A 115,343-nucleotide genomic window follows, 5' to 3' on the forward strand; every position below is an offset into this window, starting at 1 on the left:
ATGGATGTTGTGAAATTGTGGGAAAAAATTAAGAAAATTATGAAAAAAAGAGTTAATGAAGGGGAATTTGAGCTGTTTTTTGAAAATGTGGAGGCAACTAAACTTGAAGAGAGTGTCTTTACTCTTACTTGTAATTCGAAGCTAATAAAGGAAAATATGGAAAAATATAAAAGCCAGATGGAAGAAATTATAGAAATTGTGACAGATGAAGAAGTTACGATAAACTTTGAGATAAAAAAACAGGATGTAATGTCATATAAGCCTGAAACTCACAGTTTTCCAAAAGAAACAATGGAAAAAGCTTCACTTGTTCACACAGGACTAAATCCGAAACACAGGCTTGATAATTTTGTTGTTGGTGAAAACAGTAAGCTTGCATATAATGCCTGTCTAGCAGTTGTAAAAAATCCAACGGTTTATAACCCTCTTTTTATTTTTGGAAGTTCAGGGCTTGGAAAAACCCATCTTATGCAGGCTGTAGGAAATGCAATTTTAGAAAATGACCCAAGTAAGCGTGTTTATTACTCTACTTCTGAAGAATTTGCAAATGAGTTTTTTAAAGTTTTGAACAGCGGAAGAATTCAGCATTTTCGTGATACATTCCGTGCTTTAGATGTACTTCTTCTAGATGATATACAATTTTTTGAAAAGGTGTTTGGACGTGGAGAAGGGACTGTGGAAGAAGAATTTTTCCACACATTTAACAAGTTGCAGGAACTGGGAAAACAGATAATAATGATAAGTGATAAATCGCCAAAGGAAATAAAAAATCTGTCAAAACGTCTCGAATCAAGATTTTTGTCAGGCCTAACAGTGGAAATCCAAAGTCCAGGATATGAAACTCGTATGATGATTTTGAAAAACATGGCAAAAGCACAGGGAATCGAAATAGACGACAGCATTTTAGAATATATTTCAGATTCTCTTGATACAAACGTAAGAGAACTGGAAGGAACGCTTACAAACTTAAATGCCCGTGCAAAACTTCTAGATGAGGAGATAACATTGGAACTGGTTCAGGAAATGCTTATGCACAACGTAAAAAGAGAACAGTCAAAAGTAACAGCCAAAAAAGTAATAGAAATGATTTCTACACAATATGGTGTCAGCGTAACTGACATGAAATCCAAAAAACGTCAGAAGAAAATAGTGGAAACAAGACAAATTGCAATGTATCTGTTAAAGAATAATGATGAGCTGGATTTAAGCCTAACAGCAGTAGGGGGGCTTTTTGGAGGAAAAGATCACAGCACGGTTATAAGCAGCATTAGAAAAATTGATAAAAAAACGAAGGAAGATGTTGTGTTCAAAAAAGAAATTGAGGCTTTAAACAAGAAGATTTTCAGAACTTAAAAAAATTGTGGAAAATGTGGAAAGAATGTTGAAAATTTTGTGGCGAAAAAATGATAATATTTTAAAAATTATCCACAGTTGAAAAAGTTTTCTACATAGATTGTTTTTATAAAAAAATTTTAGTAAAAAAATTAAATTATATTTAATAAAATAAATTGTAAAATTGTAATGTGGAAAAAGAAAAATCAATTTCCACTATATGTTGAAAATTTTTCCACAAAAATTGTGGAAAAAAATGATTAAAAATATTATGTTAAAAGAAATTTTGTGTAAAACTAAAATTTTAATGTGTAAAACTAAAATCATAATATCCACAAAAATAAACAAAATTTTCCACATTTGTGGATAACTTAAAAATTATTAGTTTCAAATTAAATAATAATTATAATAAAAGAATAAAAATAAAAACATATAAATTTTCTCCACATAAGTAAAAATTAACTTCACAATTCTATGTGGAAAAAAATTTACAAAAAAATTGCTAAAAATAAGAATATATTGCAATTGTGGAGAAGATGTGGAAATATTTATGGGAAAGGTTTTCCACGGATAAATGAAGTTTTTCACAGGGAAATTAATGATTAGTTTGGTTAATGGTTGATTTTAATATTAGTGCAAATTTACTAAACAAAATATGAAGATAAATTATGGAGGGAAATTAATGGAAAATATAGATAATGAAATTGAAGAAGTTGTTATAAATACTGAATTTATAAAATTAGATCAGCTTTTGAAGTGGGCAAATTTTACAGGTTCTGGAGTGGAAGCAAAAATGTTTATTTTGAATGGAGAAGTGAAAGTAAATGATACTGTGGAAACTAGACGTGGGAAAAAAATTTATGATGGAGATGTTGTGGAGTTTGCTGGGGAGAAAGTTGTTATAAGATCAAAACATTAAATAGTTTGCTGATTTAATAAAAAGATAAATAATAGTGAAATTAGGCTGTAGAGAATTTAAGGGGAGATTGTTATGAAAAAAGGTATAGGAATTGGAATAGAAGATTTTAGTGAAGTAATAAAAGAGAATTGTTACTACATTGACAAAACAAAATGGATAGAGGAAATTTTAGAGGATAAATCAAAAATAAAGTTATTCACACGTCCAAGAAGATTTGGGAAAACGCTTAATATGTCGATGTTAAAATATTTTTTTAATGTTGAAAATAAAGAAGAAAATAGAAAGTTATTTAATGGACTCGATGTTGAAAAGTCTGAATATATGTCTGAACAGGGGCAATATCCAGTGATTTTTATTTCATTGAAAAGTATAAAGGCAAAAACTTGGGAGGAAGCGATACAGGAAATTAGACTGTTAGTTTTAGAATTGTTTTCTGAGTACAAGTATCTTTTAGAGGATTTGGATGAATATGACTTGCCTAGATTTAAGAAGTATTTACTGGGCAATACAGATTTTTCTGAGTTAAAAAATGCCTTGCTGTTTTTAACTAGAATATTATTTCAGAAGTATAAAAAAGAAGTTATCTTATTAATTGATGAATACGACAGTCCTTTGATTTCTGCTTATGAACATCATTATTATAGCGATGCCATCGCATTTTTTAAAGTATTTTACGGAGAAGCGCTGAAAACTAACCAGTATTTAAAAATGGGAGTTATGACTGGGATTATAAGGGTTATTAAGGCTGGAATATTTTCTGACTTGAATAATTTACGAGTTTATTCTATTTTAGATAGACAGTATCCTGATTTTTTTGGATTTAATGGTGAGGAAGTTGAAAAGGCACTTAAAGATTTTGATATTGAATACAAACTTTCTGATGTCAAGTTATGGTATAATGGCTATAAATTTGGAAATTCCGAAGTATATAACCCTTGGAGCATTTTAAATTTCTTAAAAGATGGGAAGTTAGCTCCTTACTGGATTGATACTTCTGGGAATTTCTTGATTAATCAGATTTTGAAAAATACAGATTCTGAAATTATGGAAACTTTGGAAGCTCTTTTTAATGGAGAAACTGTTGAAGAAAATATCAGTGGTAATTCCGATTTATCTAGTTTATTGGGGCAAGAGGAAATTTGGGAACTTCTTTTATTTAGCGGATATTTAACTATTGATGAAAAAATTGGGGAAGACTATGAGGATGTGTATTCCTTGAGACTGCCTAATAGGGAGGTAAGGGAGTTTTTTAGGAAGAAATTTATTGATGTAAATTTTGGGGAAAGTATGTTTAGAAAAGCTATGGAAGGGCTTAAAAACCTTAAATTTGATATTTTTCAAAAATATTTACAAAATATTTTATTAAAATCAACAAGTTTTATGGATACTAAAAATGAAGACTTTTATCATGGATTAGTCTTAGGAATGATGTTTTATCTGGATAATCATTATTATGTAAAATCTAATGAAGAAAGTGGCCTTGGAAGATATGATGTTGTAATTGAGCCAAAGAATAAGAATAATAGAGGGTTTGTTCTGGAGTTTAAAGTTGTGAAAAATGAAGATGATTTGGAGAAAGTTTCGGAAGAGGCGATAGAGCAGATAATAGAGAAGAAGTATGATATTGGGTTAAGAGATAGAGGTATTAAGGATGTTACTTTTGTTGGGGTTGCTTTTTGTGGAAAAGTGGTAAAAGTCAGTTACAGATAGTTATAGTGTGAAAGGGAAGAAATAGCGATGTATTTGGATCAGATTAGTTTTAATAACTTTCGTTGCCTTGCGGATGGGAAGTTGAAGTTTGACAGGTATTTTAATTTAATATATGGGAAAAATGGACAGGGGAAGACATCGCTTATTGAGGCTGTTCATTTTTTGGCTACTGGGAAAAGCTTTAGGACTAAGAAAGTGAAAGAGATTCTCAAGTATAATTTGAACAGGCTGATTGTATTTGGGAAATATAAAAATAAAGATTTATCGGAAAATGCTATTGCTATTGATGTGAATGAGGATAAGAAAGATTTTTATATTGATAGGGAAAAAGATAAATATATAAACTATGTGGGGTTACTTAACATTATTTCATTTATTCCTGAGGATATTGAACTGATTATTGGGAATCCTGGTGTTAGGAGAAACTTTTTTAATTATGAGATTTCGCAGGCAAAAAAAGAGTATTTACAGTCGATTGTGAATTTTGAGAAAATATTGAAGGTGCGGAACAAGCTTATAAAGGAAAAAAAGACTGGCGAGGAAATTTATAAGATCTATAACGAAAAATTTATAGAGGAAGGGCTAAATATTGTTTTAAATCGGCAGGAATTTATAAAAAAAATATCAATTTTATTAAACTTGAATTATCGTAAATTATTTGATGAAAATTCAGAATTAAAATTGAAATACGACTGTTTTCTTGGGGATGTGGAAAAGAAGACTAGAGAAGAGCTAAAGGAAAAATTTGAAGTGCTATGTAAAAGGAAAAGTGAAAGGGAAAAATTTCTTGGATACAGCCTGCTCGGTCCTCAAAAAGATGACTTTATCTTTGAGCTGAATGGGAAAAATGCAAAGGCATATTCTTCACAAGGGGAGAAGAAATCTATAATATTCTCGCTAAAAATTTCAGAAATTGATATTTTAATAAAGGAAAAAAAGGAATATCCGATATTTCTGATGGATGACATTGCTTCATATTTTGATGAAGTGAGAAAAAAAAGTATTTTAAGTTATTTTGTAAATAAAAAAATCCAATGTTTTGTAACTTCGACAGAGGATTTGGGAATAGAGGGGAAAAAATTTATTGTGGAAAAGGGGAAGATTATTAATGAGTAAAAAGGGGCTGAAAAATGGAAGGAATTAAGGATTTAAAGAATTTGGCACTGGAAGCAATTGAGAAAAGAAGTTCGCTTTTGAAAAATGAAAAATATATTTTGTGGAAAATCAAGAAAAATTGGAAGCAGATTGTGAGTGGGCCAATTGGTGAGAAAACTTATCCGAAAAGTCTATTTAATGGAAATCTTGTTGTGGTTATCAATGATGGTGTTATTTACCATACGACGATAATATATGCGGAAAATATAAAGAAAAAAGTAAACACATTTTTGAATGGGAAATTTTTGGAAAGTATTGAATTTTCGAAGATAAATTACAAAATAAAGCGAGATTTGCTGGATGAACTTATTGAAAATGAGGAAAATAGAGGGACAATTCGAACTGGAGAAATTTTAAGAGGAAATGGCAGGGAAAAAAATAGAAATATTGATTCTGAAAATAAAATTGTAGAAAAAGTAAGGGATATTGTGCTTTTGCCTGAAGAAGTTAAGGAAATTCATGAAAATATTGACAAAATTGATAAAAAGTATGAAGATATTGCCAGAAGGCTGGAAAAAATTGCAATAAAACTGAAAAAAAGAGAAAAATACCTAAAAAATAATGGATATATTGAGTGCGAAAACTGTAAAATTTTATTTTTGCAGGAAAACAGCGAGAAAATGTGCTTTGAGTGTAGAATGAATGAAAAAAATCGAAAATTTCAGAAAATGGCTGATTTAATAAGAAATAAACCGTATATTTCTGAAAAACAGGCAGTCCGAATGACAAATACTGACAAATCTACATATTATAAGGCAAGAGACATCTTGGCACAGCAGACTTACAACGATATGCTTTATTACTGCCTTGAAAAAAACAGGGAAATTTCTTTAAATGAAGATTATGAATTTGAAATTCGGAGTGAGTCAAGGGAAGATGTGGAAAGATTTATAAAAAATTATGTAGACTATAAAATTGGGAGCGATAATGAGGAAGTTTTTAAGGTTGAGAGAAAGTGGGCTTTGAGAAGGTTAAGAAAGGATATGAAATTTAGGCTTGAGAATAACAGGAGATATTGATTTTATACTATTTTTTATTTTGTTAAAAAATTACAATTATTCATCAAAATATGTTAAAATAATATAACTTGGATAAAAATAGTATTATTAAAAAAAACAGAACTTTAAAATTTTAGATATTTTTGTGACAAGTGAGGTAAGTGCAAATACATATATTAACAAATTTGAAAAACCAAAATCTAGTTTTGAAAATAATCAGTCAAATGCAAAACATATCTGGCATATTGTGCATAGTAGCGACTACTAAGGAATATGCTGAGATTGTAAGGCTTTCTCGACAAAAAAATGCAGGATGGCTGATGATAACGGATGACATTATGCCAAATCCGTATGATATGAAGTCATCTGAATTTATAGAAATGGTAAATATGATTAATAATTAGTTTTTATCAGTTGATTTTAGAAAAGTTAAAATATAAATGGAGAAAAGATGTATATAGAAGAATTATTAAAAGAAGCGGATAAATCAATGGAAAATTATAAGTATGAGGATGCACTTATGTATTTGAAGTCGGTACTTGAAATTGATGAGAGTAACTATTCGGCGCTTATGACACTTTCTAAGATTTATTCAGACTTTGGAATGTTTGAACAGGCGAAAGAATATGCTGAAAAATTGCAGAAAAAGTATCCTGATAGCAGGGATACGCTTTTTACGTTGGGATTTGTCTATCAGTCGCTTGGACGATTGAAAAAGGCGATTTCACTTTATAAAAAATTTCTGGAAATAGAAAAAAATTATTTTGTGTATCTGAATATGGGAATGTCCTACGCTTTATTAAAGTATTATAGAAAGGCGATAGAAAATATTGACAAGGCAATAGAAATGGAGCCTGAAAGTTCAGAAGCATATATTGAGAAAGGCGACTGCCTTACAATGATGGGCAAATACGATGAGGCAATTTATGAATATACAAGACTTTTAAATGCAAAATTTAACGAGGTGGAGGAATTTTCACTTTACGCACGGATGGGCGACACAATGGCGTATTCAAATAATATAAAAGGAGTTGTAAAATATTATAATATCGCTATAAATTGTGAAAATGTGGAAGATTATATATTTGAAGATTATTTTGAGATATTGTTTAGAGCGGAGGAGTTTGAGGAAATAAAACTTCTGCTTTTAAATTATGAAAATGCGACGAATGAGAATAAAGGGCTTTCAAGAATAAAAATGCTAAATTTGCAGGGAAGATTTTTTGTGAAAACGGAAGATTATGAAAATGCACAGAAGGTTTGTAATAAGATGATTATTTTAGAACCTGAAAATTCTCGTCATTATATGAATTTAGCATACGTGCTGGAATTGCAGAATAAATATGATGAAGCACTTGAGTATGTTGACAAGATGGATAAATTGGTAGAAGACAAAGAGTTTTTGAAGGAATTGAAAAAAAGATTAAAGAAAAATAAGAGAAAATTTGAAAGGAAAAATGAGAAAAGGCTTGAAAAAAATAAAAGCGAAAAAATTTAGAAATTATGAGGATTTTAAATGGAAGAAAAAAATTATGAAGTTAACAAAAAATATGATGAGAAAATATTGATAAATGTACTGAAAAATTTTGATAAAAGCGGAGAATATGTTGTAGAGCCAGGAAGAAATGAAATAAAAAAATTTGAAATAGATATTAAAAATAATTTGGAAAAACAAAATAATAAGAGTGAAAACCTTGAAACCAAAAAGATGATAAATATAAAAAAATTTAAACAAAAAGATTTTATTACAAACTTTTTCTACAGGTTTAAAGGCTCAAAAGCAAAGCGTTCTTATGAATATGCAAAAAAATTATTAGAATATAAAATAAAGACGCCAGAGCCAATCGCATATTTTGATGACTTTGTAAATAAAAATAATAAAAAGAACAGTTATTATATAAGTGAGGAATTAAAATATGATTTTACCTGTCGGGAAGTTTTCTGGCCTGAGGATATTGAGCGGGACAAGGCTGAGCAGGGAGAAAACTACAAGATAAGCGAAGAAACCGAAAGAATGCTTGCAAAAGTAGAAAAAAATCGTGAAAAAATCATAAGACAATTTGCAAAATTTTCGTTTGACTTGCATGAAAACGGTGTGGAATTTGAAGATTATTCACCAGGAAATGTACTGATTAAGGACAAAAGTGGAAATTACGAGTTTTATCTGGTTGACTTAAATAGAATGAAATTTGGAGTAAAACTGAATCTGGATAAAAGAATGAAAAATGTTTCAAGAATGATGGAAGATGAAAAAATAGCTAGAATTTTTGCAAACGAATATGCGAAGTACTGCAAACAGAGGGAAGAGCTGGTTTTTAGATATTTGAGGTATTATATTAGAAAACACAAAAGTTATGTGTATTTTAAGGATATTACTCGTCCAGTAAGGAATGTTTTTAAAAAGAAGAAGTGAATTTATTTAATAATTTTAAAAAGTAAAAGATTTTATCTTTAAAGTTTTTATCACAAAGTATTTTTATAAATGATTTTTTATTACAGATATATTTTTTTATAATTATTTTTTATTTCATTTTTATGTTTTTTCTATTTTTATAAAGCAAAGGGGAACAGTCGCCATCCCCTTTGCAAACCCGGCTCGTCTAAGTATTTTTTTGAAATAAAATTGAAACTCGCTTTTTAACAAAAGTTATTATCAACTCTTTAAACTAATTAAAATTTGAAGAGTTTGAAAAAGCTCAGACAGTCAATTTCATTCCAAAAAAATCACGACAATTTTAGTTTAATTATAATAGATTCAAATATCAAGCAAAATTTCGTTAAAGAAAAAATAACTGTTTGAGATTTTGGAGAGAATTTTAAATTATATAAAGTTATTTGTATTAAAATAAACTTAATTCAAAATCGAGTTTTATTTTTTCTTCATAATAAAGTTTTGGGTAAAGTGGGGTGGTTCGTAGAACGTTTCGCTATTATCTCTAAGTAGTAGTCAGTTAAATATGTTAAAGTAACTGTTATTGCGAAAAAGGGCATGGCGTCTGATGCCCTTACGTTAAAAAAGATTTAAGAAATATAAAAGGGAAAAAATTACTAATAAAATTAATAAATAAAAATTTAAGATTATAAAAAAGCCTTTTAGAATTAGAATTTAAATAAGTTTAGCAAAAAAATAATAAGTTGAAAGGAAAATTTAAAAAATGAAAAATTATGACATAATTGTTGTTGGAGCGGGGCATGCTGGGGTGGAAGCTGCTCTTGCAGCGGCAAGACATGGACTGAAAACAGCGTTGTTTACGATATATCTTGACAATATTGCAATGATGTCGTGCAATCCATCGGTTGGAGGTCCTGGAAAAAGCCATCTGGTGTCGGAACTTGGAATGCTTGGCGGAGAAATGGCAAGGCATATTGACAATTACAATTTGCAGTTAAAGAACTTGAATCATACAAAGGGATTAGCGTCTCGGATTACACGGGCTCAAGCCGATAAATACTGGTACAGGGTTAAGATGAGGGAGATTATCGAAAAGCAGGAAAATCTCGATTTAGTGCAGGGAATTGTTGTAGATTTGATTGTAGAAAATAAAAAGGTTATGGGAGTTGAAGACAATCTTGGGATAAAATATGGGGCAAAGGCTGTTGTTCTATGTACTGGAACGTTCTTAGGCGGAGAATATGTAATGGGAGATGTAAAATATTCGTCAGGGCGGCAAGGAGAGCCTGCGAGTGTAGATTTGCCTGATAGACTAGTGGAATATGGCTTTGAGCTGGATAGATACCAGACTGCCACTCCTCCGAGAATTGCCAAATCTTCAATCGATTTTTCTAAAATGGAAGAATTAAAGGGAGAAGATAAGCCACGATATTTTTCTTACGAAACAAAAAAAGAATATAATTCGACTTTACCAACTTGGCTTACATTCACCACACCTGAAACAATAAGAGTGGGACAGGAAATGCTTAAATATTCACCAATTGTTACAGGAATTGTAAGTACGAAAGGTCCACGGCACTGCCCTTCCCTTGACAGAAAGATTATGAATTTTCCAGAAAAGACAAATCATCAGATATTTCTGGAGCAGGAATCTGTAGAATCAGATGAAATCTACATAAACGGATTTACGACAGCAATGCCTCCATTTGCACAGGAAGCAATGTTAAAGACAATCAGTGGGCTAGAAAATGCCAAAATTGTGCGTTATGGGTATGCTGTGGAATATAACTTTGTACCTGCGTATCAATTAAAATTAACTCTTGAAACAAAAGTTCTGGATGGACTTTACACAGCGGGAACGATTAATGGAACGAGTGGATATGAAGAAGCAGCCTGTCAAGGATTTATGGCGGGAGTGAATGCTGCGAGAAAAATTTTAGGAAAAAAGGAAATTGTGATTGACAGAAGTGAGGGATATATCGGTGTTTTGATAGACGATATAATAAATAAAAAAACACCAGAGCCTTATCGTGTACTGCCTTCAAGAGCTGAATACAGACTGACTTTGCGTCAAGACAACATTTTTATAAGACTTTTGGAAAAATCGAAGGAAATTGGGTTATTAAATGCTGAAAAATTAACCGAACTTGAAAATACGTGTCAGGAAATTGAAAATGAAGTTGAAAGATTGAAAGGAATTACGGTTTATCCGACTAAGGAAAATAATGAAAAATTACTTGAAATTGTAGAAAAACAAAATCAATCTGAAAGTACGGAAATTGAAAAAACTAGTAAAAATAGCATGAACAGCCCTGTTTCAGCTTTTGAATTTCTTGCGAGAAAAGAAATTAACTATAATAATTTAAGTGAATTTGTGGAAACTGTGAAATTGTCGGATTTAGCGAAGGAGCAAGTGGAAATAAATGCGAAATATAACGTATTTATTGAAAGGGAAAAGGCACAGATTGAGAAATTTAAAAAACTGGAAAAAATGATAATTCCAAAGGATTTTGACTATGAAAGCGTAAAAGGACTTAGCAATATCGCTATTTCTGGGCTTATATATGGACAGCCTGAAACGATTGGGCAGGCTAGCAGAATTAGTGGAGTTACTTATAATGATATTTCGCTTTTAATTGCGATTTTGAAGAATTGATAAAATTTTTAAGAGGATTGACTATAATTTTATTGAAACTGTGTATTGTAAAGATAAGGATGAGAATAGAGTTTATTAATTTGTAAATTCAGTGAAATGGATTATTGTGTTTGGAAGTAGAATTTTGGGATTCTGCTTCTTTTTTTGTAAAAATGTCATAATTTTGTCAAATTTTGGGAGTAAGATATATTCAGAGTTAAAGGGAAAAAGGAGACATAGAAATGTGGATTGTATTTGCATTTGCTTCGGCTATATTTGCAGGATTGACGGCAATTTTGGCAAAAATAGGAGTAAAAAATGTTGATTCGAATGTTGCAACAGCTATAAGGACAGTAATAATTGTAATATTTGCAGGTTTTATGGCTTTTATGACTAAAGGTTATGAAAGTGAGCTAACATTAAAATCCTTAACTTTTCTTATCCTTTCAGGAATTTCGACAGGGTTATCGTGGCTATGCTATTTTAAGGCACTTCAGGTTGGAGATGTGAATAAAGTTGCTCCAATTGATAAATCGAGTACAGTATTAACAATGATTTTAGCATTTTTATTTTTAAGAGAAGCGTTAACGGTAATAAAAATCGTAGGTATTTTGATGATTGGTACAGGAACATATCTTATGATAGAAAAAAAAGAAAATACTAGTTATGAAAATACTGGTAAAAAATCATGGTTATTTTATGCTATCTTATCAGCAGTATTTGCTGCTCTTACTTCAATACTGGGAAAAGTTGGAATTACTGGAATAGAGTCAAATTATGGAACAGCAATAAGGTCGGTTGTTGTACTTGTAATGGCCTGGATTGTAGTTTTTACAGCGAAAAAGCAAATAGAAGTAAAGAATATAGATAAAAAAACATTTATATTCTTGGTTTTATCGGGAATTACAACAGGATTATCATGGCTTACAATGTATCGGGCATTGCAGGATGGACAAGCTAGCGTTGTAGTTGCTATTGATAAATTGAGCATTTTGTTTACTGTGGCATTTTCGTATGTTGCATTTAAGGAAAAGTTGAATATTAAATCATTTGCAGGATTGATAGGAATTACAGTTGGAACTTTAATTCTTTTGATTTAGAGAAATTATGGAGGTGACAAAAATAAAAGGAAATAATAAAAATATTATTTTTTTAATAATAATTTTAGTAATACTTTCAATTGTTTCATTATTGACAGGAGTCCAGAAATTTACTCTTGAAAACTTACTTTTGGGAAAAGAGACACAACTTCTTATAATAAGCAGAATTCCTAGACTAGTCAGTATCCTTGTTACAGGAGCAAGCCTTGGAATAGCGGGAATAATTGTTCAGACGATAAGTAGCAATAAATTTGTATCTCCCTCGACAATAGGAACTATGGACTGGGCAAAGTTTGGGATAATGATTTCCCTTATATTTTTGGGAGATAAGTCAACTCTTTTAAAAATGACAGTTGCTTTTATATTTGCACTTTTTGGAACTATGCTTTTTATGAAGGTTTTGAGCAAAATGAAAATAAAAAATGTTGTAATGATACCATTAATTGGGATAATGCTTGGAAATGTAGTAAATTCAATTACAGGCTTTGTGGCTTATAAATTTGACTTAATTCAGAATATAGGCTCGTGGATGCAAGGGAATTTTGCTTTAGTTGTAAAAGGAAGGTATGAATTGATTTATATTGGAATTCCGTTTTTGGTGCTGGCATATATTTACACGGATAAGTTTACGATTGTAGGAATAGGAAAGGATTTTTCGGCTAATTTAGGGCTAAATCGTGAAAAAATTACATTTATAGGGCTGATAATAGTGTCGGTAATAACAGCTTCCATTGTCGTTACAATAGGGACAATTCCTTATGTAGGGCTGATTATTCCAAATATTGTGAGTATTTATAAGGGGGATAACATGAAAAAATCTCTTCCAGATACGGCAATTTTAGGAGCATTATTCGTATTAATCTGTGATATTGCAGGAAGAATTGTGATGTATCCTTATGAAGTGTCTATAAGTGTTATTATGAGCATTGTTGGAAGTTTGATATTCTTGATTCTTATTTTTAGGAGGTATAAATATGCCAATTAAAAATTTAAGTGAAAGTAGTCAAGTTAAAAAAATACTAATTTTAATGGCACTCTCTCTTTTAGGGATGTTGTTATTCATATTATTTGGATTAACTTTTGACAATATGAGCTTTAATTTACCAAGGCGGGCTTTAAAGGTTCTTGCGATTGCGATTGTAAGTTTTTCAATTGGATATTCTTCGATAGTGTTTCAAACGATAACTGGTAACAGGATTTTAACGCCGGGAATTATGGGGTTGGATTCGCTTTATATGTTTATTCAGACTGTTGTCGTGTATTTTTTTGGAAGTAGACAGCTTGCTATGATGACTGACACATTTCAATTTTTTATTTCGGGAATTATAATGGTGGGAGCTTCTCTTCTATTATATGTATTTCTCTTTAACGGAAAAATGAAAAATATATATTTTCTAGTTTTGATTGGAATAATATTTGGTGGATTTTTCAATGGTCTTTCCAATTTTATGCAGATGATGCTAGACCCTAATGAATTTCTTGTATTACAAGGGAAAATGTTTGCAAGTTTCAGCGCAATTAATATAAAACTGGTTGGAATATGCCTTGTTTTGATAATTTTTTGCATAATATCAATAATACCTGATTTGAAAAGGCTGAATGTTTTATCACTTGGAGAAGATCATGCTATTAATTTGGGAATTAATTGTAAAAGGCTGATAAGAAAACAGATGATTGTGATTTCAGTGTTAATATCGGTGTCAACTGTGCTTGTGGGTCCTGTAACATTTTTAGGACTTTTAGTGGCAAGTCTGGCACGGGAAGTTGTAAAAGGCTATAAACACAGAATAATGATAATAATCGCTTTTCTTATAGGAAATATAGCATTAATCTATAGCCTGTTCATGGTTGAAAGATTATTGAATTTTTCGGCGACAATAAATGTAATAATAGATTTTATTGGCGGAATTTACTTTATTTACCTTATTACAAGAAACCAGGCTTAAAAACTGGTTGATTTTAAATGAATTTGAAAATATTGCAAGGGAGTATGGTTATGATAAAAGTTGATAATATATTTAAAAAATACGGCGAAAAGGAAATACTATCGGATGTAAGTCTAGAATTGCCAAAGAAAAAAATAATATCTTTTATTGGAAGCAACGGTGCTGGTAAAAGTACACTTCTTTCCATAATAATAAGAACATTGTCAAGAGATTCAGGAAATGTGGTTATAGAAAATAAAAATTTAGAAGAATGGAGGACAGAGGAACTTGCAAAAGTGCTTTCAATTTTGAAGCAGTCAAATCATCTGAATATAAGGCTGACTGTAAAGGAACTGGTTAGTTTTGGAAGGTATCCTTATTCAAAAGGCAAACTTACTTTAGAAGATGAAGAAAAAGTAGAGCAGGCTATAAAATATATGGGACTGAAAAATTTGGAAAACAGGTTTATTGATGAACTGAGCGGGGGTCAAAGGCAGATGGCATATATTGCGATGGTTATTGCTCAGGATACAGAATATATCTTTTTAGATGAACCTTTAAACAATCTGGATATGAAACATTCGGTACAAATAATGAAAATTTTGAGAAATCTTGTAGATGAAAGAGGGAAAACAATTATAGTAGTAATACATGATATTAACTTTGTTGCAAGCTATTCAGACTACATTGTGGCACTTAAAGATGGGAAAATGATTAGACACGGGAATACAGAAGAAATTATGAAAAATGAAGTCCTAAAGGACATATACGGAATGGAGATACCAATTTATGAAATAGAAAACAGAAAATTCTGTTTGTATTATTAAATTATATAAAATAAAAAATGGAGGTATATATTATGATTAAAAAAACAGGAAAAATTTTGGTTTTAATAGCATTAAGCATTATATTCATTGTGGGATGTTCAAAATCTGGAAATGAAAAGGCTGGAAATGGAAAACAGCTGACTATTTCCACTGTGAAAGGCGATGTAAAAGTGCCTGAAAATCCTAAAAAAGTTGCTGTATTTGATTATGCGGCACTAGATGTGATAGGAACTTTAGGAGTAAAGCCTGAATTGGCACTACCCGCTTCAAATGTGCCAGAAGGATTGAAACAGTATGCACAAGGTGCAGTTGACGCTGGAGACGTAAAAGAGCCAAATTTGGAAAAAATAAGTGAATTTAAGCCAGATTTGATAATAATAAGCGGAAGACAGACTAAATTTTACGATGAACTAAGTAAAATAGCCCCAACTATATTTTTAGAAACTGATACAAAAAACTTTATTTCAAGTTCAAACGAAAATGCTAAAAAAATAGCAAGTATTTTTGGAAAAGAAAAAGAAGCTGACGAACAGATAGCAAAAATTAATTCTGAAATAAATGATATAAAAAATATAGCAAAAAATTACAACAAAAAAGCACTAGTTACTTTGACAAATGATGGGAAAATAAGTGCTTTTGGTGCAAATTCAAGATTTGGATTTATTTTCACGGATTTAGGATTAAAAAATATTGATGACAGTATAAAGGCTTCTACACATGGACAGGAAATAAACTACGAATACATTGCTGAAAAGAATCCTGACATAATATTTTATGTTGACAGAACTAAAATTGCAGGAGGAAGCAAAAATGGTGGAGATGTACTGAAAAATGAATTAGTTGCGAAAACTAATGCTGGAAAAAATAATAAGGTGGTAGCTTTAGATGCCGAAAACTGGTATCTTGTATCAGGAGGACTTGCTACAATTCAAAAGCAAGTTGAAGAAATAAAGACAGCTATTACAAAATAACAGAAAAATAAAATTTCAAAATTATGAACACTAGTTTTATCTAATTTGAATCAGTTTGCTTTAGAGAGGATACAAATATATGTCAGAATACCTATATCTTTGGATATAAGTTAATGGCATATTTTTTGTTTTCAAAAAATTTGAAATATAATTTTTCATATAGTATAATAAAACATACATAATTTTGAAACGAACTAGTAAAATTTTGTTAAGACAGTTTTGAAAAAATAAAATATAATTTGATAAAAATATTTAAAAAATTCAAAACTTTGTAAATATAGTTCAAATTAAAGGAAGAGGAGAGAAATGGAAGAAAGTATAAAAGAAAAAAACACCTTAGCAGATAACAAAAAAATGAGATTTGGTACAGAATCAATCCCAAAATTGCTAGTTTCACTTGCAGTGCCAGCAATTATTGCCAATCTTGTAAATGCACTTTATAATATTGTAGACCAGATTTTTATTGGGCAGAAAATTGGATTTTTGGGAAATGCGGCTACAAATGTGGCTTTTCCGCTTACAACAATTTGTCTTGCGATTGGACTTATGACGGGAGTTGGGGCGGCTACGAACTTTAATCTAGAATTAGGGAGAAAACGTCCAAAAAGAGCAAAAAGTGTAGCAGGAACGGCAGTAACAATGCTTCTTTTAGGCGGGATTATATTATGCATATTGATTAATATCTTTTTAAAGCCTATGTTAACAGCATTTGGTGCGACAAATCAGATTTTTGACTATGCTATTGAATATACTCGGATTACATCTTTAGGGATACCATTTTTATTATTTTCAATAGGGGCAAACCCTTTGGTAAGAGCTGATGGAAATGCCTTTTATTCGATGCTTGCGATAGTTATTGGATCGCTTGTAAATACTATATTAGATCCGTTATTTATGTTTGGATTTGATATGGGAATGGATGGTGCGGCTTGGGCAACTGTAATTGGGCAGTTTGTATCAGCAATTATGCTAGCTTTGTATTTTTTCAGATTTAAAAGCGTAAAATTTGAGTTAAGGGATTTTAAGATAAGAATACGAGAAATAGGGATTTTATTTGCATTGGGGACATCGCCTTTTATTTTTCAATGTTCTGCTTTAATTATACAAATTGTAACAAATAATCTGCTAAAGATATATGGGGCAAAATCCATTTATGGAAGTGAAATTCCAATTGCTGTTGCTGGAATTGTTATGAAAATAAATGTTATATTTATAGCGATTGTATTGGGACTGACTCAGGGAGCACAGCCTATTGCAGGATACAACTATGGGGCAAGGAAATATACGAGAGTCCGTGAAATATTAAATTTGACATTAAAAGCCGCTTTTGTTATTTCAATAGTAGCATTTGCGATATTCCAAATTTTTCCTGTACAGATAATTTCTGTATTTGGAAGTGGAAGTGAACTTTACTTTAAATACGGGACAAAATATATGAAAGTATTTTTATTTTTCATATTCCTAAACGGTATTCAAGCTGCAATTACATTGTTCTTAACATCAATTGGAAGGGCATTCCAAGGGGCTGTTCTATCGCTTGTAAGACAAATTATATCATTATTGCCGCTACTTATAATTTTACCGTACTTTATGGGAGTTGATGGAATTATGTTCGCATTTCCAATAGCAGACTTGATAGCATTTATTGTATCGGTGGTTATTTTGAAAAAAGAAATGAAAAAAATTCCTAAATTGGATGAGGATACTTTATAATTTATTGACTTCTTGAAGAATATTATAACACTTTTTTAAAGTATAACCTAAAATTGTAATTGTTATATTTAAACAGAATTTTATGATAAAAAAAGATTCAATTATATTTTATCTTTATAACAAATTTAATCTTTCGTAGAATAATCTTTTAATTAAAAATTTATAAAAATTATTGACTTTTAGGAAAAATGTGGGATAATATTAATGTAGGGAGAAAATAATGTTGAATACAATTTGAGACAATTATATAGTAAAATAATAAAAGTCATGTATGACAAATTCAATATTTGTTGTATATTTTTAAAAAATATAAGCTATAAATTGTAATTTTTTGATATATTTTTAGCTTTATTGAAATTGTTTTAGAAAATATTGTTAAAATTTTAATATTATCCCGATAAATTCAAAATTTAAATATTTAAAACTAATATTATTTTGTATTTCCCTACTGCTATAGTAGGGATTTTTTGTTTTTTATAAAAGAATCTTGGAAAAATGTCGCAATTAATATTATAATTTATGATAAAAATATTACTAAAATTTTCTGAAATATGGAGGAAGCAATATGAAAAAATTGACAAAGGATCTTGAGAAATTAGGAATTGTAAATGTGGCAAAAATCTACAGGAATTTAACGCCTTCTGAACTTATTGAGCATGCATTAAGTCGTAAGGAAGGTACACTGTCTGAAACAGGAGCTTTAGTTGTAACAACAGGGAAATATACAGGGCGTTCACCTAAAGACAAATATATTGTTGATACCGCTGGTATTCATGATAGAATTGCCTGGGGAAATGTAAATAAGTCTATTGAAAAAGAAAAATTTGATTCTATTTATAACAAGCTGATTGCATATTTGCAAAATCGTGAAATTTTCATATTTGATGGAATGGCAGGAGCAGATCCAACTTGCAGACGAAAATTTAGAATAATAAATGAACGTGCTAGCCAAAATTTATTTATACATCAGCTTTTAATCCGTCCAACAGAAGAAGAGCTAAAGGATTATGGGCATTCTGACTTTACAATAATTGCAGCACCAGGATTTAAATGTAATGCCAAAATTGACGGTATAAACTCTTCGGCTGCAATAATTATTGATTACGAAGCAAGAGTCGGTATTATTTGTGGAACAGAGTATTCTGGAGAAATTAAGAAAAGCGTATTTTCAATAATGAACTTTGTAATGCCAGAAATTGATGTACTTCCTATGCACTGTTCTGCTAATATGGATCCAAGAACTGGACATACTGCGGTATTCTTTGGACTTTCTGGAACTGGGAAGACTACACTTTCAACAGATCCTAACCGTAAGTTAATTGGAGATGATGAACACGGATGGTCTGATCACAGCATTTTCAACTTTGAGGGAGGATGCTATGCTAAATGTATAAATCTTGATCCAGAACATGAGCCTGATATTTACAATGCAATAAAATTTGGAAGCCTTGTGGAAAATGTTGTAATGAATCCAAAAACACGTGAATTTGACTTTTATGACAAGAGCTTGACAGAAAATACGAGAGTTGGCTACCCGATTAATCATATAAAAAATGCACAAATTCCAGGGATTGGAGGGATTCCAAGCGTTGTAATATTTCTGACAGCAGATGCATTTGGAGTTTTACCGCCTGTTTCAAGACTTTCAAAAGATGCAGCAATTTACCATTTTGTGACAGGATTTACTTCTAAGCTTGCTGGAACAGAACGTGGAATTACAGAACCGCAGCCTACATTCTCAACTTGCTTCGGAGAACCGTTTATGCCATTAGATCCGTTAGTTTATGCAGAAATGCTAGGTAAAAAAATAGAACTTCACAATACAAAGGTATTTTTAATAAATACAGGATGGTCTGGCGGACCTTACGGTGTTGGAAACCGTATGAACTTAAAATACACAAGAGCAATGGTAACTGCAGCGTTAAATGGAGAACTGGATGAAGTTGAATACAGACATGATGATATTTTCAATCTAGAAATTCCACAATATTGTCCAAATGTTCCAAGTGAACTTTTAAATCCAGTAGACACTTGGGCAAATAAAGAAGCATATGGAGCAGCTGCAAGAAAACTGGCAAAAATGTTTAGAGAAAATTTTGCAACAAAATATCCTAATATGCCAGAACATATTGTAAATGCAGGGCCATCACGTTTTGAATAAATACAGCGATAGACAGTTCGGTAATGTTCAAACAACGAATATTAATTATTTAATTTTCATTTAGATTTTAAAAGTTTGGGATATGCTTAACTGTCTGTTTTATAACAATTTTTAAATGTTTACTAAAATATGGAGGTTTTTATGGGAAAGGTAAAAATAACGGAAACATCGTTAAGGGACGGACATCAGTCACTTATGGCGACAAGAATGACTACTGCCGAAATGCTTCCAATAATAGAAACTATGGATAAAGTTGGGTATTATGCAATGGAAGTCTGGGGCGGAGCAACTTATGATGCAGCAATCAGATTTTTGCATGAAGATCCGTGGGAAAGATTAAGAGAAATCAGAAAAAGAGCTAAAAATACAAAACTTCAGATGTTGCTGAGAGGACAAAATTTACTTGGTTATCGGCATTATGCAGATGATATTGTAGATAAATTTGTAGAACTTTCAATAAAAAATGGAATTGATATAATTCGTACATTTGATGCTTTAAATGACACAAGAAATATAAGGCAGGCATCAGAAAGTACAAAAAAATATGGAGGACATAGCCAGCTTGCTATCTGTTATACAATTAGTCCTGTTCATACGATAGAATACTATAAGAAACTGGCTTTGGAAATGCAGAGTATGGGGGCAGATTCTATTGCTATAAAGGATATGTCAGGAATTTTGCTTCCAAATGTGGCTTACGAACTTGTAAGTGAACTGAAAGAGATTTTGAATATACCTCTTGAACTGCATACTCACGCAACGGCGGGACTAGCGGGAATGAGTACATTAAAAGCTATTGAAGCTGGAGTGGATATTGTGGATACGGCAATTTCACCTTTTGGAAGCGGAACTTCACAGCCGCCTACGGAATCGCTTGTTAGAACCTTGCAAGGCTCGAAATACGATACAGGGTTAAATCTTGAACTTTTAAAGGAAGTCGCAGAGTATTTTAAACCTATAAGAAAAAAATATATTGATAATGGAACAATGAATCCTAAGGCTCTTGCTGTAGAGCCAAGCATTGTGGAATATCAGCTTCCTGGCGGAATGCTCTCAAATCTTTTGTCACAGCTGAAGGCACAAGGAGCGGAAGATAAATATGAAGATGTGCTTCGTGAAATTCCAAAAGTCCGAAAAAACCTAGGTTATCCACCTTTAGTAACGCCGATGAGCCAGATGGTTGGGACACAGTCGGTATTTAATGTTTTGACAGGACAGAGATACAAGATGATTCCAAAGGAAATTAAAGATTATGTAAAAGGAATGTATGGGAAATCGCCTGTAAAAATTTCGGACGAAATTAAGGCGGTTATAATTGGAAATGATGAAATATTTACTGGAAGGCCTGCCGATTTACTACAAAATGAATATGACACAATGAAGAATGAAATAGGAAGTCTGGCAAAATCTGATGAAGATGTTCTAACATACGCATGTTTTCCACAGATTGCAAAAGATTACCTGAAAGAAAAGTACGAAGAAAAAAACTCGGAAGAGAAAATTAGTATTCAGAATATTGATGTCGTTTTTTAAAAGTTTTTAGAAATAAAAATTGAAATATAATAGAATAGGCAGTTTAAAAAGAGAGGTGAAAAAAATGAACTTAGATATAGATTACTTCAAGACAAAATTAAAGGAAATAACGGAATGGTATGAAAATACAAGATGGAACAAAAAAGCATTGCTTGAAAAAATATCGGAACTTGATATGGAAATAAATAAGACACGTGATGCAGAAAATCTTATAGATTGGGACAATTTAAGCCATATAGAAGAAAGAATTGTAAGTGATATGGTTCATTTGAGAAATAAAATGAAACTCTCGCAAAAGGAAAAATTTGATAGTTATTACGAAATAAAGTAATATGCAGAAACTGTTTAAATTTAGCAATTCAAAAAATTGAAAGGAATAATTTAAAATATGAAAAGTATTTTATTTGGAAATTCGGCTGTAACTTTTGCAGATGCCATTTATATAACTGTTGTCAGTATGCTGATTGTTTTTTTTATATTATTTTTGATTTCATTTGTATTGTCATTTTTTAAATATTTTTCAGCCTATGAGGAAAAAAATGCAGATATTGAGAATAAAAAAAGAAATGATGGTAAAATTCTGGAAAAGCAGCAAAAATTAGATAGTGAACAAAAATTTAATATGGAAAAAATAAAAGATGAAACTATGCTGGCAGCAATGATGGCAGCTTTGATTGAAGCGGCTGGAGATAACAAGGATAGCCGTATAAGAATAAAAAATATTAGGGAAATAAAATAAAATCTGAAATACAAAGGAGTACAGAAAAAATGATTAAACTGTATAAAATTAGAATCGGAGAAAAAGTTTACGAAGTAGAAGTGGAAGATGTTTCAGAAAAAGAAGGAACTATTGAAACTTCAGCCAGTTCAGACAGTAAGCAAGACGTAAGCAAGAATGAAAATCCACCTTTACAAAAGGAAACTGAAGGAAGTGAAGTAATAAAAGCCCCTATGCAAGGACTTATAGTAGATGTGAAAGCAAAAACTGGACAAAAGGTAAAAGCAGGAGATGAAGTCGTGGTATTAGAAGCTATGAAAATGGAAAATCCAATTGTAGCGCCTTGTGATGGAACTATAAGCGAAATTAGAGTGGCAAAGGGTGATACAGTAAATACTGATGATATTTTAGTGGTATTGTCTTAAAATATAAAAATCTAATAAATTACTAAAAACCTTAAAGAAAGGAATGGTTTTCAAATGGAATTACTAAAAATTCTTTATGGAACAACAGGAATATCAATGATAACTGGAAGACAGATTATAATGATAATAATTTCGCTAATTTTGTTGTATCTGGCGATAAAAAAACAATATGAACCTTATCTATTGCTTCCTATTTCCTTTGGGATGCTGCTCGCAAATTTGCCTGCTGTTGCAAATGAAGGGCTTATGGAAAAAGGTGGACTTTTATACTATCTATATCAAGGAGTAAAATTAGGTATTTATCCACCGCTAATATTTTTGGCAATAGGAGCAAGTACTGATTTTGGACCGCTAATTGCAAATCCAAAAAGTCTGCTGCTAGGAGCGGCTGCACAGCTTGGAATTTTTATAGCATTTATTGGAGCAATTTTACTGGGACTGACTGGAAAAGAGGCAGCTTCAATTGGAATTATTGGAGGAGCTGACGGACCTACAGCCATCTACTTGACAACAAAACTGGCACCACATTTACTAGGATCAATCGCTATCGCAGCCTATTCATATATGGCTTTAGTTCCTGTAATTCAACCTCCAATTATAAAACTTTTGACAACAAAAAAGGAAAGAATGGTGGAAATGACACAGCTCAGATTTGTAAGTCAAAGAGAAAAAATAATTTTTCCAATTGCAGTAACAATTATTGTTATTCTTCTAGTTCCATCATCAGCTCCATTAATCGGAATGTTAATGCTCGGAAATCTTATAAAGGAGGCTGGAGTTGTTTCAAATTTAGTTGAACATGCAAGAGGAGCCATGTTATACTGTATTACAATAGTACTTGGAATGACTGTTGGAGCAACTGCTGACGGAAAGCATTTTTTGAGTCTGGTAACAATAAAAATTATTATTCTTGGGTTAATTGCATTTTCTTTTGGGACAGTAGGAGGAGTGCTGTTTGGGAAAATAATGTACAAACTCACAAAAGGAAAAGTAAATCCTATGATTGGAGCAGCAGGGGTTTCAGCAGTTCCAATGGCGGCAAGAGTTGTACAGAAACTAGGGCAGGAAGAAAATCCCAAAAACTTTCTGTTAATGCATGCAATGGGACCAAATATAGCAGGTGTAATTGGATCAGCCGTTGCTGCTGGAGTTCTTTTAATAATATTCAGATAAAAAATTATTACTCTCATTAATCTAAAATTTTATACTTAGTGAGAGTGATTTTTTATATGTATTTTTAAATAATTAAAATATAATTTTCGTCAAAAAAAGTCTAGTATAAATAATCCATCGAAGAATTTTTCTGTGCTGACAAAACTGTTTGAGTGTAGCGAGTTGTCAGTGCAGAGAAATGTCGTAGACTAGCCATAGGTGGTAGGATTTGCGGCAATGAGCAATCCTACGAAAATAAAAATGAAAAAATATTTATTAATCAAGATATATAAAAAATAATAAAAAACAATTTAATTGAATGATTATAAATTAGCTGTTAAACAACTATATTATAAAAAATTATTTCTATTTTAAACGGAGTTTAGGATAAATGGGAAATGGTATTAGAATAAATTTAGGAGAAAAAATGAAAGAAAATATAAATCTATATAAATTTGATGAACTTGATTCGACAAACGAGTATTTACGAAGAAATCACAAAAGTCATGAAGAATTTGATGTTATTTCTGCTAGAATGCAGACTCATGGGAAGGCACGCAGACAGAATGACTGGGTATCTATGGATGGAATGGCGCTTTTTAGTTTCTTTTTAAAGGAAAGGGATGACTGGGAAATCGAGAATTATTTAAAATTACCTTTGATTGCCGGTCTTGCAACAATAAATGGATTAAAGAAAATTGAAAATTTAGAATATAAATTTAAATGGACAAATGATGTTTATTTGAAAAACAAGAAATTATGCGGTATTTTGCTGGAAAAAACAGAAAATGTCTATATTGTTGGAATTGGGATAAATGTGAATAACATATTGCCAGAAAACTTACAAAATAAGGCAATTTCATTGACACAATTAACAAATAAGAAATATCAAATTGATGAAGTTATAAAAAATATTGTTTCAGAGTTTCAAATATTATGTAAACAGCTGGAAAATGGATTATGGGAAAATATTTTGGATAAAATAAATAAAATAAACTATCTGAAAGGCAAAAGAATTGAGTTAAAATTTGGAAATGAAGTTGTTTCAGGAATTGCACATAATATTAATAAAGATGGAGAAATCGAAGTTTTAATGGAACAAAATGAGGCTGGAGAAAGGGAAGTTAGGAGTTTTTCGGTTGGGGAGATTTTTGAAAAGATAGTTTATTATTAGACTAAATTATTAAACTTATTTTTATAGAGAATTGACTATGCAAATGACAAATGTTATAATAAACTATATTTTATTTGTACTATTTAGGAGGTATTTATGAAAAAAAATATTTTAAGAAGTTTATTATTATTAGCAATCTTGCTGTTTACTATTAGTTGTGGCAAGAAAAACGATACAATCAAAATTGTATTTTTACCAAATGAAACTAATGATTCGTTGAAAAAATCACGTGAAGAGTTTGCACGGGTTGTGCAGGAAGCAACTGGGAAAAAAGTTGAAATTGTTACAACGACTGACTATAATATTACAGTTGAGAATATTGTTTCTGGACAGTCTCAGATTGCATATATAGGAGCCGAAGCATATTTGAATGCTAGACAGAGAACAAAGGATATTGAGGCTGTGCTTACAAATGCTGGAGAAAGTGGGACATTAGAAGATGCACGTTATTACAGCTTTATTGCAGTTAGAGCAGAAGATGCTAATCAATACCGTTCTGGAGATGGATTTGACTTGAAGAAGTTAAAAGGTAAGTCTATGGGATTTGTTACAAACAGCTCAACATCTGGATTTAAGATACCAGCTAATTTCATTGTAAAAGAATTTGGATTAAAAAATACGGATGAAGTGCTTGGAAATAAAGTATTTTCAAAAGTTATGTTTGGAAATTCGCATCCTGGAGCACAAGTTCTATTATTTAAAGGAGATGTCGATGTTGCAACATTTGCTATTCCAAAATCATTCACAATTTATGAGCTGACTGCTGGAAAAGACTTTAATTCAGGAGCCACATATAAAGTGAAAAAAGGGGCAGTTGCACCATTTGGAGATTATGCTGGAAAAAGCTTTACAGTTATAAAATCAATTCCAGTTTATAACGGTCCAATCGTATTTAATACAAAAACTTTGGCAAAAGAGGATCAGGAAAAAATCAAGAAGGCTCTTTTAGCTAAATCAACAACTGATAATCCACATATTTTCAGTGACAAGAAGAGTAAAGTAAGAGGTCTTTTCTTGAAAGAAAACCCAAATGTTGGATTTGTGGAAACAAATACAGCATGGTACGAAGGAATGAAAAATATAAAGTAATAAAATAGAGGGGGAAAAATGCGTTTAGATAAATTTTTAAAAGTAACAAGAATTATAAAAAGAAGAACAGTGGCAAAAGAATTGGCAGATAATGGAAACATTGCTGTAAACGGAGAGCAGAAAAAATCTTCTTATGATGTAAAAAAAGGCGATATTTTTGACATAAAGTATTTTAACAAGAATATAAAGGTAAAAGTTTTGGATTTGCCACCTGAAAGCCTTAAAAAAGAACTTATTGACGAATATGTTGAAATAATTGGATAATTATGAGGAAATATTGTTTTATCTCTTGTTTTTTAGGATAAATAGGGTATAATTATAGTGGAAGATAAATTTATACAAACAAGGAGAAGACTTATGAAAGTAACTGATATTCGTATTAGAATTGGAAAACAAACAGAGAACAATGAGAGATTAAGAGCTTATGCTGACATCACGTTTGATGAAAGTTTTGTAATTCATGGATTAAAAATAATCGATGGACAAAACGGATTGTTTGTGGCAATGCCATCAAGAAGAATGCCAAATGGAGAATTTAAGGACATAGTTCATCCAATTAAACCTGAACTTCGTGCTGAAATAACAAAAGTTATTTTGGAAAAATTTGAGCAGGAAAGTGCAGCTCAATCTGAAACTGAATAAAATTTTTTAATAAAAAAGTACACCTAAAATACTAAAATTATAGATACATAATAATACTAATATCAGTGGTGTACTTTTCTTTCTTCTTATTTTTTAAAACTTTTCCAAAAATTCATATTAAACTTTTCTTTTCATAACTGGCAAATATAACAAAAATTCTAAAAAAATCATTGTAGAAATCAGAACAATATCATATAACCAGATAGGATTTATAAACTTCACTTGTGGAATAATGTGACTTTTTAAAAACATTGCATTTATTTCCTTAAAGATAAAGTTGTAGATAAACGCATAAAGAAATATAAGAAGTAATGCGATTATTGATTGAATAAATCCTTTTTTTGTAGGTCTTTCATCTAGATACTCATATCCAAAAAAAGCTGTGAATACAATAAGTGCATGCATTATCATAAAAATATAGACATAATAGTTGTCATGATAGTAAATTATCCCAGGCAGAATTAGTGCCAATACTGGCCCAAAAGTTAAATAATAAACTACATTATATAAAAATTTTGTTCTAAAAATTAAATACAATCCTGCAAAAATTGCTGCAAAATTACAAAGATGCACAGGTGTAACATTGGTTATAGGTTCATTCTGATACATCAGCCTATAAATCGAATCAACTATTTTAAATGTTAACAAAAAATATCCTAAAAATATTGAATATTTCTTTATATCTATATTCTTAAAAAATTTTGGAATATAGAATAAAAATATGCAAAATAAAATTGAAACAATAAAAGTTTCTATATGAATAGGGCTAAAATAACTAAAAGTCAATAGCGTCTCCTTTCTAAATTTTTCATTTGATTTATTGATTATCTTCTACATTTAAGAAAATTATACTTGCTAAAATTTTTCTGTAAAATTCATTTATTCCATCTGCCAGTTTAAACAGAACTAAAATGACTATTACCATCAGCTCTGAACTAGCGTCTGTTGAATAATTTCCAATTATTACAGCGAATACGAGAAAAATGAAAGATAAAATATAAAAAATTATATTAACAACAATAAAAGGTATAATAATCCTTTTTCTATTTCCATCTAGAAGTTTAAAATTTTCTTCAATAGATTCAAAAAAATTAAGGTCTCTAGATAGATAAACTTGTCTGAAATATGAAAAACAGAGTGCAAGCACAATTGTAATTATAGAGGATGCCAAGTTGTTGCTCATCATAAGAATACTAAAATTTATTGAAGTCATTATTATACTTAGAACAATGGACTTAAATATTAAATTAGTTTTATCCAGTTCATTTTTCCCTCTAATTTTGCTTATAACACTATTTTGAAATAAACTTAGTATAAACTCAATTGCCACTGTAATTAAAAAACTTGTAATTAGTTCTTCTTTGCTGATTGTGTGAAACACAATAAAGTTTTTTAATACATATCCATTAATTCCAAACAATACAAAAGCTGGAAATAAAAACTTTTTATGTGTTTTAAATGATTTTATTAATACTTCAAAAGTTCTGCCTTGGTATTCAGTTTGTGTTAAATCTTCAGTTTTCAATACTTCTCTTAATTCTTCCACTTTTTATTTCTCGCTTTCAAATTTTTATTTAAAATTCTTTAACGCTGTTCACTGCTTCGTTTGAGAAAACATCCAGTCTTTAATGCCAGGTATGCTATAAGCTACTTTCCAAGTTCCTGAATGTTCAGAGCCTGGATTGGCATCTTTTGGCAAGTATGGATTTGTCCCTTTTTCAAGTGTTGTATATTTTATATTTGATTTTTGTGCGGCAAGTATTCTTGTACTTTCTAGAAACTGTCCTTCTGTATAGTCAGCCTTCCATGTTTCTTTTGTCACAGTTCCTCCCATTTTTGTAAGTTCATTTGTTATGGCATTCATTCCAGGATAAGCTTTTGCATCTCCCGTAGAAACTAAAATCCATAAGTTATTTTTTGCCATTGGCGCGGTTTCCTTGTCATCCCATTGGCATGCGACTAGATATGAAGCGGCAAACAAATCAGGATATTTGGAATTCATAACAATTGCCATCATTCCACCCATTGACTGTCCAGTGGCGTAAATTCTCTTAGTATCAATATTATATCTGGAAGGAAGATATTCTCTTACTAGATTGACAGTTGCTTCCAGATCACTTGTAATATCACCATTGTCATCAACAACTTGTCTAGAATATTGTGGAGCTAGTACAAATGCCTCATGTTTTGCCTGTTCTTCAGGTGTCGCAAAAGAAATTGCTCCATTTCCCTGTAGAAGTGTAGTTTTCGTATCTTCACTTAAAACACCCATGTCGTGCATAAACAGTACAAGTGGATATTTTTTATTTCTGTCAAAATTTTTTGGAATATACAAATTATATTTAACACTTGTTCCAGTTCTTGGATCTTTAAATACAAATTGCTTAAAATTTTCTACAACTAAATTTTTTGTTTTGTTATTTTCAAATATTGCAATGCTTTTTTCCATTTTTTTTCCATTTGTGAATAAAATATCTTCTTTTTGTGTTATTTTGGAAGTTGCCTTTCTCATTTGAAAACCTATTTCAGCTCCGCCTTCTATACGCAAGGAAGCTTCCTTGTCTTTTGGATTTAGCTCAATAATTATATATTTTCCATCTTTAACAATATTTGTTTTTTCAGGCTGAGTATTTGAATAAACTCTTTCCACAGTTCTGCCTGATACGGCGAAGGTATCCCTTGAAAGCTGTGAATTTACTACTTTTTCATTCAATTCTATAATAATATGTGTAATCTGCTGTCCATTTCCAAAGACTTCTGTTACAGATGTTACATTTTTTATTCCTTTTGGATATTTTATCTTTTCTGTTTTTAATGTAGTAGTAGTTTCTGCTGAAATAATACCAGTTGACAATAACATACCAAATATTGCTAGAAATAATAATACTTTTTTCATATACACTTTCTCCTTCTCAATTTTTATTCAATTAAATAACCCCTTTTATAAATTTTACCACAATTTTTATATATTTCAAAATTTTAAAATAAAAACTAATTTCTGTTTATGAATACCTTTTGAATTTATTCCACAACAGTTAAAAACTCCAATTTTCTTACTTTCATTACAACAAGATTATCAACTGTATCCTCCTCTTTATTTTTCCCTTTCGGACTTACTGTATCAATAGTTTTTATAACTTTCTTCATCTCAAATTTTTCATTTAATTCTGCCTGCTCTTTCTGTGCATTTTCCAAAAAGTACAGTTCAAAATGATTTCTTATTTCAAAAATTCTCTGAATTTTGTATTTTTCAGCAAATAATTTTAATTTAATGCTTAAAATAAATTTTTTCATCTGTTCTGGAATTTTCCCAAATCTATCTCTAATTTCATCAAGCAAATCAGTTAATTCGCTATCTGTTTCCAGCATTGCAAAACGTTTATAGATATTTAGCCTTTCATCTTTTTCAATATATGTTTCAGGAATGAATCCTCTTTCATCCAGAATAATTTCCACATTTTCAATTTTTTCAACAAACTCGCCCTTTTGCCTACGAATTTCCTCATTTAGCATTTTTATATATAAATCATATCCAAAAGTTTCAATCGTTCCGTGCTGCTTGTCTCCCAAAATTTCCCCAGCGCCACGTATTTTCAAGTCTTCCATCGAAATTTGAAAACCTCCTGATTTTATCCCTTCCACTTTTAGCATGCTTTCTTCCTTTTGCCGCCCCTGCTTTGTAATATTTCTCGTTTTTAATAAATAACAGTATCCTTGCCTGTTGCTACGCCCTACACGCCCCTTCAGCTGATACACCTGCGATAAGCCTAAACCAGTAAAGTTTTCAATCAAAATAGTGTTGGCATTTCCCACATCAATTCCATTTTCAATAATTGTTGAAGCAATCAGAATGTCAAATTGCCCATTTTCAAAACGCAACAACTTATCCTTAATTTCCTTTGGCGGAAGCTGTCCATTTATAAATTCGATTTTTACAAAGTCTGGAAGCATTTCCTTCAGTTCCTTCAATTTTTCCTTCATATTTTTTACATCATTATAAATATAGAAAACTTGCCCATCACGTGACAGTTCACGCAGTATCGCCATTTTTATTGTTTCCTCATCCCAATCCAGAATTTCTGTTATAATAGGAAGTCTGTTCGTTGGCGGAGTGTCAATTATGGAAATTTCACGGATTCCAAGCATCGCAAGGTTTAGAGTACGTGGAATCGGAGTCGCAGTTAATGTCAGCACATCCAGCTTTTCCCTTTGGGATTTCAGCTTCTCTTTAGCCTTTACGCCAAATTTCTGCTCTTCATCAATAATTAAAAGTCCTAAGTTCTTAAACTGCACATCATCGCTCAAAAGCCTGTGAGTTCCAATAACCAAGTCAATGATTCCACTTTTCAGATTTTTTAAAATGTCCTTGGATTTACTTTTCGTAAGCCGTGATAAATTCTCAATCGTAATCGGATAATTTTCAAATCTTCTTTTAAATCGTTCAAAATGCTGTTCTGCAAGCACCGTAGTCGGAGCCACCATAACAACTTGCTTTCCATTGTCAATCGCTTTAAATGCGGCTCTCATCGCAACTTCCGTTTTCCCGTATCCAACATCTCCACAGACAATCCTGTCCATTATTTGTGGACTTTCCATATCCTTTTTCACGTCATTTATTGCATTTTTCTGATCCTCGGTTTCCTCAAATGGAAAATTCGCTTCAAATTCCTCCTGCCACACAGTATCCTTCTGATAGACAAAACCGTTCTGGCTTTGCCGTCTTGCCTGTATTTTGATAAGTTCCGCCGCAAATTTCTGAATATCCTCTTCAATTTTCTTCCTTTTCCGCTTGAATCCACGTGTCCCCAGCCTGAATAACTGTGGCTCTGTATCATTTGACACATATTTTTCCAATCTATCAAGTTTTTCTACAGGAATATACAAAATATCCTCATCGGCATATTTAATTTTCAAATAATCCCGCTCATCCATTGTCTGAATTCCTTTATAAATTCCAACACCATATTGAACATGGATTACGTAATCGCCTTCGATTATCTGATTGACTTTTTTATATTTTATAGCCTTTGCTGTTTTTTTCTTTCGCTCGTAAATATATCCGTCAAGCTCCCTGTCTGTCAGCACAATAAAATTATTTTTCCTATTTTTAGTATCTAGATTTTCTGAATTGTCATTAAAGATAAATCCTTCAAACAGCTCATATTTTTCAATTTCCAGATTGTTTTCCTTTTCAGTCAGAATTTGTCCAAATTCAGCCATTTTCTTCTCATAGTTATTCGTAAAAATATAAATATCTTCAATTTTTGACAATTTTTCAAGCCTATTTTTATCCCTGAAAGTCTCAATCTGCTCCTGCGAAAAATTTTTAGTCTGCACAAAAATGCTTTTTTTCTTCAGATTTTCATACCTTTTTCGATAAGTTTCCTCACGGCTTCTGTCAAGCAAAATAAACTCTTCCATTTTATAGTCCAACAATTCCTCATTTTCAATAACAATCGTTACATCTTCCGCCTTTAATTCATCAATAAGCTCAATCAATTCATAATTATTTCCAGAAAGCAAATTTCCAAAAACTTTTATTTCTTCCATCTTTTCCACAGAAATCTGGCTATCAATATCAAAAACCCTTATACTTTCCAGCTCATCTCCAAAAAACTCCAGTCTAACAGGATTTTCCAAATCTGGCGGAAAAATATCAAGAATATCCCCACGTCTGCTGTACTGCCCCTTTTTCTCAATCAAATATGAATTTTCATACCCATTTTCTACAAGAAATTCCACAATTTTCGTAAAACTATATTCTTTTCCAATCTCAAAGGAAAAAAACTTAACTTTTTCAAAAAAAATATCCAAAGTAATCTGTAAATTTACAAATAAAATAAATTTTTCCTGATTTTTTAAAATATCCAGCAGTCTTATATTTATTCCTGTTATATCTTCCTTATTTTGTGAAATATTTTCAAAAATATCAATTATTTTTTTATCTTCTAGCTTATTTATATTCTCTTTACTATTTTTTTTGCCAGTTTTAGATTTTTTCATTAAAATATCTTTTTGTTTTTCTGACATTTCATAGTAATTTTCCAGCATTGCATGATAATTTTCCAAATTTCTATTGGATGTGGAAATATAAATTATCTTTTTCTTTTTCGAACATAATAAAAACCACGGAATTGCACCGCGGTAAAAATTATTTTCTGATTGTAAAATATCTATTTTTTTATCTTTTAATTTTTCTATTTTATCTAAAAAACTTAAGTTAAAGTTCATAAAAAGCCTTCCCTTTTTTATCTGTTGTTATATAATCGCCATATTCCGTATACAACATAAATATAAACAATATATGGAATAAATCCATAAGTATGCAGGTAAGATGTTGCAAATACAATTAAAACTACAATAATTGCAAAACCAATCCCTTGTATTATTTCAGCAAAAGAAACAGATTCAACACCAAATACATTTGGCTTAAATATTGTATTTATAGGTTTTGTGAAAGGATTTAAAATTAATACGGAATAAATAATTGCTTCAGTATGAATTCCTAAAAACCAGAATATTATTGTAGAAAGTCCAGCTAAAAATCCAAAAAATACTTTTCCAAGTCCATGTCTAGGGGTAGTAAAGCTATCTGTTAATACAAAAATTCCCATAAAAATAATTTCTCCAAGAGTAGTTACTACATTAATATTATAAGCTGCTGTAATATAGTATCCAAAGAAGATTGTAACAAAGAATGATACAGGAATATGCCATGTTATCTTTGTTCTAAAGATTAGATATATTGCTCCTATAACCATGGCAACTATTGAAAGTTCACCAATAATCCCTCTATCTACTAGAATAAATGAAGCTAATCCTGTCATGTTCTGTCCTGAAATTTTTAACACATCTGAATTAGTCCACGCTTGTGAATTTGGGGCTAAAATAGCTGGGAAAAACGTCAATACGAATAATTTTCCTAATATTACTGGATTAAAAATCTTTTTATCTGTCCCTCTATATACAGCTTTTCCAAATAATGTCGCTGTCCCTCCTGCAAATGCTGCTACATAAAGTGGAGTAAATGGAGCAAGAACAAGCCCTGTCAAAGCTCCTATTGTAATTCCCGAAAGATCCTTTAATGTTCCTTTATTTTTCTGTATTATTAATGAAAATATTATGTCTACCGCTTCTGAAGCTCCTACTGCTGATAAAATTACTAGAAGTGGTGTTGTTTCATAAATAAAGAATGCAACAAACAACATAGGAAGCAGAGACACTAAAATATCTATATTTGTCTTTGTTATATTTTCCTGTAATTCCTTTTTCTTTCTAAACATATTAAAATTTCACTACCTTTCTTTTATAATTTAATTTTATTTTTGCTTAACCCCAGTAAAAAGTTGTTAGACAAACTTCTGATATAATTGTCTATTCTGACGAGCTTGAATCTCCACCACCAGACGATGAACCTCCGGAATTATTTCCTCCTCCGCTACTTCCGCTTCCAGATCCGCTACTGCTTCCTCCGGTTGATTTCGGAGCAGAATCTTGTGATTTAACTTTTGATGGTTTTTCCTGTGGCGCTACTTCCGCAGAAGAATTATTGTTTTTTAGACGGCTATGTTTAGGTACTTTATACAAGCCATTATTATTTTTTCTATTTTTTTTGTTACCTCTTTTTCCATTAAGTCCGTTTTCATTTGGTACACCTGGCATTTGATTTTGTGCATTTGGATCAGTTACTACAGGCTGTTGTGGTGCTGCTTGTTGTTGCGGCATATTTGGTGCAGGCTGCTGAGGCTGTGCAGGATTTACTACTGCGGTAGGTTGCTGTTGCGTAGGCTGCTGTTTTGAATCATTCTTCTTGGCATCAGTTTTATCATCTTTTTTAACTTCTTTTATTTTGTCACCAACTTTTTTGGTTTCATCTCCCAGTTGTTTAATTATATTTTTGGGATTTTTTGAATCTTGACTTCCAAATGCCACTAATACAACTGACAATAGGAATAAAATGACACTTTTGACTTGCTTCATATTTCTTTCTCCTAACTTTTTATTTATTTAAATAAGATATAATTTATATAAATGAATCACAATAATTTTTTGTTAATTTTTATTAGAAATATCAAAGTTTTTATTATATAACGCTTTGTAAATTCCATTTTTGCTTATTAATTCATTATGATTTCCTACCTCTTTTATTTCTCCTTTTTGTATTACCACTATTTTATTACTATTTTCGATTGTTGTCAACCTATGAGCGATAATAAATGTAGTTTTTCCTTTCATAAGTTTTTCAAGTGCGTCCTGAACTAGCTTTTCAGATTCATTATCAAGAGCTGAAGTCGCTTCATCCAAAATTAATATTTGAGGGTTTTCTAAGATTGCACGTGCAATTGCAATTCTTTGTTTCTGTCCACCTGACAATTTTACTCCACGTTCTCCAATTTCTGTATCATATCCATCAGGCAGATTTTCAATAAATTCATGTGCATTAGCTTGAATAGCAGCTTTTATAATTTCTTCTTTGGTGGCGTCCTGGCGGCCATATCTTATATTACTAAGAATTGTTCCTGCGAATAGGAACGTCTCCTGTGGCACAATTCCTATCGCTTTTCTAAGGCTTTTAATATCATAATTTCTGATGTCAATTCTATCAATCTTTATTGAACCATCCGATACATCAAAAAATCTTGGTATTAAATTTACAAGTGTGGATTTTCCACCACCTGAATTTCCGACAAAAGCTACAGTTTCTCCTTTTTTTACATTTAAATTGATATTTTTTAATATTTTTTCAGGATTATCTTTATAATGAAAATCTACATTTTCAAAGTTTATATTATCTGCAAAATATTTAAATTTCACACAGTCTGGTCGATTCACAATACTTGGAATTTCTTCCAGAATTTCAGAAACTCTTGTAATTGAGGATAAATTTACATTTATTGCATTAAATCTTGTTATGGCGCGTCTTGCAGGTGTGTACATTGATGAGATAGCACCTATTATTGTAATAAAGTCTCCAGGCGTAAAACTTTTTGCCCTCAAAACACGATATCCACTAAACATTAATAGAAGTGCTATTATTATGTAATTTAAAGCTTCCATAATGGAGTTAGCTTTTGCATTGTATCTAGCAGATCTTACAGCAATTTTTTTTAAATTATTATTTTTTTTCTTAAAATTATTTATTTCATACTCTTCTGTAGCAAATGCCCGTATAATCCTAATTCCTGACAATGTTTCCTGTAATTTGGAATTTAGTCCATCTAATGCTTCTTGACGCTGTTTTCCTGAACGTTTTAGTCTTTTTGCATATCTTCTTACTGTAATTACAAGGATTGGAGTAACAATCATAACTCCTAAAGTCAAATCAAAATCTATGTAAAATGCTATTCCTAAAAAAAATATCACTTTTATTATTTCAGAAATCATATCAAAAATTTCTAATATAATAGAATTTATGTTACTAGGATCTGTCATTACACGTGTCATTATATCTCCTATTTTTTTGCTTGAAAAATATTCCATATCTAAAGTCTGTATTTTATTATAAATATCAGTAACTATATCCTTATAGATAGAAGATGAGATTACAGTTGAAAAAATTGTATTCCAATACATAAGAACTGCACCAATTACTGCAAGCATTATCATTGCTCCTGCCGCATACAAAATATCCTTTTCGCTTTTTCCCGCAATACCCCTATCAAATAACCTTTTTACCAAAGCTATTGGAGCCGAAGAAACAAGAGATGATATTGTTGCAAGTAAAAGATTTAGTATGATTAATATATAATATTTTTTTATATATTTTTTTAATTTTTGAATTACTCCAAAATCTAGTTCTATTTTTTTCATATATTTACCTTTCGTATAATTATTGTTTTAACACCTCTCCACAGTTATTTTTTTATGAAAATTTTTTGTAATTTTCTATAATATGGACTACTTCCATCAGTCAGCTCATTTTTAAATTCATCAAAACTTTTAAAATCGTCTCCACTTACACGATAAATCCAGTTTTTATTAAGTTTCAATGAATTTACACCTTTTCTTGTAGTAATAAATACATCAACTCCCAATTTTCTTATATCCTCCCGGTTCCCTTTGTATCGGTGACCCCAAGGATATGCAAGGCAATCTGGAGTTTTTCCAAGATTTTCTTCAATAATTTTTTTATTTTCAAGAATTTCAAATTCCACAATTTTTCTAAACTCTTCTTCACTAACTTTATCAAAAAATTCTTTTTGCTTTTCTTTAAATAATTTATTTAAAAATTCTTTTTTTTCTTTTTCAGATTTATTATTTTTTTGAAACTCTGTTATATTTCTATATTTTTCTACAAAGTCTTTCTTTAGTCTATATCCAGGAATTGAAATTTTACTTCTTAATTTAAATACTGGAAGTCCATTTAATTTTTCCATATCTTTTTTTTCATCATAATTTCCTTCAAAAAATAAATTATAGCTTTCTCTTTTAAAATATGGCGAACTTTCATTATCATAAAAAGCAAGCACTTCAATATCCTTTACTGTTAACTGATGAGAATGTGTGTGAAGCTGAAAGTCAATCAGTCCGCTTTTATACATTTCTCTTATTTCATCCCAATTTAAATAAGCTTCATCTTTTTCAATAAATTTTGTATTTAAAAAAATCGTAGCTTTCATATTATATTTTTTCAAAATTGGAAAAGCTAAAGTGTAATTATTTTTATAACCATCATCAAACGTTATTAATATTGAATTTTGTGGCAATATATAATTTAATCCCTTTAGTTCCTCCATTTTAAAAGTTTTTTTATCTTTTATCCATTTTATATGTTCTTCAAATTCATCTACAAAAATTCCACCTTTTCCTCTTTCACTGTCAACACTATGATACATAAGACATAAAACAAAATTTTTTCTAGTTTTGTTATAAATGACAAATATAAAAAATAGTAGAATTATTATTAAAAATAAATATATCATTTTTCCATCCTTTATTTACAAATAGTAAAATTATTCTAAATACTGAAAAATAATTACTTTAGTAAATATTTTTTATTTTAATAGATATTAATTTTATACTTCAACATAAATTAAAGGTTTTTATATTTATTCTTTTTAATTTTATATTATTTTAAAAACAAATTCAAAAATTATAAATATTTAAGCCAAACCTAAGATTGTTTGATATACAAGTTTGATATTAAATGTAAAATGGAATTATTATAACCATTTATACCTATATTTTATACGAAATATAAAAAAATAACAACTAAAAAATAAGAAAAATATTTATTAAAATATAATTATAATTTTCCTTTCAACTTTAAGATTTTTGCTCTGATTTTTTTTATAAATCTATCAATTTTAAAGCTTAATACAGTATTTTTACGATTTTTACTAAAATGAACGTGTCTTTTATTTCCAATATGTGTTACATATGGTTCCTTAAAAAATACTGTTTTAAACCCATGTTCTTTATAAAAATTAGATAAAACTTCCTCATATCTCTGATTTTCCAATTTTTCGTGAAGCCCAAATAAGTCCATATCTTTTTTTCTTCTTAAGGCTGGATTATAAGTAAATATTTCACCTTTTACACTATAATATTTTTCGCCATTTTTTGAAATATAGTCTTTATCATAAAAAAAATCTTTTACAAAGTCTTTTTTATCACGTAATCCAACAACTAGAATTTTTTCATCTTCCTCCATCAGTTCCATTGATTTTTCAATAAAACCTTTTTTCAAAAATTTCCAGTCATCTTCACAGTGAAAAATATACTTAGTATCAACCTCACGGTAAGCCTTATCAATTGACTTTAATTGCCCCAGCCGTGTTTCATTAACTATAAGCTTGAAATTATTATTTTTATCGTTATATTTTGAAATTAATCTCTCCAATTTTTTCCCTTCAGTACTGTCTTCTGTAATTATTATCTTTTTAATTGGATAAGTATTGTATTCAAAAAAGCTGTCAAGCGTTTCTTCCAGCAGATCGAATCTTCCGCAGCTAGTTATTACCAGCGTTACTTCTTTCATATCTATCAAGCCCTTTCTTAGCTTTTGTTTTTTTATTTTCTATTGCCTTTGCCAAATATTCATCATTTTTTTTCAACCTGCTTCTATCATTTTCATTATGATATAAATGGCAAGTCAAAGCCTCAAACTTGAGTTTTTTCTTTTTACATCCAATATTAAACAGCCTTACGGCAAGTTCACTATCCTCTCTTCCCCAACCTTCTATTTCTTCCTCAAAACCATTTACTCTAATTAAATCATCTTTAAAGAAGGACATGTTGCAAGATCTTACTCCACGTAAATTTCTATCTACTTTTGTAAAAATTTTTGAAAGAAGTTTGCTTCTTACCATATTCATATTGTTTTTAAGCCCTTTTGTAAAAAGATTTATTTTTTTGCCTTCCATTATTTCCTTTGCCATAGCTGGTGAAGTTATAACTCGTGAACCTTGAATAAAACAACCTCTTTCCATATTTTTTATATGATCTTCAACAAAATGCCTATTTAATATCAAATCACCATCAATTATTATTATATAATTACCTGTTGCCTTGCTTATCGCCCTATTTCTAGACATTCCAGCCCGAAATCCCTTATCTTCCTGCCACGAATGGATAATATTGCTTTGAGGATAACTTTGCTGAAATCTTTTTACTAAATCTATTGTTTCCTGCTTTGAGCCATCATCAGCAATTATAATTTCCTTTGGTGTAACAGTTTGATCTAATGCACTATTTAAGCAAGCTTCCAAAGCTTTTGGCCAATTGTATGTAGTAATAACAAGGGAAGTATCGTTTCCTAAATTATTATAATATTCTTCACGTAATTTTGTATATTTTGTCATCGTATAGATGGAGCTATATTTAGCAAGCAAATACCCTTCATAGCCATCTAGAAACCCCAACTGCAAAATATACATCTTTATAAACCTGAACAGCATTTTGGAATATATTTTTATAAAACTTGGGTTTTTACCTTTTTTTATATATTCTTTAGCACTTTGGGAAGTATATCTATTTAATTTTTCAAGAAATTCCTCTATACTATCGTAAGTATAATGGATTATCATTTTTTTTATTTTTTTTATTTGACTGTCAGTCTGGTACTGCTCATGAACTTCACGGCTATTTATTTTTACTTTTCCATTTTTCCATAATCTGATTACATAGTCATCCCATCCGCCAAATTTTATTTCTTTTTTGAAAGCTATATTTCGCAGTTTAATTTTGTAAACATCACCTGATGGATTTTCACTGTTTATAATTGATTTTATTTTTACTTTCAGCTGTGGCGATATTACTTCGTCAGCATCTATCAATAAAATCCATTCACCCTTGCATTTTTTTAAAACAGAATTTTTTTGCGGTCCATATCCTTTCCATTTTTCTACAAAAACTTTTGCTCCCTTCGCAAGTGCAATTTCCACAGTTCTGTCGTTACTTCCGCTGTCTACAACTATTACTTCATCAGCTATTTCTCTTACTGAATCCAAAGTTTTCCCAATTCTGTTTTCCTCATTAAAAGTTATTATTCCTACGGATAATTTCATCAGCATTCTCCTATTTCATATTTTTTAATTCCTAAACAGCAGGCAGAGCATTCTTTTGACACAATTCATCAAACATTTTTTCAAAGTTTACATCATTAATACGATTTTCAGGATAATCAATTAATATATTGCCTTCTTCCCTTATACGCCATTTATTTTTATTAATCTTTGGACCATAAAAAGCCATTATTTTCTTATTCAATCCTTCGGCAATATGTAAAATCGAAGTATCAAGCGATACTACTAAATCACTGCTATTAATTATTGATATAGAATCCAGGATTGTTTTAGATTTTTCAAAAAATAAAACATTTTTATTATCCGTTTTTTTTAGGATATTATGTATTGTTTCCCTGTCATTTGGTGAATCTAGAATTATAATTGTGTAATCCTTGTACATTTCTCCCAATCTTTTTATTATAATAAGTGCATTTTCCTCGTTTATCTTTCTTCCTCTTGATGCTCCAAAAAAGTTTAATGCTATTATTTTATCTTTCACATTATTTTCTTCAAGAAATTTGGCTACATTTTTTTCAGATTCTTCGGAAACAGGAATATCATATTTTGTGTCTTTTATTTCAATATTTACACTTTCTACCATTTGCTTATAAATTTGAATCATTTTTAAAGTGTTATTCTGCTTTATGTTTTTATTGTAAATATGGTATCCATCCTTGTTGTATCCAACGTTTACGGTTGCATTTACCCTGTTTAGAAGGTAAACTTGCTTGTATTTTAGCCCTTCAGTTGAATCAAAAAGGACATCATAGTTATTTTTCCCAAGTGTTTTTGCAATACTTCTCCACTCCTGCATCTTTTTCCTGTCAAGAATGTAATATTTATTAATGTTTTTGTTTAGTTTTAACAAATTTTCGAGGGATTTATCTGCAACAACATCAATTTTTATGTTGGGATAATTTTTTCTTATTTCCCTAAAGATGAAGGAGCTTATTATGTAATCTCCAATTTTTCCATCTGTTCTTAGAAATAAAATACGCTTTATATTTGAAGGTATAAGATTAATATTCTTTTTCTTTTTATCAAATATGTGACTTAGCATCTTATTTTTTTTGTCCACCAATTTATCCCTATATGGTCTATAAAATTTCCAGTTTATTTTATTCATTCCTTTTATTCCTTATACAGATATATTTATTTACGTTAGTTTGAGGATAACGTATAATTCCTTTGTAGTTTTGTATTATATCCAAGCTTTATTCATATTTATTAAGAAATATTAAAGTTTGAATAGATGTTTAAATAAATTTATTTAGTTTCAGATATTTTTTCAATTTGAGTATTTAACCATTGTATTGGTTTTGATAGTGAAAAATTATAGGTCTGATTATGGTTCCCAGCAGTTCTTGAAATTGTTTGGAGACTATCGGCAGTTGTTTTAGGAGACCACCTGCATAAATTATATTTATTATTTGCATAAAAGCTAAGTAACGGCTTGTTTAATGAAGTTGCTATATGAATGCCTCCTCCATCAACTCCTACAACTATATCAGATGTAGCCATAAACAAAACATATTTTCTAATATCAAATTGTGGCGATAAGGAAATATCAAGTTTCTTGTTTACTAGAGGCTTTAGCTTTTTAAAGTATTCATCACTTCCGTTTGTATTGCCCATAATAATCTTTACCTTTTTCATTTTCTCTTCAGAAATGTTATTGAGAAGCTGTGAAACTTCGCCAGGATTCATCTCTCTATCGCTTCCCTGTGGAACTAATAGAATTTTTACTTTTTTATATGAATTTTCTAAACTGGAATTCCAAAATTCTTCCATTTTGTCAATGTCCTGCTGTAAAAGTTCAATATGTGGCTTTTGCTTTTCTATCTTAAAATATTTTGAAAATTCTGAATCAATTAAATAATCTATAATATGAGTTTCCATTGGAGGAGTACAATCAAAGTCATAGTTTTTTAGAATTTCTTTATTGTAGTGATGTCCTTCATAATTTTCTCCAAAAATTATTGTAATTTTCGGATTCAATATTTTTTTCCAAATCATTCTTTTTGTATTTTCCTTGCTTAGAAAGTCCAGTAATACATCCCATTTTTTAGAATTTCTAAGTACATCTTTACGGTTTACGATAACATCAATTATATGTTCGTTCTCATTACTTAATTTGGCAAATTCTATATTTCTGTCTGTTACGACCATTCCAAGCTTAATATCAGGATATATTTTTCTTAATTGTCTGGCATAGGAAAAAGACATTAAAGTATCTCCAATTGAATCTTTTGGATTAAGAAGAATGGTTCTTATGTTTTTTAAATTGATATCCTTATGCTTTTTTTTAGTGCCAAACAGCCATATTATTATCTTGGATTTTATACTGTTTATTATACTCATGTGAACCCTTTCTTTACATTAAATTATAAATAGTTATTAATATTTTTTAGAGTTTTTATATTTTCTATTAATTTTTTGAGTTTTTCTCTATTATTTTTCATTGAAAAATCATCAGCTCTAACTAATGATATTTTTCTATAATTATTATATTTTTCATCATCACTCATCAATTCGCAAACTTTTTCTACGAATACATCTTTATCGTTTAAAGGAATCAGTTTCCCATATTCACTATTTTTTCCTAATATATCTTTTGGTCCAGTAGGGCAGTCATATGCCACAACAGGTGTTCCAAAAGCAAGGCTTTCCAGCAATACAGTTGGCAAACCTTCATATTTTGCAGTATGCACAAATAATTTAGCATTTTTAAAGAATGGATATGGATTTTCAATTTGCCCAAGCAGAATTACATCATTTTCCAGCTTATATTCTTTAATTTTTTGTTTAATCAGCTCCACTTTTTCACCATTTCCAATGAAATAAAGCTTCTCTTTTATTCCACGCTGTTTTAATTTATAGTAAATATCGACAAGATGTTCAGGCTGCTTCTGTTCTGTCAAACGTGAAACTTGCAGGAAATAGTCCTGCTTTAAATAATTTTCATACTTTTTATCAATATTTTCAGCTTTTTTACGAACAGCTTCTAAATCTATTGGATTGTAGACAAGTTCCACTTTGTTTTTATCCATTCCTAAAATTTCCACAAATTCATCTCTCATTGTATCACAGATTGCCAGTATCTTATCATATTTTTTATATTGTTTTTTATATTTTTCTATTTTATCTGCACTTAGTTTTTCTCCAAAAGTAAGTGAGAAATGAATCCAGGCAAATACAGGCACTTTTATATCAAAATTATTATATTTCAATAAATTTGAAGAATAATCTATAATAACATCATATTTATTTTCTTTTATTATTTTTTCAACCTTTTTCAAATAAGTTGTCTTTGCCCTTATCCGATAAATTTCTTTAATAAGTTTATTTTTGCCATTATAGTTATCAAATAAGAATTTATAATTTACCTTTTCAGGAATTTCATTTTCAAATAAGTTATTTTCTCCATGATTCCAAGTTATAAGTAAATCAACATCGTAATTCAGTTCCACCAGATTTTTTAAAACACTAAGTAAAACTCTTTCTTCGCCACCCATACTAAGATGTCCGTGCAATACCAATACTTTCATTTTTTCCCCATTCTTAATTACTATAAAATATTCTTTTTTTATATCAATCTACAATACTCTAAAAACTTAAAATTTATGTTATTATGAATTTTTTAGAAGAAATATTGTAAAAAATATTATTTTAATCACTTTATACAGCTATTTTAGTCTATTTCATACATTTTTTTAAAATGTTCCAGAAAACTTCCTGCTGTATCCCGTTTTCCAGCGTCAATTTTATATGTAAGTTTGTGAATATTGATTCTTTTAGTTATTTCATCCAGCTTTTGCTGTGAAAATTTATCAAACCAGACTCTTATCATTTCGTGTGTCAATGTATCTGAGACAACTTTACATTTTTTATCTTTGTAATAATTTTCGATTAACTCAGTATACAACACTTGAAAGAAAAAGTAGTTTGGAGCTAAATCGTTATATTTCCAAAAGATTAGCAGCATATCTAGCAAAACTTTCAATACTTCATTGTTTTTCTTTGCAAAAATTACGCTATTTAATACTCTGACTTTCATTTCTTCATTCCACGAAAAATAAAAATCATCGTATTCTTCCCAGTCTTTTTTCTCTTCTAAACTAAGGCTGTCATCTCTTTGGAACATAAAATAGTCCATTTCAAAATATTCCTGTGGCAAATAGTCTGTAAGCAAAATTGTCGCATCAATCCACACTCCACCATAGTTAATTAGTAAAGCGAGTCTTATTATATCTGTAAAATGTGCAAAATTTATTTTTTTGGCTTCAAGCTTTTGTAAAATATATTCTGGTATTTCAAGATAATCGTTTATATTATTCATATCCAAGTGTATTACTGTGTAGTCTTTTTTATATTTTTGTACAGATTTATAGCTTATTTTCACTACATCAGGCAATTTTTCAAAATCCCATCCTTGCCCCCAGAACTGCCATATAATTTTTTCATTCTCAAATGATTTTTTTTGCTTAATTTGCTCTGTTTTGATACCTTTTGTAAAATATTCATTTAAAAGCTCATTCCAGTCTTCTCCAACCATTTTTTGAGTTATAAAGTAAACTCTGTTTTGGATTTTATTAAATAATTTTTTTGGCATCATTTCCTTGTATATATATTTATATGGTTTTTGCCTTAATTTTTTGTTAAGCCTATCAAGTTTTGAAATATTAAATTTATAATTATTCATTTTTGTCTTGTCTCTTTTCTAGTTTTATTTTTTCTTTCCATAAATAATTCAGTAAAAACAACAATATTACTGAAGTTATAATCATATATTTATTATTTAGGTTTATATCAGTAATCCCTTGTATTGCCCATGCCGCAAGAGCCGCTTTTGTACCAATTTCAAGAGCAACTAGCCTGCTATCAATATTTTCCTTATTTTTAGAAAAGTTCATAGAGGCTGCCTTCATGAAAGTACTTACAAAAAATATCACAAAGAACAGAATTCCCACAATTCCAAAATCCAGCAGGAACTGAAGATAAGTACTGTGTGTATGCACATAATAAATCGGCCACTCGCTTAGCTTATCAAGAAAATTTTGATGGACATAATTGCTAACACCAGTTTTTTTGTAATATTCAAGATTAAATTCTTTCCTATCTTCCCATTGCCAGCCCAGTATAGGTTTTTGTCTAAAGGCCTCAAGTCCTGTTTTCCAAAAGATGACTCTCAGGTTGCTGGAAGGATCTTTTTCATAATTTACAATATACTGTAGTCTATCTGTAATTGAGTTTGGAAGAACGAAGTATCCGCCTAAACAGATAAGGATTGCAGCTAGAACATATTTTTTCTTTTTTTTGAATATAATGTAGAAAACTGTTGGTAATAGACAGATATATACCATTTTCGATCTGTTTACAATAACCAGGAAAAATGTTAATGTTGTCATTATAAATAAAAAGATTTTTATTATTTTATTCTTTTTATTATTTTCATTTTTATAGAAAAATAAAAAAGACATCAGAAATAGCAAAATTATACACATTATATTTGCAAAATCCTGGACAGTCAAAATAGCAGTAATTCTTGGATAATACATGCCTACTGGATTTGCCCATTCTTTATAGTCTTTTATAAAATTGAAAGTAGCAAGAATCATAACTATTACGGCACTAAAAAGCGTAGCTTTTAGAAGAATCATAACTTTTTTCATATCCTTTACAAAAAAGATAAATGGAAAGAAAATAAGATAACGAAGAATATAGTTATCTAGACGAGTATCTATTCCGCCATCAAAATATGCTATTATAAATGGAACAAAAATAAAAAGCAGCAATTCTATTGAAAATTCAATATCCAGAGATTTAAATAGCGTTTTCCTATTTTCTCTTGAAATCATGGCAATTATAAATATTAATGACAAGACACGTATTGCAACATTGTTTTCAAATTTTTCTGATAAAAATAAGGCCATTCCCACTAATATACAAAAAATAAATCCTATCCTATTTATAATTAAATTAATTTTTTTATTCATAATATTAAGTTCTCTTTCTTTTTTTATTTTTAAAATGATAACTTTAATCTTAAATCCGATTCATAATTTCTTTAAAGACTCTATCTACACTAATTAAAGGAATTCCTTTATAGTAGTCTTTTTTATATTCGTGTCTTTTCTTGGGAATTTTCACAATGTTATTTTCATAAAATTCATTATTCTCAATAACATTGCTTTTCTCAGTATATGGAAAAAAACCCAAATCTCGTTTTCCTGGACCAAAAATCCCAATCACAAACGGCTTTTCAAATCCACTTGCAATATGAATTGGAGAACTGTCATTTCCAACGACAATATCAGCCTTTGAAATCAAAGCTCCAAATTCTACAAGATTAATTTCTCCACGAAAATCAATAACATTTTTATCATTTGGGAAATTTAGAGATAGTTTTTTTTCGTCTTTTGAGCCAGTTATACCAATAAAATAATTTTTATTTTTTTTCAATCTTTCAATAATCTCACGATATTTTTCTATCGGCCACATTTTTTCTGCTCTTTGACTACCTGGTGCAACTAATATCAGTTTTTGTCCCTTATTTCCAAAGTAGCCGTGATGTTCCAAAATTTTATTAATTTTAGTAAAATTTTCTTTTGCAGGATAAATTCTAATTGGAATTTTTTCTCCTTTATATTCCACTAAATCAAGCAATCTTTCCACTTCATGCTTTTTCATATCATAATGAACTTTCTTATTTAGCAGGAACGAGCCTGTCGCTACATCAAATCCTACAATATTAGGAATTTTTGCTAATTTTGCAAGTAATATGGATTTTATAAATCTATGTGGAATTACCGCATAGTCGTATTTTTTTTGTTTTAAAATCTTTAGAACTCTCAAAAAACCTTTTATCCCTTTATCTTGCCCTTTTTTGTCATAAAGAATTATTTCATTTAAATTTGGATTGTTACTTATCACACTTTTATTTGTCGGCAATGTCAAATAATCAATTTCTGATTCAGGATACATGTCCTTTAACCTTTGTATCAAAGGCGTAGACAATACAATATCTCCAATAAATGCTGTATGTATTACCAATATTTTCATTTCTTCTCCTTTTTCAAAACCCCATTAATCCAAAATCTTCTAAAACATCCTATTTTTAAGCTTTTTTATAAATATTTCATTTATCTTTATATACAGAGTTATTATACCATATTTTAGTATTTTTTTACATAGGTTAACAGGTATATTGAAATAAAAAATATAATATGTTAGAATTGACAAAAGAAAATAAAAATTAGATAAAGGAAAAAAGAAAATGCAGGAAACTAAAAATTTAAATATAGATAATGAAAAAAATTTTTTTTATAAAACTTATGAATACAAAAATACAAAGGCTCTAAAAATATTTTTGGGATTTACAAGGGAAAAAGGAAAAAATTCTTTCGAAATTGCAAAACACTTAAAAAATGATTTTCCAGAACTTAATTTCATGAAGATAACAGAATATAAAGTCATAAAATATACACCCTTTCGCATAAAGATAGAAACTGTATCAGAAAATATAAATAAGACATTTAACAGTAACTTTATATCTTATTATAATTATCTAATCGAAAAAAATGATTTTCGTCTTACGTATAAAACGCTTGATTTATGGCTTAATTTTGAAAAAAACTTTTTTGAAAAGGAATATTATCATATGGATTTTAGTTTAGGAAATTTTTTTATAGATAAAGAAAATGGTAAAATTGCCTTTATTGATTTTGACGATATTGTAAGAAAGCCGCCCTTTTTTAGAAAACGTCTCTATTTGACAAAATCCATCAGAAGTTTTGAAGGCTCAATGAAATTCTTTTTATCGGTAAAAAACTTTTCAAAGGAAGAAAATCAGAAGATTATTGATAGACTAGAAGAGATTAAAAAGCAGTATAGCGTTGTTTCGAGAAAAAAAGATTTGGAAATGACTAGGAAAATTTTAGATAGAAAATAAAAAATATACTCAGACAGCGTCAAAAAGTTGCCTGAGTATTTTTGTTAAATGTTCTTAAATTTTATGAGATTATACTATAAAAATCGGCTTTTGAAGATTTTCTAGTATTCTAACTCCCAGTTTACCAGTAATTCTTTCCACCATTACTGTGTATCTCAAATCACCCATTAAGACTAGGTCATAGTTTTGTGCTTCATTCATAATTGTCTTGAATGTATCTCCTTTTTTGTGGATAAGGTTGTAATTGTCCCCAAAACGTTCAGCTAGGCTATTTTCATCCTCTTCTTCAACATTTACACGTAATACATCCACTTTTTGCTCCCCAAATATATGGAAGAAAGTAAATAATGTTTTATTTGCATTATAAGCTCCATCGTCAAGCAGCATTAAATTTTCTAATTTGAAATCTTCCACATTTGGTAAAATAATTAATGGTTTGAAAATACTTCTTAAAATTTCCTTTAGTACTGAAGTTACTTTTTCACTTTTTACAAGAACAAGCAAATCATATTTTTTTAACTCTTCCAGTACAATTTCAGATGTCTCTCCGTCTTTTGTGTAAAAGTTCGAAATATCAGAAGTCATTTTTTCCTTTAATTTTTTTACAGTTTTTTCCTCAAGTTCCCTGTATTCCTTAAAAGCGTAATTTGCTCCAATATTTAGTCCCATTCCTTCGATACTTACAGGAAATACCTCATATTTCAAGACATCCTTAATATAAATAACGTCAACATCAGCGTTATATTTTTGCTTGAAAACTTTTGCAAAATTAACCAATGGCTGTATTTCGTTTTCCGCCGTAACTAAAAATAATGCTTTTTTTTGTAACATTTTAACCACTTCCTTCTATATGATAATTTTTTTTATCCTATTTATTGTTCATCTTCACTCAATTCAGGCTCTTCTGTAATTTTTACCACTGAAGCAATTTTTTCATTATTTCTAACTTTCATTATTCGCACACCAGATGCCGAACGCCCTATTACCGACACGTTATTAACGCTCGTTCTAATCAATGTTCCTTCTGACGTAATAAGCATAATTTCATCATTTTCTGTGACAATTTTTACATCCACGATTTTTCCAGTTTTATCGTTAAGTTTTGCATTGATAATTCCTTTTCCTCCTCTAGATGTAAGTCTGTATTCTGATAACTTGGTACGTTTTCCATATCCTTCCTCAGTTATTGTAAGAATTCTCATTTCATCATTATTCATTTCTGAATTAATAATTGCAGCACCTACAATTTTGTCCTTATCTCGAAGAGTAATACCTTTTACTCCAGCCGCTCCAGTTCCCATGCTTCTTACATCTTTTTCAGAGAATCTAATCGCAATACCGTTTCTCGTAGCGGTAAATACTTCATCCTCGCCAGTTCCGCTTGTAAGCCCAATATACATAACTTCATCATCATCATTTAACTTAATTGCACGTTTTCCAGCTTTTTTAATATTGTCAAACAATGTCAGTTCAGATTTTTTAACAACTCCGTTTCGTGTTACAAAGAATAAGTTTTTATTTTTTTCAAATTCCCGAACTCTTATTATTGTGCTGACTTTTTCATCAGTATCTAGATTTATAATGTTTCCAATCAGTTTTCCACGTGCTTGTTTTCCAGTTTCAGGAATTTCATAAACTTTTATGCTGAATACTTTTCCTTTCGTTGTGAAAATAAGCAATGTGTCAAGAGTTTTTGCTATGTACATATTTTTTACTACATCGTCTTCTATTGTATTTGTAGCATTTACACCAATTCCACCACGTTTTTGTGAACGGTAAGTGTCAATTGCCACACGTTTTACATAACCTTTTTCTGTAAGCGTTACAACAACTTCTTCGTCCTTAATTAAGTCTTCTATACTAATTTCGGCTCTTGCATTTCTGATTTCAGTTCTACGTTCATCACCGAAATCATCTTTTAACTTAAGTGCCTCCTCTTTAATTATACCATATATTTTTAAATCGTCAGATAAAATTCCAGTTAATTCTTCAATTAATAGCATAAGTTCATTATATTCCTGATTAATTTTATCTCTTTCAAGTCCAGTAAGCCTTTGCAATCTCATATCCAGAATTGCTTTTGCCTGAATTTCTGAAAATCCAAATTTTGCAATTAATTCAGTCCGTGCAACATTTGCATCCTTTGAAGCACGTATAATTCTAATTACTTCCTCAATATTATCAAGTGCAATTTTGAATCCTTCCAAAATATGAGCCCTATTTTTAGCCTTTTTCAGCTCAAATTCAGTTCTTCTTGTAATTACTTCAAACCTATGTTCCAGATATTTTTGAAGAACCTGCTTTAAATTCAACACTCTTGGTGCATTATCCACAAGTGCAAGCATAATTACACCAAATGTATTTTGTAAATCAGTAAATTTATAAAGGCTGTTCAGAATTAATTCACTTTCCTCACCTTTTTTCAGCTCAATTACAATTCTGATACCATCCCTGTCAGTTTCATCCCGCAAGTCAGATATTCCAGTAATTTTCTTCTGTCTTACCAAATCTGCAATTTTTTCAATAAGTCTGGCTTTATTTACCTGATAAGGTAATTCCGTAACAATAATCGACTCTTTTCCAGTTTTGGAAGTTTCAACTTCCACACGCCCTGCAACTCGCAGTTTTCCACGTCCAGTTCTATACGCATCATAAATTCCTTGTTTTCCATTAATTATACCTCCAGTTGGAAAATCTGGACCTTTTATGTATGTAATCAGCTCATCAATCGAAATTTCAGGATTATCAATCAAAGCAACAATTCCATCAACGACCTCTCCTAAATTATGTGGCGGAATATTTGTAGCCATTCCGACAGCAATACCGTTTGCTCCATTTAGTAGTAAATTAGGAAGTTTTGCAGGCAATACAACTGGCTCATCCAAACTTTCATCAAAGTTCTTTCTGTAATCAATCGTATCTTTTCCAATATCCGCAAGTAATTCTTCAGTAATTTTAGCCATTCTAGCTTCTGTATACCGCATTGCCGCTGCTTCATCCCCATCAATCGAACCAAAGTTCCCATGTCCGTCGATAAGTTCATATCTCATATTAAAGTCTTGTGCCATTCTAACCATTGCACCATAAACTGAAGAATCTCCATGTGGATGGTATTTCCCCAATACATCCCCGACAATTCTTGCCGATTTTTTAAATGGAGTCTTATGGCTCATTCCCATTTCACTCATGGAAAACAAAATTCTTCTATGCACAGGCTTTAATCCATCACGCACATCAGGCAACGCACGACTAACAATTACACTCATTGAATAATCCAAATAAGCCGCCTTTATCTCATCCTCAATATAAACATTAGATTCATTTGATAAATCCGTAGCCTTAGGCAATCCTTCCATAATGATTTCCCTATCATCGTTCTCATCCATTTCCGTTATCTCTTCTTCTCTTTCATCGTCATCTCTAAAATCGTCTGACATCCTGCACCTCTTTTCTTCTCTTTTACTTTATAATCCACCTTCTCAAAATTCCACAACCTAACTTGTATATTTATCTATTAAACATCTTTTATAAAATAAATTTTTGCTAACAAATGTTATTCCTATAATTTCTATATCTTCTTCTTTTTTTAAGCAAGGGAAATCAATCGCCATTTCCCTTGCATCCCTGGCTCGTCTAAGCATTTTTTGAAAATAAAAATTAAACTCGCTTTGCTCAAACAGAAATTTTTATTTCCAAAAAATCACGACAACTTTAACCTAGTTGCAACAATTGATTTAACTAAATCAAAATCAAACAAAATTTCATTAGAAGAAAAATAGCTAAACACGAATGTATTTCTTTCACTATAATTTTTACATTAAATATCATTTACTTGAATCATTTTAACTTTTTATTGTGAACTTGTGCTTTTGGAATCTCTTTATGAGTTAAACGAATTCTATTTTTCTTTTATAAGAAAGTTTTGCATCGAGCAGGTGTGCAGAGGTATGGCGTCTGATACCTCTGCGTTAAAAAAATTAATATAAATAAAATAAGAAAAAATAATCATTAACCAAAATATCTTAAAATAAAAAATAAATTATATATCTAGATTTCTTACGTAATTTGCATTATCCTCGATAAACTTTCTTCTCGGCTCAACTTTATCCCCCATCAGAATATTAAACATCTTATCGGCATAGGAAGCATCTTCCATTGATACTTTTAACAATGTTCTTACTTCTGGGTCAAGCGTTGTTTCCCAAAGTTGTTCTGGGTTCATTTCTCCTAGCCCTTTGTAACGCTGGATTGTGTATTTTCTTCCTTCTCCTTCCAGCACTCTTGTCACTTGTTTCATCTGATCATCTGAATAGGCGTATCTGATTGCCTTTCCAGCCTGAATTTTGTATAAAGGAGGCTGTGCGATATAAATATAACCTTCATTTATTAATTCTCTTAGATGTCTGTAGAAGAAAGTTAGCATTAATGTTCTAATGTGAGCTCCATCAACATCAGCATCTGTCATAATTACGATTTTATGGTATCTTAGTTTTTTCAAATCCATTTCTTCGCCAAATCCAGCTCCAAAGGCTGTAATCATTGCTCTAATTTCAGCATTTTCCAGAGCTTTATGCACTCCTGATTTTTCTACGTTCAAGATTTTTCCACGAAGCGGCAATATTGCCTGAAATCTTCTATCTCTTCCTTGTTTTGCAGAACCTCCTGCTGAGTTTCCTTCGACTATGAAAATTTCTGATTCAGCCGGATCTTTTGAAGAGCAGTCTGCCAATTTACCAGGCAGCGATCCTACTTCCAATGTATTTTTTCTAAGTACAAGCTCTCTTGCTTTTTTCGCTGCTTCTCTTGCCCTTTTTGACATTGCCATTTTTTCAATGATTTTTTCGGCTGCCTTTGGATGATCTTCTAGATAAAATTTCAAGTTGCTTCCAACAATATTTGACACAATCCCTGTAACTTCACTGTTTCCAAGTTTTGTTTTTGTCTGTCCTTCAAATTGAGGCTCAGGTATCTTTACACTTATTACACAGACAAGCCCTTCTCTTACATCCGTTCCTTGAAACGTACCATTTTTATCTTTGATTAAGTTCATCTGTTTTGCAATATCATTAATTGTTCTTGTAAGTGCAGTTCTAAATCCGCTGACATGAGTTCCGCCTTCATGAGTATTTATATTATTTACAAACGAATAAACCGTTTCTCTTTGTGAAGTTGTGTAGTTCATTGCAATTTCCACTTCCACGAATTTTGCACTTCGCTGTTTTTTCACTGTGTTTCCATCCTCATCCACAGTTTCTACTTCCTTAGCTTCCTCAATTTGCATTGTATCAGCCATATAAATCACATCATCAACGATTTTTTCATCATCAATAATTTCATTTAAAAAGTCCTTTATTCCACCTTCAAATAAAAATTCTTCAGCTTTTATATTTTCAGCATTTCTCTCATCAGCTAGCTCAATTTTCAAGCCTTTGTTCAAATATGCCAATTCTTTTAGACGTGATTCCAGCACAGAATAATCGTAAACTGTTGTTTCAAATATCTCATCATCAGCCTTAAATCTAATTACAGTTCCGTGTGCATCATCATCTGCCACGCCAATTTCTTCCACAGGCGAAGTTGGCACACCACGCTGATATGTCTGTCTAAAAATCTTTCCATCACGTGTTACAGTTGCCTCAAGCCATTCTGACAAAGCATTTACGACAGATACCCCAACTCCGTGAAGTCCCCCTGACACTTTATAATTATCATTGTCAAATTTTCCTCCGGCGTGAAGTACAGTAAGTACAACTTCCAATGTTGATTTTCCAGTTTTGTGCATTCCCACAGGGATTCCACGTCCATTATCAGATACTTCGATAATATTTCCTTCAAGTATCTTTACAGTAATTTTATCGCAAATTCCAGCAAGTGCCTCATCCACGCTGTTATCTACAATTTCCCATACTAGATGGTGAAGCCCACGTGCTGAAGTTGATCCGATATACATTCCTGGACGCTTTCTAACTGCTTCCAGCCCTTCCAGAACCGTAATCGCCTCTGCTCCATAATTATTATCCATTATTTATTTTTCCTCCATTTTTAATATATGTTCAGTCATAAATAGAAACTTGAACAAATCTAATTTTTATCGTTAAGTTTTTTTGTTTTATTACATAAATTGTAATAATTAAATTATAAAACAATTTATTCTAAATTCAATTTATTTTTTAATATATAATTTACGCTTAAGAATAGTACTATGCTCACTATACCAGTTAATATAATTAATCCAAAATTTGCACTTATGATGTATTTTACGACATTTAGAGCTATATTTCCAGTTTTATCATATAATGACGAATTATATAGATATGTATAGACCAAAATCATTCGTTTTATAACATTTAAAATTCCTCCAATTATCATAAACAATGCAGCTCCTATTAAAATTCTGTATGATTTTGCCATATTTGCGACACTGACACAGAAAAATAAGAATAGTATCTTTTCAATTGCCCAAAAAATTAAGAAAATGATAAATAAAATTATTGTTGGAATTATATATTGGACGTCTAGTGCTGTTTTTAGATAATTTATCATTTGTATAAAATCTGGATTTTCCCAAAATTTTGACAAAACAATTTCTTCAAGTGGGATAATTAATAAGAATGTTAAAAATATTATAAAACCATTAATGATAAACCAGCTTAAGAAAGTTATTGTTTTTGCCAAAATTATCTGAGCTGTACTAATTGGAAGCGTATTTGTCAAATATCCCTCATTTCCATATACAGAGCGATAAAAACGCACTACTACTCCGTAATGTAACATTATTATAGAGCCAATAACAGCAAGCGTGTACACAAAATAAAGTGTACCTTGAAACAGCGTTACAGTGAATCGTAAATTCTGATCTATGCTTTTATTCATCAAAACAAATAACAGTATTCTTATACAAATTCCCATTATACCTAACCCAATATAAAACGGAAATATCAACTTACCAATATCAGCAAAATCATATTTAATTAATTTTCCTAAAATTTTCAATACTTGAACACCTCCCTGAAATAATTGTCAACAGTCATATTTTGTTCTTTTTTTATTGTTTCGACTTCTTGATGGAGTAAAATATTACCTTTGTTTATAAAAATTGCCTCATCAAGCACTGATTCAATATCTGCAATTAAATGGGTAGAAATGATAACAGCAGCATCTTTATCGTAGTTTTTTATAATTGTATTGAGGATATAGTCTCTTGCGGCGGGGTCTACACCCGCTATTGGCTCATCCAATAGATACAGCTTAGCTCTTCTACACATTACAAGAATTAGCTGAACTTTTTCTTTCATTCCCTTAGAGAGTAACTTAAACCTTTTGGAAGAATCAATATCCAAGTCCTTTAACATCTTTATAGCCCTATCTAAGTCAAAATCTTCATAAAAATCTGCAAATAGTCGTAAAATAGCCTTTACTGTCTTAGTATTATCTAAATAATTTTTGTCTGGCAAGTATGCAACAATCTTTTTAGTTTCTATGCCAGGATTTTTTCCATCAATTAGTATCTCTCCTTGAGTAGGTTTAATAAGTCCGTTCAGAAGCTTTATAAAAGTTGTTTTTCCACTTCCGTTTGGACCTAAAAGTCCAACAATTTTTCCAGATTTTACTGATATATTCACACTGTTAAGAGCATTAGTAAAATCATAACTTTTAGATAGCCTATTGCACTTTAAAATAATATTGTCCATAAGTATCCTTTCTATTTTGTATTGTATTTATTCATTAGTCTAGAAATTGTCATGTCATCTTTTATATCATCAATAAGACTAAATATTTTTTCTCTTGAATTTTTTACAATTTCTTTTTCTTCAGGCGAAAATTTCCCTAGCACAAAGCTTAATATTTCTTCTTTCATTTTAGGTTTTCCAATTCCAAATTTTATTCTTACAAATTCATTTCCAACATGTGAAATTATGGATTTTATTCCATTATGTCCTCCTGCACTTCCATTTTGTTTAATTTTTAACTTTCCAAATGGTATATCCATATCATCATAAATCACAAAAAGTTCTGTTTTGGGGTCAATCTTAAAAAATCTTACAGTTTCACCAATAGCTTCTCCACTCAAATTCATAAAAGTTATTGGTTTCTGATAAAACACCTTATCTCCTTTGTGATTAGTTTGTACAAAAAGTGATTTAAATTTCTCTCTTATGTCAGTTATATTATTTTTTTTCAAATATTCATCAATAAATATAAATCCAATGTTATGACGTGTTAATTTATACTGTTCTCCTGGATTTCCCAATCCTACAATTAGTTTCATTAAAATATTTCTCCTTTTTCAGATTGTTCATTTTAAATTATATCAAATTTATAAAAAAAATACAAAAAATATTTGAGAAAACTATTTAATTTTCGCTATTTAGGAGATTATTCCATAAATAAAAAAGGCGCCTTTATGGACGCCTTCTTTATTTTTGGAGAGAAAATCAACTTGTGAAAATTGATTTATCTTAGTTATATATAAATATATAGCTAAAATCATATTTATGTTTGTCTTTTGTGAAAACAATCAGTTTATTTGAAGAAATATTTTTCACAGACATAGATTAGTTATTAAAATTCTTGTTTGATTTGTTCAACCCATGCGTCAATTCTTTCATCTGTTAATTCAGATTGATTGACTTCATCTAAAGCAAGTCCTAAAAATTCCTTATTTTTTGCTGCTCTTGATTCATTGAATTCATATCCTTCAGTCGAAGTTTTCCCAATAATTGTTGCACCAGTTTTTTGGATTTCTTCATCAATGATGGCTATTCCATCCATAAACGTATCAGAAAAAGTACCTTGATCACCACTTCCGAAGTATCCTACTTTTTTACCACTGAAGTCTTTGCTTGCTAAGTCATCAACAATTGCTGCCCAGTCATCTTGCAAGTCTCCAAATCCCCATGTAGAAGTTCCTAAAAGCAATACATCATAATCTTCTAATTTATCCTCATTTCCATCAATATTAAAAACTTCGGCTCCTTCAATCTTTTCTGCGATTTTGTGAGCAATATCTTCAGTTACTCCTGTTGTTGATCCGAAAAAAATTCCTACTTTTGCCATTTTAGACCTCCGTATTTGTTAGTTTAATTTTAAATATATTTTCATATATTTATCTATTTCTGAATAGTTTTATCCAGACTTTGTATTAAATCAAAGAAATGAAATAAATTGTTTTGTTTAAAATTTCACTTTAAATTACTTATTAAATTTTTGTATATTAAGAAATATACCATATTTTACTTTGATTGTCAAATTTTTTTGATATTTAAATTTTTACTACTATTTTTTTATAAATTATTATATTTTTTAGTTAAATATGCCACATATAATAGTCTTCTTCTGTTTTTGGAATAATTCTTGCTGGAATACCTACTGCTACAGCTTCATCAGGAATATCTTTTAAAACAACTGAATTTGCACCAATTCTTACGTTATTTCCGATTACTATGTTTCCAAGCAATTTTGCTCCAGCTCCTACAGAGACGTTATTTTTGAGTGTAGGATGCCGTTTGACTTTGGATGTACTTACACCACCAAGAGTTACATTGTGATAGATAACGCAATTATCTCCTATTTCAGCAGTTTCTCCAATTACAATCCCCATTCCGTGATCAAAAAATATTTTATTTCCTAGCTTTGCGCCAGGATGAATTTCTATTCCTGTAAAAAAACGAGAAATCTGAGAAATAAGCCTTGCGAAAAGATATAATTTTCGTTTTTGAAAAAAATGGGCAATTTTATGATTAATAACAGCATGTAACGATGGATAAAGAAAAACTTCTATTTTATATCTTACAGCAGGGTCTTTTTCTGCAATATTATTTATTTCGCTTAGTAACCATTTAAAAATAATAATCACACTCCTTAAAAGTTATATGCTAAGATTATATAATAAAACTATTTTAAAAACAACTTTTTATTATATAAATTTCAAAGTATGAAAATAGGCAATTCATCCCATTCATTTATATAGAGTCAGAGAATCCTTGCCCAAGTTATCTAAGCTATGTTAATTATAAGCTATTTCTGAATGCTTCTATTGATAGATATTTTTCTCCGCCATCAGGTAAAACAGCTAATACTTTTTTCCCTTTTCCTAATTTTTTAGCCACTTCATAAGCTGCTGCAATTGCACTTCCAGAAGAAATTCCTACAAATAATCCGTTTTCTTTTGAAGCTCTTGTTGCAAATTCTATTGCTTGTTCATTAGTTGTTTTTATAATTCCATCTACAAGATTAGCATCATAGTTTCCAGGAATAAATCCTGCACCAAGCCCTTGTTGGAAGTGTTTCCCAGGTTGTTCTCCTGATAATACGGCAGAAGTTGAAGGTTCAACAGCAAATACTTGTACTCCAGATCTTTCTTCTTTCAATCTTTTTCCAACTCCTGACAAAGTTCCAGCAGTTCCAACTCCTGAAACAAAGGCATCAATTTGTGGGAAATCATTCAAAATTTCTTTTGCTGTAGTTTCATAGTGTTTTGCAGGATTTGCAGAATTTTCAAATTGTTGAGGAAGGAAATATCCGTTTTCAGATGCTAATCTTTCAGCTTCAGCAATCGCACCTTTCATACCTTTTGCCCCTTCAGTTAGAATTAATTCAGCGCCATAAGCCGCCAAAATACTTCTTCTTTCCACACTCATCGAATCTGGCATTATAATTATAACTCTATATCCTTTTGCTTTTCCTATTAGTGCCAATGCAATTCCAGTATTTCCTGAAGTAGGCTCAACAATTGTGCCACCTGGCTTTAATTTTCCTTCTTTTTCAGCTGCTTCTATCATTCCAAGAGCTGCTCTATCCTTTACACTTCCACCAATATTATATTTTTCCAGTTTTACATAAATATCAGCAATATTTTCTTCGTTTAAAAATTTTAGTTTCACCACAGGTGTATTTCCAATTAAATCTAAAATATTTTCATAAATCATTAAAATTACCTCCATATTTAATATATTGTTTTTTAAATTTGTATCTACAATTATTATAGCACTAAAATTTATTAAAATCAATAGTAAAAATTGAAAATATTTTTAAATTTTGGTTTTTACATGGATTAAATTACAAATTCATATCATCAACACTATCCAAATATTCCTTAATTTTGGGAATTACAGTTGCTAATGTTCCTTCCTCAAATGGATTTTTCAGATTGGCAGATTTCATAAGTTCAAAGAACGATTTACTTCCTCCAAGTTTACAAAGATTTAAATAATCCTGCCAGGCTTTTTCCCTATCTTCTCTTGATTTTATCCAGAATTGGAAAGCACAGACTTGAGCTAAAGTATAGTCGATGTAGTAAAATGGCGAGCTAAAAATATGCCCTTGTCTAAACCAGAAAATTCCATTTTTCAATTCATCGACTTCTCCGTAATCTCTAGTTGGCAAATATTTTTTCTCAATTTCAAGCCATTTTTCACGACGTTGTTGTGGCGTAACTTCTGGATTTTCATAAACCCAATGCTGAAATTCATCGACTGTTACGCCATAAGGAATGAATAAAAGAGCTTCTGACAAATGAATAAATTTATATTTTTCTGTATCATTTTCAAAGAATAATTTCATCCACGGCCAAGTCAAAAATTCCATGCTCATCGAATGAATTTCACAAGCTTCGTAAGTTGGCCATAAATATTCAGGCACCTCAAAACCTCGGCTTTGGTAAACTTGAAAAGCATGCCCTGCTTCGTGCGTCAAAACATCAATATCGTGTGCAGTTCCATTAAAATTGGCAAAAATAAATGGAGCCTTATGTTCTGGAATGTAAGTGCAGTATCCACCACTCATTTTCCCCTTTTTAGAAAGCAAGTCAAGCAAATTATTTTCAGTCATAAATGTAAAAAACTCATCAGTTTCTTTTGACAGTTCTTTATACATTGTTTTGCCGTGATTTAAAATCCATTCTGGGGAACCATGTGGATCAGCATTTCCAGAATTAAATTTTATAGCCTCATCGTAAAATCTAAGTTTTTCAACACCAAGCCTTTTTTCCTGCCTTTTACGAAGCTCAGTATGTAGCGGTACAATGTTTTCAAGTACTTGATTTCTGTAACCTTCCACCATTTTTGCATCATATTCAAGTCTTGAAAGCTGTTTATATCCAAATTCCACATAATTTTTATATCCCATTTTCTGTGCCATTTTAGTTCTCACTTTTACAAGCGAATCATAAATATTGTCAAATTCTTCTTGATTTTCAGCAAAAAATTGAGCCATTTTCTTTGCAGCTTCAATTCTCACGTTTCTGTCCTTAGATTGAGTGTAAGGAACCATTTGCGATAAATTAAGCTCTTTTCCGTCAAAATCAATTTTCGCACTGGCAATCAATTTTGAATACTTGCTTGATAATCTATTTTCCTCTTGTGCATCTGGAATAATTTCATTCGAGAAAACTTTCAATGTATTTTCCGCTAAGTCAAACAATAATTTTCCATATTTCTCAATAAGCTTATCTTTAAATTTTGAATTAACAAGCACTCTATAAAAATCATTCGTAAATCCAAATAGAATCGGACTGATTTCATCCATATACTCATTTTCCTTATCATAAAACCCATCATTCGTATCAATGCTATGATGAATAGAAACAAGTGTCTGCATAGTTTCGATATGGTTTCTCAACTTTATAATTTTATCAAATGCTTCAATTTGTCCTTCTACATTTTCTGACCTTTCAAAACTGTCTATTAATTCTGAAAATTGTCCTTTTATTTTTTCCAAGTCCAAATGTTTGTATTTGTAATTGTTGAAATTCATAATTTTCTCCTTCTGTATTTTTTAATTTTTGTAATTTCAGTATATCAAATTTTGAGCGAAATAACAATTTTGTAATGAAAATTTTTCAAAGATTCAAGCTATAAGACTCAAATTTCATAATTATATATTTTTGATAATCTGTTTATAGTAGTTTAAATTTATTTTAAATTTAAATTCATAAAAGTTGTATTGCTATACTGTAAAAAATCTTGTTTTTAATATTTTTAGAAATAGGAGGGACAAAATGAAAATAAAATCAGGATTAATAAAAAAAGAAATGACCATGGCAAGATGTATGGATATTTGGATAGAAAATGAACATAATTATATAAAAGAATCTACCTATGCTCTGTATTTAACTATTATTGAAAAACATCTGAAAGTTTATTTTAAAAATAGAAAAATAAGTACAATTTCCAGTAAGGATTTTCAATCCTTTATTTTGGATAAGCTAAATAATGGAAAATTAAATGGAAATGGAGGTTTATCGAGAAAAACAGTAAAGGATATGGTAACAATTCTTAATGCAGTTCTTAATTTTGCAAAAAAAAGAAAAATAATAAAAAAGGCAGAATTTGAATATAAAATTCCAAAAGAGAAGAAATCTGAAAAAATGGAAGTTTTTGATTCTGAGGAAAGAATAAAAATTTTTGAATATGTAAAAAATAATATGAATTGCCGTACAGTTGGCATACTTCTCTGTCTATGTACAGGGCTTAGGATTGGTGAAATATGTGCATTACGGTGGAAGGAGATAGATATGGCAAGAGGTATTATTAGTATAAATCATACAATACAGAGAATATATTCAAGTACTACTCAAAAAAGTAAAGTAATAATTTCTGAACCCAAAACACAAAGTTCTAAACGAAAAATCCCAATAGCAAGGGAACTGCTTCTTGTTCTGGAAAAATTCAAGTCAGAAGATAAATATTACGTCATTTCAGGAACTGAGAAATATATCGAGCCTCGAACATATAGAAAATTTTTCAAAAAAATGTTAGAGTTTTTAGAGATAAGAAAATTAAAATTTCATTCGTTGAGGCATACTTTTGCCACTCAGGCAATAGAACTTGGAATAGATTATAAAACGGTATCTGAAATATTAGGACATTCAGCTGTCAGCATAACGTTAAACCTCTATGTTCCTCCAGAACTTGACCATAAGAAAAAATGTATGAACATAATTTTTAACAATATGACACAAAAATATACAGAAAATTAAAAAAAAGTATAATTCTAAAAAAATGAAAAAATTAAGATTACAGTAAGTATAGCAATACAACTTAATAAAAATTAAATCACTCTTAGATTCGGCTTCTTTTATGGATTTTTATATGAAATACTATCTTGAATTTACTACTAAAATGTGCTATACTTAACAACGTAATTATTGTTAAAAAGAAATATGTTTGTCAATTTTAATAAAAAATTAAATATTTGATAGTTTAATAACTAAATTATACTTAATAAAATAAATGAATTACTTATTTAAGTGAGGATGAATACTTATGAAAATAAATAAGGATATTTATATACGAGTATTATATATATTTATTCTGTATATACTTTATAGTCTTTTACTAGATAAGTATGACTACATAGTAAAATACTTAACCAATTTTTTGTTTATTATATATATATTTACAAAATTTATATTTGGGCAGTTAGATTTTTATGCAGAACGTTTTAGGTTAAAGGATGTTTTCATAAATCTTGGGATTAATATTGTCTTTTCAGCAACTCTATATGCTTTTTGGAAACGTTTTGATATTTTCAATATGTTTGCAATGTTGTTTTTATTTCAAGTAATCTTTAGAAGAATAGTGTGTTCAATTTATATGAAAAAGAAGAATGTGCTTATATTTGGTTCAAATCATATAGAAAATAACATTCAACATGATATTATAAAATCTCTTGACTATAACTATGTTGGATATGTTTCTGACAATAAGAACAAGGGAACAGAATATCTTATTGGAAGTTATGGTGAGCTGGAAGAAATTATACATCAAAAAAAGATTGATATTCTTATAATTGTAAAAGATATAAAAAGTCCAGACTTTAAAAGATATATGAAACGGATTTTCGATTTAAAGATAAATGGACTTAAAATAATGAATTATGAAGAATTTAATGAGGATATCCAAAAAAAGATTGATGTAAATAAAATAAATGAGGAATGGCTTCTCCAGTCAAATGGATTTGATATTTTGAATAACGAGATGCAAAGGAATATAAAACGAGGAATGGATTTAATGCTTGCATTAATACTGATGGTCATTCTTTCTCCTTTTGCATTAATAGTTTCAATAATTATTAAACTGGAATCAAGGGGTCCTGTTATATTCAAGCAGACGCGTATAGGCGAAAATATGCGTCCTTTCAAGGTGTACAAGTTTCGAAGTATGAGGCTTCATGATCCGGATAAATATTCGAAATACACTCTAGATAATGATAGCAGAGTTACCAAGTTTGGTAAATTTATAAGAAAAACAAGAATCGATGAACTTCCACAACTTTGGAACATACTGAAAGGTACTATGAGCTTCGTTGGACCACGCCCTGAGTGGGATATTCTTGCAAAAGACTATGCAAGACAAATCAATTATTATAATCTCAGGCATCTTATAAAGCCTGGAATAACAGGTTGGGCTCAAGTGATGTTTCCATATGGAGAAAGTTTAGAGGATGCAAAAAAAAAACTTGAATATGATTTGTATTATTTGAAACATCAGGATTTCATATTTGATGTTCTTATTGTCGCAAAGACAGCAAAAGCTGTTTTTTTTGGAAAAGGAAAATAAAATAATTTTAGGAGGATTCCCATGAAAGGAATTATTTTAGCAGGAGGAAGTGGAACAAGATTATATCCTCTGACAAAATCAATATCAAAGCAGATTATGCCGATTTATGATAAACCGATGATTTATTATCCGTTATCTGTACTTATGCTTGCAAACATAAAAAATATTTTAATTATTTCTACACCAAGGGATTTGCCCGTATTTGAAGAGCTACTTGGAGATGGAAGTGATATTGGAATTCATTTGGAATATAAGGTTCAGGAAAATCCCAATGGACTTGCAGAAGCATTTTTGATTGGTGAAGAATTTATCAGTAACGATAATGTTGTATTAATTTTAGGTGATAACATATTTTATGGAAGTGGGTTTACAGGACTTGTTGAAGAAGCCTCAAAATTAAATGAAGGAGCAATAATATTTGGATATCCAGTAAAAGATCCAAGAGCTTACGGAGTTGTGGAATTTGATGAAAATGGTAAGGCGATTTCACTTGAAGAAAAACCAAAAGAACCTAAATCAAATTTTGCGATACCGGGATTATATTTTTATGATAATACAGTTGTTGAAAAAGCAAAAAATGTAAAACCATCTGCAAGAGGTGAATTAGAAATTACAGCTGTAAATGAAATGTACCTGTCTGAAGGAAAGTTAAATGTTAAGAATCTTGGAAGAGGGATTGCGTGGCTTGATACAGGGACTCATGAATCTTTATTAGAAGCTGCGAATTATGTGGAGGCTATACAAAAGCGACAAGGTTTGTATATTGCTTGCATTGAGGAAGTTGCATATCAGAAGGGATGGATATCTGATGAAAAAATGAAGAAACTTTCTGAAACTATGAAGAAAACCGAGTATGGAAGATATTTGATAAACCTTATAAAATAATTGGAGTAAAAAATGAATCCTAAAATAGAAATACTAATGGCTACATATAATGGAGAAAAATATATAAAAGAACAAATAGATTCAATTATTAATCAAACTTATAAAAATTGGGAATTGTTAATAAGGGATGACGGTTCTAAAGATAAAACGATAAAAATATTAAGAGAATATCAAAAAAGAGATGTAAGAATTAAACTTTTAGAAGATAATAAAGGTAATTTGGGTTTTGTAAAAAATTTTGAAGAATTGCTTAAAAATTCTTATGAAAATTTTGTTATGTTTTCTGATCAAGATGATTATTGGATAGAAAATAAATTAGAAATTTATAATAATGAATTGAATAAACTTTCAAAAGATGAGCTAAAACAACCGTTATTACTACATTCGAATTCTTTTGTTTGTAATGAAAATCTAAAGATAATAAGAAAAAAGTTTATTAATTCTAAAATAGCATTACAGTATAAAGGAAACAGTTGTTTTTTTGTTTACACTGTTCAAGGTTCTACTATCTTAATGAATAAAGAATTAATAAATATTGGACTTCCATTTTTAAAAAATGTAACATTACATGACAGATATTTTCATTTGTTATCAGAATTTTTCGGAAAAAGAATATTTGTGGATAAGAGTTTGATGAAATACAGACAACATAATAGTAATAAAATAGGTGTAAAAAGAAATATTATAAAGAAAATATTAAGAAAAAAATATTTTGATGAAAAGGATAGAAGATTAATTATAGAAATAAAGAAAAAATATAGAAATAAATTGACAGAAAGTAAGAAAATTTTAATAGAACAATATTTAGAAGTAACAGATAAAAAAATAAATAGAATAATACGTATTATAAAAGGTTTTAAATTTAATATGAATCTAAAAAAACGTCTATTTATGTTATTGAAAGGATAACAAGAATGAATAATTTCATAAAATACAAAGATTTATTATTTGAGTTGGTTTTAAGAGATATAAAAATAAAATATAAAAAATCTATGTTAGGATTTACCTGGAGTATTTTAAACCCATTACTAATGATGACGGTAATGAGTGTTGTGTTTTCAACAATGTTTAGGATGGATATACCCAATTTTCCAATGTATTTAATAATAGGACAAGTAGTTTTTTCTTTTTTTTCGGAAGCAACAAACATAGCTATGGTTTCAGTGATAGAGAACGGAGAATTAATGAAAAAAGTATATATACCAAAATATATGTTTCCACTATCAAAAGTTATATTCAGTTTTTCAAATATGATTTTTTCTTTAGTAGCAATATTGATAGTAGCATTAATCACTAGATTACCATTAAGATTTGAGATGTTATTGTTTCCGATTCCATTAATATATGTTTTTGTATTTTCATTAGGTATAGGATTTATTTTAGCAAGTTATACAGTTTTTTTCAGAGATTTATTACATTTGTATAGTATATTATTGTTAGTTTGGACATATTTAACACCGATATTTTATCCAATAAAGATTTTACCTGAGAGCGTGAGAAGCTGGATAAATTATAATCCAATATACATGTATATTAAATATTTTAGAAGTATTATGCTATATGGAAAAATCCCTAGTTTGCAATTTAATTTAATTTGTATTATTACTTCTTTAATATCACTAATTATAGGAATATGGATATTTAGTAAAAAAGAAGATAAATTTATATTTTATGTATAAGTAGGTGAAATAAATGGAAGAAAATATTATAAAAATTAATAAAGTATCTATGAGTTTTAAATTAACAAGAGATAAAATATTTTCATTAAAAGAATATGTTATTAAATTTTTAAAACAAGAATTAGAATACGAGGAATTTAAAGCTTTAACAGATATAAGTTTTGAGTTAAAAAAAGGAGAAATATTAGGAATAATAGGTTTCAATGGTTCTGGAAAGAGTACAATGTTGAAGATAATTTCTGGAATAATGAAACCAACAAAAGGATCAGTTGAAGTAAATGGTAATATTTCACCGTTGATAGAGTTAGGTTCAGGATTTGATATGGAGTTAACAGCTAGAGAAAATATATTTTTAAATGGATATATATTGGGATATAGTAAAAAATTTTTAAGAAAACATTTTGATGAAATTATTGAGTTTTCTGAGTTAGGAGAATTTATTGATATTCCAGTAAAAAATTTTTCTTCAGGAATGATTGCAAGATTAGGTTTCGCAATAGCAACAACTGTAAATCCAGAGATATTAATAGTAGATGAAATATTATCTGTAGGAGATTTTAAATTTCAAAAGAAGAGTGAAGATAGAATAAAAGAAATGATAAAAAATGGAGTAACAGTTATAATAGTATCACATTCAATAGAACAAATAGAAGAATTATGCACAAAAGTTCTTTGGTTAGATAAAGGTAGGGTAAAAGATTATGGTGAAACGAATAGAATTTGTAAAGAATATAAGAATAGCTAAAAGTAGAAAAGTATGATAAGATTGAAAAATAAGTAAAATAAATTAATCATTTTTAAAATTAAAATTTGATTAAATTAAAATTATTGTTAAACAATTTCTCAGATTCTGAATTCCTGTTTAGTTATGGTATTAATAGCTTCATCTAAAGAAATTTCAGGATTGTTCTTGCTTTTAACAGTAGCATTGGCATATTGAACAAGTAAGGGATTGATGTAATCTTCAGCTTACTAAAAGATTAAGTCAATTTCATTAGTGAAATTAGAAGTAAGATTAAAAATAATTTTTTATAGTTCATCTTTAAGAGAGTTGACAAAATCAAAATATTTTTTAATAATTCTAAGTTTTTCAACTTATTCTTGAGAAAGAACCCCGTTAATAGCTTCTTTAAGTCCAGGAATTTTAAACTTTTAAAAGTTAAGGTTCAAGATTAAAGGAAGCGTCAAAAAGATTTTCAAGAAGTTTCCGATAATAGCTAAAGAAATTTTGGCGAAGATGTCAGCAATGATGTTTGATGGTTTTAACATATTTAGGGTAAACTAGGATGATATAACAATGATTTTCAAAAATATTTAAGACAGGGATCCAATTCCAGTATTACCGTTGAACTTTACACATACATCCTAGCAGTTATTAACAACGAGCCGTTGTAACATCAGTCCTTTAGTAAAGGTAGAAAAAATGATGGCTCTTGTAGAATTGCAGTCGGTATAGGCAATACAGAACACAATAAATATTTTGAACATCGCGCAGCAATTATCATAAACAATTTTAAGAGATATAAAAAAAACTTCAATCTAAACCGTTAGGTTTGAGTAATAGCAGGGAGAAAATATTAATTGTTTGCGCCGAGCAAATGAGATCGTTTACTAAAGATAAGATTACGTGCTTAAAAACACAGTTGTTTATGCTTGAGAAGGCAACGACACCTATAAATATACGGTTTACAAAAGAAGATGTAGATTCGCTCACTTCCCCGTGATTTGTAGTTATTTTTTCTCTACAATCAAATAATATAAAATATAATAATTCTTGCAAAGGGTGACAAAATTTTTCATATAGTTTTGTGCCTTGAGCAAGGCGAAAGGAGTAATTATAAATATGCAAAATATAAATTCAAAAAAATATTGGGATGATCGATTTAAAACAGGAGATTGGGATACTTTTGGTGGAAGAGAACAAACCTCTTTTTTTTCAGATATATTATTGAGAAACTTACCTGAATGGGTTTACGAAAAAATTTGTTTAGAAAATTTATCTATTGTAGATTTAGGATGTGCAGAAGGAGAAATGACAAAACAACTAAAAGATATTTTTAAAAATTCAAAAGTTTTAGGAGTAGATTTTTCGAAAGATGCTATTGAAATTGCTAGAAAACGATTTGCTAATTTTGATATTGAATTTGAAGTTAATTCGATAGAAAATTTCAATAAACTATATGATGTTAGTATTTGCTCAAATGTGCTAGAACATTTTTATAATCCCTTTGAACAATTAAAAAAAATATTTAAACAAACTTCTAAAATCGCCATCATAATGATGCCGTTTCAAGAAAAAAATTTACATGAAGAACATTTTTATAGATTTGATTATAATGATTATAAAATGATGCAGGATAATTTCTATTTGGCATATTATAAAATTATAAATACAGAAAATTATGAAAAAACATATTGGCCAGGGAAACAGATATTGTTAATCTATATAAAAAAAGATTATATTGAACTAAAAGAGTTTTCATTAGATAAAATTAACAACGGAAGTTTTGAAGAGTCATTGGAACTACAGAATAAATTAGAACAAAGAATAGAAAAAATATCAAAAAAAAATATATTATTAGAACAAAGAATAGAAAAAATATTAAAAATAAATTATACTTATAAAAATAATATTCAAGAAACTCAGAAATTATTACATAAAGTTTTAAAATCAAAATCATCTAAAATAATTCATTTATATAATAGATTAGTTCATCAGTTGTTATTTGGTTCTCTTCAGGAGAAAAAGAAATTCATAAAATGGATCACAAAAAAATCTAGTGAGCTATCTGACTACAGATTTAATCCAATTATGAATCTTTTAAATGTTTTAGAAGGAAAAACAATAATAGATAAATCGGAGAAAAAAAATAATAAAAAAATTAAACTATTAGACTATACATATAAAAAAGTAGATGTTGTTTTTTTATCAGTTATAGATTGGAATTTTAGATATCAAAGACCTCAGCATTTGGCTAAGAATATATCACAAAATGGAAATCGAGTATTTTATATAAATGCTAACTTCAGTGAACAAAATAAAATAAATAAATTAACTGAGAATTTGTATAATATAACTTTAAAAAGACAAGAAAAACTAAGGATTTACGATATTCTTGAAGAAGATAGTGACATTTTAAAAAAACAATTAGATGAGTTATATAAAGAATTTAACATAAGAGAAAGTATAGTTATACTTGAATATCCTACTTGGTATGAAGTAACTGAATTTCTAAAAAATAAATATAAATCGAAGATTATTTTAGACTATATTGATGATTATAATGATTTCAAAGAAACTTCAGAAAATAAATATTTAAAAGAAGCAACAAAAAAATGTTTAGAAATGTCTGACTTAGTAATAACTACTTCAGATTTTTTAAATAAAAGAGCCTCTAAATACGCTAAAAATACAAAAATAATTAGAAATGGAACAGAATTCAGTTTTTTTAATAAAGCATTAAGAGAAAAAAAAGTAGATGAAAAAGTCAAAATAGGGTATTATGGAGCAATCTCTTCCTGGTTTGATACTAATAAAGTAGAGTTTATTGCTAAGAATAGACCAGACATAGAAATAGAATTAATTGGAGAAGTTAGTGAACCAGAAGTAGAAAATATATTAAAAAGATATTCAAATGTTTCTTTTTTAGGAGAAAAAAAATACGAAGATTTACCAAATTATTTGATGAACTATGATGTTTGTTTGATACCTTTTAAAGATGATATTGATTTAATAAAAGCTACTAATCCAGTAAAATTTTATGAATATTTAAGTGCAGGAAAAAAAGTTGTAGCAACTGATATTCCCGAATTAAGGCCGTATGAAGGGAATTTAGTTAAGTTAGCTAAAAATAAAGAAGAATTTTTGAAGTTTGTAAATGAATTAATAGAAAAAGTTGATACAGAATATGAAATAAAAGAAAGAATCGAATTCGCTAAACAAAATGATTGGTCTGATAGAGCTAAAAATATTATGAAATGTTCAAAAGATTTGTTTGAAAAAGTAAGTATTATAATAGTAACGTATAATAATTTGGATTTAACTAAAAAATGTATTAATAGTATTTTGGAAAGAACAGCTTATCCTAATTATGAAATAATTATTGTAGATAACGCATCTTCAGACGATACTCCGAATTATTTGAGAGAAATAAAAGAAGAATATTCTAACATAAAGATAAAATTAAATAAAGAAAACATGGGTTTTGCTAGTGGAAATAATCAAGGAATAAAATTATCAGACGGAAAATATTATATTTTATTAAATAATGATACGATTGTTACTAGAGGATGGATAACAGGATTAATAAAGCATTTTGAAAATAAAAAAGTAGGAATGGTAGGAAGTGTAACGAATTCAATTGGAAATGAAGCAGAAATTAAAGTAGATTATAAAAATGAAAATGAAATAGATGAATTTTCTTTAAACTATACAACAGAACATTATAATGAAATTTATGAAGATATAGAAGTTTTAGCAATGTATTGTGTTGCATTAAAAAAAGATATTGTTAACGAAATTGGGTTATTAGATGAAAATTATGAGATAGGTATGTTTGAGGATGATGATTATTCATGTGCATTAACTAATGCGGGATATGAGTTAATTTGTGCAGAAGATGTATTTGTTCATCATTTTGGACGATCTTCTTTTAAAAAAATGAATAATAAAGAATATAAAAGAATATTTGAAAGAAATAAAAAGTATTATGAAGAAAAATGGAATACAGTTTGGATACCACATAGAAAGAGATTTGAATTATGAAAGTAATGTATTTTTCTTTAGTAGGATGGAATTGGATAAAACAAAGACCACATTTTATATCAGAAGGAATAACTCAAAACATAGAAAAATTAGAATATATTTCTGTTTTTCCTCTTTTCAAATCAAAATCAAAAAAAATAGAGATAAAAGAAAATTTTGTCATTAGAGAATTTTGGGTGTTTCCGTTTTCTTTAAAATTTAGAATTATTAGATTAATAAATAGATTTTTATTTAATAAAAAAATAAACCTAAAAGAATATGATGTAATTATATTAACACATCCCTTACAAATAGAATATTTAAGAGAAATAAATAAGAAAAATTATAAAATTATATACGATTGCATGGATAATATTCCAGAATTTTATGATAAAAATGTAGGTAAGAAAATTATCTATTTTGAAAAAGAGTTAATAAATGTAGCTTCAAAAATAATAGTTAGCTCAATTACACTAAAAAAAATTTTGTTAGAAAGATATGAGATAAAAGATAAAAAAATAAAAGTTATTAATAATGCTACTATTAATATTCAAATTGATAAAATAAGACATATAATATTGAAACAGCCTAACCTAGTTTATATAGGAACTATAGACAAGTGGCTAGATATAGAAATGTTGAAAAATTTTGCAATAAATAATCCTAAGTATACTATTTATTTAATAGGTCCGAATAAATTAATGTCACAAAATATTTTTCCTAAAAATATAATTTTCTATGGAAGTATAAAACATGAGAAGGTTTTCTCATTTATTAAATCTTCTGATATTCTTTTAATACCTTTTATAAAAAATAATCTAATAGAAGCTGTTGATCCTGTAAAGATATACGAATATATTGGGTTAAATTCTAATATAATATCAACAGAATGGGATGAGATTACGAAATTTGATTATAAAAATTTAAAGTTTTATAAAGATTATGAAACTTTTGAAAAAGCGGTAAAAGATTTTAAAATAAAAGATTTTAATAAGACAATAAATACAAAGTTTATAAATGAAAATAATTGGAAAAAAAGGATAGAAGAATACTTAAAAGTATTAGAAATGGAGTAAGGATGTTAAAGATAATGTTTGTATTTGGTACTAGACCAGAAGCGATAAAAATGGCTCCTTTGGTATTAGAATCATTAAAGCAAAAAGATAAATTTAAGGTTAAAGTTGTTATAACAGGTCAGCATAAAGAAATGTTAGATGAAGTATTAAAAATATTTAAAATTGTTCCAGATTATGATTTAAAAATAATGAAAAAAGAACAAACTATAATTGATATTTCGATATCTATCTTAGAAAAAATGGATAAAATTATAAAAAAAGAAAAACCAGAAATAATTTTTGTACATGGAGATACTTCTACAGCTTTGAATACAGCAATGGTTTCTTTTTATAACAAAATTAAAGTTGCTCATATTGAAGCAGGTTTAAGAAGTTATAATATGTATTCTCCATTTCCAGAAGAAATGAATAGAAAATTAATAAGTTCTTTAACAACTTATCATTTTGCTCCAACAGAAAATAATAAACAGAATTTATTAAAAGAAAATATAAAAGAAAATGTTTTTGTTACAGGAAATACAGTAATAGATGCTTTATTTAGTGTTATTAAAGAAAATTACGTGTTTGAAAGTGAAATTTTGAATAATATAGATTTTAAAAATAAGAATATAATTTTGTTAACTTGTCATAGAAGAGAAAATTTAGGAGAGAGAATGAAAGATATTTTTGAATCATTATTAGAAATAATACATCAAAATAAAGATATAGAAATAATTTTTCCGATGCACAAAAATCCTAAAATAAGAGAAATTGTAAATAAAGTTATAGGTTGTCAAAAACAGATTCATTTAATAGAACCTTTAGGATATGTATCATTTGTAAATTTGATGAAAAAAGTTAAATTAATATTGACAGATAGTGGAGGAATACAAGAAGAAGCACCAGCTCTTGGAAAACCTGTTTTTGTACTAAGAACTGAAACTGAAAGGTCAGAAGCTTTAGAAGCAGGTACTATAAAATTAATTGGGGTTAAAAAAAATAATATAATTAATGAAGTGGAAGAAATATTAAAAGATAAAAAAAAGTATAATCTGATGAGTCAGGCAAAAAATCCTTATGGAGTTGGAGATTCAAGTAAAAAAATTTTGAAAATAATTGATAAAATAAAAGAAAGGTAGTCTAAATTATGAAAAAAATAAAGATAAATATTAATATTTATAAAAATTTTTTTATTTTATTAAGTGAAAAGTTAAAATTAAATAAAATTTTAATAATAATATTCTCGATTATTTTAATGTTTCCGCTATATAGAACAGGAATAAATGTTTATGATGAATTACAATTAAGACTTTGTAAGTTTTTAGGGATAAAAAGTTTTTTAAAATATCATTATGAAGCAGTTTTACAACATCAAGGAAGAATGCCCATTCCATTAGTTTTAAATAATTATTTGAATTTTTTTTCAACAAATCAAAAAATATACAAATTAGTAGAAATTTTTATAATTATTTCAAATGTTGTATTATTTGGTTATTTATTATATAAAGTAACTAAAAATAAAAAATTAAGCTTCTTAAGTATGATTATTTTTATTGCATTTTTGCCAATGGGATGGGAACCGGTTCCACCAAATGCATATACTGGCATGTATGGAATATCTATTTCAGTTTTTCTTGTTTCATTGATATACTATCAGAGTTATTTAGAAACTGAAAATAAAAAATTTTTAATTATAAGTGGAATTACATATCTGTATAGTTTGTTAACGTATGAGTTGTTTTTATTTTATTTTTTATTATATTTAGTAATGGCCTTAAAAAAAGATAATAGTAGATTAAAAATAGTTTATGTCAATTTAAAATATATAATAATAATAACATTGTCCTATCTTTTTCTATATTTTGTATTAAGATTATGTTATCCTAGTGCTTACGATGGAAATAAACTAGCATTAATTTCTTTAAAACGTACATTAAATCAGATTTTTTTTATGTTTAGAAGTTCTTTCCCGGGATATTATTTATTTAATGCAAAATATCGTTTTCTTTTTAGAGTAAGTAATGAATTTTCACAGAAAAGTGAACTTTTTATAAATGTGAGAATTATACTTTATATGATTTTAGGAGTATATTTTATTAACAAAATTTTAAAATTAAATACAAAAAAAATAGAAATTAAGAAAAATATTTTTATAATCATAATAATTTTATTTTTAATGATTTTAACATTAAGTGTGAGAGTACTATCAAAAACAAATCAAGAAAATCCTATTGTAGGACCTGATTTATTTATAGGGTTTACTAATACTTATTTTACATATTTCTTAGCAGTATTTATAATTAGCTCAATTGTAAGTACATTTAATAATAAAATTTTTAAATTTTTGGCAATGATAACTTTTGTTATATTTTCTACATCAACTCAAATTATGAATGAAGTTATTTCTTTAAAACAAGAAAAAGAATATAAAAAATTAACAGATGCTGAAAGAATTTTTGAAACGAATGAAATTATTAATTGGAATGAAAAAAAAATATTTTCAGAAGATTTATATAAGATGGGATTGGCGATAGGGCTTCATAAGAATTATTGGACAGAAATTTCTAAAATAAAGAAATTGAATATAGAAGTGTCAAATAAATTAGATAATCAAAATGGAATTATAATATCTAGGAATATTGGTAAAAGAGAAATATTTTTATTGGGTACTATAGATAGTATTACTCAAGATCAACAAATTTTAACTAAAAATATTTCAATTTTTTCATTGAATAATTTGGAGTCAAAAAAGGTATATTTTAAAAATGAAAATAATGAATATAACTATATTGAATTAAAAAATGGAATTAAAGATAAGAAATTTTACAAATATAATATTAATTTTGATAAAACAATATTTACTAATAGTATTGATATCGTTAATTAAATACTAAATTTATAATATCATTTTAAATGGTTTTGATATTATTAGAGAAGGAGGAAAAATTTTATGATACAAAATAAAAAAGTAATAATTTATAAACTTTTATTTTCTATAATAGTATCTTTTATGATGTATTCATATGTGAATGAAATAGTATATAAAATTTTACCAATTAAAGAAGTAGAGATTTCTATTGTAGAAAAAGATAATAGTAATATCATGATAATAGAAAATGAAGAAACATCAAAATTTTATTCGTTAAAAGAAATTTTCAAAAAAAATAAGTTAAAAAACGCAGATTTAAAAGAAAAAATAGAAAAAAATAATAAGTATATAATTTATTTTAGTAATCCTGAAACTAAAATTTCTTTTAATCTAAAAGAAGTTCCTAATAATGCGATATATTTTTTTAATACAGGAATTAAAAAAGTAAATGTAAAAATTAGTAATAAATCTAGAGTATTAGATATGGATATTCCAAAAGATGGAGAAACTTATGCTTATTTTCCGTTTCAGAATAGCAAATTATACTTTTTATATTCAATTGGAATTTATTTTATTCTTACTGTAATTATATATATAGTTTTTAATTTTTTAAACTTCATACTAAAAAAATTAAAGATAAAAAGAATTAAAAACTTTTTATTGGGATATAACCCTAAAAAAGTATTTTTATTATTATATTTATTTGTATCTATAGTTATAACAATAAGTGTTTTAGGAGAATTTTTACCTAAAACTTATTTTGATGAAAAAACCAAAGAAGTTGTTTGGGATCAGTTTTGGTATTGGAATATGGGATGGGCTTTAAAAAATTTACAATTTAAGTATCTTGTAAAAGGTGTATCTTTTCGAGGATATTTTGCTTACGTTCCAATGGCCCTAGCTCAAAGTATAAACGATATATTTAAAATAAGATTTAATAAATATTGGTCATTTTATATACTTAATAATTTTTTTATAATTCTATTTGTAAGTTATATAATTCCTGAAATATACAAGAATTTAACAAAAAAAATATTAAAAAATTATCAAATTATAGTTATGTTTCTCTTGTTTTCTTTTTTTTGGAGGGGAGTGTATTATTCCGTATTGTCTGATATGTTTGGTGTAATAATGTTTTTTTGGGGTATTTTAATGTATTTAAAATATAAAAATGGTAATAGAGGAGTCTTAGCTTTTTTATCTGGAGTACTGGTAACAATTGCTTCTTTAATTAGAACAAATTATAAATTTGGGGTATATATTGTAGCTATTATATTTATTTTAAAATATGGATTTAAAATTTTAAAAATTGATAAATTTTGTAAATTAAAAAAAAATTTTTTTGTTTATTTTTTTCTGGGAGTTATATTGATAGCTTTTCCACAAGCTGTAATAAATTTTAAACAAGGTCATATAGGTTTATTTCCTTATGATAAAAGGGGAAGTTATAATCGTTCAAGAAATTTTACTTTAGTAGAAGAGCATATTAATGACTCATTGAAATTAACTTTGGTATATATTTATCCATATAAATATAATCCTGATAATACAGCACTAAAATTAAAAAATAATTTTACAAAAGAGGACATAAATATAAATCAAACATTTGCTCTATTTATAAGCAATCCATTAGATACTACTATTTTAATGACTAAAAAGATATTTTATTTTATAGATTTAAAAACACCAGAAATGTATCCTTCTGCTTATAAGAGTCGTACTGAAACATACATTTTTAGTTTTTTTAACTATTGGATATTTTTAACTGGAATTTATTTGTTGATAAATAAAAGAAATCGTAGAGAATACTTTTCTAAAGAGGAGCTATTATTAGGAAGTATTTTAACTATAGTATTTACTTTACCGCAACTTATATTAGCTATAGAATGGAGATTTTTTATAATATTTTATTTAATAGCTTATTACATTTTTTCCTTTAAATTTACAGAAGTTATTTTTGATAAAAAATTTAATAAATTTAAATATTTTAATTTTATAATTTTAGGTGAAATTTTATTTTTTGTATTAAGTTCTTTTTATTTCGATTCTATTATATAGAGATTTTATTTAATGAAGGAGAGGGAATTCGATGGAAGTACCATTTAATGTCTTAGACAGACAATTTTTTAAATACCAATCTGAATATGAACAAAAAGTTTTAGAAGTTTTGAGAAGTGGTTGGTATATTTTAGGGAAAGAAGTTCAGGAATTTGAAAAAGAATTTGCTAAATATTTGGGAGTAAAAAATGTTGTAGGAGTTGATAATGGACTTAACGCATTAGTATTGACTTTTAGAGCATTAGGAATAGGCGAAGGAGATGAGGTTATAGTTCAAGGAAATACTTATATTGCTAGTGTTATGGGAATTTCTATGAATGGTGCAACACCTGTATTTGTGGAACCTGATGAATTTTTCAATATGGATATGAAAAAAGTAGAAGAAAAAATTACTTCTAAAACGAAAGCTATATTGGTAACACACTTGTATGGACAAGCTTCTAATATGGAAAAAGTTATTGAAATTTGTAAAAAGCATAATTTAAAATTAGTTGAAGATTGTGCTCAATCACATGGAGCAAAATTTAATGGGAAAATGACAGGTAATTTTGGAATAGGATGTTTTAGTTTTTATCCAAGTAAGAATTTAGGAGCTTTTGGCGATGGAGGAGCAATTGCTACTAATGATGATGAATTTGCTCAAAAAATAAAAGTATTAAGAAATTATGGGAGTGAAAAGAGATATTATAATCAAGTAGTTGGGTATAATTCTAGATTAGATGAAATTCAGGCAGGGCTTTTAAGAGTAAAATTAAAATATTTAAATGAATTAACTGAAGAAAGAGAAAAAATTGCTAAAAGATATATTAATGAAATAAAAAATCCATTAATAAAATTACCTAAAGTTAGAGAAAACGCAACACATGTTTGGCATTTGTTTGTAATTAAATATGAAAATAGAGATAGACTTCAAGAATATTTAGCAGAGAAAGGTGTAGGGACAGTAATTCACTATCCAATTCCACCACATATGTCAGAAGCATATAAATATTTAAATATAAAAAAAGGAAAACTACCTGTAACAGAAAAATATGCAGAAACAGTTTTGAGTATTCCCATGTATAATGGGATGAAAAATGAAGAAATTAGTTATGTGGTGGAGGTATTAAATGAATTCAAAGGTTAGATTAAAATATAACGTAATTATTAAATCGAAAATTTTTGATTATTAAAGAATTACTTATCTGATATCTTATCATTATAATTATTAACAGAAAGGAATTTTTCAAATATGTTAAAAACTAAGAATATAAAATTTGAATTAGTTACAGAAGATGATGCTGAAAGAATAATCGAATTGAGGAAAAATGATAATTTAAACAAATATCTTTCTGCTACAGATGAAGATATTGAAAAACAAAAAAAATGGATAAAAGAGTATAAAAATAGAGAAAAAGATGGGACAGAGTATTATTATTCGATAAGAACAGAAGAAGATGAAATTTTAGGATATGTTAGAGTATATAAAATAAATAAAAAAGAAAAAAGTTTTACTTGGGGTAGTTGGATAATGAAAGAAGAAAAGCCTATTTCAAGTGCACTAGAAACAGCTATATTAATTTATGAAATTGCATTTAGAGAATTGAATATGGAAAAAGCATTATTTGAAGTTATGAAAGAAAATACAAAAGTAGTATCTTTTCATAAAAAATTTGGAGCAACTAAAATTTCTGAAGATGCTGAATTTGAATATTTTATATTAGAAAAAGAAGATTATTTTAAAATAAGAGAAAAGAAATATAAAAAATATTTATAATAAAATGAGGAAACTAAAATGAAAAAATATGAATTATTGGAATTTCCACAATTGGGTGATAAAAGAGGTCATCTTGTGGTAGCTGAAGGAAATAAGGATATACCATTTGATATAAAAAGAATATTTTATATTTATGGTAGTGATAAAGATGTAGTAAGAGGTCAACATGCAAATAAATTATCAGAGTTTGTTCTTATAAATCTTTGTGGTAGTTGTGATATTTTTATAGATGATGGGGAAAATCAAGAAACTATTATTTTAGATAAACCGCACCAAGGTATTTATTTGGATAAATTAGTTTGGAAAAATATGTTTAATTTTTCTAAGGATTCTATATTATTAGTTTTAAGTAACGAATATTATAACGGTAAAGAGTATATTAGAGATTATGAAGAATTTAAAAAAATAACTAGGGAGAAAAAATAAATGAAAAAATTATCAGTTATCATACCTGTCTATTTTAATGAAATGAATATCCCAAAATTATATGAAAAATTAATGGAAGTATTAAAAAATAATAGATTCTGTTATGAAATTATATTTGTAGATGATGGCTCACAAGATAATTCATATTTAGAATTATTAAAAGTTAGAGAAAAAGACAAGAATATAAAAATATTAAAATTATCAAAAAATTATGGTTCTCATACTGCAATTCTAGCAGGAATGAGTCATATTACAGGAGATTGTGTTACGGTACTATCAGCTGATTTACAAGATCCACCCGAGATAATAGAAAAAATGTTTGAAAAATGGTTAGAAGGAAATAAAGTTGTTTTAGCTGTTAGAGAAAGTAGAGAGGAATCATTTTTACAAACGTTTATTTCAAATACATATTATAAATTAATGCAAAGATTTGCTTTAAAAAATATGCCTAAAGGTGGATTTGATTGTTTTTTAATTGATAAACAAGTTTGTAAAAAAGTAGCTGAAATGAAAGAAAAAAATACATCTATAATGGGTCAAATATTGTGGTGTGGATTTAAAACTGAAAAAATATATTACACTCGAAGAGAAAGAGAAGAAGGAAAGTCAAGATGGACTTTATCTAAAAAAATAAAATTATTTGTTGACTCTTTTTTGTCATTTTCTTACTTTCCAATAAGATTCATGTCTTTTTTGGGATTTATTTTTGCAATCTTTGGCTTTTTTGGAATAATTTATTTAATTTTTAATAAATTATTTAATAATATTTCAATAAAAGGTTGGACTTCAATGATAGCAATTGTTTTAATTGTTTCAGGAGTTCAAATGTTAATAACGAGTATTATTGGAGAATATGTTTGGAGAATACTAGATGAAGTAAAAAATAGACCAAATTATATAATTGAAGAGGAAGTAGGTTTTGATGAAAAATAATAAATTTATTTCAATTTCGTTTATTAAATTTCTAATTACAGGATTTATAAATACTTTTTCTTCTTTTGGATTATATGTATTGTTGTTGAAATTAAATTGTAATTATATCATTGCGATAATTTTATCTTATATATTTGGAATAATTTTGAGTTATTTATTAAATACGTTTTTTGTATTTAAAGCAAAAAAAGAAGTTAGAAACATGATTAAATTTATATTTAGTTATTTATCTTCTTTGATAATAAATATTTTAGTTACAATATTATTAGTAAATTATCTAAAAATAGATAAAATTATTGCTCAATTAATAGCAACTATTATTTGTATAGGATATAATTTTATTTTACAAAGTAAGTGGGTTTTTAAGTAAATCAGAATTTTGATATAATATGGAGGTTAGTTATATGGAAGAAAAAAAAAGGAGATTAGATTTTATTGATATGATGAAAGGAGTATTAATAGTTTTAATGGTAATAGGACATACAAATTCTCCATATACGTCATTTATTTATTTATTTCATATGGGTGCTTTTTTTATAATATCAGGTTTTTTATATAATGATTCTAAATATACTATAAAAAGCTATATAAAAAAGCAAATAAAAGGATTATTGCTCCCTTATTTTGTCGTAAATATCTTATTTCTTATTTTTGCTAGAATAATAAATAAATTTTTAAAAATGAATGTATTTTTTAATATACCAACTATAAAAAGTTTTTTATTATATTCTCAAAGAGTAGATATTGGAGATGCAACCTGGTTTTTATTAGTTTTATTCTATTCAAGCATATTATCAGCAATATTATTAAAATGTAAGAAAAAAATAAATTTGAAGTATACTATTTTAGTATTATTTTTTATATCTGTTATTATTAACCAAAATAGAATTTTATTACCGTACATGTTAGATTTATCATTTTATGGAACTTTATATTTTTTAATTGGCTTTATTATAAAAGAATATAATATAATTAGTAGAATAGATAACAATGTATACATTTTTTTTATTTCAATTGGGATAATGTATTATTTTTTCAAAATAAGTTATATACCTATAAGTTGGGCAGGTAGAGATTTTAGAATGCCGTTTGATATTTTTATATGTTTATCAGGAACGTATTTAGTTTATCTTTTTTCTAAAATAATGATTAATCTAAATTTAGGAATTGAACAAATTAAACTCTTAGGAAGAAAAAGTTTGTCCATAATGATTTTTCATTTTTTAGGTTTTAGGTTATGTTTTTATCTATTATATAATATGGGTTATGTTAATTTAAATCAAATATCAACTTTAATACTTGAATCAAAATATCCATTTTGGCCGTTAGTTATTGTATTCGGTTTATTAATTAGTCTTGTAATAGACAATATGATTTCTTTAAGTAATAGAGCTTATTTAATTATTTTAGGAAGAAAAATCATTTCAGAAAGTAAATTTAAGAGAAATATTAAAATTCAAATGAGATATTATAGTAATAATTCAATATTACTTTTAGTCATAGTATTATTTATCTTTAATTTATGGGTACTTACTAAATTCAATTTTTTTATGTTTAATGATTATTCGATATTAAAAATAATAAAATATTCTTCTTTAAAAGAGATATTATTTAATCAGTCGTCATCAACGGGCTTAATTTTTCTTAAATTTATATACGAACTATTTAAATTAAACTATGAATATCATCATTTAATTTTGTTATTTATACATATAATGACCTCTATAGGGGTATATAAATTATCTAAAAATTTATTTGAGAGTAAAAAAATAGCTTTTTATTCAGGAATAATTTTTGGAATGTGGCCAATATCAACAATGACTTTTTTATCGGATTCTTTTATACTTGATTTATTAGTTGGTTTTTTTTCAATTTTAATATTAAATATTTTTATAATTTTAGAGAATAAATCTAAAAAAATGAAATTTTTATATTCTGGATTAATAATTATTTTATATTATTTAGGACTTAAATCAAAAGAAACGATAATAATTCTCCCATTGATTTTATTAATATATGAAATATTAAAAAGTATAAAATATAAAAAAAATAAAGTATCATTTTTAACAATAATTCTTAATATAATAACAGTATTATGTTTAAAAATGATATTAAGTTTAAAAGCTGCTAATATAATTTTTGATATTAAAAATTCTCATCATCATACTTTTAAAATAATAAATTTAATAAAAAATTTTTGTAAATATATTATTTTGTATTTTGATATAAATAATTCTTCATTTACTTATACGAAAGTCTCCTTTATTTCTTTATTTTTTATATTAATTATAATATTATTTTTACTTTATTATATTTTTATAAAAAAGGAAAATTATAGATATCAGATCATTTGGATAATTGGCAACATAGTAGTGGTATTAGTTCCAGTTTTATTTAATAGTGAGCAATATAAATTATATTTATATCTTCCATCTATTTTTTTGTCAATAATTTTTGCAATATTTTTTGAAAATATAATTAAAATTGTTAAATTAAAAATGAAGTATGATATATTTATAGTTTTAGTATTTTTAATTATAGTTAATTTTTTTTACGGTGGAAGAGGCTTTAGAGACCATTGGAAACATTTGTCAATTAGAAATTATAATTCATATAAAGCATTAGAGAAATTAAATATATCAGAAAATTCTATATCAAATTTTTACATAGATAATGTTATTTCTGAGGATAATGTATTTTCTCATAGCTCAGATTCTATATTAAAAATGCTTTATGGAAAAAATATAAATGTAGAAATTAATTCAAAACAAAATTATGATTTAACAAAAGAGTACATGTATTTAAGTTATAATAATCTAAATGGTGATATAAAGGTAAAAAAATATATATTACCTAAGATAGATTCTGTCTCTCCTAATGAAATAAAAAAAGGAGTGAAATTTAATTTGTATAATAATAAATCGGTTATTATTGTAGAAGGGTCTAATATTTTAAAGAATAGTAAATTAGTTATAAATAATACAGAATTATCTGATACAGTAGTAGCTGGGAAGATTATGACAGCATTTTTACCAAATAATTTTTATGATAAAACACAAATTTTACAATTAAGAATAAAAAATAAATATACTAACAACGTAGTTTATTCTGAAAAAAAAGAAATAATTGTTAAAGATTAAATAGAGTTTTCTTAATACCGAGTATAATTTAAGGTTATGGTTGATATCTTGTATAGATAATAGGGTAAGATAAATAGAGTTTATATTATCTCAAAATATATACAAACATCTGAAAATTATTTTAATATCATAGATTGTAAATATATTTTTAGAGAATAAAATATTTAAGTTATAATATTAAAAGGAGTAAATTAATATGGAAAAATATAATCAATTTGAAATTTTTAGATTTTTGGGAAGTTTAGCTGTAATTTTTTCTCATGTATCGTATAATATGCAAATTCCAAGACTTTTAAAATCAGGACCTGCATGGGTATTTTTCTTTTTTTTATCTTTCAGGATTTCTATTAGCATACAGATATATAGATTCTTCTGATTTTAATATCTTAGATTTTTATAAAATAAGAATTTTTAAATTTTATCCAATTTATTTTTTTCATTATTATTAATACTATTATCATCAAAGATTAAATAGGATATTATATATAATATTCTTTTGATTCAGTCATGGTTTTTTACTAAACCATTAACTTATAATTTATCAACATGGTATTTATCAGCATTATTTTTATTATTTCCAATTTTTTTACACTTATTAAAAACTAAATATTTTATTTGGATAGTTTTATTAGTTAATATATATACTTGTTATTTTTTTAATTATCTAGTTAAATTTACTATTAATGGAAACGGTTATATATTAGAGATAATATATTATAATCCTATAATGCATATAAGTTCTTTTATCTTGGAATGTTAATGTATGATAGAATTAGAGTTTTTCAAAAACGAAGAATATATTCAATTTTTGTTATAATTAATATTTTATTTTTATTCATAATCTATCAAAACCTTAAGGTTATTTTTAATCCTTTAATGACTCTATCTTTTTCTCCATTGATAATATGTCTTTTTCTTGATAATGGTATAGTGAGTCACGACAAACGTACGAAAAAAATCTAAAAAAAAGGTATAATATTACTGAGATATTTTATGAAAGAAGCTGGTAAAAATGTCGGAAAATAACCAAAACCTAAAAGAATTGTTAATATATATTACTCAAATAGAGGACAAGCGACAGGCTTCAAAAATAAAACACAAGTTAAGTGACATTGTTGTGATTACTCTTTTTGGTATACTTGCGAATGTTGAATATCGGGAAGAGGTTGAGGAATTTGGGAAACTGTATCTTAAAACATTAAAAAGATACTTGGAGCTGCCAAACGGAGTTCCTTCGCATGATACTATTCAAAGAGTCATGGCTACAATAGAGCCTGAAGTTACAGAAGTTCTTTTGACAAAATGGATGGAGTTAAAAATTTCTGGGGAAGATAAAAAAATAAGAAAAATATTGAATATTGATGGGAAATTTTTAAACGGAATGAAGAATAAAAACAACAGCCCATTAGACATAGTATCTGCGTATTCCAAAGAAGATGGAATCTGCTATTCACAAGTGGCGGTTGAAGGAAAAGGAAATGAAATAGAAGCGATATTACGTTTGCTTGATAAAATCTTAGTAAAGGAATGTATAGTTACAATAGATGCGATAGGAACTCAGAAAGAAATCATAAAAAAGATAGGAAAGAAGAAGGGCTATTCTGTTTCCAGGTAAAAGGGAACCAGAAGACTTTAAAAGAAGATATAGAATATTACTTTGCTAACAAGGGATTCAGAAAAAAATTAAAGAAAGAAGGAATGTACAGCAGGAAAACAGAAAAGCAAAGGGGTCGACTGGAAACTAGGGAATATTACTATACTGAAGAAACAGAATGGCTTATTAAAAGAAATAAGGAATGGAAGGAAGTAAAAGGGATAGGTGCATCAATTTTAACAACAGAAGAAAATGGAAAAAAGCAGGAACAGAAAAGGTATTACATAACGAATATAGCAGGGGGAGTGGAAGAATTTGTAAGAGCAGTAAGAGGACATGGGCAATAGAAAGCTATCACTGGATACTGGATGTGACATTCAGAGAAGATGCAAGCAGGACATTGAACAAAAATGCGGCAAGAAACTTAAATATTGTAAGGAAATTAACAATCTCAATACTGGAAGAACTGCCGTTCAGAAAGAAATTTAGCAGAAGGATAAAGAGACATATCATATCATTAGATGTAAGAAGATATTTAAAATTATTTTTTGATATATAGAAATGCTGTTGTTAAAAAAATGGATAAATATAAAGAAATAGTTTAAAATATTCATGCGTTTGTCGTGATAGTGAGTAAATTATTATCAAATAAATTTTTTATTTGTCTAGGGAGTTTGAGTTATTCTATGTATATTTTACATATACCTGTATTTTATATATTCTCAAAATTTGTAAAAATAGATTCTAGTAAGAATTTGTGTATTTATTTGATAATAGTAATTTTATCATCAAATTTAACAAAATATTTAATTGAAAATAGATTTTATAAATATTTATGTAAAAAATATTTGAAAAGTAGATAAGCAAAGATATTAGCTTTAAAATGAAGGGATAAGAAATAATGAAAATACTATTAACTGGCTCTAACGGCCAATTAGGATATGACTTTCAAAAACTATTTGACAATCTAAATATAAAATATATAGCAACTGATTATCAGGAACTAGATATAACAAGTGAAGAAAATTTAGAAAAGTTTTTTGAAAAAAATAATGATTTTACACACATAATAAATTGTGCTGCGTATAATGATGTAGATAAAGCAGAAACTGATGATAAAGTTTTTTTACTAAATGAACAAGCACCAAAAAAATTAGAAAAATTTTCTAAAAGAATAGGTGCAATTTTTGTAACTTATTCAACTGATTTTGTCTTTGATGGAAAAAAAGGGGGAAATTATACAGAAAATGATACTCCTTCTCCTATATCTAATTATGGACTTTCAAAAGCAAATGGTGAAAAATTAACTTTAGATACTTATGAAAAATCTTTTGTAATACGAACATCATGGGTATTTGGAAAAGCTAACAATAATTTTAATACACAGGTCATCAACTGGAGCAAAACTCGTGATAAATTAAGTATTGTTGATGATCAGATTTCCGCACCTACTTATTCAAAAGATTTGGCAGAATTTTCATGGAAATTGATACAAACTGAACAGTTTGGATTGTATCATATTACAAATAATGGAATTGCCAGCAAATATGAACAGGCAAAATATGTGCTTGAAAAAATAGGTTGGAAAGGGACTATTGAAACTGCGAAAACAGAAGATTTCAATCTTCCTGCCAAAAGACCACATTTTTCAAAATTATCTTCTGAGAAGGTGGAAAAACTTCTTGGAGAAAAAATTCCAGACTGGAAAAGTGGAATTGACAGGTATTTAGAGGAAATGAAAATAATCAAAAAATAATAAAAAGGAATATCCTTCTATGAATTAATTAGAAAGATATTCCTTTATTTTTATATAACTTTAAATTCCAGCGAGGCAAATTTTAATTCATCACTATCTCCTTTAGCAATTAAAGAGATATTTCCTCTTCTGTCTACACGTAGGAATTTGTATTCTTTATCTAAAAATTTTCCATTTTGCTTGATTACTATTTTTTTATCTTTTAGGTAATTGTTTTCATTTACAACTGTTAATATATTTTCCCATTTTCTGTTAAGACTGTGAAATTCATTTTCAAAGGCTGATACTACATCTTCTATTATATTTTGTACTGAATAAATTTTTCCAGTAATTTCTACAAGTGAAATGGCTTTTTCCCGAAACATCCCAAAATCAGTATTATTAATGTTTATCCCAATTCCTACTATTATGTGTTCTCTTACTTTTTCGCATAGAATCCCACATATTTTTTTATTTTCATAATAAATATCATTTGGCCATTTAAAAGTCAGTTTTTCATTACTTTTTATATAGTTTTTAAGAACTTCATAAACAATATAGCCAGTAAAAATTGTTATTTTTTCGTCTAATTCAGAATTATTATCTGCAACAGCGAAGGAAAAAAGCGCAGCTCCTTCATTTGAAATCCATACGCTATCTCTTTTTCCTCTCCCATCTGTCTGTTTTTTTGCTACTATTACTTCAAATTCTTCTATTCTTAATTGCCGTCTTAAATAAGTGTTTGTTGAATTTATTTCATCAAAAAATTTAAATTTCAAAGATATCCCTCTTTCTGCTTATCTGCTTTTAAAATTTAATTTTATAGTTATTAACTCAGTCTTGGGAATATAAATATTCCATAAACTGGGCCTGCATGGGCTCCAATTACTGCTCCAATTTCTCTGTTTAATATTAATGAACTTACTTTTGGATTATTTTCCACTTCTGAATAAATTCTTACTACATTTTCAAGTTCTGTTGGAGTTCCTCCCCAGCCACTCATAAGAACGACACTTTGTTTTTTACTTTCACGCTCAATGTATTTTTCAATGTATTTTTGTGCATTGCGTTCACCTAGAACTTTTTTCTCAACAGTAACTTCTCCTTGATTTATTGTAAGAATAGGCTTCATATTTAATGCACCCGCGATTGTTGAACTTGCCTTTCCGATTCTTCCACCTTTTTCAAGATATTTCAAGTCTGGAATAATCATAAGAAGTTTTCCTTTGTTTCTAAAGTTGTTTACCCAGTTGATGATTTCAGTAAAGCTTTCACCTCTTATAGATTTTCCTGCAGCACCTAATACAAGGAATCCCTGCAGCAATGAAGCTCCTAAACTGTCAATCAGTTCGATATCATTTTCTCTATTTGTCAAGCTTCTTCCAACCTTAGCAGCTTGTATTGTCCCACTTAGTTTTGAAGATGGGTGAATTGAGATAATTTTTTTATATCCTTTTTCAAATAGTTTGTTGTAGGCATTTAAAAAGTCCTGTGGCGATGGCTGTGATGTTTTTATTGTTGCATCATTGTTAAGCATTTCGTGCCAAAATTCAGACTTTGTAATCTCTATTCCATCTCTATAAAGTTCACCATTTATATCAATTTTCAAAGGCACAATTTTTATTGGTAGCCCTTCAATGTCTTCATATGTCAAGTCTGATACAGAATCTGTCAAAATAGCTATTTCAGGCATATTAGGGTCTTTATTTTCAATGTATAGGTAATAATAGTAATTTTCCTGATTTCCATTAATAATAGCAGTCTTTATTCCAGATAATTTTTCTTCAATATTTTTTTGTGATTCTTCATCTTTTTCATTTCCACTTACTACAACAGCTGTTATTGTATTTTTAGTTACTAAATCAGCTAATATTGTGTCTGTAATATCCTTTAATGATTTTTTTGCATATTTTATTTTTCCATTTACAAGTGCTATAAAATCATCTTTTGTTATTGTCAAGTCTTCTACTTTCGTATCTCTTACAGCTTTTGTAATTTCCACAGAATAGTTTCTTGCAGCAGATTCTTTTACTTCATCGATGTCGTTTTCTTTATTTTTTAAGAAATAATATCCATCAAGCATTGTCTTGGTATCTAGAACCATTACTGTTTTTTGAGATTTTTCAGCTGCCATTTTAGCTGTTGTAATGACATTTTTATTATTTGGCAAGACATAAACGTTTTCTTTTTCAGTTTTGTCAATTGCATTTAATATTTCCTGAACACTTGGATTTTTACTTTGCCCTCCAAGAATTACAACATCTGCACCGATTTTTAAAAATTCATCTTTCAAGTTTTCAGAATCAGCCAAAATTACAAACGCAGATTTTGTTTTATCAATTTTCGGATTTACAAAGATTTTAGCTTCATCCCGTTCACTAAAAATTTGAAGATTATCGTGCTGTAATTTCATATTTTCTATCTTCATTTTTTCAAGAGGCCCATATTCAAGCGCTATTTCCATTGCTTTTCCAGGATGGTTGGTATGAATGTGAGTTTTGAACTTTTTAGAAGTTTGTGCAAACACTGCAGAATCTCCTAATTCAAGTACACGCTTTTTATATTCTTCTGTGTCAAAGTCTCCGTTTAGGATAATGTATTCTGTACAATATTGAAAATGTATGCTTTCAGGATCGTGATCAATATTTGCTATTGTTTTGTCAAATTCATTTTCTTTTACTTGAGACTTTTGTAATTCAACCAGCAGATTCAGTTCTGTTGCAACTTTATAAAATCCTTCAAAAAAGAAAAATAGCCCTTTTCCTCCAGCATCAACTACTCCAGCCTCTTTTAATTTTGGCAGTAGTTCAGGCGTTTCTTCTACCGCTTTTTCTCCAGCCACAACAATTTCTCTTAGAAATTCTACTAAATCTTCAAATTTATCTGCACATTCCATAGCTTTTTCAGAAATTTTTCTAATAACTGTCAAAATTGTTCCTTCTATAGGTTCACTTACAGCGCTATAAGCAGTTTCCTTGGCACTTAAAAGAGCTTCGGCAACATCTTTTGGAAGTAATTTAACTTTATCTCCAATACCTTTTAAAAATCCTGTAATTACTTGTGATAAAATTGTTCCAGAATTTCCTCTAGCTCCCATTAATACAGCCTCTTCAACTACTTCTATTAATTCAGGCATTTTTATTTTATCGTCTGTTTTTTCTTCCAGATCATTTATCATTGAATTCAATGTCATTGACATATTGCTTCCTGTATCTCCGTCGGGCACAGGATAAACATTTAGTTCGTTTAATAGTTCCTCATGTTTTGTAACCCATTTTCCTCCGCCAATGAATACTAGTTTTAGTCTCTTGGCATCTAGATATTTTATTGCCATTATTTCCTCCTAAAAAATAATTTTTTCTTTTTATGTTATTTGACATTTGCCAAAAATTTTTGAAATAAATTTTCTCTTTTTAAGATAGTTTCTATGAACTCCCTTACAGCACCTTCTCCACCATTTTTCGTAGAAATAAAATCAGCAATTATTTTTGCCTCATTTACTCCATCTAGGGGTGTTCCTGAAAAACCAGATTTTTTCATGATTTTTATATCATTCAGATCATCACCCATATAGGCAATTTCTTCTTTTTGAAGACCTGATATTTGCATTATTTCATCTAGAATAACAGTTTTTTCTGAAATACCTTGATATAGGTATTTTATGTTTAATTTTTTGGCACGCTTTTTTAACAGTTCAGATTCTGCACCTGTAATAATTCCAAATTCAATGCCTAATTTTTGAGCATTTAAAATAGCGTAACCGTCTTTTACATTGAATTTCTTTAATTCTTCTCCGCTATTTCCAAGGTAGATACCGCCATCAGTAAGTGTTCCATCTACATCCAGTAAAATTAATTTTATCATTTTTTCTCCATTTTTTATTTTACAGTTTACTAGTATTATACCATAATATATATTTATTATTCAAATTTATTTTTTAAATCACGATAAATGGATAAAAAAAATAAATAAAAAAGGGTACAATATTATTTTTTCTATATATTAATTATAGAATAGAGAAAACTTTCAAAAATTAGGATAATTTTAATTAAGAAAATAACAAGAATAAAAAAAATTGTAAAAAAAAATTTGATATAATATTAGTGAAAGATAAGGGTAAAATGAAGATAAAATTAATTTTGTTGAAAAAATTAGATTTATTGGAGAATTTGTGGTATTATAGACAAATAAGGAGTATGTAGGTTAAGAAATAAAATTTTTTAAAAGAGGAAATTTATAGATGACTAATAAAGAAAAAGAAATTAAAGAGGCTAGGATAAAAGAATTGCTTGTGAAAAGGGAAGAGTACGTAAATAATGGAGAAATTGAGAAGGAAATTGTGGCTTTGAGAGAATTGAAGGTATTGTTTAGAAGAGTGTATGGAGATGAAAGTAATGAGAATATAAAGGTTTTGACGGAACTGGGAAATGCTTTGAAATATGTTGGAAAATTTGAGGAATCATTAAGGCTATTATCTAAAGTAGAAAATATAGTTTTAAAAAAATATGGGGAAAATAGTCTTGCGTTTGTTACTTGTAGTGCAAATTTGGCAGAAGTCTACAGAATTATGAAAAAATATGACAAGGTAGAAGAAAAATATTCTAAGGCGATAAAAATCTACAAAAAAAATAATTTTAAGAATGGATATGTTTTTTCAGGTATTTGTAATAATTTGGGATTATTTTGTGAAGAAAATGGACATTATGAGGATTCAATAAAATGGCAACAAAGAAGTTTGGAAATATTGGAAAATTTTCAGAATAACGATGTACAGAAAGCAATAATACTAAGTAATATGGTAAAATCGTATATCAAACTTGATGAAAAAAAATTGGCAAAAAACATGATGGAAAAATCATTGGAAATATTAAGCAACGAAGTTGGGGAAAATTCGAATCTTTATTTGAATATAATTAATAATTTAGCAAATGTCTACTTTGAAAGCAACAGTTATAAAATAGCGTTAATATTACTGGAAAAATGTGAACATATATGTAAAATTATCTTGGGAACTGAAAATGAAAATTATAAAAATATTTTAGAAAAAATTTCAATTGTAAAGAAAAAAATTGAAAAACATAAGATGGAACAATATGTTTGGAAGGATCAAATTGTAAAAAAAATAAAAAATTAAAAAAGGAATTTGGAAGCATTATGGATAAATTGGAAGATTTTTTAAAATATTCTGTGCTTTTTTCTTATTATAGTGAACTTTTTCCTAAAAAGAAGAGGCAATATCTGGAACTTTATCTAGAGGAAAATAGTTCTCTTTCAGAAATTGCTGAACAGTACGGAGTTACAAGGCAGGCTGTTTTTGATAACATAAAAAAAGGTGTTCAGAAACTAGATGAGTATGAGAGTAAACTTGGAATATTTGAAAAAGAAAAAGAACTGAAGGGGAAACTTGAGTATTTAAGAAAAAATTTTACTATGGAGAATTTGGAAAAAATAATACAGGATTTTGATTATACAGAATAGTTTTAATATTGAGAAAAATGAAAAAAGTTTACTATTGACAAATAAAAAAATTGGGGTATAATGGTTATGTAAAGAATATGTGAAGTTATAGGATATAGTTATTACTATTTGGATTAGACAAAACTGAAATGGCGGGAAATGCTTCTGATTAATGTTTTCCCCCTTTGGTTTTGCCTTTTTTATTTAATAAGAAGGTGAAGGATGATTATTAGTAAACTGGAAAAAAAGGAGAATTTTACAAATAATGAAAATGAAATAGCAGATTACATTTTAAAACACTTGGATGAGGTACATTTGCTGTCAGCGGAGAGTTTAGCTAAAAAGGCGTTTGTGAGTAAGGCTACTATTGTGAGATTTTGTAGAAAACTAGGGGTTAAAGGGTATAGGGATTTTCAGAGAAGTTTGGATAAAGAAGTCGAGGAAATGTTGAAAATAAAGGGACTACTTAGTGAAGAACCTGTAAACAGTGAAACAAAATATGATGAAATTATCTCAATTATTCCATCGCTTTATGAAAGAGTTATTGGGGCTACAAAACTTAATTTGGATACACCTGTTGTGGAAAAAATTATTGAAAAACTTAAAAATGTTAAGAAAATTGAGATTTATGGAACTGGAATTTCATATATATTAGCAAAATTGGCTTCATTTAAATTTATGACGCTTGGAATAGAGAGTGCGGCTTATGATGGTCTTAATGAGCATTATGTAATTTCTACGGAAAAAGGGGAAAAAGACATGGCTCTTATTATCTCGCTTTCAGGGAATAATCCCTATATGATTAGAATTGCGGAATATTTGAAAAAAAGGAATGTATTTGTCGTAGGAATTGGGAATGGATCATCTGAAGAAATAAAAAAAGCATGTTCGGAATATATTGAAATACATGCTCCAAATTATATTTTGAGTTTTGAGATGGTGTCTCTATTTACTGGGATTAATTATGTGCTGGACATATTTTTCACTTCGCTTTTAGTGTCGAATTACTACAAAAATATAAATACTTCACTGGAAGTCAGTAAAAATTATGAGACAAATGAACCGAAAGTATCAAAAAAATAATTACAATAGACATAATTTTGAAACAATGGGGAAAATTGATAAATGCTCTTGTTTTTGTAAGATTTTAGTGTTATATTTTTAATGTAAAGGAAATTATTAAAAATATTAAATGCGAAAATTTTTTAGGAGGAGATGGAAATGGGATTTAGAAAAGACTTTTTATGGGGCGGAGCTACTGCCGCAAATCAGCTTGAAGGAGCTTATGATGTGGATGGAAGAGGGCTTGCCAATGTAGATTTGTCGCCAGTTGGGGAAGACAGGCTTGCTGTGATTACTGGTGAGCGAAAAATGCTGGAATTTGACGATGAGCATTTTTATCCTGCTAAAGGGGCGATTGATTTTTATCATAGATACAAGGAAGATATTGCATTATTTGCAGAAATGGGATTTAAGACTTATAGAATGTCGATAGCATGGACTCGTATTTTCCCAAATGGAGATGAAGAAACTCCAAATGAAAAAGGGCTTGAATTTTATGAAAATGTATTTAAGGAATGTAGAAAATACGGTATTGAGCCATTAGTTACAATAACGCACTTTGATTTTCCTATTCACTTAATCAAAGAATATGGCGGATGGAGAAACAGAAAAGTTATTGATTTTTACAAAAGATTGTGTACTGTAATTTTCACTAGATATAAAGGGCTTGTAAAATATTGGATTACATTTAACGAAATTAATATTTTATTACACGCACCGTTTATGGGAGCAGGAATCGTTTTTGAAGAAGGGGAAAATAAAAATCAGGTTTTGTATACTGCGGCACACAATGAATTGGTAGCAAGTGCTTGGGCTACAAAGATTGGACATGAAATTGACCCTGAAAATAAAATTGGATGTATGCTTGCAGCTGGAAAATTTTATCCATTGACTTCAAAACCTGAAGATGTATGGACTGCACTTGAAAAAGACAGAGAAAATTATTTTTTCATAGATGTGCAGGCTCGTGGATATTATCCTGCCTATGCTAAGAAATTTTTTGAAAGAGAAAATATAAACATTGGAATTACAGATGAAGATGAGCAAATTTTGAGAGAAAATCCAGTTGATTTTGTTAGTTTTTCTTATTATACAACTCGTTGTATCTCTGCTGAAGCTGACAGGCTTGGAGAAGGAAACTTACTAAAAACAATGAGAAATCCATATATTGAAGTGACAGACTGGGGATGGGGATTAGATCCGTTAGGATTTAGAACGACAATAAACGAAATTTATGACAGATACCAAAAACCGTTATTTGTTGTGGAAAATGGGCTTGGAGCTGTGGATGTTCCAGATGCAGATGGATATGTGGAAGATGATTATAGAATTGGCTATTTAAGAGATCATATAAAGGCAATGAAGGAAGCGGTTGAACTGGATGGAGTAGAACTTCTAGGATATACAACTTGGGGACCTATCGACTTAGTAAGCGCGGGAACTGGAGAAATGAAAAAACGTTACGGATTTATCTATGTAGATAGAGATAACGATGGAAATGGAACATTGAAGAGAAGCAAGAAAAAATCATTTGACTGGTATAAAAAAGTTATCGCAAGTAATGGGGAAGATTTGGATTAGCATTTGAAATTATTTATTGAAAAAATTAGTAAAAAAATAAAGGGATTTTTAAAATAGCGAATCCCCTTTGCTTTTGTGTGAAACTTTTTATGCTAAACTCTATGTAAACAATGAATTTATTACAAATTTTTCTAATAAATGATATAAACCTAATGTTTTCAAGCGATTTAAGATATAAATTAATAGATTCTAGTACAAATAATCCGTCGGAGCATTTTTCTATACTGGCAAAACTATTTGAGCATAGCGAGTTTTTTGTCAGTGTAGAAAAATGTCGTAGACTAGCCATAGGTTGTAGGATTTGCGGCAATGAGCAATTCTACAGAAATAAAAGATAAAAAAGTTAAATGATTATGGATTAGCTATTTAACAACCCTATTATAAAAATTTATTTTTATTTTTAAACAGGGGTTTAGTATTAAAATGAAACTGAGAAACTTAAATAAAATAAGAATTATAGAAAAAATAAAAATGTAAAGGGAGAATTGTTATGAGCACAGCTTATGGGAATAATAGATTTAGCAAGATAAGAATCTTTTCAGGAGCACAATTAAAATATATCGCTTTTTTATCAATGTTGATTGATCATGTGAATAAGGCTTTGATGTATCCTTTGCTAACAGAAAATGGATTTTTGAGATATGTGAGCGATGTATTTGATATTTTGGGAAGAGTTGCATTTCCGATTTTTATGTTTTTTCTTGTGGAAGGCTTTTTTAAAACAGGAAATAGATTCAAATATCTTTTAAATTTGATTATTTTTGGAATTATTTCTGAAATCCCATTTGACTTGTTCCAGTCGGCAGTATTTTTTCAGCCAAATTCAAATAACGTAATGTTTACATTGGCTTTAGCATTAGCTATGATTTGGGTTATTGATGAATTGAAAGTGCCAAAATCATATATAATTCCCCCAGTATTATGGTTTCCTGTTTCAATAATAATCGTTATAACTGTTTGCCTGTTGTCGATGATTTGGGGATTGGACTATGAATATCACGGAATTTTGATTGCATATTTTTTCTATATATTTCGTAATAATCCAATATTATCAATTATAGGAGGATATCTTTCGATTTTTAAGACTCCGTGGGCTTTGCTAGGATTTGGCTTGACACTTACTTATAATGGGAAAAGAGGAAAACAGAATAAAATTTTGAATTATTTGTTTTATCCTGTACATTTATTAATTTTGGGGCTATTGAGACTATGTTTTAAAATAGGAATTTAGAATAGAGTCTGCGCGAAGGAACGATAATTAGCATGGTTCTGTTTGGACCTTTATTCAGAATATTTATGTTAAGAATTGAAAAAATCTATGAAAAGTGGGATTTAGTTAATGGAAAAGTCAAATTGAAAAAGAAATAGAAGGATTGAAATAAAAAATATTGAAAGGATTAATTATGAAAATAAATCACGTAGCAATTTATGTAAAAGATTTGAAAAAAACAAAGGAATTTTATGAGAAATATTTTGAAGCAAAGGCAAATGAGAAATATCATAATAAAAATACTGGATTACAGACTTATTTCCTAACTTTTCCCGATAGTGAAGTAAGGCTTGAAATAATGTCACGTCCTGAACTTTTGGAAAGAAATGATAAAATAATGAATGAAGGCTTTATCCATATTGCTTTTAGTGTTGGAAATAAAGAGAATGTCGATAAATTGACAAAAAGACTTGTAAATGATGGATTTAGATGCTTAAGTGGGCCTAGGACGACTGGAGACGGATATTATGAGAGCGTTGTTGAGGATTGTGAAGGTAATTTGATTGAAATAACGGAATGATAAAATATTTGTTTGCAAATTGAGAAAAAAGATTTGGAGAGTATAATTACTAAAAAGATACATAAAAATTTTCATATATTAAGGAGTGGTAATTATGTTTAAGAAATTAGAAAAAAATGGATTTTATTATGGATTTCCAGTATTACTGATGACTACAAAGGATAAAGAAACAGGTAAAAATAACGTAACTCCGTTATCGTCTTCATTTGTACTTGGAAAATCAATAGTTGTGGGAATAGGATTTGGAAATAAAGGATTTAAGAATATTGAAGCTGGATCGGATGTAACTTTTAATGTTCCAGATGAAAACTTGTACGAAAGTGTGAAAAAGATTGAAAAATTTACAGGCGATACAGAAATATCAGAAGTAAAGCAGAATCTTGGATATATATACTGTGAAGATAAGTTTAAAATTGCAGGATTTACTGAATTAGCTGGTGAAATGGTAAATTCTGTGAGAATAAAGGAGTGTCCAATTCACATAGAGGCAAAAGTTACAGATATTCAAAAAAAAGACTGGTTTGCCATAGTAACCTGTGAAATACAGGGGATTTTTGTTGATGAAAAAATAATGATGGATGATTCTCACATCGATACAAAGAAATGGAAACCATTAATTTATAAATTTAGGGAATATACTTCAACAGGCGATAGATTGGGATTGAATTTTAATTTTCAGGAAGTTTAAGAAGAATTTGGAAGTTATTAAAATCAAAGATTCTGTTGTTTTTCAAGAAAGGTTATTTTAAAAAATTGTTTTTTTGATAATTGTTTAAATTAAAAATTTTTAATACCATTGTAAATAAGACTTTCTATTGTCTCTATAAAATTTTGCAATGGTATTTTTCTTCCATCATTTATCCACTGTTTATAACTTCCTAGAATAGATGAAAATACAAATGATAAAATAATATTACGTAGATAAGGCTCTTTTTCTTTAAAAAATTCTGACTTTTCCCATGTTTTTTTAATAATATTGTTTATCATTTTTTGTAATACATAATCATTTTTTGAATCAATTATTATTTTGTCGTGAGCATTTCCATAAATTTCTGAAAAATCAATAAAAGTATTAATAATATTTTTTAAATCTTTAGGAAAAGCAAGCAAGGAAAATTTTTGTATATATTCGTTAGTAATTTTATCTTGTATTTCTAAAAATAAGTTATCAATAGACGAATAATAACGATAGAAAGTTTTTTTGCTAATTTCAGCTTTTTCAATTAATTCTTTTACAGTTATTTTTTCATAATCCTTTCCTTTAAAAAGTTCAATAAAGGACTTGTGAATATTCCTTATTGTTTTTTTTATTCTTATATCTTCATAATTAATCATAGTTTTACCAGTTTCCTTTCTAAAATAAACTCAAAAATAGTTAAAATTCAAATAATAAAAATTATATAAATTGATAATTTGTAATAGTTTTAAATTTTTTATGCTATAAGGAATTTTACAATGAAAAATACTAAAATGCAACTTTTTTGTACCAAAAGTGTCAAAAGATACTTTTAATAACTAAAAGTTTCTCAAAATAGAAATAAATATGTTAAACTTGTATAGTGAAATATAACAAGTGAAAGGATAAATATGGAAAATCAAATATTATTTACTCCGTTAAAATTAAAAAATGGAGCAGTTATAAAAAATCGTTTTTTAAAATCTGCAATGAGCGAGGGAATGGCAAATTCTAAAACTAATTCTCCAAATGAGTTGCATGTGAATTTATATAGAAAATGGGCAAACGGAGGGACAGGACTTCTGATAACGGGAAATGTTATGATAGATAGACAGGCTTTAGGCGAGCCAGGAAATGTAGTAATAGACGAAAGAGACATGGAAATGCTTAAAAAATGGGCAGAAGCAGGGAAAGAAAATAATACGCATATATGGATACAGATAAACCATCCAGGAAAACAGGCTCCTAAAAGTGTAGCAAAAGAATCTGTTGCACCAAGTGCGATAGAAATTCAAGGAGATTTGAAAAGTGGATTTGTAAAGCCAAGGGAACTTACAAAAGATGAAATAAAAAATTTGATAAAACGTTTTGGAAAAGCAGCGGAAATTGCTAAAAAATCAGGTTTTACAGGAGTTCAAATACATGGAGCGCACGGATATTTAATAAGCCAGTTTTTATCATCTGCAGATAATGTGAGAAACGATGAATATGGCGGAAGCATAGAAAATAGAATGAGATTTTTAGTTGATGTATATAATGAAATGAGAGAAAAAGTAGGAAAAGAATTTCCGATAGGATTAAAAATAAATTCATCAGATTTTAGTAACAATGGATTTACAGAAGAGGAGTCTATTATTGTTATAAAAAAAATGTCCGAAATAGGAGTAGATCTTATAGAAATATCAGGCGGAAATTATGAAAATTCTAAAATGCTTTCTGAAAGAGGGGATAATGAAAAGGTATTTTTTATAGATTATGCTAAAAAAGTATTGTCGTTAATAGATACGCCTATAGTAGTTACAGGAGGTTTTAAAAAGGTAGAAACTATGCAAAAAGCTATCAAAAAAGAAAAAATATCCATGATAGGAATTGCAAGACCCATAGTAATATATCCAAATTTGCCTAATGAAATCAAAGAAGGGAATATCTCCTCAGTATCTTTAGAAAGATTAACAACTGGATTTAAAGGATTGGATAAAAAATTAGGAGGTCTTATAGGATTAAGCTATTATGAGCAGCAAATACGAAGACTTGCACAGAATAAACCTGTAAAAATTCATAGAAATGCCTGGAGTCCGCTATTATTTACAATATTGTATCATGGAAAGAATGCGTTAAAACCTAGGCGAAGATAAGTTTAGTTAAATTAAATAAAGGTCGTTAAATTTTACCAGAATCTTTAACCTCATAGTATAAATATATCTATGGGGGGTTTTTATATTAAAGTAAAAAAAGAATTTGGGAAATAAAAGAGAAGTGTGTTAAAATAAGAATAGAAAGATATGAGGCTGGGAAAGGTGAGTTTACAAAATATGAAAAATTATAAAGAATTAGAAAAAATATTATTTTCAATGGATGGAAAAAGTTATTCGGTGTACAAGTCACTTAAAGGGGAATATAAATTTGAAAAGTATATTCTTGCGATTGATCATGTGCAGTCGGATCCTTATGCTCCGCCTTCAAAAATGAGGGTTATAATGGATAGGAAAATTTGTGGGATTCCTTGTGAGCTGACGGATACGAAGGATAAGAATATTGCAGTTTCGGATTTTCTTACGAGAAATTTTTACAGGGAAATTCAGAAAATTGGAAATGACAGTACGGGAACTGGAGGAAGTGGAAGAATTTTTATTGATAGGTGCGGACAGGAAATTTTGGAAAGAACTTCAGTTCTGATAAAGAGAGATAAAGTTGAAGTGAGGTTTGAAATGGGGATGCCTGCGAGAGGTAGACGGATAATGTTAAAAGCTGCACAGAAGATTATTTTTGAGCAGTTGCCTGAAATTGTAGAAAAATCCATTATTTATGATAATTTGAATAAAAAAGCGTTAAATGAGCAGGTAATTCTAGTGCTGGATCAGGAATATGCGAGAAAAATGTTGAAGGAAAAAGGGCTTGTTGCATTTGTGGCTAATGATTCTGTCCTTCCTCGTGAAAGTGGAGTTTCGGATAGACCTATGAAAAATGCAGTTAAGTTTAAAAGTCCAGAAAAATTTGAGATTACATTAAAGCTTCCAAGCGGGAAAGAAGTAAGTGGAATGGGGATTCCAAAAGGAATTACGCTAATTGTGGGTGGAGGTTATCACGGTAAATCCACGTTGCTTGCGGCACTTGAAAGAGGGGTTTACAATCACATTGCTCAAGATGGGCGTGAATTTATAATTTCTGAATCGGATGCGGTAAAAATACGTGCGGAAGATGGAAGAAATGTGGAAAAGGTTAATATAAGCGGATTTATCAATAACTTGCCACAAAATAAGGATACAAAGGCTTTTTCGACTGAAAATGCGAGTGGAAGCACATCGCAGGCGGCAAATGTGGCAGAAGCGCTGGAATATGGGACTTCTTTACTTCTAATAGATGAGGACACTTCGGCTACAAATTTTATGATTCGTGACGGAAGAATGCAAAAACTTGTGGCAAAGGAAAAAGAGCCGATAACACCGTTTATTGACAGGGTAAAGGAACTTTATGACGATTTTGGAGTTTCTACGATATTGATTGTCGGTGGCTCTGGAGATTATTTTGATGTGGCAAATCACGTTATAATGATGGATGAATATGTTCCAAAAGATGTGACAGAAAAAGCAAAAGAGATTGCAAAATCGGATGAAAACAAGAGAGAATTTTCTTCAAATGATAAATTTAAAGGAGTTACACAGCGAATACCACTCAAAAAAAGTTTTTCACAATCTGGAAAACTGGATAAAACAAAAGCCAAAGGGAAATACAGCATTCTATATGGAAAAGAATTAATTGATATTTCAGGGATGGAGCAACTTGTGGATGACAGCCAGACAAACTGCATTGCTTTAATGGTTGACTATTTTAAAAATAAAGTGCTGGATGAAAAACTCACGCTTTCGCAAGTGGCTGACAGGATCTATGAAAAAATTGAAAAGGAAGGGCTTGACTCGATTTCTTCATACACAGGGCATCCAGGAAATTTGGCATTGCCTAGAAAGCAGGAATTTTGTGGGGCGGTGAATAGATATAGGAAGTTGAAAATAAAATAATCTTTTTATAAATGATAAAGGGAAGAATTTATTTGAATGGATTGCAAAGCAACGTTTGAAAAGGTAAAAATTTTAGATTACTAGAGATATTAAAATGAAATAGTAAAAGACTTGTTTGGAGTAGTAAACTTTGAGTTTAGTCTTTTTTGTTTTTTCTATAATTTTTATATTTTATTTTTGGTATATTGTAGTAAATCTATTAGGAGATGTTGGAAATTATGGGTAAAGATAGTATGGATAGAATGATGGATATTTATGAAATGATGAAAAATGTTAGAAGAATTTCGTTTCAGGCGAAGAGTTTGGAAGGGTCTTCAACAGGCTGGAATTATGTTGGTAAAGGGAATGTTGTGGTTAGAGAAGGCGACGACAGGTTGTATTTTATTGAAGAAATTATTCTTGATAATGATATTAGGTATAATGATAGAAAATTATGGGAATTTAAAGAAGATTGTATTGGATTTTATAGGTTTCGAAATGGGGATTATGAGAAGATATTTGAATTTCTATTTTGTAATGGGGAATTTATGATGAAAAAAGAGTATTTGTGCAGTCCTGATTTATATTATGGAGAAATGAAGATTTTGGATAATAGAATTTGTCTGCTGATAAAAGTAAAGGGAGAAAAGAAGAATGAAGTTTTGGAATACACATACTTAACATAAAAATTTAATATAAATTCAGAATTTTTGGAAAGTGTTGAAACAGAGTGTATTTAGTATACTTGATACTAACATTTAAATAACTAATTTATTAAAAATATTTTTAACAAGAAATTAAAATATAGTTTTTGGTTATTGAACTAATTACAGGGTTAAAATCTAGAATTTAGATTAGAGCATGTCTGAAAACTCTCAAAATAATGAATTTTTAACAAATTTTTCTAAAATCAAAAATAATAAATATTGATTTTATGGTACTTTGTACAAATTCTAAAATCAAAAAAATATTAAAAATAATATAGATTTTAAGTTTTCAGACACAGCCTATTTTTAAATATTATACTTATTTGAAAATTATATGGATTTATAGTTAGTTCACTTGAAAATTGGAGTAAAAAGATCTTGAAATATTGAAATAAAGTAGCTTAATTCTGAAAAATAACCGCTATCTTTTACAACAACGGTTATCTAAAAATTCTAATTTTCTTCTTTCAAATTATATTTCTTTACATAATCTTCCATCATTTTCACTGCTATTGGCCTGTTAGATCTTCTGGCAAATTCAATTACTGTTAATCCCCATTTATCCTTTACTAAAAGAGGAAGTCCTGGTTGAGAAAATATTAGCTGATATAGTGGTAACATTTCCATTTCAGGAGCACCAATATTAAATAATTCCTTGAAAGAAACCATTTTCTCTTTCTTATATATTGTTGTTATATCCGCGCCTTTTTCCAATAATGTTTTACATAATATTGTTGTTTTTACTATATCTGTCCAACCATATGAGAATAACGGGAAAAATAAACTTATCCCATCTTCTGTTACTGCTTTAACATCAGCTCCTTTATTTATTAAAAAATTAGTAATTTCATAACGTGCAATGCTATTAGTATTTGCCAATGCATCAAATAAGATGCTATCTCCTGATGCATCTCCAATTTTTTCATCTCCTTTTTTGAATATTTCTATAACATCCTTTAATGTTCCAAATCTTACTGCTGCCCATATTGTTTTATATTTTGACATTTTGATATCCCCATCCTATTATTTTATAGGTATTTTCATTTGTTGTTTTTGAATTATATTTTGTATATTATTTATATAATCTGGCTTATATTCTAATAATGGTACTGTTTTGTATTCTTTTCTACATCTTGCTTTAAACCTCCATTTATAAGCAACTTTCACTTTTTCTGTTCAGATTATTAAATATTTCTATAACTATATTTTAACAGACAGATTTCTTTTTAGCCATAACAAAAACCTCCAAATATTATACAGTTATTTTACCATATATTATTTAGAGGTTTACACAAAAATTTTTACACACCCATTCTAATATATACTTTTATAACAATGATTATTAAGTACTTTAATTTTCTTCTTTCAAGTTATATTTTTTTACATAGTCTTCCATCATGTGTACTGCTATTGGTCTATTAAACCTTCTCGCAAATTCAATTACTGTTAATCCCCATTTATCCTTTACTAAAAGAGGAAGTCCTGGTTGAGAAAATATCAGTTGGTATAACGGTAACATTTCTATTTCAGGAGTGCCGATATTAAATAATCCTTTGAATGAAACCGTTTTCTCTTTCTTATAAATTGTTGTTATATCTGCCCCTTTTTCCAATAATGTTTTACACAATATTGTCATTTTTATTATATCTCGTCGTCCGTAATAAAATAATGGAAAGAACAAACTCATCCCATCTTCTGTTACTACTTTAACATCAGCTCCTTTATTTATTAAAAAATTAGTAATTTCATAACGTGCAATGCTATTAGTATTTGCCAATGCATCAAATAAGATGCTATCTCCTGATGCATCTCCAATTTTTTCATCTCCTTTTTTGAATATTTCTATAACATCTTTTAATGTTCCAAATCTTACTGCTTCCCAAATTGTTGTATATTCTGACATTTTTATCTCCTTTTTTAATTTTAATGCTTCATTTTTGTTTTTAAAAATATTTAAAATTTAAAGTTGTTTTTATTTTTATTCTAGTATTCTTAATAATTGCCTTTCAGCACTTCTACTAGCACACATCTATTTTCTATATTCTTTTCAGGATACTTGTCTATATTTTTTAATATATTTTTCTTTTCTTTTTCTGGTACTGAAATATATTTTATTTTTGCTTCCTTATCAATTCCAAATGCTATTCCAAATAACTTTCTTTTTGTATAGAACCATTTTTTTCCAACTATTTCATAAGCATAATCTCTAGCTTCTCTTAATGAAGCAAAAAATTCATCTTGATTAGCAATTTCTCGCATTTTTCCATTTTCATCATCTATATAAAATTTTATTTTCCTTTCTTTAAAAATCTTATAATTTTTTTCGTAGTATTCTTTTCTGTTTGCCATATAGCGATTATTTGGACAATTGGATACATTTATTCTTGCCTTGTTTAAACGATTTCTATAAAATAGACCAATAGCAACTATAAAAGTAAATAACAATGATAATTTGAAAAACTTATTCATAGTTGATCTCCTTTCTTTACTTTATTCGTATTTTCAAATTATATTTTCTATATTATTTATATAATCTAGTTTAGATTTTAATACAGGAAAATTTTTAGTAAAATTACTCTTTTTTAGAAGTTCTTTTTATAAAAGAATTTAGATAGCGGTTATTTTTTTTTCTGCTATAAATCATTATTCGAGAATAATTTCTTTTTTTCTTTATGTTAGAAAATCTGTCTATCTTGTTTAATATTATGTAGCGTTTAATTAATTTTAGAATGTTAAATAACTCTGTTAGTATTGGGAGCAGGAGTATTATAAAAATTAGCAAGTATGATTTTGAAAAATAGGATACGAGGACGTTTATTATGTCGTAGCCTTTTTTTAGATTTTTGTCAAAAAATAGACTAAAGATAAAATCTCTTATTAGTAGCGTTTGAATCAAGGCTATTGGAAACATTAGCAGTTTTATTGTTCTGAGGATTGAAAAAACAGATTTTTTTATTGTTAGAGTATTTTTTTCATTTAGCATTAATTTGGATACTATTTTTTCTTTTTCTTCAAATGGAAAATTGTAGTATTCGTATTCTATCAAAATAAAAATTATTAAAAATGTAAACAAAAAATTATTTATAATTTTTTTGATATTTAAACTAGTTCCCATCACACCAAAATCACTAATTTTTTTACTTTCATCCCGTAATTCAAAATTATTGTTTAATATTAAAGTTTCACCAGTTTCCAGCTTAATTATTTTTCCATATACTTCTCCTTCGATGATTTTTTTATTTTTTAGTTTTATTTTTACGGTATCCCAGTTGAAATAAATTATCTTTCCTTTTAGCCATATTGTTTCATTTTTTTCATTTATAAAAGATAAATTTACATTGTTATTGTCGTCAATTACTGTATCTGTGATATTTATATTTCCCTTTTGAGAGTTTTCGTAAGTAAGAATTTTTAAATTTTTATCTACTTTCCATTTTGTTTTTCCATCTTTGTTTACAATTTCGAGAGTGCTGTTTTTTAACTCGTCTATTGAATTTATTTCTGCGTTTTTTATTAGAATGGATTTTTTATTTAATATTTCAAGTTCGTTTTTGTAAGAATTAAGGAAGTAGCCTACTCCAAAGAAAATTAAAGCCATTGGAAGAATTTTTTTAATACTATAGTCGTAAAAATAAGCAGTAAAAATTTTCTTTTTAATAATAAAAGTTATAAGCATTGACAAAAACGATAGTATTATTATAATAACAGCTGAAGCATATATAAAGTAGTTGTATCCTTTTAGATTTAACGCAAGATTTAAAAATGAAATATAAAATAGGACTATTAGCAGAAACCTTAAAACATATCTATTTACATTTATAATTTGTATTTTGCCATTTTTTATATTTTGAATTTTTTCCAATTGCTTATTTATTTTAGTTTTATTTGTATTTTTTAATTTTAGCTGATTATTTAGCAAGGTTGATTTTTTATTTAGTTCATTTAATAATTTTGGTTCATTTTCCAGTTCTTTTTTTCTTTTTTGTATAAAAAATTTTTTGAAAAATTCGATAATTTCTATTTTACTTTTAAATAGTTCTTTCATAAGTTACCTCTCCTGCTATTAAATTTTGTTTTGTTATTATAGCATATATTGTACTACTTTTTCTATATATTCATTATAGAATAAGGAATAGTTATTATAGCTTAAAATATATATCTTTTTGAAATAGAGGTTGCTTTTTATTAAAAATGGAAATATAATAATATTGAAAATAAGAGAAAAATACGGATAATTAGATAGATGGAGGGATATTGTATGGCAAACTTGAAATTTCCAGATAATTTTTGGTGGGGATCGGCTACTTCTGGACCGCAGAGTGAAGGAAGATTTAATAAAAAGAATAGAAATATATTTGATTACTGGTTTGATACGGATAAGAAGGCGTTTTTTGGTGGTGTAGGGCCTGATGTGGCTTCAAATTTTTATAACAGCTTTAGGGAAGATATAAAATTGTATAAGGAAATAGGGCTTAATTCACTAAGAACATCGATTCAATGGACACGGCTCATAAAGAATTTTGAAACTGGGGAAGTTGATGAGGATGGAGTGAGATTTTATACAGAGGTTATAGAGGAATTTGAGAAAAATGGGATTACTCTTGTAATGAACTTGTTCCATTTTGATATGCCAATAGAATTGCAGGAAAAATATGGTGGCTGGGAATCAAAGCATGTGGTTGAATTGTTTGTAAAATATGCCAGAAAAGCATTTGAGCTGTTTGGGGATAAGGTGAAATACTGGACGACTTTTAATGAGCCGATAGTGCCTGTGGAAGCACAGTACATGTATCAATTCCATTATCCGCTTATTGTAGATGTGAAAAAAGCTATGCAGGTTTTATATAATACAGCACTCGCTTCAGCAAAGGCAATTGAAGAATTTAGAAAAACAGAGCTGCTGAAAAAAGATGGGGAAATAGGAATAATTTTGAATTTAACGCCATCGTATCCAAGGAGTGAAAATGAAGAGGACATAAAAGCTGCCAAAATATCAGATGCTTTTTTTAACAATTCATTTCTTGATCCTGCGATTTATGGTAAATTTCCTGAATTATTGATAGAAATACTGGAAAAGGACGGAGCCTTGTGGGAAAGTACAGAAGAGGAACTAAAAATTATTGCAGAAAATACAGTTGACTTTTTAGGAGTGAATTATTATCAGCCAAGAAGAATAAAGGCTCGAGAAACAGAATTTGATATTTCTAAAAATGGCTGGTTGCCTGATAAATATTTTGAAAATTATGATATGCCGGGGAAAAGAATGAATATTTACAGAGGATGGGAAATTTATCCACAGGCAATTTATGATATTGCTAAAAATATTCAGGATAACTATAAAAATATAAAATGGTTTATTTCAGAAAATGGAATGGGAGTTGAAGGAGAAGAAAAATTTAAAAATGAAGAGGGGATAATTGAAGATGATTACAGAATAGATTTTTTTAGGGAACATCTGACACATCTTCATAGAGCAATAGAAGAAGGCTCAAACTGTTTTGGCTATCACACTTGGACACCGATAGACTGCTGGTCTTGGACAAATGCCTACAAGAATAGATACGGATTTATCTCGGTAGATTTGCCAACACAAATAAAAACGATAAAAAAATCAGGATACTGGATAAAGAAAGTTTCTGAAACTAACGAAATTGATGGTTGGGATATTAAAAAAAATTAATAAATATTTAGATACTTATGGTAAAATTACTTTAAAAATATACTTAAAAATTGAGGTTATTTTGCTGAAATTTTAGGTTTATATAATTTTTCCAGCTTGACTCTAAGCGGATTTGTGCATAAGATAAATTCTTTTAGAAAAATTTGAAAAAAAAATAAAAATATATTGAAAAAATGCTCTTCAAATGATATAATTTTATAATGCGAATAATTGTGAAAAAAGTATTAAATTAGATAGGAATCTGGAGAAATTTTATGAATAAAGCTGAAGTGTTTCAAAGCTTCTTTAATAAGCAAAAAATATCAGATTTTGAGATAAATAATATTTCGATTAATTCGAAAGAAATTGATAAAAATGATGTTTTTATTGCCATTAGAGGTGGGAACAATTTTGTTAATGAAGCGTTGGAAAAAGGTGCTTTTGCTGTTTACGACAGTAAAACTTTAAAAATAGATGAAAAATATCCTAATCGTGCATTTTTTGTAAATGACAGTATTGAATTTTTACAAAATTTTGCTAGGGAATGGCGAAAAAATTTAGATATAAAAGTAATTGGAATTACAGGAAGTAATGGGAAAACCACTGTAAAGGACATGATTTACCATTTGCTTTCACAAAAATATAAAGGAAAAAAGACTGAAGGGAATTACAATAATCATATTGGATTGCCCTTCACTTTGTTGCGTGCTGAAGAAGATGACAAATTTATTATTTTGGAAATGGGAATGAGCGGCTTTGGGGAAATTGATCTGCTGGGACAGATTGCACTGCCTGATATTAATGTTATTACCAACATTGGTGAATCACATCTGGAATTTCTGAAAACGAAGGAAAATGTATTTTTGGCAAAAAAGGAGATTATTCCTTATATTAAAAATACACTTGTAATCAATGGAGATGATGAATATTTAAAAAATGTAAAAGCTGAAAATATTGAAGTTGTAAAGGCTTTGAATCTAGGAAATAATGAGTTTAGGGAGAAGACGTCTGATTTTTATTATGGGGACGTTCATTTTAACGAAAATGGAACTGATTTTTTTCTGAAATATTTTGGAAAAATTTGCCAAAGTACAGTTGAGAGAAATTATAAGACGAATGTTCTAGGAGAACATAATGTATTAAACTTAGTTATGGCAATCGCTGTGGCTAAACAATTCGGAATGGAAGATAAAATAATCAGTGAAGCTGTGAAAAATATTGGCTTGACTGGAATGCGGTTTCAAATAATTGAAAACGGCGATACAACATATATTAACGATGCCTATAATGCAAGTCCAATGTCTATGGAGAAATCACTTGAAACATTTTCCCAAATATATAACGACAGACTGAAAATAATGGTTCTAGGAGATATGCTGGAACTAGGAGAAAATGAACTGGAACTTCATAGTAATCTTTTTAATACAATAAAAAATACAAAATTTGACAAACTTTATTTATTTGGAGAAAGGATGAGAAGCCTATTCGAAAAAATAAAGGAAAATGTGGACAATGAAAATTTAAAAAACAAGGAATTTGGACATTTTGATGAAAAAGAAGAAATAAAAGAAAAAATAAGACAGATTTCTGAACAAAAGGCAGTGCTGTTAAAAGCATCACGAGGAATGAGATTAGAAGAAATCATAGAAAAATAAATATTATAAACAAAGAAAGGAGAAGAGTTTTTTATTACTGTATAATTTGTTTAAATATGGATTGTTGGGTAAAAAAACTCTATAATAAAGAATGTTATATTTACTGCAAGAGTTATTTATCAATAACTGGAGAGTTTTACGTATTTTTAAATCAATAATGTTAAGAGCGTCTGTGGCGTTTATGATTGCGTTTCTGTTTATGTTAATTTTAGGAAAACCGTTTATTGCTTGGCTTAAAAAGAAAAAATATGGAGATACAGCAAGAGAAGAAGGGCCTAAATCACATTTTGACAAGTCTGGAACGCCTACAATGGGAGGACTTCTAATAATTGGTGCAATTTTATTTGCAACTGCTATCGCTGGTAATTTTACAAATAAATTCGTTGTGTTTTTGTTTGTAATTACAATTTTATTTACAACAATTGGATTTTATGATGACTATTTAAAATTGACAAAGCACAAAAAAGGGCTTTCTGGGAAGAAAAAAATATTAGGACAACTAATAATCACAGCATTAACATTTGGATTCGTATATAAATTCGGACTTGTAAGTAAAACTATCGATTTTTCAATAATAAATCCGTTAATTAAAAATTCATATTTATATATAACTCCAATCTTGTTCTTTATTTTTGTGGCATTTGTAATAATCGGTTCTTCAAATGCGGTAAATTTGACAGATGGACTGGATGGGCTTGTGAGCGGACCTACAATTGTAGTAAGTATTACGCTTTTAATTATTACTTATTTAACTGGAAATGTAAAATATGCAAAATACCTAAATCTTTATTACGTTCCGCAGGCAGCTGAAATGATAGTTTATTTAGCCTCAGTAATCGGAGCTTTAATCGGTTTCTTATGGTATAATTTCTATCCAGCACAAGTGTTTATGGGAGATACAGGTTCTTTAACATTGGGTGGAATTTTAGGAATTATTGTTATTTTTATAAAGCAAGAGCTGTTATTGCCGATTGCTGGATTTATATTTATTATGGAAGCCTTGTCAGTTATGATTCAAGTCTGGCACTTTAAAACTTTTGGAAAACGGGTGTTCAAAATGGCACCAATACATCACCACTTTGAACTGCTAGGATTGCCTGAAACAAAAGTTACAATAAGATTTTGGATTGTTTCAATAATGACATGTCTATTAACATTTGTAATTTTGAAATTAAGATAAATAAAGCGGGGGATTTTTCCCCTGCAAACTAATTTGAATTTTATCTTTGAGTATTTAACTAAGTAATTTTTTTACAAAAGTAAATTATTGTTAATAAATATTATTTTTTATTTCAATGCAAAGGAGAACAGAATATTACAAAGCAAAATTTCGTTGGAAGAAAAATAGCTGTTTGAGCTTTTGAATTAAACTTTGAATTAAATAAAATTATTTATATTGAAATAGCCTGTATTTAAAAGCGAGTTCTATTTTTCTTTTATAAGAAAGTTTTGCGTTAAGCGGGGATGTAAGGGCATGGCGTTTGATGCCCTTACGTTAAAAAAATTAAAATATATAAATAATAAAAAAGTTATTAATAAACATTTGTAAAATAGAAAAACTGTTTAGTTAAATACTTAGGAGTAATTAACATTTATGAAATTGTATAAATTAAAGAGAGGAAAAAATCACATGGATAAAAAGGGAATTGTATTTGGTGCTGGGTTAAGTGGGCTTGGTGCTAAGGAATTGCTAGAAAAAAATGGATATGAAGTGTATTTGATAGATGATAAGGCTGCAACACCATCGGCAGAGGGAATAAGGCTTTTGAATGAGGAAAAAGTTGAATTTATAGTAAAAAGTCCTGGGATTCCATGGAAGGCAGAACTTTTGAAAGTTGCCAAGGAAAAAGGTGTTAAGATTATTTCAGAAATTGATTTGGCTTATAAATATGTGGATAAAAATATAAAAATTATTTCGTTTACTGGGACAAACGGAAAAACTACTACATCTACTAAAATGGCAGAATTACTTAATTTTGCTGGGTTTCGTGCAAAACTTGCCGGAAATGCAGGTTTTTCATTTGCAAAACTGGTGGCTGATGAAGAAGAGCTTGATTATATTGTACTGGAGCTTAGCAGCTACCAATTGGAAAATAATCCGCAAATTCATTCAAATATCGCTGGAATAATCAATTTAACTCCAGATCATTTGACACGATATGATTCGGTAGAAGATTATTATATTACAAAGTTTGCGATTTTTGATAAGCAGACAGATGATGACTTTGCATTGATTAATCTGGATGATGAAGTTTTTGCAGAACTGTATGAAAGAAATGAGATAAAGGAGAAAATAAAGGCTCAAAAAGTATATTTGAGTAAAGAAACAAAAGGGACAGTTTTTGTTTATGAAAATAATATTCGTATAATGAAGGATTTGAGTAAACGGGTTGATGAAATTCAGAATTTTGGTGAAAAAATTGATGAAATTTCAGAAATTTTGTTAAAAACTGAAGAATTGTCATTAAAAGGTAGACATAATTTGGAAAATATGTTATTTTTGATAAGTTCAGCAAAAATATTAAATGTAAAAAATGAAAAATTAGCTGAATTTTTAAAATCAACGAACGCTCTTGAACATAGGCTTGAAAACTTTTTTGTGAAAGAAAATACAACGTTTATTAATGATTCTAAGGGAACAAATGTAGAATCGACATTAAAGGCGATTGATTCTTTTAATAATTCGATTATTATGATTCTCGGTGGAGATGATAAGAAAATTGATAATATGCCTTTGATTGAAAGAATTAAGGAGAAAGTTGATTTTGTTTATCTAATTGGGGATAATGCTCAGATTTTGATTGACGATATGGAAAAGATTGGATATAAAAATTATAAAAATTTGGAAACAGTTGAAAATGTACTAAATTACTTGAAGCAAAATGTAGATTTCTCACAAAATCAGACAGTACTGTTTTCACCTGCAACATCGAGTTTTTGTCAATTTAAGAGTTTTGAACATAGAGGAAAAGTTTTTAAGGAATTGACACAAAAAATTATAGGAAAATAATTTTTATTTTTTTAGAAAAAATGTAATTTAGGAGAAAAAATTGAATAGTAAAAAAATATTGGGAACAAGTTTTATAATAATAATTTTAATTCTTTCAGCACTTAGCCTTATAACGATGGCAAGTCTGAGTTTCCCTAAGTCTCAGAGTGAATATGGGAACAGCTATCATTATCTGGCTTTTCAGGCAGGATGGCTAGTTGCAGGTGGCGTAGGATTTGTATTTACAGCGAATTATAACTATAGAAACTACAAAAAATATACAAAATATTACTATGCTATAGGTATATTTTTTCTAATGCTGGTGCTTATAGTGGGTAAAAATACGAAGGGAGCGACACGTTGGATTTCCATAGGACCAATATCCATACAGCCTTCAGAATTTGTAAAAATAATATTAATTATCATGCTCTCTACAATTATTTATATACTAAAAAGTAAAGATGCGAAAAAAAATAAAGGTGAAAAAGTAATAAACTGGATAAAGAAAATCCCGTGGGTATCAAGTTTTATAATCATGGTGCCAGTCTTTATATATGCTGGTCTTGTCATACTAGAAAAATCTTTTAGCAGCACAGCTCAAATCATAATAATTGGAATGACATATCTTTTTATTTCAGAAATAAAGTATTCTGTAATATTGGTATATACATCCTTAATAGGTATAGGGGGCTGGCTTTCAATAACAAAGGTTGGATATAGGGCAAGCAGGCTAGCGGCCTACAGTTCAAAGGATAGTATTGTTTATCAGACACATCATTCTTTAATTGCAATAGCAAATGGAAAGCTAAGTGGAAGATTTTATGGAAATGGGCTTCAGAAATATAATTTTCTGCCAGAAATACATACTGACTATATTTTTTCAGGATTTGCTGAAGAAAACGGATTTATAGGAGTAGTGTTCCTTATGGGGCTATACCTGGCTATGCTTGTTATAATGGCAGTTACCTTGAAAAAAATAAAGGATGCCTATGCAAAATATCTTTTAGTGGGGATTTTTGTAATGTTTGCTACTCAGATAATTGGAAATATAGCAGTTGTAAGTGGAGCAATTCCTTCTACAGGAATTCCGCTTCCAATAATGAGCTATGGTGGAAGTTCCATAATTACAGCAATGACAGCACTTGGAATAGCATATAACATAATAAGGGCATTGTACAAGCAGGAAATGGGAGATAGTCTGGATGAGCTGAATGAAGTTGACTATTTGATGTAGTTTTGCAAAGCTTTAAAAATAAATTGAAAAATGAGAGGAATAATAAACAATGGAAAAAGTAGTATTTACTACAGGAGGAACAGGCGGACATATCTATCCAGCCTTGTCAATCGCAAAAAAAGTTAGAGAAAAAGGTATAGATACATTATTTATTGGAACAAAACATAGAATGGAAAAAGATATTGTTCCAAATGAAAATTTTAGATTTATAGGACTTGATGTGTTGCCATTAAGAAGTGTTAAATCAGTAATTAAAATGATAACGGCAACAATAAGTGCAATAAAATTGTTAAAAAAAGAAAAACCTACAAAAATTATAGCATTTGGAAATTATATAACAATACCAGTGCTAATAGCGGCTAATGTGTTACGAATACCGTATTATTTGCAAGAGCAGAATCATACCATGGGGCAGGCTAACAAATGGTTTTATAAAGGTGCAAAGAAGGTATTTATTGCTTTTGAAAATACGCTTGAAAGTATTAAGGAAAAATATAAAAGTAAATTTGTTGTGACTGGAAATCCGTTAAGAGAAGAGTTTTATGGGAAAAATAAGCGGGAAGAAAGGCAAAAACTTGGAATAAAAGATGATGAAAGAGTTATTCTTGTTATAGGTGGAAGTCTTGGAGCTAAGAATATAAATGAAGCTATTGTGAAAAAATGGAAAACAATAACAGAAGATGGAAGAATACGATTGTTCTGGGCAACTGGAAAAGATAATTATGAAGCATCGACTTATAGAATAAGAGATTTTGGAACAGCAGTAGTTGAGCCATATTTTGAAAATGTTCCAGAGCTCATGGCAGCTTCTGATATTGTAATCTGCCGTGCTGGAGCTTCTACAATTTCTGAACTTATTCAGCTTGAAAAACCGTCAGTATTGATTCCATACGATTTTGTTGGACAAAAAGAAAATGCAGATGTACTGGAGTATGTAAATGGTGCAAAAATATTTACAAATGAAACTGTAGAAAAAGCAATAGACGAAACATTATCAATAGTGCGTCAGGCCTCAATGCTGGAATTTATGAGTGAAAATGTAAAAACATTGAAAAAAGGTAATTCAGCAGAAATAATAGTAAATGAAATGGGAATTAAATAAATTAAGGAAAAGAAAATTTGGAGGAAATTATGCTAACAAAAGTGAATAATGTATACTTTAGCGGAATAAACGGAATTGGAATGAGTGGACTTGCAAAAATTTTGGCAGCAGATGGATTTAATGTGGCAGGTTCAGATTTGGAAAGAAAGTCTGTAACACAAGATATGGAAGATATGGGAATAAAAGTTTATATCGGACAAATAGAAGAAAATGTGAAAGATAAAGGAATAGATTTGTTTGTATATTCAACAGCGATTAAGGAAACAAACCCTGAATATAAATATATTGTAGATAATAATATAAAAAAAGTCAAAAGGGGAGAATTGCTTGCTGAAATAATGAATAGATTTGATGGAATTGCTGTGGCAGGAACTCATGGAAAAACTACCACAAGCTCAATGATGAGTGTGGCACTTTTAGAAAAGGAGCCATTTATAGTAGTTGGGGGAATTATTCCAGAAATAAGCAGTAACAGCCAGATTGGTAATTCAGAATATTTTATTGCCGAAGCTGATGAAAGTGACAATTCATTTTTGTACATAAAACCCAAATATTCTGTTGTAACAAATATCGAAGCTGATCACTTGGATCATCACGGAACTTTTGAAAATATAAAGAAATCATTTGAACAGTTTATTGATAGTACAGAAAAAATAGCCATACTTTGTAAAGATACAGTTGAAAAAGTCGGTCTTAATATAAAAAATAAAAATGTAGTGTGGTATAGCATAAAAGATGAAACAGCTGATATTTATGCTAAAAATATAAGAGTAGAAGATGGAATAACAAGTTTTGAAGTTATAAAAAAAGGTGAGGATTTAGGAACATTTAGTTTGAGTATTCCTGGAGATCATAATGTTGCAAATTCACTTCCAGTGATTTACTTTGCTCACGAGTTCAAATGTAATATGAAAAAAGTAAAAGAGAGAATCTTTAAATTTAAAGGTGCAAATAGAAGATACCAAGTTATTT

General features: G+C 28.6%; 96 protein-coding genes and 1 pseudogene (1 of these 97 running past the window's edge). 63 read left to right on the forward strand and 34 right to left on the reverse strand.

Going from position 1 to position 115,343, the window contains the following annotated elements:
* The 25 genes from dnaA to spoVG all read left to right on the forward strand — a co-directional run bounded on the left by dnaA (position 1) and on the right by spoVG (position 26,571).
* Positions 1-1,353, forward strand: a complete 1,353-nt coding sequence (dnaA, locus tag AB8B23_RS00005; protein WP_369712916.1) for a chromosomal replication initiator protein DnaA — start codon at positions 1-3, stop codon at positions 1,351-1,353.
* Between the two features lie 661 nt (positions 1,354-2,014).
* On the forward strand, positions 2,015-2,251 hold the full coding sequence (yaaA, locus tag AB8B23_RS00010) for a S4 domain-containing protein YaaA (protein WP_369712917.1): 237 nt from the start codon (positions 2,015-2,017) through the stop codon (positions 2,249-2,251).
* Between the two features lie 72 nt (positions 2,252-2,323).
* Positions 2,324-3,961 (forward strand): AAA family ATPase, encoded by a 1,638-nt coding sequence (locus AB8B23_RS00015; protein WP_369712918.1) that lies wholly within the window; start codon positions 2,324-2,326, stop codon positions 3,959-3,961.
* Between the two features lie 27 nt (positions 3,962-3,988).
* Positions 3,989-5,077, forward strand: a complete 1,089-nt coding sequence (gene recF, locus AB8B23_RS00020; RefSeq protein WP_369712919.1) for a DNA replication/repair protein RecF — start codon at positions 3,989-3,991, stop codon at positions 5,075-5,077.
* Positions 5,078-5,091: 14 nt separating this feature from the next.
* Complete coding sequence (locus tag AB8B23_RS00025; RefSeq protein WP_369712920.1) at positions 5,092-6,135, forward strand: DciA family protein; 1,044 nt, start codon at positions 5,092-5,094, stop codon at positions 6,133-6,135.
* A gap of 140 nt (positions 6,136-6,275) precedes the next feature.
* Positions 6,276-6,518: a hypothetical protein gene (locus tag AB8B23_RS00030; RefSeq protein ID WP_369712921.1), complete on the forward strand. Its 243-nt coding sequence runs from the start codon at positions 6,276-6,278 to the stop codon at positions 6,516-6,518.
* A gap of 47 nt (positions 6,519-6,565) precedes the next feature.
* Positions 6,566-7,612 carry a tetratricopeptide repeat protein gene (locus tag AB8B23_RS00035; RefSeq protein WP_369712922.1) on the forward strand — a complete coding sequence of 349 codons (1,047 nt, stop codon included), beginning with the start codon at positions 6,566-6,568 and terminating at the stop codon, positions 7,610-7,612.
* Positions 7,613-7,630: 18 nt separating this feature from the next.
* The gene (locus AB8B23_RS00040) at positions 7,631-8,527 is read left to right on the forward strand and encodes a hypothetical protein (RefSeq protein WP_369712923.1); all 897 of its coding nucleotides are present in this window, start codon (positions 7,631-7,633) and stop codon (positions 8,525-8,527) included.
* Positions 8,528-9,269: 742 nt separating this feature from the next.
* Positions 9,270-11,162: a tRNA uridine-5-carboxymethylaminomethyl(34) synthesis enzyme MnmG gene (gene mnmG / locus AB8B23_RS00045; RefSeq protein ID WP_369712924.1), complete on the forward strand. Its 1,893-nt coding sequence runs from the start codon at positions 9,270-9,272 to the stop codon at positions 11,160-11,162.
* 221 nt (positions 11,163-11,383) lie between these two features.
* Positions 11,384-12,241, forward strand: a complete 858-nt coding sequence (locus tag AB8B23_RS00050; RefSeq protein ID WP_369712925.1) for an EamA family transporter — start codon at positions 11,384-11,386, stop codon at positions 12,239-12,241.
* A 7-nt stretch (positions 12,242-12,248) separates the two neighbouring features.
* On the forward strand, positions 12,249-13,226 hold the full coding sequence (locus AB8B23_RS00055) for an ABC transporter permease (RefSeq protein WP_012806142.1): 978 nt from the start codon (positions 12,249-12,251) through the stop codon (positions 13,224-13,226).
* The gene (locus AB8B23_RS00060) at positions 13,216-14,187 is read left to right on the forward strand and encodes an iron chelate uptake ABC transporter family permease subunit (protein WP_369712926.1); all 972 of its coding nucleotides are present in this window, start codon (positions 13,216-13,218) and stop codon (positions 14,185-14,187) included. Before AB8B23_RS00055 ends, AB8B23_RS00060 begins: the two co-directional genes overlap by 11 nt.
* A 50-nt stretch (positions 14,188-14,237) precedes the next feature.
* Positions 14,238-14,993, forward strand: a complete 756-nt coding sequence (locus AB8B23_RS00065; protein ID WP_369712927.1) for an ABC transporter ATP-binding protein — start codon at positions 14,238-14,240, stop codon at positions 14,991-14,993.
* 32 nt (positions 14,994-15,025) lie between these two features.
* On the forward strand, positions 15,026-15,964 hold the full coding sequence (locus AB8B23_RS00070; protein WP_369712928.1) for a siderophore ABC transporter substrate-binding protein: 939 nt from the start codon (positions 15,026-15,028) through the stop codon (positions 15,962-15,964).
* 306 nt (positions 15,965-16,270) lie between these two features.
* Entirely contained in the window at positions 16,271-17,677 is a 1,407-nt protein-coding gene (locus AB8B23_RS00075; RefSeq protein WP_369712930.1) for an MATE family efflux transporter, read from the forward strand.
* Positions 17,678-18,242: 565 nt separating this feature from the next.
* On the forward strand, positions 18,243-19,838 hold the full coding sequence (gene pckA, locus AB8B23_RS00080) for a phosphoenolpyruvate carboxykinase (ATP) (protein WP_369712931.1): 1,596 nt from the start codon (positions 18,243-18,245) through the stop codon (positions 19,836-19,838).
* Positions 19,839-19,979: 141 nt separating this feature from the next.
* On the forward strand, positions 19,980-21,371 hold the full coding sequence (locus tag AB8B23_RS00085; RefSeq protein ID WP_369712932.1) for an oxaloacetate decarboxylase subunit alpha: 1,392 nt from the start codon (positions 19,980-19,982) through the stop codon (positions 21,369-21,371).
* Between the two features lie 64 nt (positions 21,372-21,435).
* Positions 21,436-21,702: a hypothetical protein gene (locus AB8B23_RS00090; RefSeq protein WP_147006320.1), complete on the forward strand. Its 267-nt coding sequence runs from the start codon at positions 21,436-21,438 to the stop codon at positions 21,700-21,702.
* 57 nt (positions 21,703-21,759) lie between these two features.
* Complete coding sequence (locus tag AB8B23_RS00095; protein ID WP_147006319.1) at positions 21,760-22,110, forward strand: OadG family protein; 351 nt, start codon at positions 21,760-21,762, stop codon at positions 22,108-22,110.
* A gap of 29 nt (positions 22,111-22,139) precedes the next feature.
* The gene (locus tag AB8B23_RS00100; RefSeq protein ID WP_369712933.1) at positions 22,140-22,514 is read left to right on the forward strand and encodes a biotin/lipoyl-containing protein; all 375 of its coding nucleotides are present in this window, start codon (positions 22,140-22,142) and stop codon (positions 22,512-22,514) included.
* Positions 22,515-22,568: 54 nt separating this feature from the next.
* Positions 22,569-23,687 carry a sodium ion-translocating decarboxylase subunit beta gene (locus AB8B23_RS00105; protein ID WP_369712934.1) on the forward strand — a complete coding sequence of 373 codons (1,119 nt, stop codon included), beginning with the start codon at positions 22,569-22,571 and terminating at the stop codon, positions 23,685-23,687.
* 406 nt (positions 23,688-24,093) lie between these two features.
* Positions 24,094-24,840 carry a biotin--[acetyl-CoA-carboxylase] ligase gene (locus tag AB8B23_RS00110; protein WP_369712935.1) on the forward strand — a complete coding sequence of 249 codons (747 nt, stop codon included), beginning with the start codon at positions 24,094-24,096 and terminating at the stop codon, positions 24,838-24,840.
* A 96-nt stretch (positions 24,841-24,936) separates the two neighbouring features.
* Positions 24,937-25,929: a phosphate/phosphite/phosphonate ABC transporter substrate-binding protein gene (locus tag AB8B23_RS00115; RefSeq protein WP_369712936.1), complete on the forward strand. Its 993-nt coding sequence runs from the start codon at positions 24,937-24,939 to the stop codon at positions 25,927-25,929.
* Between the two features lie 18 nt (positions 25,930-25,947).
* Positions 25,948-26,193 (forward strand): RNA-binding S4 domain-containing protein, encoded by a 246-nt coding sequence (locus AB8B23_RS00120; protein WP_369712937.1) that lies wholly within the window; start codon positions 25,948-25,950, stop codon positions 26,191-26,193.
* A gap of 93 nt (positions 26,194-26,286) precedes the next feature.
* Positions 26,287-26,571, forward strand: coding sequence for a septation regulator SpoVG (gene spoVG, locus AB8B23_RS00125; RefSeq protein ID WP_147006314.1), 285 nt, complete (start codon positions 26,287-26,289; stop codon positions 26,569-26,571).
* Between the two features lie 117 nt (positions 26,572-26,688).
* Here spoVG and AB8B23_RS00130 read toward each other — a convergent pair whose 3' ends face one another.
* From AB8B23_RS00130 to AB8B23_RS00205, 16 genes are all read right to left on the reverse strand, one after another.
* Positions 26,689-27,357 carry a TIGR02206 family membrane protein gene (locus AB8B23_RS00130; protein ID WP_369712938.1) on the reverse strand — a complete coding sequence of 223 codons (669 nt, stop codon included), beginning with the start codon at positions 27,355-27,357 and terminating at the stop codon, positions 26,689-26,691.
* Between the two features lie 31 nt (positions 27,358-27,388).
* On the reverse strand, positions 27,389-28,117 hold the full coding sequence (locus tag AB8B23_RS00135) for a hypothetical protein (RefSeq protein ID WP_369712939.1): 729 nt from the start codon (positions 28,115-28,117) through the stop codon (positions 27,389-27,391).
* Between the two features lie 48 nt (positions 28,118-28,165).
* The gene (locus tag AB8B23_RS00140) at positions 28,166-29,467 is read right to left on the reverse strand and encodes an alpha/beta hydrolase-fold protein (protein WP_369712940.1); all 1,302 of its coding nucleotides are present in this window, start codon (positions 29,465-29,467) and stop codon (positions 28,166-28,168) included.
* A gap of 125 nt (positions 29,468-29,592) precedes the next feature.
* Entirely contained in the window at positions 29,593-32,802 is a 3,210-nt protein-coding gene (gene mfd / locus AB8B23_RS00145; RefSeq protein ID WP_369712941.1) for a transcription-repair coupling factor, read from the reverse strand.
* Positions 32,803-32,819: 17 nt separating this feature from the next.
* Positions 32,820-33,854 (reverse strand): RnfABCDGE type electron transport complex subunit D, encoded by a 1,035-nt coding sequence (locus tag AB8B23_RS00150; protein ID WP_369712942.1) that lies wholly within the window; start codon positions 33,852-33,854, stop codon positions 32,820-32,822.
* Between the two features lie 91 nt (positions 33,855-33,945).
* Positions 33,946-34,551 (reverse strand): hypothetical protein, encoded by a 606-nt coding sequence (locus AB8B23_RS00155; protein WP_021743369.1) that lies wholly within the window; start codon positions 34,549-34,551, stop codon positions 33,946-33,948.
* A gap of 72 nt (positions 34,552-34,623) precedes the next feature.
* Positions 34,624-36,381: an ABC transporter ATP-binding protein gene (locus AB8B23_RS00160; RefSeq protein WP_369712943.1), complete on the reverse strand. Its 1,758-nt coding sequence runs from the start codon at positions 36,379-36,381 to the stop codon at positions 34,624-34,626.
* A 44-nt stretch (positions 36,382-36,425) separates the two neighbouring features.
* Complete coding sequence (locus tag AB8B23_RS00165; protein WP_369712944.1) at positions 36,426-37,493, reverse strand: polysaccharide deacetylase family protein; 1,068 nt, start codon at positions 37,491-37,493, stop codon at positions 36,426-36,428.
* Between the two features lie 323 nt (positions 37,494-37,816).
* The gene (locus AB8B23_RS00170; RefSeq protein WP_369713944.1) at positions 37,817-38,551 is read right to left on the reverse strand and encodes a glycosyltransferase; all 735 of its coding nucleotides are present in this window, start codon (positions 38,549-38,551) and stop codon (positions 37,817-37,819) included.
* Positions 38,523-40,079: a glycosyltransferase family 2 protein gene (locus AB8B23_RS00175; RefSeq protein WP_369712945.1), complete on the reverse strand. Its 1,557-nt coding sequence runs from the start codon at positions 40,077-40,079 to the stop codon at positions 38,523-38,525. The genes AB8B23_RS00170 and AB8B23_RS00175 overlap by 29 nt, the downstream gene beginning before the upstream one ends.
* A 31-nt stretch (positions 40,080-40,110) precedes the next feature.
* On the reverse strand, positions 40,111-41,205 hold the full coding sequence (locus AB8B23_RS00180; protein WP_369712946.1) for a glycosyltransferase family 9 protein: 1,095 nt from the start codon (positions 41,203-41,205) through the stop codon (positions 40,111-40,113).
* Positions 41,206-41,345: 140 nt separating this feature from the next.
* Positions 41,346-42,440, reverse strand: coding sequence for a glycosyltransferase family 9 protein (locus AB8B23_RS00185; RefSeq protein ID WP_369712947.1), 1,095 nt, complete (start codon positions 42,438-42,440; stop codon positions 41,346-41,348).
* A gap of 23 nt (positions 42,441-42,463) precedes the next feature.
* A complete protein-coding gene (locus tag AB8B23_RS00190) occupies positions 42,464-43,627 on the reverse strand; it encodes a glycosyltransferase (RefSeq protein WP_369712948.1) in 1,164 nt (387 codons plus the stop codon).
* Positions 43,628-43,770: 143 nt separating this feature from the next.
* A complete protein-coding gene (locus AB8B23_RS00195; RefSeq protein WP_369712949.1) occupies positions 43,771-44,781 on the reverse strand; it encodes a capsular polysaccharide synthesis protein in 1,011 nt (336 codons plus the stop codon).
* Positions 44,774-46,075 carry an O-antigen ligase family protein gene (locus AB8B23_RS00200; RefSeq protein WP_369712950.1) on the reverse strand — a complete coding sequence of 434 codons (1,302 nt, stop codon included), beginning with the start codon at positions 46,073-46,075 and terminating at the stop codon, positions 44,774-44,776. Before AB8B23_RS00200 ends, AB8B23_RS00195 begins: the two co-directional genes overlap by 8 nt.
* 49 nt (positions 46,076-46,124) lie before the next feature.
* Positions 46,125-47,141: a glycosyltransferase family 9 protein gene (locus AB8B23_RS00205; protein ID WP_369712951.1), complete on the reverse strand. Its 1,017-nt coding sequence runs from the start codon at positions 47,139-47,141 to the stop codon at positions 46,125-46,127.
* A gap of 214 nt (positions 47,142-47,355) precedes the next feature.
* Here AB8B23_RS00205 and AB8B23_RS00210 point away from each other — a divergent pair, with 214 nt between their 5' ends.
* Positions 47,356-48,030 (forward strand): hypothetical protein, encoded by a 675-nt coding sequence (locus tag AB8B23_RS00210; RefSeq protein ID WP_369712952.1) that lies wholly within the window; start codon positions 47,356-47,358, stop codon positions 48,028-48,030.
* Between the two features lie 69 nt (positions 48,031-48,099).
* Here AB8B23_RS00210 and AB8B23_RS00215 read toward each other — a convergent pair whose 3' ends face one another.
* The 10 genes from AB8B23_RS00215 to AB8B23_RS00260 all read right to left on the reverse strand — a co-directional run bounded on the left by AB8B23_RS00215 (position 48,100) and on the right by AB8B23_RS00260 (position 60,783).
* On the reverse strand, positions 48,100-48,861 hold the full coding sequence (locus AB8B23_RS00215; protein WP_021743357.1) for a hypothetical protein: 762 nt from the start codon (positions 48,859-48,861) through the stop codon (positions 48,100-48,102).
* 41 nt (positions 48,862-48,902) lie between these two features.
* Positions 48,903-51,467 carry a DNA gyrase subunit A gene (gyrA, locus tag AB8B23_RS00220; RefSeq protein WP_369712953.1) on the reverse strand — a complete coding sequence of 855 codons (2,565 nt, stop codon included), beginning with the start codon at positions 51,465-51,467 and terminating at the stop codon, positions 48,903-48,905.
* 602 nt (positions 51,468-52,069) lie between these two features.
* Positions 52,070-54,052, reverse strand: a complete 1,983-nt coding sequence (gene gyrB, locus AB8B23_RS00225; RefSeq protein ID WP_369712954.1) for a DNA topoisomerase (ATP-hydrolyzing) subunit B — start codon at positions 54,050-54,052, stop codon at positions 52,070-52,072.
* A 125-nt stretch (positions 54,053-54,177) separates the two neighbouring features.
* On the reverse strand, positions 54,178-55,023 hold the full coding sequence (locus AB8B23_RS00230) for a hypothetical protein (RefSeq protein ID WP_369712955.1): 846 nt from the start codon (positions 55,021-55,023) through the stop codon (positions 54,178-54,180).
* A complete protein-coding gene (locus AB8B23_RS00235; RefSeq protein ID WP_369712956.1) occupies positions 55,020-55,721 on the reverse strand; it encodes an ABC transporter ATP-binding protein in 702 nt (233 codons plus the stop codon). Before AB8B23_RS00235 ends, AB8B23_RS00230 begins: the two co-directional genes overlap by 4 nt.
* An 11-nt stretch (positions 55,722-55,732) precedes the next feature.
* The gene (gene pth, locus AB8B23_RS00240; protein WP_369712957.1) at positions 55,733-56,299 is read right to left on the reverse strand and encodes an aminoacyl-tRNA hydrolase; all 567 of its coding nucleotides are present in this window, start codon (positions 56,297-56,299) and stop codon (positions 55,733-55,735) included.
* A 293-nt stretch (positions 56,300-56,592) separates the two neighbouring features.
* A complete protein-coding gene (locus AB8B23_RS00245) occupies positions 56,593-57,087 on the reverse strand; it encodes a flavodoxin (RefSeq protein WP_021743351.1) in 495 nt (164 codons plus the stop codon).
* Between the two features lie 250 nt (positions 57,088-57,337).
* Complete coding sequence (gene epsC / locus AB8B23_RS00250) at positions 57,338-57,886, reverse strand: serine O-acetyltransferase EpsC (RefSeq protein WP_021743350.1); 549 nt, start codon at positions 57,884-57,886, stop codon at positions 57,338-57,340.
* 154 nt (positions 57,887-58,040) lie between these two features.
* Entirely contained in the window at positions 58,041-58,958 is a 918-nt protein-coding gene (cysK, locus tag AB8B23_RS00255) for a cysteine synthase A (RefSeq protein WP_369712958.1), read from the reverse strand.
* Between the two features lie 130 nt (positions 58,959-59,088).
* Positions 59,089-60,783, reverse strand: a complete 1,695-nt coding sequence (locus tag AB8B23_RS00260; RefSeq protein WP_369712960.1) for a M3 family oligoendopeptidase — start codon at positions 60,781-60,783, stop codon at positions 59,089-59,091.
* Positions 60,784-61,027: 244 nt separating this feature from the next.
* Between AB8B23_RS00260 and AB8B23_RS00265 the strand changes: the two genes are divergently transcribed.
* The 20 genes and pseudogenes from AB8B23_RS00265 to rfbD all read left to right on the forward strand — a co-directional run bounded on the left by AB8B23_RS00265 (position 61,028) and on the right by rfbD (position 86,485).
* Positions 61,028-62,008 (forward strand): site-specific integrase, encoded by a 981-nt coding sequence (locus AB8B23_RS00265; protein WP_369712961.1) that lies wholly within the window; start codon positions 61,028-61,030, stop codon positions 62,006-62,008.
* Between the two features lie 286 nt (positions 62,009-62,294).
* Positions 62,295-63,590 (forward strand): sugar transferase, encoded by a 1,296-nt coding sequence (locus AB8B23_RS00270; protein ID WP_021743346.1) that lies wholly within the window; start codon positions 62,295-62,297, stop codon positions 63,588-63,590.
* Positions 63,591-63,611: 21 nt separating this feature from the next.
* Positions 63,612-64,475 (forward strand): glucose-1-phosphate thymidylyltransferase RfbA, encoded by an 864-nt coding sequence (gene rfbA, locus AB8B23_RS00275; RefSeq protein WP_021743345.1) that lies wholly within the window; start codon positions 63,612-63,614, stop codon positions 64,473-64,475.
* Positions 64,476-64,487: 12 nt separating this feature from the next.
* Positions 64,488-65,384, forward strand: coding sequence for a glycosyltransferase family 2 protein (locus AB8B23_RS00280; protein WP_021743344.1), 897 nt, complete (start codon positions 64,488-64,490; stop codon positions 65,382-65,384).
* 5 nt (positions 65,385-65,389) lie between these two features.
* The gene (locus tag AB8B23_RS00285) at positions 65,390-66,154 is read left to right on the forward strand and encodes an ABC transporter permease (RefSeq protein WP_369712962.1); all 765 of its coding nucleotides are present in this window, start codon (positions 65,390-65,392) and stop codon (positions 66,152-66,154) included.
* A gap of 13 nt (positions 66,155-66,167) precedes the next feature.
* Positions 66,168-66,899 (forward strand): ABC transporter ATP-binding protein, encoded by a 732-nt coding sequence (locus AB8B23_RS00290; protein WP_021743342.1) that lies wholly within the window; start codon positions 66,168-66,170, stop codon positions 66,897-66,899.
* 1,098 nt (positions 66,900-67,997) lie between these two features.
* On the forward strand, positions 67,998-70,919 hold the full coding sequence (locus tag AB8B23_RS00295) for a glycosyltransferase (protein WP_369712963.1): 2,922 nt from the start codon (positions 67,998-68,000) through the stop codon (positions 70,917-70,919).
* Positions 70,916-71,974, forward strand: coding sequence for a hypothetical protein (locus AB8B23_RS00300; RefSeq protein ID WP_021743339.1), 1,059 nt, complete (start codon positions 70,916-70,918; stop codon positions 71,972-71,974). The genes AB8B23_RS00295 and AB8B23_RS00300 overlap by 4 nt, the downstream gene beginning before the upstream one ends.
* A gap of 2 nt (positions 71,975-71,976) precedes the next feature.
* Complete coding sequence (gene wecB, locus AB8B23_RS00305) at positions 71,977-73,092, forward strand: non-hydrolyzing UDP-N-acetylglucosamine 2-epimerase (RefSeq protein WP_369712964.1); 1,116 nt, start codon at positions 71,977-71,979, stop codon at positions 73,090-73,092.
* 8 nt (positions 73,093-73,100) lie between these two features.
* Positions 73,101-74,840 (forward strand): hypothetical protein, encoded by a 1,740-nt coding sequence (locus AB8B23_RS00310; protein WP_369712965.1) that lies wholly within the window; start codon positions 73,101-73,103, stop codon positions 74,838-74,840.
* Between the two features lie 63 nt (positions 74,841-74,903).
* Positions 74,904-76,880, forward strand: a complete 1,977-nt coding sequence (locus AB8B23_RS00315; protein WP_369712966.1) for a hypothetical protein — start codon at positions 74,904-74,906, stop codon at positions 76,878-76,880.
* Positions 76,881-76,911: 31 nt separating this feature from the next.
* Complete coding sequence (locus AB8B23_RS00320; RefSeq protein ID WP_369712967.1) at positions 76,912-78,006, forward strand: DegT/DnrJ/EryC1/StrS family aminotransferase; 1,095 nt, start codon at positions 76,912-76,914, stop codon at positions 78,004-78,006.
* Positions 78,007-78,111: 105 nt separating this feature from the next.
* Positions 78,112-78,636, forward strand: coding sequence for a GNAT family N-acetyltransferase (locus AB8B23_RS00325; RefSeq protein ID WP_021743334.1), 525 nt, complete (start codon positions 78,112-78,114; stop codon positions 78,634-78,636).
* Positions 78,637-78,654: 18 nt separating this feature from the next.
* A complete protein-coding gene (locus tag AB8B23_RS00330) occupies positions 78,655-79,062 on the forward strand; it encodes a sugar 3,4-ketoisomerase (RefSeq protein ID WP_021743333.1) in 408 nt (135 codons plus the stop codon).
* A complete protein-coding gene (locus AB8B23_RS00335) occupies positions 79,063-79,995 on the forward strand; it encodes a glycosyltransferase family 2 protein (RefSeq protein ID WP_369712968.1) in 933 nt (310 codons plus the stop codon).
* Positions 79,985-80,365: a GtrA family protein gene (locus AB8B23_RS00340; protein ID WP_021743331.1), complete on the forward strand. Its 381-nt coding sequence runs from the start codon at positions 79,985-79,987 to the stop codon at positions 80,363-80,365. The genes AB8B23_RS00335 and AB8B23_RS00340 overlap by 11 nt, the downstream gene beginning before the upstream one ends.
* 34 nt (positions 80,366-80,399) lie before the next feature.
* Positions 80,400-83,135 (forward strand): acyltransferase family protein, encoded by a 2,736-nt coding sequence (locus AB8B23_RS00345; RefSeq protein WP_039900966.1) that lies wholly within the window; start codon positions 80,400-80,402, stop codon positions 83,133-83,135.
* A gap of 1,012 nt (positions 83,136-84,147) precedes the next feature.
* A pseudogene (locus AB8B23_RS00350) lies at positions 84,148-85,076 on the forward strand (ISAs1 family transposase).
* A 23-nt stretch (positions 85,077-85,099) separates the two neighbouring features.
* Positions 85,100-85,288 carry a hypothetical protein gene (locus tag AB8B23_RS00355; protein WP_369712969.1) on the forward strand — a complete coding sequence of 63 codons (189 nt, stop codon included), beginning with the start codon at positions 85,100-85,102 and terminating at the stop codon, positions 85,286-85,288.
* Between the two features lie 342 nt (positions 85,289-85,630).
* Positions 85,631-86,485, forward strand: a complete 855-nt coding sequence (gene rfbD, locus AB8B23_RS00360; protein WP_369712970.1) for a dTDP-4-dehydrorhamnose reductase — start codon at positions 85,631-85,633, stop codon at positions 86,483-86,485.
* A 50-nt stretch (positions 86,486-86,535) separates the two neighbouring features.
* Here rfbD and AB8B23_RS00365 read toward each other — a convergent pair whose 3' ends face one another.
* The 3 genes from AB8B23_RS00365 to AB8B23_RS00375 are packed head-to-tail and all read right to left on the reverse strand — an operon-like array spanning position 86,536 to position 90,328.
* Positions 86,536-87,243: a biotin--[acetyl-CoA-carboxylase] ligase gene (locus AB8B23_RS00365; protein WP_021744628.1), complete on the reverse strand. Its 708-nt coding sequence runs from the start codon at positions 87,241-87,243 to the stop codon at positions 86,536-86,538.
* Between the two features lie 50 nt (positions 87,244-87,293).
* Entirely contained in the window at positions 87,294-89,798 is a 2,505-nt protein-coding gene (locus tag AB8B23_RS00370; RefSeq protein WP_369712971.1) for a DegV family protein, read from the reverse strand.
* Between the two features lie 35 nt (positions 89,799-89,833).
* Positions 89,834-90,328, reverse strand: a complete 495-nt coding sequence (locus AB8B23_RS00375) for a KdsC family phosphatase (RefSeq protein WP_369712972.1) — start codon at positions 90,326-90,328, stop codon at positions 89,834-89,836.
* A gap of 376 nt (positions 90,329-90,704) precedes the next feature.
* Between AB8B23_RS00375 and AB8B23_RS00380 the strand changes: the two genes are divergently transcribed.
* The 7 genes from AB8B23_RS00380 (at position 90,705) to AB8B23_RS00410 (ending at position 97,042) form a co-directional block, all read left to right on the forward strand.
* Positions 90,705-91,598, forward strand: coding sequence for a tetratricopeptide repeat protein (locus AB8B23_RS00380; RefSeq protein WP_021744625.1), 894 nt, complete (start codon positions 90,705-90,707; stop codon positions 91,596-91,598).
* A gap of 20 nt (positions 91,599-91,618) precedes the next feature.
* Positions 91,619-91,942 carry a YlxM family DNA-binding protein gene (gene ylxM / locus AB8B23_RS00385; protein WP_039901428.1) on the forward strand — a complete coding sequence of 108 codons (324 nt, stop codon included), beginning with the start codon at positions 91,619-91,621 and terminating at the stop codon, positions 91,940-91,942.
* 201 nt (positions 91,943-92,143) lie between these two features.
* Positions 92,144-93,004: a MurR/RpiR family transcriptional regulator gene (locus AB8B23_RS00390; RefSeq protein ID WP_369712973.1), complete on the forward strand. Its 861-nt coding sequence runs from the start codon at positions 92,144-92,146 to the stop codon at positions 93,002-93,004.
* A gap of 138 nt (positions 93,005-93,142) precedes the next feature.
* Positions 93,143-94,564 carry a 6-phospho-beta-glucosidase gene (locus AB8B23_RS00395; RefSeq protein ID WP_369712974.1) on the forward strand — a complete coding sequence of 474 codons (1,422 nt, stop codon included), beginning with the start codon at positions 93,143-93,145 and terminating at the stop codon, positions 94,562-94,564.
* A 490-nt stretch (positions 94,565-95,054) separates the two neighbouring features.
* Positions 95,055-95,795: a TraX family protein gene (locus tag AB8B23_RS00400; protein ID WP_369712975.1), complete on the forward strand. Its 741-nt coding sequence runs from the start codon at positions 95,055-95,057 to the stop codon at positions 95,793-95,795.
* Positions 95,796-95,967: 172 nt separating this feature from the next.
* On the forward strand, positions 95,968-96,354 hold the full coding sequence (locus AB8B23_RS00405) for a VOC family protein (protein ID WP_369712976.1): 387 nt from the start codon (positions 95,968-95,970) through the stop codon (positions 96,352-96,354).
* A gap of 94 nt (positions 96,355-96,448) precedes the next feature.
* Positions 96,449-97,042 carry a flavin reductase family protein gene (locus tag AB8B23_RS00410; RefSeq protein WP_369712977.1) on the forward strand — a complete coding sequence of 198 codons (594 nt, stop codon included), beginning with the start codon at positions 96,449-96,451 and terminating at the stop codon, positions 97,040-97,042.
* A gap of 89 nt (positions 97,043-97,131) precedes the next feature.
* On the opposite strand, the gene AB8B23_RS00415 is transcribed toward AB8B23_RS00410, so the two are convergent.
* Positions 97,132-97,689 carry a TetR/AcrR family transcriptional regulator gene (locus AB8B23_RS00415; RefSeq protein ID WP_369712978.1) on the reverse strand — a complete coding sequence of 186 codons (558 nt, stop codon included), beginning with the start codon at positions 97,687-97,689 and terminating at the stop codon, positions 97,132-97,134.
* A 252-nt stretch (positions 97,690-97,941) separates the two neighbouring features.
* Here AB8B23_RS00415 and AB8B23_RS00420 point away from each other — a divergent pair, with 252 nt between their 5' ends.
* The 3 genes from AB8B23_RS00420 (at position 97,942) to AB8B23_RS00430 (ending at position 101,711) form a co-directional block, all read left to right on the forward strand.
* Positions 97,942-99,165: an NADH:flavin oxidoreductase/NADH oxidase family protein gene (locus AB8B23_RS00420; protein ID WP_369712979.1), complete on the forward strand. Its 1,224-nt coding sequence runs from the start codon at positions 97,942-97,944 to the stop codon at positions 99,163-99,165.
* A gap of 177 nt (positions 99,166-99,342) precedes the next feature.
* The gene (locus AB8B23_RS00425) at positions 99,343-101,046 is read left to right on the forward strand and encodes an ABC-ATPase domain-containing protein (RefSeq protein WP_369712980.1); all 1,704 of its coding nucleotides are present in this window, start codon (positions 99,343-99,345) and stop codon (positions 101,044-101,046) included.
* A gap of 218 nt (positions 101,047-101,264) precedes the next feature.
* On the forward strand, positions 101,265-101,711 hold the full coding sequence (locus AB8B23_RS00430; protein ID WP_369712981.1) for a DUF6314 family protein: 447 nt from the start codon (positions 101,265-101,267) through the stop codon (positions 101,709-101,711).
* Positions 101,712-102,185: 474 nt separating this feature from the next.
* On the opposite strand, the gene AB8B23_RS00435 is transcribed toward AB8B23_RS00430, so the two are convergent.
* The 4 genes from AB8B23_RS00435 to AB8B23_RS00450 all read right to left on the reverse strand — a co-directional run bounded on the left by AB8B23_RS00435 (position 102,186) and on the right by AB8B23_RS00450 (position 105,777).
* Positions 102,186-102,737: an ankyrin repeat domain-containing protein gene (locus tag AB8B23_RS00435; protein ID WP_369712982.1), complete on the reverse strand. Its 552-nt coding sequence runs from the start codon at positions 102,735-102,737 to the stop codon at positions 102,186-102,188.
* A 346-nt stretch (positions 102,738-103,083) separates the two neighbouring features.
* The gene (locus AB8B23_RS00440; RefSeq protein WP_369712983.1) at positions 103,084-103,635 is read right to left on the reverse strand and encodes an ankyrin repeat domain-containing protein; all 552 of its coding nucleotides are present in this window, start codon (positions 103,633-103,635) and stop codon (positions 103,084-103,086) included.
* Positions 103,636-103,724: 89 nt separating this feature from the next.
* Complete coding sequence (locus AB8B23_RS00445) at positions 103,725-104,201, reverse strand: phage head-tail adapter protein (RefSeq protein ID WP_369712984.1); 477 nt, start codon at positions 104,199-104,201, stop codon at positions 103,725-103,727.
* Positions 104,202-104,304: 103 nt separating this feature from the next.
* Positions 104,305-105,777, reverse strand: coding sequence for a hypothetical protein (locus AB8B23_RS00450; RefSeq protein ID WP_369712985.1), 1,473 nt, complete (start codon positions 105,775-105,777; stop codon positions 104,305-104,307).
* Between the two features lie 213 nt (positions 105,778-105,990).
* Between AB8B23_RS00450 and AB8B23_RS00455 the strand changes: the two genes are divergently transcribed.
* From AB8B23_RS00455 to murC, 7 genes are all read left to right on the forward strand, one after another.
* Positions 105,991-107,412 (forward strand): glycoside hydrolase family 1 protein, encoded by a 1,422-nt coding sequence (locus AB8B23_RS00455; protein WP_369712986.1) that lies wholly within the window; start codon positions 105,991-105,993, stop codon positions 107,410-107,412.
* 254 nt (positions 107,413-107,666) lie between these two features.
* Complete coding sequence (locus AB8B23_RS00460) at positions 107,667-109,046, forward strand: UDP-N-acetylmuramoyl-tripeptide--D-alanyl-D-alanine ligase (RefSeq protein ID WP_369712987.1); 1,380 nt, start codon at positions 107,667-107,669, stop codon at positions 109,044-109,046.
* 91 nt (positions 109,047-109,137) lie between these two features.
* Positions 109,138-110,226 (forward strand): phospho-N-acetylmuramoyl-pentapeptide-transferase, encoded by a 1,089-nt coding sequence (gene mraY / locus AB8B23_RS00465; protein WP_369712988.1) that lies wholly within the window; start codon positions 109,138-109,140, stop codon positions 110,224-110,226.
* 450 nt (positions 110,227-110,676) lie between these two features.
* A complete protein-coding gene (gene murD / locus AB8B23_RS00470) occupies positions 110,677-112,056 on the forward strand; it encodes a UDP-N-acetylmuramoyl-L-alanine--D-glutamate ligase (RefSeq protein WP_369713945.1) in 1,380 nt (459 codons plus the stop codon).
* A 40-nt stretch (positions 112,057-112,096) separates the two neighbouring features.
* Positions 112,097-113,269, forward strand: coding sequence for an FtsW/RodA/SpoVE family cell cycle protein (locus tag AB8B23_RS00475; protein ID WP_369712989.1), 1,173 nt, complete (start codon positions 112,097-112,099; stop codon positions 113,267-113,269).
* Positions 113,270-113,318: 49 nt separating this feature from the next.
* A complete protein-coding gene (gene murG / locus AB8B23_RS00480; RefSeq protein WP_369712990.1) occupies positions 113,319-114,371 on the forward strand; it encodes an undecaprenyldiphospho-muramoylpentapeptide beta-N-acetylglucosaminyltransferase in 1,053 nt (350 codons plus the stop codon).
* A 29-nt stretch (positions 114,372-114,400) separates the two neighbouring features.
* Positions 114,401-115,343: the 5' portion of a UDP-N-acetylmuramate--L-alanine ligase gene (murC, locus tag AB8B23_RS00485; protein WP_369712992.1), read on the forward strand. 419 nt of this gene lie beyond the right edge of the window; the window shows 943 of its 1,362 coding nt (coding positions 1-943); the start codon lies at positions 114,401-114,403; its stop codon lies off the right edge, out of view.

It is taken from the genome of Leptotrichia sp. HSP-342 (genome assembly GCF_041199995.1).
GTDB lineage: Bacteria > Fusobacteriota > Fusobacteriia > Fusobacteriales > Leptotrichiaceae > Leptotrichia > Leptotrichia mesophila.

What these genes read in the sequence shown, in the direction of transcription:
- dnaA (WP_369712916.1), top strand. Translation starts at nt 1, where the DNA reads ATGGATGTTGTGAAATTGTGGGAAAAAATTAAGAAAATTATGAAAAAA.
- yaaA (WP_369712917.1), top strand. Translation starts at nt 2,015, where the DNA reads ATGGAAAATATAGATAATGAAATTGAAGAAGTTGTTATAAATACTGAA.
- AB8B23_RS00015 (WP_369712918.1), top strand. Translation starts at nt 2,324, where the DNA reads ATGAAAAAAGGTATAGGAATTGGAATAGAAGATTTTAGTGAAGTAATA.
- recF (WP_369712919.1), top strand. Translation starts at nt 3,989, where the DNA reads ATGTATTTGGATCAGATTAGTTTTAATAACTTTCGTTGCCTTGCGGAT.
- AB8B23_RS00025 (WP_369712920.1), top strand. Translation starts at nt 5,092, where the DNA reads ATGGAAGGAATTAAGGATTTAAAGAATTTGGCACTGGAAGCAATTGAG.
- AB8B23_RS00035 (WP_369712922.1), top strand. Translation starts at nt 6,566, where the DNA reads ATGTATATAGAAGAATTATTAAAAGAAGCGGATAAATCAATGGAAAAT.
- AB8B23_RS00040 (WP_369712923.1), top strand. Translation starts at nt 7,631, where the DNA reads ATGGAAGAAAAAAATTATGAAGTTAACAAAAAATATGATGAGAAAATA.
- mnmG (WP_369712924.1), top strand. Translation starts at nt 9,270, where the DNA reads ATGAAAAATTATGACATAATTGTTGTTGGAGCGGGGCATGCTGGGGTG.
- AB8B23_RS00050 (WP_369712925.1), top strand. Translation starts at nt 11,384, where the DNA reads ATGTGGATTGTATTTGCATTTGCTTCGGCTATATTTGCAGGATTGACG.
- AB8B23_RS00055 (WP_012806142.1), top strand. Translation starts at nt 12,249, where the DNA reads ATGGAGGTGACAAAAATAAAAGGAAATAATAAAAATATTATTTTTTTA.
- AB8B23_RS00060 (WP_369712926.1), top strand. Translation starts at nt 13,216, where the DNA reads ATGCCAATTAAAAATTTAAGTGAAAGTAGTCAAGTTAAAAAAATACTA.
- AB8B23_RS00065 (WP_369712927.1), top strand. Translation starts at nt 14,238, where the DNA reads ATGATAAAAGTTGATAATATATTTAAAAAATACGGCGAAAAGGAAATA.
- AB8B23_RS00070 (WP_369712928.1), top strand. Translation starts at nt 15,026, where the DNA reads ATGATTAAAAAAACAGGAAAAATTTTGGTTTTAATAGCATTAAGCATT.
- AB8B23_RS00075 (WP_369712930.1), top strand. Translation starts at nt 16,271, where the DNA reads ATGGAAGAAAGTATAAAAGAAAAAAACACCTTAGCAGATAACAAAAAA.
- pckA (WP_369712931.1), top strand. Translation starts at nt 18,243, where the DNA reads ATGAAAAAATTGACAAAGGATCTTGAGAAATTAGGAATTGTAAATGTG.
- AB8B23_RS00085 (WP_369712932.1), top strand. Translation starts at nt 19,980, where the DNA reads ATGGGAAAGGTAAAAATAACGGAAACATCGTTAAGGGACGGACATCAG.
- AB8B23_RS00090 (WP_147006320.1), top strand. Translation starts at nt 21,436, where the DNA reads ATGAACTTAGATATAGATTACTTCAAGACAAAATTAAAGGAAATAACG.
- AB8B23_RS00095 (WP_147006319.1), top strand. Translation starts at nt 21,760, where the DNA reads ATGAAAAGTATTTTATTTGGAAATTCGGCTGTAACTTTTGCAGATGCC.
- AB8B23_RS00100 (WP_369712933.1), top strand. Translation starts at nt 22,140, where the DNA reads ATGATTAAACTGTATAAAATTAGAATCGGAGAAAAAGTTTACGAAGTA.
- AB8B23_RS00105 (WP_369712934.1), top strand. Translation starts at nt 22,569, where the DNA reads ATGGAATTACTAAAAATTCTTTATGGAACAACAGGAATATCAATGATA.
- AB8B23_RS00110 (WP_369712935.1), top strand. Translation starts at nt 24,094, where the DNA reads ATGAAAGAAAATATAAATCTATATAAATTTGATGAACTTGATTCGACA.
- AB8B23_RS00115 (WP_369712936.1), top strand. Translation starts at nt 24,937, where the DNA reads ATGAAAAAAAATATTTTAAGAAGTTTATTATTATTAGCAATCTTGCTG.
- AB8B23_RS00120 (WP_369712937.1), top strand. Translation starts at nt 25,948, where the DNA reads ATGCGTTTAGATAAATTTTTAAAAGTAACAAGAATTATAAAAAGAAGA.
- spoVG (WP_147006314.1), top strand. Translation starts at nt 26,287, where the DNA reads ATGAAAGTAACTGATATTCGTATTAGAATTGGAAAACAAACAGAGAAC.
- AB8B23_RS00140 (WP_369712940.1), bottom strand. Translation starts at nt 29,467, where the DNA reads ATGAAAAAAGTATTATTATTTCTAGCAATATTTGGTATGTTATTGTCA.
- mfd (WP_369712941.1), bottom strand. Translation starts at nt 32,802, where the DNA reads ATGAACTTTAACTTAAGTTTTTTAGATAAAATAGAAAAATTAAAAGAT.
- AB8B23_RS00150 (WP_369712942.1), bottom strand. Translation starts at nt 33,854, where the DNA reads ATGTTTAGAAAGAAAAAGGAATTACAGGAAAATATAACAAAGACAAAT.
- AB8B23_RS00155 (WP_021743369.1), bottom strand. Translation starts at nt 34,551, where the DNA reads ATGAAGCAAGTCAAAAGTGTCATTTTATTCCTATTGTCAGTTGTATTA.
- AB8B23_RS00160 (WP_369712943.1), bottom strand. Translation starts at nt 36,381, where the DNA reads ATGAAAAAAATAGAACTAGATTTTGGAGTAATTCAAAAATTAAAAAAA.
- AB8B23_RS00165 (WP_369712944.1), bottom strand. Translation starts at nt 37,493, where the DNA reads ATGATATATTTATTTTTAATAATAATTCTACTATTTTTTATATTTGTC.
- AB8B23_RS00170 (WP_369713944.1), bottom strand. Translation starts at nt 38,551, where the DNA reads ATGAAAGAAGTAACGCTGGTAATAACTAGCTGCGGAAGATTCGATCTG.
- AB8B23_RS00175 (WP_369712945.1), bottom strand. Translation starts at nt 40,079, where the DNA reads ATGAAATTATCCGTAGGAATAATAACTTTTAATGAGGAAAACAGAATT.
- AB8B23_RS00180 (WP_369712946.1), bottom strand. Translation starts at nt 41,205, where the DNA reads ATGAATAAAATAAACTGGAAATTTTATAGACCATATAGGGATAAATTG.
- AB8B23_RS00185 (WP_369712947.1), bottom strand. Translation starts at nt 42,440, where the DNA reads ATGAGTATAATAAACAGTATAAAATCCAAGATAATAATATGGCTGTTT.
- AB8B23_RS00190 (WP_369712948.1), bottom strand. Translation starts at nt 43,627, where the DNA reads ATGAAAGTATTGGTATTGCACGGACATCTTAGTATGGGTGGCGAAGAA.
- AB8B23_RS00195 (WP_369712949.1), bottom strand. Translation starts at nt 44,781, where the DNA reads ATGAATAATTATAAATTTAATATTTCAAAACTTGATAGGCTTAACAAA.
- AB8B23_RS00200 (WP_369712950.1), bottom strand. Translation starts at nt 46,075, where the DNA reads ATGAATAAAAAAATTAATTTAATTATAAATAGGATAGGATTTATTTTT.
- AB8B23_RS00205 (WP_369712951.1), bottom strand. Translation starts at nt 47,141, where the DNA reads ATGAAAATATTGGTAATACATACAGCATTTATTGGAGATATTGTATTG.
- AB8B23_RS00210 (WP_369712952.1), top strand. Translation starts at nt 47,356, where the DNA reads ATGCAGGAAACTAAAAATTTAAATATAGATAATGAAAAAAATTTTTTT.
- AB8B23_RS00215 (WP_021743357.1), bottom strand. Translation starts at nt 48,861, where the DNA reads ATGTTACAAAAAAAAGCATTATTTTTAGTTACGGCGGAAAACGAAATA.
- gyrA (WP_369712953.1), bottom strand. Translation starts at nt 51,467, where the DNA reads ATGTCAGACGATTTTAGAGATGACGATGAAAGAGAAGAAGAGATAACG.
- gyrB (WP_369712954.1), bottom strand. Translation starts at nt 54,052, where the DNA reads ATGGATAATAATTATGGAGCAGAGGCGATTACGGTTCTGGAAGGGCTG.
- AB8B23_RS00235 (WP_369712956.1), bottom strand. Translation starts at nt 55,721, where the DNA reads ATGGACAATATTATTTTAAAGTGCAATAGGCTATCTAAAAGTTATGAT.
- pth (WP_369712957.1), bottom strand. Translation starts at nt 56,299, where the DNA reads ATGAAACTAATTGTAGGATTGGGAAATCCAGGAGAACAGTATAAATTA.
- AB8B23_RS00245 (WP_021743351.1), bottom strand. Translation starts at nt 57,087, where the DNA reads ATGGCAAAAGTAGGAATTTTTTTCGGATCAACAACAGGAGTAACTGAA.
- cysK (WP_369712958.1), bottom strand. Translation starts at nt 58,958, where the DNA reads ATGATTTATGAAAATATTTTAGATTTAATTGGAAATACACCTGTGGTG.
- AB8B23_RS00260 (WP_369712960.1), bottom strand. Translation starts at nt 60,783, where the DNA reads ATGAATTTCAACAATTACAAATACAAACATTTGGACTTGGAAAAAATA.
- AB8B23_RS00265 (WP_369712961.1), top strand. Translation starts at nt 61,028, where the DNA reads ATGAAAATAAAATCAGGATTAATAAAAAAAGAAATGACCATGGCAAGA.
- AB8B23_RS00270 (WP_021743346.1), top strand. Translation starts at nt 62,295, where the DNA reads ATGAAAATAAATAAGGATATTTATATACGAGTATTATATATATTTATT.
- rfbA (WP_021743345.1), top strand. Translation starts at nt 63,612, where the DNA reads ATGAAAGGAATTATTTTAGCAGGAGGAAGTGGAACAAGATTATATCCT.
- AB8B23_RS00280 (WP_021743344.1), top strand. Translation starts at nt 64,488, where the DNA reads ATGAATCCTAAAATAGAAATACTAATGGCTACATATAATGGAGAAAAA.
- AB8B23_RS00285 (WP_369712962.1), top strand. Translation starts at nt 65,390, where the DNA reads ATGAATAATTTCATAAAATACAAAGATTTATTATTTGAGTTGGTTTTA.
- AB8B23_RS00290 (WP_021743342.1), top strand. Translation starts at nt 66,168, where the DNA reads ATGGAAGAAAATATTATAAAAATTAATAAAGTATCTATGAGTTTTAAA.
- AB8B23_RS00295 (WP_369712963.1), top strand. Translation starts at nt 67,998, where the DNA reads ATGCAAAATATAAATTCAAAAAAATATTGGGATGATCGATTTAAAACA.
- AB8B23_RS00300 (WP_021743339.1), top strand. Translation starts at nt 70,916, where the DNA reads ATGAAAGTAATGTATTTTTCTTTAGTAGGATGGAATTGGATAAAACAA.
- wecB (WP_369712964.1), top strand. Translation starts at nt 71,977, where the DNA reads ATGTTAAAGATAATGTTTGTATTTGGTACTAGACCAGAAGCGATAAAA.
- AB8B23_RS00310 (WP_369712965.1), top strand. Translation starts at nt 73,101, where the DNA reads ATGAAAAAAATAAAGATAAATATTAATATTTATAAAAATTTTTTTATT.
- AB8B23_RS00315 (WP_369712966.1), top strand. Translation starts at nt 74,904, where the DNA reads ATGATACAAAATAAAAAAGTAATAATTTATAAACTTTTATTTTCTATA.
- AB8B23_RS00320 (WP_369712967.1), top strand. Translation starts at nt 76,912, where the DNA reads ATGGAAGTACCATTTAATGTCTTAGACAGACAATTTTTTAAATACCAA.
- AB8B23_RS00325 (WP_021743334.1), top strand. Translation starts at nt 78,112, where the DNA reads ATGTTAAAAACTAAGAATATAAAATTTGAATTAGTTACAGAAGATGAT.
- AB8B23_RS00330 (WP_021743333.1), top strand. Translation starts at nt 78,655, where the DNA reads ATGAAAAAATATGAATTATTGGAATTTCCACAATTGGGTGATAAAAGA.
- AB8B23_RS00335 (WP_369712968.1), top strand. Translation starts at nt 79,063, where the DNA reads ATGAAAAAATTATCAGTTATCATACCTGTCTATTTTAATGAAATGAAT.
- AB8B23_RS00340 (WP_021743331.1), top strand. Translation starts at nt 79,985, where the DNA reads ATGAAAAATAATAAATTTATTTCAATTTCGTTTATTAAATTTCTAATT.
- AB8B23_RS00345 (WP_039900966.1), top strand. Translation starts at nt 80,400, where the DNA reads ATGGAAGAAAAAAAAAGGAGATTAGATTTTATTGATATGATGAAAGGA.
- rfbD (WP_369712970.1), top strand. Translation starts at nt 85,631, where the DNA reads ATGAAAATACTATTAACTGGCTCTAACGGCCAATTAGGATATGACTTT.
- AB8B23_RS00370 (WP_369712971.1), bottom strand. Translation starts at nt 89,798, where the DNA reads ATGGCAATAAAATATCTAGATGCCAAGAGACTAAAACTAGTATTCATT.
- AB8B23_RS00375 (WP_369712972.1), bottom strand. Translation starts at nt 90,328, where the DNA reads ATGATAAAATTAATTTTACTGGATGTAGATGGAACACTTACTGATGGC.
- AB8B23_RS00380 (WP_021744625.1), top strand. Translation starts at nt 90,705, where the DNA reads ATGACTAATAAAGAAAAAGAAATTAAAGAGGCTAGGATAAAAGAATTG.
- ylxM (WP_039901428.1), top strand. Translation starts at nt 91,619, where the DNA reads ATGGATAAATTGGAAGATTTTTTAAAATATTCTGTGCTTTTTTCTTAT.
- AB8B23_RS00390 (WP_369712973.1), top strand. Translation starts at nt 92,144, where the DNA reads ATGATTATTAGTAAACTGGAAAAAAAGGAGAATTTTACAAATAATGAA.
- AB8B23_RS00395 (WP_369712974.1), top strand. Translation starts at nt 93,143, where the DNA reads ATGGGATTTAGAAAAGACTTTTTATGGGGCGGAGCTACTGCCGCAAAT.
- AB8B23_RS00400 (WP_369712975.1), top strand. Translation starts at nt 95,055, where the DNA reads ATGAGCACAGCTTATGGGAATAATAGATTTAGCAAGATAAGAATCTTT.
- AB8B23_RS00405 (WP_369712976.1), top strand. Translation starts at nt 95,968, where the DNA reads ATGAAAATAAATCACGTAGCAATTTATGTAAAAGATTTGAAAAAAACA.
- AB8B23_RS00410 (WP_369712977.1), top strand. Translation starts at nt 96,449, where the DNA reads ATGTTTAAGAAATTAGAAAAAAATGGATTTTATTATGGATTTCCAGTA.
- AB8B23_RS00415 (WP_369712978.1), bottom strand. Translation starts at nt 97,689, where the DNA reads ATGATTAATTATGAAGATATAAGAATAAAAAAAACAATAAGGAATATT.
- AB8B23_RS00420 (WP_369712979.1), top strand. Translation starts at nt 97,942, where the DNA reads ATGGAAAATCAAATATTATTTACTCCGTTAAAATTAAAAAATGGAGCA.
- AB8B23_RS00425 (WP_369712980.1), top strand. Translation starts at nt 99,343, where the DNA reads ATGAAAAATTATAAAGAATTAGAAAAAATATTATTTTCAATGGATGGA.
- AB8B23_RS00430 (WP_369712981.1), top strand. Translation starts at nt 101,265, where the DNA reads ATGGGTAAAGATAGTATGGATAGAATGATGGATATTTATGAAATGATG.
- AB8B23_RS00435 (WP_369712982.1), bottom strand. Translation starts at nt 102,737, where the DNA reads ATGTCAAAATATAAAACAATATGGGCAGCAGTAAGATTTGGAACATTA.
- AB8B23_RS00440 (WP_369712983.1), bottom strand. Translation starts at nt 103,635, where the DNA reads ATGTCAGAATATACAACAATTTGGGAAGCAGTAAGATTTGGAACATTA.
- AB8B23_RS00445 (WP_369712984.1), bottom strand. Translation starts at nt 104,201, where the DNA reads ATGAATAAGTTTTTCAAATTATCATTGTTATTTACTTTTATAGTTGCT.
- AB8B23_RS00450 (WP_369712985.1), bottom strand. Translation starts at nt 105,777, where the DNA reads ATGAAAGAACTATTTAAAAGTAAAATAGAAATTATCGAATTTTTCAAA.
- AB8B23_RS00455 (WP_369712986.1), top strand. Translation starts at nt 105,991, where the DNA reads ATGGCAAACTTGAAATTTCCAGATAATTTTTGGTGGGGATCGGCTACT.
- AB8B23_RS00460 (WP_369712987.1), top strand. Translation starts at nt 107,667, where the DNA reads ATGAATAAAGCTGAAGTGTTTCAAAGCTTCTTTAATAAGCAAAAAATA.
- mraY (WP_369712988.1), top strand. Translation starts at nt 109,138, where the DNA reads ATGTTATATTTACTGCAAGAGTTATTTATCAATAACTGGAGAGTTTTA.
- murD (WP_369713945.1), top strand. Translation starts at nt 110,677, where the DNA reads ATGGATAAAAAGGGAATTGTATTTGGTGCTGGGTTAAGTGGGCTTGGT.
- murG (WP_369712990.1), top strand. Translation starts at nt 113,319, where the DNA reads ATGGAAAAAGTAGTATTTACTACAGGAGGAACAGGCGGACATATCTAT.